The organism is Microcoleus sp. T2B6 (assembly GCF_036700475.1).
Lineage (GTDB): Bacteria > Cyanobacteriota > Cyanobacteriia > Cyanobacteriales > Microcoleaceae > Microcoleus.
In genome coordinates this window covers 1-97,794 of record NZ_JAUBOZ010000023.1, presented here as the reverse complement: position 1 = coordinate 97,794, position 97,794 = coordinate 1, and the positions used below count along the sequence as shown (strand labels likewise).

The following is a 97,794-nucleotide window of genomic DNA, read 5'->3' as shown; positions in this document are numbered from 1 at the left end:
TGACTGTTGACTGTTGACTGTTGACTGTTGACTGTTGACTGTTGACTGTTGACTGTTGACTGTTGACTGTTGACTGTGAACTCGAATTTACTATTCCGATGCTAACGGATTTGATATGAGGGGGAGGGCGGGCTTAACAATAGCCGGAAAACTTTTCGGATCTCTTGTTTATAGCCGAGGCTCGCTCCCCCTGGCCAAGGGCGGGCACGGGGGCACCGCCCCTACGAAGGGGGATTTTCCGAGTTTCCGGTTCTCCCTTTCTTAAGGCTAGGGGGGATTGAGCTTAATTGTTTAACAGCTTCTTCAGTCCCCCTCTGTTCGGATGAAAGTTTGACTCTTGAGCGGTTGAAACCGCCGAGTTTTTTCTGCTGGGATTTAGACGCGCTCGTGGAAAGTCCGTTTAATCACATCTAATTGTTGTTCGCGGGTAAGTTTGATGAAATTAACCGCATAACCGGAGACGCGAATTGTTAGCTGGGGATAGTTTTCTGGATGTTCCATCGCATCTAGTAATGTTTGCCGATCGAGCGCGTTAACATTGATGTGATGGCCGCCATCGTGGAAGTAACCGTCTAACAGACCAACTAGGTTATTAGTCCGATCGCTCTCCATTCTGCCCAAGGCCTGCGGTACAATCGAAAAAGTATTCGATATGCCATCTTGACAATCACTGTAAGGCAGTTTTGCTACAGAAGATAAGGATGCGATCGCCCCACAGGAATCTCGGCCGTGCATCGGGTTAGCACCGGGAGCAAAGGGTTCGCCTGCTTTACGTCCGTCGGGGGTGCTACCAGTTTTTTTGCCGTACACTACGTTAGAGGTAATCGTTAGTACCGATTGAGTCGCTACAGCCCCACGGTAGGTTTTGTGCTGGCGAATTTCGTTCATGAAGCTTTGCACAAGTTCGATGGCTAGACTGTCTACGCGATCGTCATTATTGCCATATTTGGGATATTCTCCTTCGATCGAGTAATCCACTGCCAAACCTTGCTCGTTGCGACTCACCTTAACTTTAGCGTGTTTAATCGCCGATAGCGAGTCCGCCACCACGGACAATCCGGCAATTCCGCAGGCCATTGTCCGGTAAACATCGCGATCGTGCAATGCCATTTCCAGGCGTTCGTAGCAGTATTTATCGTGCATATAGTGAATGACATTCAACGTATTGATATACGTTTTTGCCAACCACGCCATCATGTCGTGGAACCGGGCTCTTACCTCGTCATAATCGAGATATTCGGTAGTAATCGGTGGGAACTGCGGCGCGATTTGGTCGCCGGACTTCTCATCTTTACCGCCGTTAATCGCATAGAGCAAAGTCTTAGCCAAGTTAACTCGCGCGCCGAAAAACTGCATTTGCTTGCCAATTCGCATCGCGGAGACACAACAGGCGATCGCGTAATCATCGCCGTATTGAGGACGCATCAAGTCGTCGTTTTCGTACTGAATCGAACTCGTCTCGCTGGATACCTTGGCACAGAATTCTTTGAAGTTTTCCGGCAAGTTTTCCGACCACAAAACGGTGAGGTTCGGTTCTGGTGCAGTACCGAGGTTTGACAGGGTGTGCAAGAATCGGAAACTGTTACGAGTTACCAATGTTCTACCGTCATTGCTGGTACCGCCGATCGCCTCTGTTACCCAAGTTGGATCGCCAGAAAACAGAGCGTTATAGTCGGGAGTCCGCAAAAACCGCACCATACGGAGTTTCATTACAAAATGGTCGATCAGTTCTTGTAATTCCACTTCGGAACTCGCGCCACTTTGCAAATCGCGCTCGAAATAAATGTCTAAAAACGTCGATACGCGGCCCAGAGACATCGCTGCCCCGTTTTGTTCTTTCACTGCTCCCAAGTAGCCAAAATACACCCACTGGACAGCTTCTCGTGCGTTTGCCGCCGGACGGCTAATATCAAAGCCGTAGCTAGCTGCCATTTCTTTTAACTCAAACAAGGCCCGAATTTGCTCGGATAACTCTTCGCGCAAACGAATTGTTGCCTCGTCCATCGCCTCTAGTTCGAGTGATTCTTGCTGTGTTTTTTTATCATCAATTAGGCGATCGATACCGTACAAAGCAACGCGCCGATAGTCACCGATGATCCGCCCGCGTCCATAGGCATCTGGCAAACCTGTGATGATACCAGAACGTCTCGCCAGACGCATCGAGCGCGTGTAGACATCGAATACACCATCGTTATGAGTTTTGCGATATTTCGTAAATATTTCTTCTGTTTGCTCATCTAGCTGATAGCCGTAAGCTTCTAAACCTGCCTTGACCACCCGAATTCCGCCAAAGGGCATAATCGCGCGTTTCAAAGGTTTATCTGTTTGCAAACCTACTATTTGTTCTAAGTCGCGATCGATGTATCCTGCTGCATGAGCCGTGATAGATGTGGGAACTTTTGTATCAACATCCAATACACTTTTTTCGCGCTCTTGCTTCATTAATTCCAGAACTTTTTGCCAAAGCTGCTGGGTTTTTTCGGTTGGTGCTGTGAGAAATTCTGCATTCCCTTCGTAGGGGGTGTAATTCTTTTGGATGAAGTCTCTGACGTTGACTTCGTTTGTCCAGTTGCCTTCAGTAAAGCCGTGCCATTCTGCAAACATAGCTTGCTTTCCCCTCAATTTTTTGTTAGCGATCGATCTTTTCTTCTTCGACCACTACATCTAGTATATATTTAATTTCACTATTTTAAATCCTCAGTTCGCTATTTGTTACAAAAGTTGACTTGCTAATTCCGTGGGAAGAATTAAGATAGATAGTAGGCAGAGCATCCTGTTGAATTATTGTTGAGGAAGCTCTGACAAACTTGGCTCCCCAACTAACACTTGGACAACGGAAATGTTGTTTAAGGGCGGGTCGGTCGGCAACGGGCAAGGAGATTTTTGGGTCACGAACCGCGAACACGAGAGAAAGATGAAGAAAAAGCCGAAAAAGAGTTCGGATTTGATTCGGTGATTGTTATCGAAAGCAGAGCAATATTAATTGCTGATTAATTGAAGAAGGGTATTATGCAGATAAATTCAATGAATCAAAGCACTGCGAGCGATCGGGCTCACGATATTTGGAAAGAACAGCGTCATCCGCTCGATCGGATTTTTCGGCCTCGCTCCGTGGCTGTAATCGGCGCAACAGAGAGAGAAGGAAGCGTCGGACGAACTCTCCTGTGGAACTTGATTCGGAATCCGTTTGGCGGAACAGTTTTTCCAGTGAATCCGCAGCGCCACAGCGTCTTGGGACTCAAGTCTTATCCTGACATTGCTAGCGTCCCGGAAAGAGTAGATCTGGCGGTGATTGCTACGCCTGCTGCTGGGGTGCCGCAAGTGATCCGCGAATGTATCGCTGCTGGGGTGAAAGGGGCAATTATTGTTTCTGCTGGGTTTAAAGAGATTGGCGCGGCTGGGGAGGCTTTAGAACAGCAAGTTATGGCCGAGGCGCGTCGGGGCGGAATGCGGATTATCGGCCCAAATTGCCTCGGGGTGATGAATCCTGTGCTTGGGCTCAATGCTACTTTTGCAGGTACGATCGCCCGTCCGGGTAATGTCGCCTTCATCAGTCAAAGCGGCGCCCTCTGTACTTCGATTCTCGACTGGAGTTTGGGGGAAAATGTCGGTTTTAGCGCTTTTGTGTCGATCGGCTCTATGCTTGATGTCGGTTGGGGCGATCTGATCGAGTATTTCGGGGACGATCCCCATACCCACAGTATCGTTTTGTACATGGAATCTATGGGTGATGCTCGTTCGTTTCTGTCCGCCGCCCGCCCAGTGGCGATCGACAAACCGATCATCATTCTCAAGGTAGGACGTACCGCCGCCGCCGCGCAAGCCGCCGCTTCCCATACGGGGGCTTTGACCGGTAGCGATGACGTGCTTAACGCTGCTTTCCGCCGCTGTGGCGCGTTGCGCGTACATACGATTTCCGATTTGTTCGACATGGCAGAAATTCTGGCCAAGCAACCGCGACCGCAGGGAAACCGCCTATCGATCGTCACCAATGCAGGAGGCCCAGGGGCGATCGCCACTGATGCCTTAATTAGCGACGGCGGTGCGCTGGCAAATCTGTCACCGGAGACGGTGCAGAAGCTTGATGAGTTTTTGCCCCCTCAGTGGAGTCATCACAACCCGATCGATATTTTGGGCGATGCTAGTAGCGATCTTTACGCCAAAACTCTAGAAGTTGTCGCTCCCGATCCCAATAGTGACGGATTGCTGGTCATCCTGACGCCACAAGCGATGACAAATCCCACCCAAACCGCAGAAAAACTCAAGTCTTACAGCAAACTCGGAAAGCCCTTATTAGCAAGCTGGATGGGCGGTGTGGAAGTGTCAGCGGGAACGCAAATTCTCAATCAGGCAAATATTCCGACTTTCCCTTATCCCGATACCGCCGTCAGGTTATTCAACTATATGTGGCGGTACACATACAACCTGCGCGCTATCTACGAAACGCCATCTCTCCCCGCTGATTGCGAAATCGAGACTTCCGGGTGTGCGACTGCTGCGAAGATTTTGACTGCCGCGGGCCAAAATAATCGCACTCTATTAACCGAGTACGAATCAAAACAGTTGCTGGCAGCTTACGGCATTCCCACCGTAGCGACAGAAATTGCAGCAAGTGCGGCCGAAGCTGTGGAAATTGCCGAGATCCTCGGTTATCCAGTGGTGCTAAAACTCCATTCTGAGACGATTACTCACAAAACCGATGTGGGGGGTGTAAAACTAAATTTAGGCGATGCTAACGCTGTAATTAGTGCCTTTGAGGCGATCGCCCAGCGGGTACGGGCGATCGATCCTGCAGCGTTTCTTGGCGTAACCGTGCAGCCGATGGTGCATTTGGAAGGCTATGAACTAATTTTGGGTAGCAGTATTGACCCACAATTTGGGCCGGTGATGCTGTTTGGTTCCGGCGGACAATTAGTGGAAGTCTTTCAAGATCGATCGCTCGCCCTTCCGCCTTTAAATACCACCCTAGCGCGGCGGATGATGGAGCAAACTCGCATCTATAAAGCTTTGCAAGGAGTGCGCGGTCGATCGGCAATTGACCTGGTACAACTCGAACAGTTATTAGTTCGTTTCAGTCAACTGATTGTAGAGCAACCTCAAATTGCCGAGATTGATATTAATCCGCTGTTGGTTTCTCCTGAAGGTGCGATCGCTCTTGATGCCCGCGTTGTTCTCCAGACAACAGAAAACCGCATTTCACCCGCGATTCGCCCCTATCCTACGCAATACGTTCAAAAATGGTCAACGGAGGGCGATCGTCCCCTCACCATCCGTCCCATTCGCCCAGAAGATGAGCCGCTGATGGTGCTCTTCCACAAAGAACTTTCGGAAGAGAGCGTGTATTTGCGTTACGCTCACATGGTAAAGTTAAAGCACCGCATCGCTCACGAACGTTTGACCCGGATTTGTTTTATTGACTACGATCGGGAAATGGTGTTAGTAGCCGATCGTCAAGACCCGGAAACCTCAGAACACCGGGTTTTGGGAGTAGCGCGTCTGAGCAAACTCCACGGCACAAACCAAGCCGAATTTGCGCTGATCGTTAGCGATAGCTATCAGCAGCGCGGTTTGGGAACAGAATTATTGAGGCGGATGCTGCAAATTGGTCAGGAAGAGAAATTAGAGGCGATCGTTGGCTACATTCTCAATAGCAACTACCAGATGCAGAGCCTCTGTAAAAAACTAGGATTTGAACTCCAACCAGACCGAGGCGAAGGAATGTTGAAAGCTGTTTTTGTCTGCTAAGCTGTGGAGCATTTAAACCACTAACGAGGCTTGTATGGTGCGTCAGAAGTGAACACTTACGCGCTTATGCGGGAAACACTTCTGTACGCTCCGCACCCTACAATCGTCTTTTAAATGCCGAACAGCTTAATAGCAAGTTTGGTTAAACTGATATCTTGCACCATTCTCAATTAGCCGTAGGGGCGGGTTCGCCAACAGCCTTAAAGCTTGCAAATAGGTTCTATAAACCCGCCCGACCCCACGAAAAATCCTCTTATTGATATTGCTGCAAGATGTCAGGTTAAATAATTCTCATTCATCACCACTAAAGTCCTCACTACAAACCGATAAAGTTTGTAGTGAGGACTTTAGTCCTCAAACTAAGATGCTACTAAGCCGCAGCCAAATTTGCTGCTGCGAAATCCCAGTTAGCCAAATTATCCAAGAAATTAGTAATGTAGTCAGGACGGCGGTTTTGGAAATCCAAATAATAAGCGTGTTCCCACACATCCAAAGTCAGCAACGGAGTTTGGCCGTGTGCTACCGGAGTGTCAGCGTTAGCAGTTTTGGTGACTTTCAAAGTGCCGTTGTCCAAAACCAGCCAAGCCCAGCCGCTACCGAACTGAGTTGTCGCAGCAGTCTTAAATTCTTCTTTGAATTTGTCGAAGCTGCCGAAGTCGGCGTTGATTTTCTCAGCTAAAGCTCCTGTCGGAGTGCCACCGCCGCCCGGTGCGAGGGAATTCCAGAAAAAATTGTGGTTCCAAACTTGACCTGCATTGTTGAAAATGCCAGCTTTGGATGGGTCTTTAGCAGATTCCTTGACAATTTCTTCAAGGGATTTGCTCGCCATTTCCGTTCCTTCAATCAGTTTATTCAGATTGGTCACGTAAGCAGCGTGGTGCTTGTCGTGGTGGAACGAAAAAGTGTTGGCCGACATATGACCTGACTCTAGGGCGTCAGCGGCGAAGGGTAATGGTGCAAGTTCAAATGCCATTGTGTTCAATCCTCTCTGGATTACTTTTGGTTTTTGGGCTAACTTTCCGGCTTTTGTATGATTAAAGCCGAGAGTCGCTAGCTTGAGTTTATCAAGCTGTGGTAAATAATTCTTTACAATTTTCATATTTTATAGCTGTTGGGGCATTCCAGCATTCAGACTTGTATTTTTTAGATATCAAAGCTACTTATTGCAGGCTTCACATAGCATAAAGTATCACTAAATGTCAAGCCACCGGGGTGGCAAATAAAAGTGTGTGTGAAATTGTCAACCGAGCGAAATTTTATGAGACTGATAAATAGATTAAACCTGTAAATTGTCAAAGATTAACCTAAGTTCAATTAAGCTGTAAGGAAGTCAAACAAGTTGCAGGAGCTGTCAATGGAAAAGCGTTTAAACAACTCGTCCAGTCACCCCCCTCAATGGTTGAATCTTCAATTAATCGTCACCGCTCTGGAAACAGTCCAAGACTTAATTGTAATTTCCCTATGTATTGGTTTGTTTTGTTTCATGGTGCTCGAACTGCGAGAAATGTTCTTCTCGCTGCTACCTCCTTTGAATTTCCAGGAAGTCACTGCCGACATTCTATTCTTATTGGTTTTGGTGGAATTATTTCGCCTGCTAATTATTTATTTACAAGAGCAGCGGGTTTCGATAGGTGTGGCTGTGGAAGTTTGTATAGTATCTGTTTTGCGAGAAGTTATCGTGCGGGGAGTGCTGGAAACTCCCTGGGTTCAAATATTATCAACAGGCGCATTTTTGCTGGTTTTGGGAGTGTTGTTGGTAGTCCGAGTTTGGTTGCCGCCAACCTTCGAGGGAATTGACCCGGAACGCCGCCTTGCTAGCAGAAATAGAAAATTTTCAGAGCCTGAATCTTCTTCGGAGCCTGTTGCAGTCAATAGCAAGTTTAATTCTCATTGAGTATGGCAGCACAGGCGATTTGAGATTTGAGATTTGAGATTTACCCTAATATTGCTTGTCACGTTGCCAGCCATCATTGCCAGTAAAACTGAGATGTTGCACCATTGTCAAGAACGGGCAAGATGCCCGTTCCACAAAGAGTAGATTTTCTTGTGGGGTGGGCAGGAGAACTCGCCCAAAAAATGATTATTGAGAATGGTGCAAGATGTGAGGTCAAATCAACCTGATAACGTTTGCAGTGAAGACTAAAATCATCTGCATTTTCAGAGGATTTTAGTCCTTACTACAAACACAAGCTTCCTCAGTCATTCCCAATTATTCCAATCTAAAATCTAAAATCTAAAATGGTATTACCCGTTAGCCTGCAATTCCCCCAAACGAGCCAACACTTCTTTAGAATGAATCGCCGGATTAATCTTCACAAAAGTTTCCCGCAAAATGCCTTCAGGGTCAATAATAAAACTGTGCCGCGCCGAGATAAAACTCATCCAAGAACCGTAAGCTTTACTCACTTTACCATCCGTATCAGCTAACAGCGGAAACTTTAAACCTTCCGAATCGCAAAATTCCGCGTGGGAGTTGACATCATCAGCGCTAATACCGATAATTTGAGTATTCTTTGCCAAGTATTTCGGCAAGTCTTCCTGAAATCTCCGTGCTTCGATCGTACATCCCGATGTAAAGTCTTTCGGATAAAAATAGACTACCAGCCACTTACCGCGATAATCGGACAGGGAGACTTGTCCCTCGCCGCTGTTTGTCGGCAAACTAAAATCCGGTGCGGCTTCATTCAGCGTCGGAAGCTTGCCACCGAGGGCCAATGCAGGTGTGGCAAAATTGAAACTTAGAACAACTAGACAAATTGCCAATAAAGTGCTAAAAAACTTGCGACGGGACATCATAAATTTTAGAAGTAGAACTGTACTTAAGACAAGTTTACAGTTTTCTGATTAAATGGGTAAGGGCAATTCGCGGATTGCTTCTAAAACCCAAATATCACTCACTCAAATAGCAATTTACCCATGAGCGCTGCACTCCCGTTAACAGGCAAAGCTATAGTAGTCCAGGTAATTAACGGTCAACCCGTTACGATCGAAGTAGACGGCACTAATGCCCCGATTACTGGGGGAAATTTTGTTGACTTAGTTGAACGTGGCATTTACGACGGGGTGATGTTTCACCGAGTTGTGCGCCAGCCAGAGCCTTTTGTGGTGCAAGGAGGCGATCCGCGCAGCAGAGATACGACAATTCCCGCAAGTCAATTGGGAACGGGTAATTTTATTGACCCGGATACCAATCAGCCGCGTTTTATTCCTTTGGAAATCAAGCCACAAGGGGCCGCGCAACCTGTTTACAACCAAGTTGTAACCCAGACGCCGCAGTTGCAGCACACTCGCGGGGCTGTGGCAATGGCTCGTTCTAATGCTTTGAATTCGGCTTCTTCGCAGTTTTATTTTGCTTTGGATGATTTGCCATTTTTGGATGGTAATTATGCTGTTTTTGGCAACGTTATTCAAGGTTTTGAAACGGTGAATGCGGTGCAGCAGGGCGATCGCATTTCGACTGCAAAAGTCGTTCAAGGAATCGTTCCCAGTCGGGTTTCTAGCATAGTTAGCGATGTTAATGCGCTTAACGCTTTAATCAATAGTACCAATTTCGTAAATCTATCTTTGCGAGCGCTCAGACTGTCAAACACCACCAATAACTATCAAGTCACTTCCCAAGACTCTCAGCAAAATCCCAGCGGTGTAGTGGGAGGTAGCGGCAACAATGCGATCCTCGGTTCACCAACGGATGATGCAATTAATGGCAGCCAAGGCAACGATACCCTCACGGGCGAAGCGGGTGACGACTTTCTCAGAGGCGGCAAAGGTAACGACTCCATTAGCGGAGGTGTTGGCAACGATATTCTGATTGGCAATTTCGCTGACGATATTCTCAATGGTGATGCTGGTAACGACTTTTTGCGAGGCGGTCAAGGGAATGATATCTTAATTGGTGGTGATGGCAATGATATTTTGATTGGAGATACAGGCAACAATACTCTCACAGGAGGTAGTGGTGCAGATACTTTTGTTTTGCTCGGAGTAGATCCTGCTTCTCTTCCTTTTATTACCCTACCCCCGACAAGTCATACAATAGTTGATTTTAGACCAGAGGAAGGCGATCGCATTGCTTTGACAGGAAATTTATCCGATACTACATTCACTCAATCTGGAAGCAATACTGTAATTAACTTGGCAGCGGCTTCTACTGTGGTACAAAATGCTACCGTCGCCTCTGTTCAAAATGCAGCCTTTGCAATTCCTTTATCTAGGATTCCTAGTGCTCCTAACCCTCAACCTACCGATGCAGCCTTGAGAATTGGCTAACTTTAACTAGAGGTGTAAGGTGCGCTGCACCTTACCCAATTCCCAATTCCCAATTCCCAATTCCCAATTCCCAATTCCCAATTCCCCAATTGCCCAATTCAACTAATACCAGAGCTGGCTAATTTTAGAAACCGCATCTTGATAAGAATCCATTCTCCCCTGCAGCTTAAAAAGCCCTGCGGCCTTCTGAAAATCCTCAAATGCTCCATGAACCTCTCTCAATTTATATCTAATCACTCCTCGGTTAAAGTAAGCTTTAGCAAAATCGCTATCGAGGCGAATTGCTGACTCAAAATCAGCTAGTGCTGCCAGGGAATTCTCCATTTGCAGGCGGATAGCACCTCGGTTAAAGTAAGATTGAGCTACATTAGGGTTGAGCAGGAGTGCCGAGTTGTAATCGGCGATCGCCGCAGTATAATCTTTTAAACCAGTCAGCATAAACCCCCGATTGCTGTAATACTTGGCTCGGTAAGGATTGAGTTCGATGGCTGTAGTTAAATCTTCGATCGCCGATTGCTTGTAGCCTAATTTGTAGCGGGCCACACCGCGATCGTTATAAGCTGACGCGAATTGCGGATTAATGTTAATTGTGGCAGTAAAATTTTTAATAGCGCCGTGCAAGTCTTGTTGTTCGAGATTTTTTAAACCCTGAGTGTAAAACTTTTGGGTACTAACTTTTAAATTTGCCTCTTGTCGGGATTCAGCTTGCTCCCCCGGAAATACTTTGCCTGCAATATTAGTGAATCCCAAAGATTCGATCGAATTGAAAATAGTTGTGACAACTAATTGGCTTGGGAGAAGGGGGATAGTAGGCATGGGAGGAGTGGTGTTCAACTGTATGCACTTATTTTCCTCCATACTTCAGCTACTGACAGTGATATCCGTAGTCTCAGGAACGTGATAAGTTTGATGAGATTTGGTGATGCTGGGGCTTGAGTTGTGTGATGAAAGTTGGGCTTAGTTAGTGATGACGATCGCAATTGTGAACAAATGCGTCTACAACCCTTTAAATATAAGGTTTTCAGGCTAGCTTGGCGGTTTCTTTCTTCCCATAGTGAGCAGTTCCTACCGGGATTGTTTGCAGGTAGGCCCCTGGGGGAGCGATCGCAACTGCCCGCAGCAAGTATTACTTTGTAGCGATATTCGATCGGGATTTGTCCATCGAACACGGCCATCTTAAACCCGGTTTTTACTCACGCCCAGAGCACCATTCTCGCTTAACAGGCTTTCCGGCCTGTTCCACAAATTACTAATATTTTTGAGTAATCTTGCTGAGGAAAGTTGCAGATTATTTGCTATGCTTTGATTAGACATCAATAATTAATGGCGCAAATTAGTGTCAATGAAAAGAGTTATGAGGTTGAAAATTTTCTTCGCGGCCGTATTGGCGATCGTCCTGTTCACTCTCTACTTAACTCCTCCTGTGATGGCCGCGAATGGGGAGGATTTGAGTCACCTATTAAAAGATAATTGGTGCGTCAGCTTTCTCTGGAAGCAATGCGATTTGAGCGCTGTCGATTTGCGGGGAGCTAATCTCCAAGAAGCCAATTTGTCCGGCGCTAATTTGTCCGGTGCTAATTTGTCCGGTGCTAACTTAAAAAATGCTGACCTTTCTGGTGCAGACCTCAGTGGCGCTAATTTAGCAAATGCTGAGATTTTAGGCACGGATCTCAGTCGAGCCAATTTGACCGAAGCTAATTTCAACGGCACGAAGTTGTGGGATGCTAATCTGACTTTGGCAAATCTGAGCCGCGCCAATTTACAAGATGCTAATGTCTTAGATTCTCGACTTTGGGGAAGCAATCTCACGGAAGCTAATTTAACGGATGCGACGCTGCACGGTGCTGATTTGCAATATGCTAATTTAGCCGACAGTAATTTGAGAGGTGCTGACTTGCACAGCTTCTTTTTCCGAGGTTCCAAACAAGTCACAAATTTGAGCAATGCTAATTTAGAAGGTGCTACTTTAACGGGAGCAAATCTCAGAGGTGCGGTGCTGGCAGGGGCAATAATGCCGGACGGGTCTATTAATGAAGAAAGTGGCTTGAATTTACAGTAGAGTAAAATTAAAGTCTGCTTGAATAATTTCAACAACAGGCTTTCGGGCTGATTTCGCAGTGCATGAATTATCGGGTGTAGCTGCGCCCGTTGCCAACAGCTTGTTGAGGATGCTGTCAATCGATTTTAGATTTTAGATTTTAGATTTTAGATTGAAGCCTTGACCCCACGGATAAATTCGGGGGCTCCTTTATCGGATACAGGTTTTTATTTCTGGGTCCTGAGTCTGCGAAGGAATGAATCCGGGGGCTTGTATCCTGGATGCTTGCGGTCAAGATATCAATTTAAACCAGGGTGCGATCGACCTTTTAACTCCCAACCAGTAAATATCGCTAAAATCTTAAATCTCAAACCGAACCTGCACGCATCTGTTACAATTTTCAACAAAGCCAGAACACCCCCGAACCTGAAGTCACCTGCCTAGGGCTACAAGCCCCTGACAGGAGTCGTGAAGAGCAAAAATATTAGATATTTAGTTTAAATTCCCAGATTCATCTGTAGAGTCAATCTAAAATCTAAAATCTAAAATCCCTCGGCTGTGGAGTCAATCTAAAATCTAATAATCTAAAATCTAAAATCTAAAATCGATGGGCTGTGAGTCAATCTAAAATCTAAAATCTAAAATCTAAAATCGACTGATGGAAACCCTGCAAACTCAACTTTACGAACTCGCACAATTTGCTAATAATTTAGTAAATACTCAACTGACAAACCTCAGTTTAGTCAGCGTCGGAGTCATCTTTCTGGCAGGGTTGCTAACGAGCTTAACACCCTGTATGCTTTCAATGTTGCCGATCACGATCGGCTACATCGGCGGATACGAAGCAAAAAGCCGCCTGCAAGCTGCCGCCCAGTCTGCGTGGTTTTCCCTGGGATTAGCCACCACCCTTGCGGGTTTAGGTATTGTAGCATCATTGGCCGGACAAGTTTACGGCAAAATTGGCCTTGGTTTGCCGATTCTTGTCAGCATTATTGCTATTCTAATGGGGCTGAATTTACTCGAAGCTTTACCCTTGCAACTGCCGTCTTTCGACGCTGTGGGGTGGGTGCCGAAAAATTTGCCGGCGGGCGTGCGATCGTACTTATTGGGCTTAACTTTTGGTTTAGTAGCGTCTCCCTGCAGCACTCCGGTTTTAGCTACACTCTTAGCTTGGGTTTCCAAAACGGGAGATACAGTTTTAGGTGGTGTGTTGCTGCTGTTTTACGCTGCTGGCTACGTCGCTCCGCTGATTATAGCAGGTACTTTTACTGCCAGCATTAAAAAGTTGTTAGAATTACGTCGGTGGTCGAGTTGGATTACGCCTGTTAGTGGCGTTTTGCTAGTAGGATTTGGCGTTTTCTCTCTGCTTTCCCGCATCCTTCCCGCGTAACTTTCGTTCTCAGGACTTCAGTCCTTATTGAGAGATATAGCAATCACTATGGAATGCGTGAATTAAGTTTTTTTTAACGAACCGCGAAGACGCGAAGAACACGAAGGAAGAAAGAAAGAAAAGAGAAAGAATTCAAAATTGATTGAGACTTTTTCAATAAACATAATAATATTTTGTTCATCTTTTTTTTCCCTCCTTTCTCTTCCTTCTCCCTTCTTCCATCCGTTACATCCGTTACAAAATCCGTTGCCGAACTTCCTTCCATCCGTTACATCCCGTACATTGCTCGTTGCCGAACTTCCTCCATAATTACCAATGACATCAAAAGAAGTATTTCTATCAAAACTCTCAAACTGGGCGACGGCCCCTCAAAGGTTTTTCAAGCGAGAAATCTTGCCGGTGCTAGCAGATTTGCGGCTGGCAATTATCTTGCTGCTGACGATCGCATTTTTCAGCATTTCCGGCACCGTCATCGAACAAGGTCAATCAGTACCCTTTTACCAATCTAACTATCCCGAACACCCTGCTTTGTTCGGCTTCCTAACTTGGAAAGTTGTGCTAATTGCAGGACTTGACCACGTATACCGCACTTGGTGGTTTTTGTCAATCCTAATTTTGTTCGGCAGCAGCTTAACAGCTTGTACATTTACCCGACAATTTCCCGCATTAAAAGCCGCCCGCCGCTGGAAATTTTATGAAGAACCAAAGCAGTTTGAAAAATTAGCTCTCAGTGCGGAATTAGAAACAGTTGCTTTAAGTTCCTTAGAACCACTTTTGCAGCAAAAAAACTACCGCATATTTCGAGAAGGCGAAAAAGTTTATGCCCGCAAGGGAATAATTGGCAAAATCGGCCCGATTATTGTTCACGCCAGTATGCTAATTATTTTAACTGGGTCGATATGGGGCGCAATGACGGGATTTCTCGGTCAAGAAATTGTTCCCAGCGGCGAAACATTTCAGGTGCAGAATATCCTGGATGCGGGGCCTTGGGCCGGGCCGCAAATACCGAAGGATTGGTCGATGCGAGTTAATCGGTTCTGGATTGATTATACTCCCGAAGGCGGAATCGACCAATTTTACTCTGACCTGTCAGTTTTGGACAAAACAGGCCAAGAGGTCGATCGCAAAACCATTCACGTTAACGAGCCCCTCAGATACCGGGGAGTCACTTTTTATCAAGCAGATTGGGCAATAGCCGCCGTGCGAGTTCGCCTCAACAAAAGCCCGGTTTTACAATTGCCAATGGCTCAGCTAGACACCCAAGGTAAAGGCCGAATTTGGGGTGCTTGGATTCCCACAAAACCCGATTTGAGTGCGGGAGTTTCTCTGCTAGCAAAAGACTTGCAAGGCACGATGTTAGTGTACGGTACGGATGGCAAATTGTTAACTACTGTTCGCGCCGGCACAGCGGTAGAAGTTAACGGAGTCATGCTGACAATTGACGAAGTTGTAGGCAGTACGGGATTGCAAATTAAAGCCGATCCGGGTATTCCGATCGTTTATACTGGCTTCGGGTTGTTGATGCTTAGTGTGCTGATGAGCTATCTGTCTCACTCGCAGATTTGGGCTTTGGAAACCAACGGCAAACTATACGTCGGCGGGCGCACTAATCGCGCTCAGGTGAGTTTTGAGAGAGAAGTTGTGGAGATTTTGGACAAGTTGGCAGAATCGAAACAAGAGGAAGAAAAGAGCGAAATAGCGCCGACTTCTCTAGCGAATCAAAACTAACCGTAGGGTGCGCTAGGCGCACCTTACACCAGGTGAAAAACGGATAATTAAACAGGAAATAAATGTGATCAGGAATAAGAATTAAATAACTTACAATGCGTGATGGTTCTTGTGGGATGGGCGTCCCGCCCGTCCAGAAAGGGCGGGCGGGACGCCCAACCCCTACTCCCCACTTTCAAGAGTGTAAATTATTTAATTCGCGATCCTAAAAACGATTGAGTTCAGTTAACACGCATTACTAAAAAGAGAGATTCTAGAAAGTCAAGATATGAAAAAGATTAGATACAGCCAAGATGTAGATGCGATGCTGATCGAAATTTCCGATTGCCCGATCGCCTATGCCGAAGATGAAGGAAACATGATTCTGCACTATTCTAGCAGCGGAGAACTGGTGTTGATTGAAATATTAAATGTCAAACAATTTATGTCATTAGAATCTCTCTCCGATGAGATACCTACCCGCTAAAGCAGTTCAAGCGGGCGGACACTCACAGGGACTGCACCTACTTCTGGTGCGACACCTCAATCACGGTGTGGACGTTCCCCCGTGGCGAAAAATCGCCCTTAATCGTCGCTTCCAGCGGCGCGCAAGCGGCCACAAAATCGTCTAAAATTTGATTGATCGATTCTTCGTGAGAAATGTAGCGATCGCGATAACTGTTAACGTAGAGTTTGAGCGCTTTTAACTCTACCACCCGCTCGTCTGGCACGTAAGTAACGTGAATTGTCGCAAAATCTGGATAGCCAGAAAACGGACACTTGCAAGTAAACTCCGGCAAAGTAATGTTAATCGAGTAGCGCCGCCCGACTCGCGGATTCGGGAAAGTAATTAACTCCCCTTCCAAAATCTGGCGTTCGCCGTATTTCATTTCTTCGGTGCTTGACTTTTGCGACATAGTTTGTTCCGGTGCGTAGTTGTTCATAGCGATTGACCAAAAACTTGTAACATTAAATTAAATTTACGTTCAATATCTGTAACAAATATCTTGACGAATTTTGTTGCGATCGATCTAATTGCAAATAGTCTCAGGCTAAACTAAAACAAGTTCACCCTCGCCATCTACAATTATGCAAAATACTACCTTATCTGACAATACTTCCCCCGAAAACTCAAATAGTTACTCTCCATCGGTACCGATTTCCCTCTATCGAGAAGTCACGGCAGAGCTCCAAGCAGCCCAAGCGATGGTGGACTCCCTCAAAACCCACAATCAGCAATTAGTCCAACAAAATCAACAACTCCGGCGAGAAGTAGAAACAGTAGTTCAAGTATCCCAACAGTTACAGCAAGTAGTCAACTCGGCTCAGAGCGTCACCCAGACAGGAATGCCTCAAATGCCGTCAGTCAAATTCAATTTCAGCATTGAACCTCCGCCCCCACCACCTGTAACCTCGCAGACTAACTCTGCCATACCTCAACCACCTCAGACAGTGGCTTTCCCCTTCCCAATACCGGAACCGGAGCCAACAGCCACCTCAATGCCGCAGCCACTTCCCGAAAAATTATTTACAGAGGTGCCAGAAACTCCTTACCGTGTGCGATCTCAACTCAAAAAAACCTCAGATTTAAGCGGATTGTGGTTGGCGATCGCGATTTTTCTGATTGTGATTGCAGCTTTCGGTGCAGGTTATTTAGTTGTCCGCCCTTTATTAATGAAAAAGTAAATTCCAACAAGAATCCCACGGCTCAAGCCGTGGGATTTTAAACAAAACCTAGCATAAATTGTTCAAAGTTACGCTAATTGGCCATCATCCTCTGGCGGCAATCGTTTCTACTGAACGAGGGGCATACTGCTCTTCACAAGCAGAACCTACGATTCCCACCCCTGGCTCGAAACCGCGCGTGAACTCAGTGAGTTTTACCTGTTTAGCTTCCAAAGCTGTCTGTAGCACCTTCATGGCTCGGTGAGGGTCGCCGGCTCCGCAGAAAAATAAATCTGCAGCAAAATAACCGTGTTCAGGCCAAGTATGGATTGCTATATGGGACTCTGCCAAAGTAGCAGTAGCTGTCACTCCGTGAGGACTAAACTGGTGTACGCACAAATCGATGAGAGTAGCTCCTCCGGCTTCGATCGCATCGAGAATAGCGCGGCGGATACGTTCAGGATCGTTGAGCAGGTCTCCAGGAGACTGCCAAGCATCAGCGACCAGATGGGTTCCCAATTGTTTCATTCTGCGGGGTTTTACCTCTATTGAAGTTAAGTCTCAAACCTTTTAACGTTAGCACGATGTCAAAAATTTTGCAAGTATTTTTCACAAAGAAAGATGCAGGTTAGGAGAAGTACGCATCACCAACCGCTTGCGGTATAGTGGGGTCGAACTGTCTCACAGGCAGAGGCCACTAATCGAATTCGTGTTATTTCAGCGCTGCCAAGTTCTTCTCAAACCACCTTGTTTGATTAAAGCGATCTTTTGTTTCCATTGGCTAAAAACCAAAGCTCGATCGTTCCGGCCGTGACGGAATTGATATGAGATCGAAAGGCAAAAGATGCACGGCTATCCTCTCATGCGTAAAATTCGCCACAGCCGGAACGATCGCCCGCCGGGCCGATTCCAGCGCTCGCTCTGGCAGCCTATGCTGTAAAAGTTGACCAGCAACAGGCGATCTCCGCTGGGTTTCTGGCGTCACCTAGCTAAACCCGCCCGGTCAGCCGAGATAGTATCGTTGCCCGTTGGTGTGGGATCAATGGAAAGACAAGCGCATGATCCAGCAGTATCAACTCGTTGAACAGATTTTTGCAGGCAATAGCGAGATGGCGATGCTGATGCGATCGCACGATTGGTCGCTTTCGGCCCTTGGTGCCGTTGAAACCTGGCCGCAAAGCTTGAAAACCGCGATTCGGATCATCTTAGGCTCTCGCTACCCCATGTTCGTCTGGTGGGGACAGCAGATGACCAACTTTTATAACGATGCTTACATTCCTGTCCTCGGCAAGCGACATCCGCAAGCACTAGGTCAGCCTGCGTCACGGGTATGGGCTGAAGTCTGGGACACGGTAGGGCCGCAAGCAGAAGCGGTTTTGAACCAGGGACAATCGACGTGGAATCAAGAATTGCTTCTGGTAATGGAGCGCAACGGGTATACAGAGGAAACCTACTTTACCTTTTCCTACAGTCCGGTGGCGAATGATGATGGCCCAGTAGGGGGCATTTTCTGCACCTGTAGCGAGGACACTCAGCGCGTTTTGAGCGATCGCCGCTTGGCAACGCTGCGCGAATTAGCAGCAGAAACAGTCACTGCCAAGACGCAAGAAGCAGCTTGCGAGATTTCCGCCACCGTATTGACCAATAACGCCTATGACATCCCGTTTGCGCTGTTTTATCTACTCGATGGCGAAAGGGAGATCGCACGACTCGCGGGTACAACCAGGTTAGCAGCCGGAACCCTTGCCTCTTGTGAGGCGATCGAGCTTACATCCGCCCAAAAGTGCCAGTGGCAATTGAAGCAAGTCATCGAGACCGGCGAAAGCAGAATCATTGAAAATTTGGAGGCGCAATTTGGACTTTTACCGGGCGGCGCGTGGTCCCAATCTCCTCATCAAGCGGTAGTTCTACCACTAGCTCGATCGGGAGAAACCTTCGGGTTCCTGATTGCTGGAGTGAGTCCGCTGAGAACGTTTGATGATGATTACAAAGGTTTTTTTGAGTTGATGGCAGGGCAGGTGACAACAGCGATCGCCAACGCTCAAGCTTACGAAGAAGAGCGTAAACGTGCCGAAGCATTAGCTGAGTTAGACCGTGCTAAAACCACCTTTTTTAGCAATGTTTCCCACGAATTCCGCACGCCGCTGACCTTAATGCTGGCTCCCTTAGAAGACACGATCGCCAACCTGGATGGAACAATTCCACCTCAAGAACGCGAACAATTACAGTTGGTGCAGCGCAATGGAATGCGACTCCTCAAACTCGTCAATAGCTTGCTCGATTTCTCACGCATCGAAGCAGGTCGAGTCCAAGCATCTTATGAACCTGTAGATTTGGCAACCTATACGGCGGAACTTGCCAGCACGTTTCGCTCGCTGATTGAACGGGCAGGAATGTCGCTGATTGTTGACTGTCCACCCTTGCCCGAAGCGATTTATATCGATCGCGAAATGTGGGAAAAAATTGTTATCAATCTATTATCAAATGCTTTTAAGTTTACATTAGCAGGGACAATTACTGTTCGATTGCAGCGCGTCGAAAATTGTGTTGAATTATCAGTTGCAGATACAGGAGTCGGTATTCCCTCCGAAGAATTACCGCATTTATTTGAGCGATTTCATCGAATCAAAAATTCTCAAGGGCGGAGTTTTGAAGGTTCCGGCATTGGGCTATCGCTAGTACAAGAACTCGTCAAACTACATGGGGGAGCGATCGATGTCAGCAGCACTTTTGGGCAGGGCAGTTGCTTTACAGTGACGATTCCCACCGGAACAGCTCATCTGCCGCCGGAGCGCATTGGTGCGAGTCGCAGGTTAGCATCAACGGCGTTAGGCGCGATGCCATATATGGAAGAAGCTCAACGCTGGTTGCCCGAAGGCGATTTTAGATTAGAAGAATGGAGCATGGCTCCATCCACTAATGAACTCGTCAATCAACCCGCTCAATCTAAAATCCAAAATCTAAAATCTAAAATTCTCCTCGCCGATGATAACGCTGATATGCGCGATTATATTCGACGACTCCTGAGCGGTTCTTATATTGTTCAAACCGTCGCCGATGGCGTTGCCGCTTTGACTGCCATTGAGAAGAATCCACCCGATTTGGTATTGACAGATGTGATGATGCCGGGGATGGATGGGTTTGAGTTGTTGCGATCGCTGCGTTCTAATCCCGCAACCCAAGACATTCCTACCATTCTCTTATCAGCCCGCGCCGGCGAAGAAGCGCGCATAGAAGGACTCGCAGCCGGCGCCGACGACTATCTGATTAAACCATTCTCGGCGCGTGAACTGCTGGCAAGGGTAGAAGCAAGTTTGAAGCTGGCACGGCTACGACAGGAAGCAACTGTGCGAGAGCGAACCATTCTGGGGCGCGTAACCGATGGGTTTATGGCAATGGATCTCGACTTTCGCATTACCTACGCCAACCAAGCCGCACAAGAAGTGTCGCGAACTTCTTTAGAAGCAATTCTGGGCAAAACGATGTGGGAAGCCTTCCCAGGCACGATCGGCAATCAGTTTGAAATCCAGTATCGCAGAGCGTCCAGCGAGCAGGTGGCGGTGGAATTTGAGGAATATTATGCGCCCTTTGATTTGTGGGTAGAGGTTCACGCTTATCCTTCACCGACTGGATTGTCTGTGTTCTTTCGGGACATTAACGATCGCAAAAAAATTGAGCAGGAACGGGAACGGTTTCTTGCCGTCGGTTCAGATTTGCAAGTGATTACGGGCATAAACGGGTATTTCCACTGGGTCAGCCCCACCTTTGAACGAATCCTCGGCTGGACACCAGACGAAATGACATCCCGCCCCTGGACTGAGTTTGTGCACCCGGACGACCTGGGCACCTCCATTGCAGAAGCCGACAGTCTGTTCTCCGGTAACGAAACCTTTACGTTTGAAAACCGTTACCGCCACAAAGACGGTTCCTATCGCTGGTTTCTCTGGAATGCCCAGCCTTACCCAGAAGAACAAGTGATTTACGGTGCTGCCGTTGACATCACCGATCGCGTGCGCGTCGAAAACGAGCGCCAACGGGCGGAAGCAGCCTTGCGTGAAAGCGAGGAGCAGAGCCGGAATATTATAGAGAGCATTGGTGAAGCATTCTTTGCCGTGGATGAGAACTGGCGGTTCACCTACGTCAATCAATTTGCCGAAACCTTGCTCGATCGCACTCCGGGTGATTTGATTGGCAAGAATTTATGGGAAGAATACCCAGGACTGATTGGTAGCGAGTTTGAGCCGATCTACTGGAGCGCCATGCGCGATCGCCTGCCTGCGTCACTGACGGCGTTTTATCCCGACCACGATCGTTGGTACGAAGTCCGCAGCTACCCTGCCGCACAGGGAATCACCGTTTATTTCAAGAATGTCACCGATCAAATTCAAGCGGAAGCAGCCCTGCGCCAATCGGAGGAACGGTATCGAACGCTGTTTGAGTCGATCGATGAAGGCTTTTGCATCATTGAAGTGCTATTTGATGCCAATAACACGCCGATCGACTACCGCTTCTTGGAAATCAATCCTGTCTTCGAGCAACAAACAGGACTTCGACAAGCCGTTGGTAAAACGGTGCGTCAGTTAGTTCCAGATATTGAACACCACTGGATTAAGATTTACGGACAAGTCGCCCTGACGGGTGAATCCGTTCGCTTTGAAAATGGCTCCGAAGCGCTGAACCGTTGGTTTGACGTTTATGCTTGCCGCACCGGGCAGCCAGAAGCCCGAAAAGTGGCGCTCGTGTTCAAAGATATTAGCGATCGCAAGCGCATGGAAGGTGAACGCGAAAAACTCCTGCAACGCGAACAGACTGCACGAGAAGCCGCCGAACGTGCCAACCGCATTAAAGACGAGTTTCTGGCAGTGTTGTCCCATGAGTTGCGAACCCCCCTCAACCCTATTCTCGGCTGGTCGAATCTGTTGCAGCACGGGAAACTCGACGCTGCAAAAACGGCTAGCGCCCTTGCCTCGATCGAACGCAACGCCCAACTCCAGCTACAACTGATTGATGACCTGCTCGACATCTCCCGCATTCTGAGCGGCAAACTGAGTTTGAATGCGATGTCTGTTGACTTGAATATGGTGATCTCGGCCGCGTTAGAAACCGTTCGACTAGCCGCCGAAGCCAAGTCACTGCAAATTCAAACCACCTTTTCACCCTCCCAGGGAATGGTAATGGGGGATTCGGGGCGTTTGCAGCAAGTAATCTGGAATCTTTTATCCAATGCGGTGAAATTCACCCCTCAAGGCGGGCAAATTACCGTTAGGTTAACCCAAAGTAGAACTCATGCCCAGATTCAAGTCACCGATACTGGAAAAGGCATCAATCCTGACTTTCTGCCTTATGTGTTTGAGCATTTTCGGCAAGAGGATGGAGCCACAACTCGTAAATTTGGGGGTTTGGGATTGGGGCTGGCGATCGCACGGCAAGTTGTCGAGATGCACGGTGGCAGAATTTGGGGTGAGAGTAGGGGTGAAGGACAGGGGGCCACCTTCACCGTTGAACTTCCCCTCTTACATACCGCGAATCTGGTTGAAGAAGTTGCCGATACAACTGAAGCTCGATGGGACGATCTTCACCTTGCCTCTCTGCGCGTGTTGGTTGTGGATGATGAACAGGATTCACGCGATTTTGTGGCGTTTGTAGCGGAAGAAGCCGGAGCCAAAGTGACTGCTGTTGGGTCTGCGATCGAGGCGTTGCAACTGCTCTCAACCACACCCTTCGATATCCTTCTGTGCGACATCGGAATGCCAGATATGGATGGCTATATGCTAGTGCGGCAAGTGAGAGCTCTACCACCAGAGCAGGGCGGGCAAATTCCCGCGATCGCCCTGACTGCTTATGCTGGAGACTTTAATCAGAACCAAGCTCTTGCTGCTGGGTTTCAACGTCATCTTGCAAAACCTGTCGAACCGAATGAGTTAGTCCAAGCAATTGTGACATTGCTAAGGAAACGGCATCGCTGACTCCGAATTTTAATAGATTGTCGATCGCAGACAATCTATATAAATCCGTCCCGCACAACCAATAACTGAATTCTGACTCCTGACTCCTGAATTCTTTATTGTCAAAAGTTTTGAGTTTTAAATTAAAGATTATTTAACTTAAAACTCCAAACTATTTTCTCTTAATTAACCCATCATATCAATTCCGGTTGCACCGGAATGATATACTGAAAGGCTCTCCTGGGTTTATGGTGTATACGGTATCAAGCACAACTGTTTGCGATTCTGTAATGCCCTCGGAGTAAGGATATGTGGTTTGGTTATCACCTCAAAATCAGGAGAGCCTACTGAAAGAGCATCAAGAATGCAATGAGGAAAATATTATGCCTAAACGCCTAAAGTTGGAACCCCATCAAACCCCCTCGGAGTTGTCTAAACTTTATCCTCAAGCATCGGACCCAATTGAACGGACGCGCTACCAAATAATTTGGCTTTTGGCAACTGGACGAGTTACCGAAGATGTCGCGGATGTCACGGGTTACTGCCGTAACTCTATATATCGCTTAGTTCGTCGCTACAATCAATTAGGTGCTAATGGGTTGAAAGACAAACGTCATCAACATCCGGACACTCAACCTTTACTCTCTGTTGTGGAACAAGCACAACTTTTGCAAACTTTACGAACTCCAACTGCTGATGGAGGATTATGGAACAGTCGTAAAGTTGCTGAGTGGATGAGTAATTTACTTGAGCGTCCAGTCAGCGTACAAAGGGGTTGGGACTATCTACGTTCTTGTCGTCGTCAAAGACGTTCTGTAATTGAGTTTTTTTACCAGGCTATAAAAGCAATGGTTAATTCGGCTGTGCAGACCCCATCTTTAATCCCTCAAGTTGAGACCTGAATCCTTACAGTTAATTATATTGTGTCAGACGTTTCAGCTACTATAGCAATGCTATTGTGTAGCTTCAAGCGCGTGACACATGGTTTTGGGAGACTTTTTTTATTTTTGGCTACGCGATATTTATCTCAATTATTAATTTCCCTACCTAACCCTAATCGTGTGTGTCACGTAGTTGGTGCTTTCAGTCATTTGCTGTACATCTCCCTTCATAGCTGAAAGCATCAGGAAAATCCACTCCGACTCTTCCAAACTGTAGATTGTTAACTTTGTTTCTGCTTCGGTTCTGCTTTCTTCGGGCTCATCCTTATCCCATTCCCAAGCGCGCTCGTAACTTTCGCACAATTTCTTGATCTCAAGCCTCTCGGGTAAAGCCTCATAGGCAACTTTAAGGATGAACCCTCCACCCCCGTCCCGTTCTATCCCTTCCCTAATTTTTTGCAGAGTAGCCTGTTTTTGCGCCACAGTCCTAACTTCATCTTTATCCTTCATGCTCTATACCAATCCTAAATGATATATGAACACCAATATGATAACATATAAAAAGACTAAGACATAAGAAACAGAGAATTATCAAAATGGATAGTCATATCAAATCCGTTAGCATCGGAATAGTAAATTCGAGTTGACGGTTGACAGTGAACAGTCAACCGTCAATCGTCAACCCTCAACATCATTCCGGTGTAACCGGAATCGATATCAATCCCGGCTGTGAGTAGCTCCATTCGGCAAAATCGCCCCGCCCAAAGCTGCTTCGTTCAAATTATCAACATTCAAGCTTGCCCCAATCAAATTAGCCTCGGACAAATTAGTTCCTGTCAAATTCGCCCCTGTCAGAGAACTTAGCAGCAAACCCGCTCCAGACAAATTGGCGTGACTCAAATTCGCCCCCCGCAAATCCGCTTCCAGCAAGCTAGCGCCTGCCAAATTCGCACCGCTCAAATTAGCTCCCCGCAAAGAAGCTTTGTTCAAATTCGCAGCCCTCAAATCAGCATTGTGCAGAATCAAACCATTTAAATTAGCTTTACTCAAATTAGCTCCCTGCAAGTCGGCACCGCTCAAATTAGAGCCATTTAGATTGGCGGATTGCAAGTCAGCACCGCTCAAGTCAGCACCGCTCAAATTAGCAGCGCTAATAGAAGCCTCCCGCAGACTTGCTTCGCTCAAACAAGCCCCAACTAAATTGACGCCGCTGAGATTTCCGCGATTGAGATAAGCCCGAGTTAAAGTTGCTCCGCTCAGGTTCGCCCCGGTCAAATCTACCTCGCTGAGAATCGCTCTAGTCAGATTTGCTCTGCTTAAATCAACCCCGCTCATAATTGCTCGGCTCAGCGTCGCCCCGCTCAAATTAGCCTCCGTTAGTTTCGAGCCGCTTAGCAAACAAGCTCCTACTAAACTCGCTCCCGTCATCACAGCTTTGCTCAAGTCAGCCTGAGACAATATTGCTCCGCTGAGATTTGCCCCGCTAAAATCTGCGGCGATCGCCACAGTTCCAGTTAAACTAGAACTACCGAGGTTAGCTTCAATTAATTTCGCCTTAGACAAATTAGCCCCGCTCAAGTCGGCGGCGTTTAAATTAGCTCCAATCAGTTTGCTTTTAATTAAGTTGGCGCCTTTCAAATTAGCGCTGCTCAAATTTGTTCGACTGAGATTAGCTTCACTCAAATGAGCTGCAATGAGGTTAGCCCCTCGAAAATCTCGTTCCCCGTTTCTATGTCTAGTTAAAAGTTCATCGGCACTTAAAAGTTCAGTGAAATTCATAAAAAAATTGAGTGAGTTTCCTTAATTTCTCGATGTTCTATGTTGTCTGAAAATTTGTACTATCGTGTTTGGCCGTAAGTTTTTTAAACCTATACTGCCACATTAACAATTGTCAAAACTGGTTGATTCCTAGCATCACCCCGCTCACCTAGTTATAACTCACGAAAAACCCGGTTTGTCGTAAATAATCTGGGTGTTTTCAGCGCGGCAGTCATGAAGAAACCGAGTTGCGCGCCGCCTGTAAGCCCTCTAAGTCTTATGGGGCTAGTAATTAGTTGGCGGTTGATGTTAGTTGTTAATTGTTAGTTGTATTTATACTAACTGCTAATCACTAACTATTAACTGCTAACTATTTACCAAAATACCGAGAAGTTGTCGATCGATCTTGTCAAGGTCGCTCGAATATTGGGGGTATTGCTGGCGGCATCCGCGCCGCATTCTGACCCGATAATTTGCCACTACAGGCGATCGAATTTATTAGTGCAATCAAGAAACAAGATATCGGAGCTTCAACCCCAAATGCCTTCTACATAAGTGCCTTCTATCTTCGATCGCCCATGAAAGCAGAGCCCGGTCAGCTCAGCTAGTTTCACCTCCCCCCACTGTGCTGTGCACAGCGTGAAATCCAACAGGAAGGCTGTTTCCCTCGGAGTGCTGAGCGAGTCGCAGGCAAAGCAAACAATACGCTGCCCTGAGCCTGAGATTTCGCGAAAAAATGAGCCGCGAGCCATTGTGCTCCCGCGCTGCTGTGCTTGCTGTTAATCTTTACTCGATCCATGAGCGCTTGCGGTTCTAATTAACAGAACACCGGACACCTGACGCGCTCCCGGACATAAAAGCTGTTCCTGGGCTTCTCAAATGTTTCGCTGAGGCATTCCCAGAAAAACTGTATTCCTGTAGCAGGTCTTGCCAACGGCAATTCGGCTGCTACAGCCAACTAATGACCAGCCTAAGTGTTGCCCGAAGGCTCCGACAATTATTACTATTCTAATATTTGCCGACCACCGCAGGCATTTCTGGGCGCGCGGGACTGGATACTTCACCTGTATAAGTTGGTGAAATTAGCCACCCCATAATTAAAGATAGTCGCTCTTTGACTAACTGGGCAATATCTGCTGTAATTTATGTCATCAAATTTGATAATACTACAGGGTTTGCAATCGAGCTGTAGTGAGTGTTACAGACTCAAAAAACACTGCGGATTTAGGGTATAAAAATTAAGGGAGCCGATCGATCCTCCGGCGCAAAGCCCAGCTCACGGACTGGGCCCCTAATCAAAATTAAACTTTTGACCGGTGGCTTTTTTAAGTTTTCAGAACAAAACAAAAGTCGGCTTTCAGAGAAAAAGCCGACTTTTGAGATAATTTTACTGACGAAGTGCAAAACCGCTAGCTCGCCCGTCCTGGTTCGCTCACTTTCCACAATCCGATCGCGCGAGTGCGACTACTTTGCAGAAAGTAGAAACAATAACCAAACAAACTCTGAAGTATTAAATCAGAGGGCGGCCGGTAGTGCCATAAGTTGGATCGTAAACACCAGCGGTAGTATCAACCCCTGGAGTGCCCGGTGCGCCGTAATCAGCCCGAGCGCTATCGACGCTGGGATTATTATAGTCGTAGGTGTTCCAATGCTGAATGCCTCCGCGGCTCAGAATGGTTTCAGCTTTAGCGACTTCTGCTTCGCTGCCGTCAACCAGTACCAAGTAATCTCCTCTTGCCACGCGATCGTTGTATGCTCTAGCTTCCTCTTCGGGAATTCCCATACCGACTAAAGCTCCGATCAAGCCGCCTGCTGCCGCACCCAAAGCCGTACCGGCGAGTGTAGTGGCGATCGCCGTAGCTGAGGCTCCTGCCAGCATAATCGGCCCGATTCCCGGAATTGCCACTAGGCCCAGACCTACCAACAAGCCTGTCAAACCGCCCAAAGTGCCACCTGTGAGTGCGCCCTTTGTGGCCCCTTCATCGGATTTGTTGTCCGCGCTGTCGTGTACGTCAATGCCTGCGATGTCGCCTTTAGACTCAGCATCCTTAGCGATGACCGAAACCCGATTCATGTCGAAACCGGCAGTTCTCAGTTCTCCCAGTGCGTGTTCCGTCTCGCGGCGGGTTGAAAACACTCCCACGGCGCGCTTCTGGCGACCCGAAGCTCTGCGGCCGGTGTCTGTCGGCACATCGTAAATGCCCCAATCCTGGATGCCCCGCACAGTCATAATTCCTTCGGCTGTGGCAAGTTCGGCATCTGTTCCTTCTACGAATACCAAATATTCTCCACGCGAGACGCGATCGTTATAAGCCTTAGCTTTTTCTTCCGGAACTCCCAAGCCGACCAAACCGCCTACCAAACCGCCTGCTGCTGCCCCAATCGCGCCTCCAATTACAGTATCTGCCAGCAGAGTTGCGATCGCACCCCCCGCCATCACCGGGCCAACTCCTGGAATCGCTAGCGCTCCAATGCTTCCGAGTAACCCAATCAAACCACCCGTCACGACTCCCGCTGTCGCGCCTGCTTTTGCGCCGCCGCCCACCTTGTCGTCGGTACCCTTACCAGTACCAGTACCAGTACCAGTGCTAGCGCCGGCAATTTGGCTGCGATCGAGATTTTCGCCAACTACCGAAACTTTATTCATCGGAAACCCGGTACTTTGCAGTTCCATCAGGGCTAGTTCCGTATCTCGGTAATTAGAAAATGCTCCTACAGCTCGCTTGTGTTGACCTAAAGCCATTTTTTTTCTCCTGAAAAATATACTACTTTTACACAACCACAGAATTTATGCTCTGCCATCAATCACATTTAGTCATTTTTTCCCAACAATTTTCATCGGTCGCTGGGAATAACTTCCCGCTCTATCTTCAGGTTGGTTTCCAACTAATTGTCCGGGATGGGAAATCGGAAATTGGGAAGGGGAAGTTGCAGGTATTGCGCGAGTTTTGAGTGCGGAAATTGTAAATTCAATTTAAACTCTTTCACTTAAAACCCCACTCTCCCTAGAGAGTCACCTAAGCCTTGCGATCCGCTCCGAAAGCCATCTTACAATGCCCAACTTTACCCTCTTCCCTCAGACTTCTCTCCTAGATAACTACATCCTTTTCCCTTCTTTCCCTCGCAATTCTTCCTGCTAATTTATTGATTGCTGCTAGGCGATGCGGGTGCAGCAGGGGCGACAACAGCCGTAACATTCACCTGTTTGACACCCTTAATCTCTTTAGCTAGTGGCTCAATTTTAGCTAAATCAGCTTGATTGGGAACTGTGCCACCTACGGTGACAAGCCCATCTTTTGCGTCAACAGTTAGCTGACCTTTAGTGATGTTTACTTCTAACTTGGAGCGTACTTCACTTTGCAGGTCGCCATCGGCTCTGATGGCATCGCCACCCGTCACATTGTTGCGCTGTTCTCTGGCCCTGATATCAGAATTTGCTTGTGCTTTGCGAATATCGCTAGTTGCGTCACCCTGAGTTTTTTGAACAGTCTCGGCTGGAGGCGGGCTAGTGGTATTTTCTGTGGTAGAATTAGGAGCATCAGCGCTAGTTTTAGCCCCCTCGCTGCAAGCAGCAGCTCCAAATAATAGGATGCCGCTGAGGAGAATGGGTGTTAGTTTGTTCATAATAGGTTAATACCCTCCGGGTAAGCTTTCGATGAGCCTGACTTCCCTGCCTTCGTTAAGCCAGATGGGAGCCAGATGGATCAAGACAGCATCTTTATTTGTGCTTTCTGCGATTTAAAAATCCTTATATCAAATATATAAACTTGAGGAAGTATCTACATCGCTCCACAGGTGTAAAATTTATCTATACCGTTAGATAGAGTACAAAAAACAAAATAAGGTATTAAGTCACATTTAACTTAGGAATGAGAATTAAATAACTTGCATTTTTTGTAGGTTGGGTTGAGGCACGAAACCCAACCCCAAGCTTGATTGTTGGGCGGAGTGAAACGGAGGGTTCGTTCCACGGGCCCAACCTACTACGGAAGTTATTTAATCCACGATCCTTAATGAGTTCTGACCGCATTATTCCTCAGAAACTCGGTAGATAGCTTCATTTTTCGTTACCAAAGCCAATATTTTCCTATAAACCAAGTTTAAATGCGTAAGTTTTATTAATAAATTCGATCGCCACTCCCAACTAATTTTTCCCTCGAACCTCGAACCTGGGACTTCTTCCCTCAACATCCCTCCATTAAATCTGTTAAATCTCGCTACACTACTCATTGTAAAACTTCCTGCTTCAAAACAAACGAAAAGAGTCGAGAAATTTTTGAGCATTTTCGGGTTCTGGGGTAGTGGCAACCAGCCCGTAAACGCGCGTTTCCACAAAAAAAACTTGACCTACACCTACAGGTTCAGTGGGGGAAAGCGGCTGAAACTCAAATTCTTTTCCCGGATAGCCTCCGAGGGAAATATCCCGCACTTGCAACAATTTAGCATTCGCCCCCACTACAAATAAATCAACGGCATTATTTAAAGTAATTCTGATATTATTGATATTATTGTTCCTCATCCGAAAATCTAGGTCAAAGTATTGAAGCAAATAAGTTTCTTTATTTTTTAAGTTCGATCGGTATGTATGAGCAATAATTTGATTTGAAAAAATTTCGGAATTAATTTTGGGATTTCCCGGCATATCGATCGCAAACTGACCCATCGCTGAGCAAAATGGCTGCCACTCTGCCGTCGGAATGGCTGTCCGCAGCGGGGCTGGTTGAGATGCAGCGGGACGGGCAAATTTGAGAGGCAATACAAGTAATGTAGCAGTAGCTAGAAGTAAATACAGAAATTTCATTTGGTTAAGAAATATATTTGACCGATCAATCTGCGCTAGCCTAGAAATATATCCGCAAAGGGGGGATTTATGCTGAATATTATATTTACTCAACGGCGACGCAACTCTCAAGGGCGATCGCCAGCTAAAACCAGTAAAACCAGTAAAACCAATATACTCGCCGCTGTAAATACTTGGCTAGCGGTGTGTCTGCTGGCTGCTGTCACAGCTTGTGCAAACAGCCCCAACAGCAAGGCCCTAGAAGAATCTTTAGCCGCCGATCCGACATTAAAACAAAATCCAGTGGTTTTCTCTTCCCCGCCACCAGCGACAGCAATTGAGACAAACTCTACCGCCAAACTTCCTCCCGATTTCCCTACAGAGATTCCACTCTATCCTAATGCTGAGTTAATCGAAGTTAGTGGGGAAACAGATCCGTCGCAAAAAAATGTGCGGCTGCGCTGGGAAAGCACTGATCCTGTGAATTCGGTACAGAACTTTTACTCCACAGAGTTTGGGCGTCGCAACTGGGAAATAGTCAGCCGCCCCACCGCCGAGGGACAAGGTTCTTTGGTAGCAACGCGAGATAATTTACGGGTAACAGTGTCGCTTTCTCCTACTCAGAAAGTAGGGGGTTCTACAGAATTTGCGATCGACTACAGCAAAGAAAGCCCCGAAATTGCAGCCAGTCCCCAACCTAATAATTCCGAGTCTAGCGCATCTCCAACCGCTTCACCAACTCCATCTAATTCAGAGGGAAATACTCCAACACCATCTGCCTCGCCAAAATCAGCAAAAGTTAGCCAACAAGAAAGCAAAATTCCTCAACAGTTGCGCCAGTATGTGGCAGATTTAAGTCAGTTGGAAGTGCTGAAAGTGCGAGCCACAGAAAGTGCTAATTTAGAAACTGGCAGCACTTTACCCAAACCCAACAAAATTATCACTCGCCGCGAATACGCCCGCTGGTTAGTAGCAGCTAACAATCAGATTTATGCTAGCCGTCAAGCCAAACAAATTAGATTAGCAGTAGACTCTAGCGAACCGGCTTTTTCTGACGTACCCAAAACAGACCCGGATTTTTCAGCAATTCAAGGTTTAGCAGAAGCCGGTGTAATTCCGAGTTCGCTTTCGGGAGAAACTAAAGATGTGAAATTTCGCCCGGATGCACCTTTAACTCGCGAAACAATGATTCTCTGGAAAGTGCCTTTAGATAGTCGTCAAGTTTTACCGACAGCTAACATTGACGGAGTGAAAGAAAAGTGGGGTTTTCAAGATGCTTCTAAGATTGATTCCCAGGCGTCGCGGGCAGTTTTAGCTGATTTTAACAATGGAGATTTGGCGAATATTCGCCGCGTTTTTGGTTTTACTACTCTGTTTCAGCCGAAGAAATCCGTGACTCGCGCCGAAGCTGCTGCTAGTTTGTGGTATTTTGGCGTTCAAGATCAGGGATTGTCTGCTAAAGATGCCCTGGAAGCAAAGTCTAAACCTGCTGAGTAGAGTTTTTTGGGGTGGTTAAAAGTTTTGAACACAGCATCTATAGCCTTTCTCAGAAAGATGAGGTACTCATGGGCATAGGGCATAGGGCATAGGGCATAGGGCATAGGGCATAGGGCATAGGGCATAGGGCATAGGGCATACCTCACTTTTTTTAGAACCGCTATATTTACCAATAGCTGGCAAAAGTATAGTCATTGATAGACATGGGAGGCGTTAAGCCCCTCCCCCTTCACTTTTGCTTTAAGCGGATTAACCCGCCTCGGCTGAACTACGCAGCTCCCTATCCCATCGCTAAACGCATTTGGGATTGCTTTTCTGAGAATATTGTACGAAGCATTCACATCGGAATTAATTAACCGATCGGTCGATATTTTATACAAACCCCGCTTGATACGCTTCCCAGTAAACACAGGCTCTTTTTCTGTTTTCCCGTAAACAGGAATTGAGTCTAAACCCAAAAAACTGGCCCGCGATGTAAAGGATTCTTCCTGTACAATTACTGTGATTCCCACCAACCGAGCTTTGTATTCCAACATCTCAATTAATCGAGAGTGAGGGATAGTGACAAAGTTTTGGTTAGTTTGATTCCCTAAATTAATATCGGTTTTCCACTGTGCATTCTTGCCAATTACTACCGTCCCAATTTGTTTGGCACTTAAAATGCCAACAATTAGGCGACTAGCATGATGTAAGTAATTGTCTACTTTTTGATTGCGACAACGAGTTAAGCGCTGAATCCGGGATGAAGTCTTGCGGCTCCCTTTCAATTGGGATTGCAATCGGGATTTGCGTTTGTTGTAGAACTGGTTGATAGATTTCAATGGTCGCCCGTTAATCAACAAAGGGGTAAAACCCGGTTGATTTGAAGTTAGCGCCACTAAATTATCCAATCCTAAATCAATACTAGCTACAAAACTAGAGTTGCTAATGGTGGACTCCAGCTTATCATAAATTACCTCTATTACATAGGAATCACATTTCGGAACCACTCTAACTTGGCAAATTTGGTCAGGATGGACTTTAGTTTTGATTAAAAGTTCAGTACCCGAAAGTTTAATGATTCCCTTCTTCAACTGTTTGCTGCTAATCGCTTGAATTGTGTAGACTAGAAGGTTTCGCCCTTTAGTCTTGTCTTTGTACAACGGCAGTTTTGGGCGACCCGTAAATTTTGAAGGATCAGCCTTGTAAGCTTTAACTGCTTCAAAAAACGATTTCCAATTGTTGTCTAACACCATTAAGATTTGCTGGCTTACTTTAGCAGGTAAAGCTTTGTATGCCTCGTGAGACTTCATTAATCGGTTCATTTCGTTATATCCGACATAACCCCATCCATATATAAAGCTCTGACGAATGACGTAATTGGCGGCATTGTAGAGATTTTTGGACTTGAAGGCTAGTCCGTCAATTTGGGCGAAACGGTGTTCCGTTGATTTAATGATGTGCCTCTCTGTTAGTTGCATTCAGAGCCTCCATCTTTTAGTTCGGCGATTATTTTTTCCGTCTTTCTACTAGCGTGGCGCGGCCCGTAAAGTCGTGCGGCAAAGCTTGTAACTATCGCTACTAAATCTTGCATTAACTCGTCTTTTCCATTCTCGGCAAGATTGACTATTTCTAGTTTAATTCCCAACCGAATAAGCAATACGCCTAAATAATTTGTACCGAATCGAGCTAAACGATCTTTGTGTTCCACTAGCAAAATATCGTAGTCATCTTGTTGTAACAGTATCTCTAACTGCTTTCTGTGGTCGTTTAATCCGCTGCCGACTTCTTTGACGCTTTTAACGATTTGATAACCGTTGGCAATTGCATACTCGGTCAACCGCTCCGATTGGCGGTTGAGATTTTCTTTGTTTTCGGAGGACGAGACTCGGCTGTAAATAGCAACTCGATTCTTCTTGATTTCGGTGATTGAAGTTTGTGGCACGTAGTCCACTATGATTAGACCGCTTTCTGTCTGTCGTGCCGGATGTGGTAGTTTATTTGCTTTCCACCACCGCCACGCAGTTGTGTAACTTATGCCTATTGCCTTGGCGTAGTCAGGTAGTTTCATTTTTCACCTCCTGACTATATATTACCACTCTTGCTTATAACTGCTTATAAACTTAATGAAGTTTTACAATACCTCAAAAACCGGGTTGTTTCTCTGTAAGCAAACCCGGTTTTTGCGTCCAAGACTGAGGAAATTGTACCAATTTTTGATTAATCGGCGTGCGATCGCCCGCCACAAAAATTGCAGCTTGAGTTTCAAGGATTTCTGTGAAGATGGCTTACCCAGAAACCGACTTTTATCTACGAAAATGCCCAGTAAAACGCGAGGCATATCCGTTGAAAAACCCTGTTTCTTTTCCTCTGGGGGAGTTATCGTAAAAAACCGTTTGCTAAATTATACATCGGCTTTTCTTCCTTGTGGCCTACCCTAGGGGATAGATTTTTTTTGCTTTAATCTTAATTTCTGTATCCTGCCATACAACCGCTGCATTGGGGGGCAAATTTTATAGATATTTCAACCAACACTGTGTTTAAAACTCTCAGTAGGATTCCGGATGGCTTAGCGGACTTAACGATAAATGAAAAACAGTGTTTGAGCTCTTGGAGAGCATTTTTTAATGTACGATATTACCTTATTTACCCCGCAAGACATGGCGAAATGCAGCTTAGTCCTGCGCCATTTAGGTAGAAATACTCCTAGTATGGAAGCCAGCAGCCAGAAGATTGTTAACTATATTTACCGACATTTTTGCGATTCGCAAACTGGAGAAAATACCTGTGCCTTAGTGCGTTTGTTCAAAACTCATCCCTACGGGGAATTAGAAGACTCATTGCAACAATCTGCGCGCCGCTTGATGAAGGGCAATTCCCCCGCCGCCGACATGAAATGTTGGACTCTGCTAGCAGCCGCAGGCACAGAACCGCAGTGGAATTCTCGGCACACAGCAGCAAAAAATACAGCTATTCCATTAGTTAGCCCAAAATTAGTGGCTCAAATGCCGGCGATTTCGGAAATAATCCGGCAGTTTGGTTTAGACATTCCTACATTCCTCGGAATAGAGCGAGAAAGGTTCCTGCAATTAGAGCCCGCAGTATTAAATATTTTTCACGTATCAGAGGCAAAAGGCAGCCCCTTTATTCCTGAGCAAAATTCCTTAATTATCCCCTACCAAGTCAAGTCTGTCTTGGGATTTGGGGGACTTCTGCCGTCAGGAAGTGTGTTTGCGGTAGTGATGTTCCTAAAAGTTAAAATTCCCCAAAGCACGGCTGAAATGTTTAAAGATTTGGCACTTAGTGTCAAAACCGCATTATCCATGCCCGAAAAAAAAAGTGTTTTTGACTATTCAGAAACTTCTAAAATTTTTGTTACTAATAACAATCTTGCCGAAACCCAATTACTTGAATATCAAGTGGCTAATCTGATTCAATTGCTGGACTTTTCAGAACAAGAAATGCTCAGACAAGCCACTCGCTTTCAACAGACTATTGACAATTTACAGGGCGAACTTGCCGAATACAAAAATAAGGAACAAGCTTTGAAAGTAACCCAAAATTCGTTTACAGGTATCCTCAATATTCCCAAAGATACTATTGCTCGCGTAGAGGAAAATCAAGGAATTCAGCGTTTTAATCAAGGGGAAGAACAGATTTAAACCAAGCTCTGTGTTTAGCAACCCGGCTGACGGGGTTGTCACTCCGTCAGAGCAATAGGTAATGTTAAATGAAATTTTAATAAAATTGAAAAAAGTCAAAAGGTAAGAAAGCTTTGAGTAAAAAAAGATTTTTTACTTTTGGCTTTAGACTTTTGACTTTTAGCACATCGAGTATTCAACTCAAAACTCAAAACTTAAAACTCTTAAGGCGCTGCTGCCGCCCTGCGGTTGGCAACAATCAGATTAGCCTGATACTCTGCCGCTTTTTGCTGAGCCTTTTGATAGTTCGGGCTGGTTGACGGTACGGATCTCATGAGCTTAACGGCTTGCTGCCACTCGCTTGCTACTGCGATCCACTCATTTTGAGACTGAGCCGTCTGGGCCGAAATTGCTGCCTTCTGAGCTGTGTTAACGGCTTCTCTCCAAGAGTCAGGCTTAGGCGCGGTGGCTTTTGGTGCAGGAGAGGCTGCCTTGGGCGCCGGAGATGCAGCAGCAGCTTTGGGTGGTGGAGATGTCGGAGTTGGGCTTGCGGGCGCAACAGCAGTGGGAGCGGGTTTTGGTGCAGGGGAGGCTGCCTGTGGGGTACCCGGAGACGCACCCGGAGAGGATGCGGCGGCTTTAGACGCGGGAGATGCGGGTTTGGGGGAAGGGGAAGCAGCTTCGGGGGCTATCGGTTCAGGGTTGGAGTCGCCGAAGGGGAAAGTTTTAGTAAAGAAAAGCCCTGCGATCGCCGCCAGAGGTACTAAGATACCCACAGGTATTACCCATTTGGGAAATTGTTTTTTCGGAGGCGGGGCTTGATCTTCGTCTTCGTCTTCGTCTTCCTCGTCGTCATCTCGATCGAATTCTCCTTCTTGATAATAGTCTTCCTCTTCGGGCTCGACATCATCTAAACCTACAGAGTCGTCAGGCATTCCACTATCCAAGGGGTAAGGCATTGAATCTGCAGGCATCAGATCAATTTCATCTTCCCACGCAGGCTCACCGTCACCTGTTCGACGCCCGTAAACCTTTACAGTGTGAATTGATTCGAGTCCCAGCTTCGTCATGCCGGTGCGGATGAAATCGACCAATACCATTTGATCCGGTACTTTGTCTGCCTCCAGAATTATGTGGAGGCAGCCATTGTCCCGCGTCACATCGGCGTTGATGCCTTTGGGTTTGAGTGTACGGTTGATGCTAGATGCGATCGCTTTTGGATCGCCTTGCTTGAGCAGTTCCCGCGGGTTCTGTTGTGTCATGGGTAGCGCTCTTTTTTTTGGGGGGGTGGAGAGCCGGCAAATAATATTAACCGATCGGCATTCGGCGGACAATATTTATTTACCACATTAACTTCTAATTTGGCATTCTGAGAGTATTTCTAGTATCTATTGACCTTTTGACTCGCGAACGGACCTCAAGCACATAGCCGAAGAAAGAAATTTGTTGTAAAAATTTACAGTAAGGGGCCGATCCTGTTCTCTGTCGCGCATCAGCGAAACAAGCTAGAAAGTTCTATAACTTTGGTTTGCAGGGTTGAGTTTTCTTCCCGGCCCCGCTTTAAAGAAGCTTCTAAGTCTAGCAGCAAGGGCAAACTTTTTTGCAGTTTTTCTAAGCTGGCGTTCTTGACTTCTTGACGAAAATAGTATACTCGTTTCGGATTGCCGAGGTCTAGAGCTTGAGCAATTTTATCATCGCGATCGCCCGCTTGGATCATCGCCTTTACCCACAGCCAAATCCGAAACTTACCAGTCAAGCCAGCCACAATCCTCAAACCAGGCTCGCTGCGGCCAGTTAAGCCTGCCAATAAATCCAAAGCGGCGGAGGTATTGCCCTCGCGAATCGCATCGGCTAGCTGGAAGGTATTCTGGGCGTGACAGTGCACCAGTGCCGCAACTTCTTCCGGGTTCAGAGGTTGGCTGCGGTTGCCCGCAAACAGCAGCAATTTTTCGAGTTCGCTGTATAGCTGGCGGGTATCGCTGCCAATGGATTCGGCCAAAAGTTCGATCGCTGTGGCTGTCAATTTTACGTTCATTTCGCCTGCGACTTGACGCACCCGCTGGGCTAATTCTTTGTCATTCCAAGGCGGAATCGGTGAAAATTCTCGAAATTCGGCGGACTCTTTCAGTAACTTGGTAGATTTGAGCCGGCTGTCGGGTTTTTTGACGGATGTTAGCAGCAGCACGGTGGTAGGGGGAATTACCGGCAGTGTTCGTTCAAATTGTGCTAACAGTTCAGGAGAGCACTGCTGCGTTACAGTCGTGTTTGCCAACCAGACAAAACGGCTGCCGGTACCGAAGGGCGGCGTTAAGGCTCGATCGAGCCCTTCGACCACAGCTCCGGCGGAATCGGCAATAATTTTGTCATAGTTAAAACTAGCCCAGTTGGGGTCGAGGACTGTTTGGCGCAAACTTGTCACAGCCTGCGCCATCGCAAAGTCGTCTTCTCCCCAAAACAGGTAAATTTGCATAATCAACGCTCACTAGCCAAAAAAATCCGAGTTGCAGGCGAGGCTTGTCCAACATATCCTGAATAGGGCTGTTGGAAGCCCGCGCCATAATATAAAATTTGGTGTGGGAGTATGTCACCGCGAGGAAATCAAGATTGGATGATACTTATCAAGCTTACGTAAATCGGGTGGCGCGAATGACGCTGCTGGACTCCTACAAGTCCCAGGTGGAACACATTCAGGAATCTCCAAAATTTAAGCCCGACGAAGCAGGCCGGAGAAATCCTGTACCTTTTCCAGGTTATTCGGTGATTACGCCCCCTGCGGGGGAAGATGCAGAAAATGCTGCATTTTATAGTAATTTGCACTCGAGCCAACAACGGATATTGCAGGAAATAGCGGAGGGTGCGATCGTGGCACTGCCTCCTGATACCTTCCATTTAACCGTAGCCGATTTGATTTGGAGCAGCGCTTTTCGAGATGCCTCTGATAAAAATCCCGAATTTGAGGAGCAACTGCGCTCGCGCATGGCCGATCGTTTTGCCGCCTGTAAACCCTTGGCGGGCGGCGCTCCCATTCGCTGGATAGTGCTGGGGTTGATGGTGATGACTAGAGCTGTGGGTGTTTGTTTGGCACCGACGGACGAAAACTCTTACAAGCAAATTCTGGAGTTTCGCCGATCGATCTATCAAAATCCCGATTTAATGGCTTTGGGAATTGAACAGCAATATCATTTCACGGCACACATTACTCTGGGTTATTTTGGGGACATCGGGCCGAACCTTGACCGCGCTCGCTTGTGCGCTTTGCTGTCAGAGTTAAACGAGCAATGGCTGGACACGCCGCAAGAACTGTCCGTAAACCGAGTGGAACTGCGGAAGTTTGACGACATGACCACCTATCTCCGGCAACCGGAATGGCCTGTTTTTGAGTTTTGAGCGATCGTCAAGATCGAGTATGAGGCATTTGGCAGAAGAAATATCAAATATTCTGCCAAATACCTAATACTGGTCGATAACAAGATATTTTGTATTACCTAAAAACCGTATTTTTTGCCCAATTTGCAGTAACGGTAGCAAACAATAAAGCAACCCGAACGTCAAAGTTGTCAGAATCATCTCCCCAAGCCCATACTGACATCGATCGATTCTCAAGCAAAATTGCTGGAAAACTTTGGTCAAGCTAATCAATTGATTATACCCCAAAAGCAGTCGATCGCCGGGCAGTCGCCTTTAAGCCGTAGATAGGATTGTTTACCAGATCGTCGCCGTAGGGCGTAAGACCTGAGAAATTACCGTCCCGAGTCATTTCCCTCCGAGCGCAACCATCCTTCCACCAACACCAAGCCAGCCAACCAATTTCCTGCTCTTTTAGCACCGTCAAAAGTGCTTGATAGGTAAAATCATTCTGGGGAGGATGATTTTCCTTAATGCCATCGATATCGTAGTAGCAGTATGCGGTTTTCCCCGCGATCGATTCATCTTGCTTGTTGGCGATTTCACCAAAGACGATCGGTAAATTGGCTTCGATTACTGCATTAAGATGCGACATTCCATCATAACCAGCCCAATAAGCGTGTCCGCTAAACAAAAGATTGCTCTCTGGATCGCTATTGATCAATTCCCGACCTATCTTTGCGAACACTTCGATCGAAGTACCGCAATCAGGCGCATCAATCATGATCGGGACTTGCAAGTGTTGTCGGATGCTGGCAATTGCATTCTTATATGACGTTTTATACGCCTCCAATGATTCCACAGAATTGTTCGCCCAACGATAGACACCCAATTCGTTAGCAGGATTAACAATCAGATACCGCTGATGTTTTTTCAATACAGCCAAAACAGGTTCGGAAGTCCACCAAGGAATCAACTGGGTGTTGAGAAGGGTGGCATCGGACTTACAGGTTAAGTCACACAATCCCAGAATCGGCACGATTTTGTTCGCCTTGCATTTGGCGAGAAAATTATCCAAGTTTTGCAGCGAATAGGCAGGGCGAGTCGGTTGACCGTAATCCTTGTACCATTGGATTATGACGGCATTGGCTCCTGTTTTTTCCAATTCTGCCAGTTTATCGCTTTGAGGAAAATCCCAGTCATCCAACAGGGGTAGGTTAATTCCTCGCAGGACGATCTTCTGCCCGCTTGAATCATAAAGATACCGTCCCTTTGTATGAAGTGTATTCTTGGTTTGCGAAGCTTGCCTAGCGGGTTGGGCTAAAACGGCGCGATCGCCAAACAGAATTGCACTTGCTCCTCCAGCAATTAAACCGACACCTGCCTTTAAAAATTGACGGCGGCAAAGCTCATCAGACATGATGTTTTCTCCTTAAATAAAACTTCGAGTAATTTAGGGTTTACCGGGCGATCGCCCGAGCGACAAAAACAATTGGGCTTGTTAGATTAATCAGGAAAACTAACCTAATTAAAATCGGCGATCGCACTAAATGTTTGAAGGTCAGACCTCACCTCATTTCTTGCTCTATAGGGAGCGAAGGAAAGAAGCGAGACTGTACTATTTCCAACATGACAGCGGATATCGCTTACCGTTCCACGTCGTCCAACCCCTGGTTCTATTGCCTGTAGGTTTGGGCAAATACCATTGATTGCCATCAGCATGGCGGAAGTACAATCCGCCTCGATTGACCTGGCGTGGATTTGTCAGTGGCACCCAGCGCGATCCATTATCGGAAAAGCTGCCATTCCAGCGCACGCCAGAACTGGTGCTACAAGTGTCACCGTTACAGGTGGTTTGGCTATCATCAACCACATTCCATCTCATGCGGGCCGGTCGCCCGTCGATATTGCAATTCCAATCGCCACCCCACCAGCCGGCGACTTGGCTAGCGATGGTCGCACCGGAAACGGCAAGGGATAAAGCAATGCCGCAGGATATCGTAATTAGTGAACGTTGCATTATAGTCGTCATGGAATTATTCCTCATCTTGGGAACCTCTCTTTTGGCTCTTTATTTATTACTCAGCAGTCTGCACCAGATTTTTTTTAAACTTGATTATGGGTAAACAGGCAGAGAAGCAAAGTTCTATGCTGCCCTGTTGATTGCTCCATAAAGTGTCGGCTAGATGTTTTATACGGTATGAGAACTTAGGCAGTTATGGAGCAGCAATCTGTGTTCCATGAGATTCTTCAACTCAACGCTTAAGTTAACCGGACAGTTAATGAATTGATTTTTGATATGCACCTTGAATTTGGGAACTATGATTGATTTGCTTCCCCTTACAAGAAAGTGCGGCGCTCTAGAAAATAATTCTCTTTAACCCGTTGAATTCTCTGATTTATATCAGTCTGAAAGGGGCGGGTTTTCTCATCATTTATATAGTCCGCTTTGTTCAATTCAGAATTTTCCTCTTTACTTTTAAGCTCAATAGCGTTTGTGGTGCTGTTAGCATCGAAAAGTGGCTGGTTGTCGTAAAAGGTAATCATTGCAATATCTCCTACTTAATAAAAATTAGCTCCGATCCAAGTCGTACCATCTCGAACAAGAAGCGTCAGGATGCCGATCGCTCAACTAGATCGGGCTTTCATTTCTCGCTTCATCTTTATATATTGACCGATCGCAACTCGGTATGATAACTGGTAAACTTCTGGATTTTACTAGCAAATAATTCAGGAAAAGGTGAGATAGTAAACAGGGAAAGTTCAGAATTGCTAATCTTCTTTCAAGCAAAAAGTCTGGAAAAGTCTGGAAAACTGAAATCTTGCAAGGTCAGAAACCGGGTTTTTGGCTCATACTCTGCATAAAAACGCATATTTTTCGTCAAACACCCGGTTTCTTGCATGGTTTATTGCAAGGCGTGCCAGCTCTCAGGAAAACCCATGCGGGGGCAACGGTTGTCTGCGGCATAAATGTTGTCATTATCATGAGCATCGAGACGTTGCGTTCGCGAAGCGTGCCGGAGGCATATCGCGTTCATACCACTCTCAATGCTCGATGTTCTAAAATTGGGAGATGAACTAGAAAACATTCTGATTCATGCAACCGGGCCCCCATACAATGCAAGATATCCGAGTAGAGATTAGAGATGTAACCATGCAAACTCTCCCACAAACTGATAGGAAGCATCTCAGTCATGATGCCGCGCTAATGTTGTTGGCCGTCTTACCGGATCGCATCCGGGATGCTTATCTGAATCATGCGAAGCTATCACTATGGAGATAAGGTACTACTGGAGAAAAGTTGGCTTCAAATAAACGCTGTTGCAAACCACGCTAAAGCCGTTGGCATTCCAACCATCACCCACTTTTTTTCGCTCTTCCCAGTCAGGGGTTCCGTTTTGATAGCCTTTGTGTTTATACCACCACAAGGTTCCGTCTTGATCGACAGCATAGATAATACCGCCGCCTATGGAAAATACATTGTGAAAGTTGTTCCAACCATTGCCAACTTCCCTGGGTTCTTCCCAATCGGGAGTCCCATCTAAATATCCTTTATGCTTGTACCAATTGAGCGTGCCATCATCTGCAATCAAATAGATGATGCCATTGCATCCGGAAAAGACTCGGTGATAGCCTGCTACCCAACCAGTTCCAACTGTCTTAGGCTGACCACCATTAGCCCAAGATGGTGTTCCATCACCAACACCATCATGGCGATACCACTCTAATGTCCCATCTAACCTAACTGCATAAATTATTGAACGTGCTTGCAAAGCAAAGAAAGAGTTACTCCCATTTCTCGTATCGCAAAAGATACCGAGAAAGTCTCGTGGAGAAGGGTTAAAAGTTGGGATACGCCAACCGTCTCCCACATCTCGCGGACCAGCCCAGTTGAATGTTCCACGTGCCCATCCCAGATGGTCATACCAGAGTAGATCGCCGTCGCCCTCGACTGCGTAAAGCCTGCCACTAGAACCGGGCACAATTTGATTGAATACCCAATCCCTACCAACCTGACGCGCTCCGTTCCACGAATAACTCCCGTCAGCGTAGCCTTTGTGTTCGTACCACAGTAGATCGAACGTATTATGACCATTACCAAAATTGGGTATTTCTTCTGGCGGAAGTGTATTTTCTACCCACCGGGTACGGAGGGCATAGATGATGTTATCTAGTTGATGCGAAATGATTGAACCTACTTGAATAATACCGATACCCATTTTCTTTATCTCCTTCTTAACTAGCGTTTGCTTTTCGCGCTTCATGTTTATATATTGGCCAATTGCAACTCGGTATGACCACTGGGAAAGTTCTGGAGTTTATTATCACTATATTGATAAACAAACAGACAAAAAACAGGAAAAGTTCAGTATTGCAAATTACATTTAAAGCAAAAAGTCTGGAAAAGTCAGGTGCAGCGACCCAATTGATTCTCCCATTAATTCGTGATATAACCAAAGGTATTCATCTTGCTACTTTAAGCCATGAATGCTGAAACAGAACTGTCTTGGGAACAAACCCAAAACCTGGTTAATACACTGGTATTAAAACATACTGGAAGATACCTCAGTGATGTTGAGATCGAGGTGCTTCGAGGCGCGTGGGAAGGTAAAAGTTATGGAAAGATTGCCGAACAGTTATTTCTGACTGATAACTACATTAGTGGAGACGTGGGATATCGCTTGTGGAAAAAACTGTCAGCAGCATTAGGCGAAGAAGTAACAAAGAAGAACTTCCGGCAGGCGCTCAAGCGAGAATGGCAAAAAACTTCATCAACACCAACATCGAATTGTGCGATCGCCCTACAATTTCCCGAAGGACCTTTAGGACTGGATTCTCCTTTTTATGTCGAACGTCCTCCGATCGAGTCCGACTGTTACAAGGAGATTTTGAAGCCCGGTTCTCTGATTCGCATCAGAGGACCTAGAAAAATGGGAAAAACCTCCTTACTCAATCGAGTGTTGGCTTATGCGACTCAACAAAATTATCAAGTTGTTCGCATAAACCTGCGAAAAGCTGAAAAAACAGTCTTTACAAGCTTAAATAAATTTTTACGATGGTTTTGTTTGAATGTGAGCCGACAACTGAACCTAGAACCAAAGCTTGATGACTACTGGGATGAAGAAATTGGTAGTAAGGTAAGCTGTACTGGATACTTTGAAACCCATTTATTAGAACAGTTAGAGACGGATTTAGTCCTCAGCTTAGACGAAATTGATACTCTTTTTAACTATGCCGATATTGCTGAAGATTTTTTAGCCTTGCTGCGAGAATGGCATGAAGAAGCCACACTCCAAGAAAGTTGGCGAAAACTTCGATTAATCATCGCTCACTCAACAGAAGTATATATCTCCTTAAATATCCATCAATCTCCATTTAATGTTGGGCTACCCCTGAGATTGCCGCCATTTAATCAACAGCAAGTCCAGACGCTAGCTCAGTTACATGGCTTAACTTGGACTGTGGAAATGACCCAACCGTTAACGGCGATGATTGGAGGGCATCCCTATCTGATTCGACGGGCCTTGTATCACCTTGCTCGTCAGGATATGACACTTCAGCAATTGCTGCAAGATGCTCCAACCCATGCTGGAGTTTATAGCGACCATTTGCGGTGTTGCTTAGGCAATTTAAAACAGCAACCCGAATTAGCATTCGCCTTGAAACAGGTCGTGACTGCACAAAGCCCTATTCAGTTAGAATCCGTAACTGTCTATCAGTTGGATAGCATGGGAATCGTGCATCTTAATGGCAACCAAGTAACACCGAGTTGCGAGCTATATCGTCAGTATTTCAGTACCAATCTTGCTTGAGGGTTGAATCTTCTAATCCGAATCAAATAATGAATACAACCTACAACGAAAATTACGAATACAAAGTTGGGGGAAGCTTACCGCCAAATGCACTCTGTTATGTAACGCGGCAGGCCGATCGAGAACTTTTGGCAGCATTGGCAGCGGGTGAATTTTGCTATGTGTTTAACTCTCGGCAGATGGGAAAGTCGAGTTTGAAGGCACGAACAATGCAACTGTTGGAAGCGAAAAAAATTACCTGTGCGGCAGTTGATGTCACCAAACTAGGGGCGAAGCAGGTGACGGCTGACCAATGGTATAAGGGTTTAGTAGTGGAATTAGTTAGAGCTTTTAAGCTCGCAGGAAAGTTTGATTTAAAAGCTTGGAGAAATGAACAAGCAGAACTATCTGCAATTCAACAACTCAGTTTGTTTATTGAAGATGTTTTGCTGGTCAAAATTGCGAGAGCCTGTATTTTTCTAGAAGAAATTGATAATGTCAAGAGCTTAAGTTTCTCAACCGACGATTTGTTTGCTTTGATTCGCGCTTGTTACGAGCAACGATCGCACAATCCCATCTATAATCGCTTGACCTTTTGTCTGTTGGGAGTCGCCACACCATCCGACTTGATGGTTGATAAGCAAAGAACTCCCTTTAATATTGGTCGCTCGATCGATTTGACAGGATTTAAGCTGGCAGAAGCTAAGTCACCCTTAACTCAGGGATTAGTCGGAAAAGTAGAGAATCCATTAGCCGTTTTACAAGAAATTTTGGATTGGACGGGCGGACAACCTTTTCTCACTCAAAAGTTGTGTAAGTTGGTAGCAGAAAAAGCCGAAAATTGCCAGCCTAATATCGAGCAGTTGGTGCAACAACACATTGTTGAGAATTGGGAATTCCACGATACTCCTCCCCATCTCAGAACAATCCGCGATCGCATCCGAGGCAGCGAACAGCGCAGAGGTCGGCTACTTGGGCTTTATCAGCAGATTCTGCAATATAACGCGATGTTCGTAGATAACAGTCCCGAACAAATGGAATTACAGCTATCAGGATTGGTTGTCAAACATCAAGGCCAACTTAGCGTTTACAACCGCATTTATCAATCGGTTTTTAACAAGGCTTGGATTGAGCAGGAATTAGCCTCTGTACGCCCTGATTTTTATTCGGTAGCGTTAGCAGGTTGGCTTACATCCAACTGTCAGGAGGAATCTTGGTTGTTACGGGGACAGACGTTACAAAAAGCGCAGCAGTGGGTTGCCGATAAAAGCTTAAGCGACAATGATTACCGCTTCTTAGATGCAAGTAGGGAATTAGAGCAACGAGACATTCAAAAGCGGTTGAACGCAGAAACAGAAGCATCCTGGATTTTGGCAGAAGCTAATCAAGTCTTAACCGAAGCCAACCAAACCCTGAATCAGGCAAACCTAAAAGCCCACCGACGAATTCGGCTCGGTTTAGTGATACTCGTTGCATCTCTGATTGTGGCAATATTTGCCGGAACTTGGGCAAGTCTGATGGTCAGAGATACTCAACTAGAGAGGATCAAATCTCTCAGCATTTCTTCAACGGCGTTATTGAACTCAAACAAAGAACTTGATGCTTTGTTAGCTGCATTAAAATCAGCAACTCAATTAAAATCAGCGAATTTGGCAGATATGAATACTAAAAAATCAGTCAAATTAGCATTGCAGCGGTCTAGTTTCATCAGAGAAAGGAATCGCCTAGAAGGACACAATGATGCTGTGAGAAGCGTCAGCTTTAGTCCAGATAATCAAATAATTGCGACTGCTAGCGAAGATAATACGGTCAGGCTTTGGAGCATTGATGGGCGAGAAATTAAACGACTATCGGGACAGAATCAGTCTTTTAGGCGCGTGAAATTCAGCCCCGATGGCAAGATGATTGTTGCTGTCAGTGCAGATCACACCATCAAAGCTTGGGATATTAATGGGCAAGAATTCTTCACAGTGAAGGGAAAAGACAAGGCAGATAGTTTTATTAGCAGTCTCTGTATTAGTCCTGATAGTAAAGCGATCGCTGCTCCTGAAGGAAATAATGTCAAACTTTGGAGTACAACCGGACGAGAACTCAAAACGCTTAAAGGACATGAAATTTCGGTTTGGAGCATCAGTTGTAGCCCCGATGGTAAAACCATTGTCACAGCCGATCAATCCGGTGTTGTCAAACTCTGGAACATGGATGGACGAGAACTCAAAACCTTTAGAGCAAGCCAGTTATCAATTTTCGATGTCAGCTTTAGCCCGGATGGTCAATCCATTGCTACTGCCGCTGGGGACACTAAGATTAAACTATGGAATTTAGACGGAAAAGAAATCAGAACGATCGGTAAACATGACAACTATGTTATCAGCGTTAGTTTTAGTCCAGATGGTAAAACGATCGCTTCTAGCAGTGCTGATAAAACCGTTAAACTATGGAACACTACTGGACAACTTCTGAAAACCTTTAGAGGACATGATGATGCCGTCTTTAGCAGCAGTTTTAGCCCAGATGGTAAGTTCATTGCCGCTGCTGTACAAGACAACACGGTTAAGTTATGGGCTGTTGACGATCGACAAAAACTGCATACTTTTGTTGGACATAATGATTCTCTTTGGAGCGTTCGGTTTAGCCCGAATGGCAAAATCATTGCTTCGGCTGGAGATGATAAAACGATTAGACTTTGGAGCACTGAGGGTCAAGCACTTCAAACGATTGAGGCAAATAGCGACAAGGCTTGGAATCGGATCTGGGGCTTGAGCTTTAGCCCGGATGGGAACACAATTGCCGCAAGTAATTCCGATACAACGATTAAACTGTGGAAGCTCAAGGGTCAAAGTCTTAGAACCTTTAAAGAACACAGCAGTCAAGTCACTGACGTAAGTTTTAGCCCTGATGGTCAAACTCTTGCTAGTGCTAGTTACGATGGAACAATCAAGCTGTTGCAGATAAATACTCAAGAATCGAAAACTCTCAAGGCTTTGGCAGGCAAGGTTTGGAGTGTTGGGTTCAGTCCAGATGGCAAAACACTTGCCTCTGCTCATCAAGACGGCACAATAAAACTGTGGAATCTTCAAGGTCAGCTACTCAAAACAATCAGAGGACATGGTAGCTACTTGACCGGTGTTCGGTTTAGCCCAGATGGTCAGAGTATTGCTTCTAGTAGTTCTGATAAAACCATTAAGCTTTGGAGTTTAGACGGTGAGGAACTCAAAACGCTGAAGGGTCATACTGCTGGAGTTACCAGACTTAGCTTCAGCCCTGGCGGTAAAATTCTTGCTTCTGCAAGCGCGGATGGTACAATCCGGCTTTGGAACCTAACGGCTGGTGAAGAGATTAGAACGATCGAAGGAGATGGCTATTCTTACTGGGATGTCAGTTTCAGCCCCGATGGCAAACAAATTGCTTCTGTAAGTGATGATGCCTTGGTTGAACTCTGGAATGCTCAAACGTTGAGCTTTGAGGAACTCATCGATCGCGGCTGCAATTGGTTGCATGATTATTTGAAGAACAACGTCAGTGTCAACGAGGCAGATAGACGGATCTGCGATGGAGTTTAATGATAGTAGTTAAAGTATGCGACCAAAAGCATTCGAGCGCTGAGCAGTCGCTTTTAATCCGTAGTTAGGATTGTTGACCAGATCATGGCCCTTTCTGTGGAAGTTCTACATATTCTGCGGAATATTTGAGAAGCCCACACCTACCCGTTTCGGCAGGTATGTGGAGCGTCACAAAAAATTAGTAATTCTGACTTTTGGGTTTTAGCTAAAAAAGTGATAATACACGTAGTTGGTATCGGTTTAGATGGAGCTTCTGGGCTGAGTGAGTCGGCGCGGCAGGTTGTAGAAAGGGCCGCTCTATTAGTAGGGAGCGATCGACACTTGAGCTATTTTCCACAGCTCTCCTGCGAGCGCTGGGTGCTGGCCGATTTGATGACCGCAATTGTCGAAATTCGGCGCTGGTTGGCTCAGGAGGCGGATTTAGAGCCGGATGCGGGGACGTTGGAAACCCCCATGTCCTCCTCTCAACTAATTGTCATTTTAGTGGCCGGTGACCCGCTGTTCTACGGCTGGGGAAAGTTGTTAATTGCCCAATTGCCTGCAGAAAAATTGACTTTTCACCCCCACGTCAGTTCTGTGCAGTTGGCTTTTAACCGCTTGCAAATCCCTTGGCAAGATGCTCATTTTGTTGGCTCTCAAGGACGTTATTTTGAGGAACTGACGGCAAAACTCAAACTCGGTGTCGAGAAAATTGCGGTGCTCGCGGACGAAACTCATACTCCGGCTGTACTGGCAAATTTGGTGAAAGCTCTAGATTTGCCTACACCCTACGAGTTTTGGGTTTGCGAAAATTTGGGGGCGGCCCAGGAACGGGTAAGCCGCAAGTCTCTGTCAGCTTTGCTGGGAGAGTCTTTTGCACCGCTGAGCGTGGTTGTGATGCTGCGGGAGTCTCCGCCGGGGACGGAACCTTTGGATTTGGAAAAGTTGCCTTTGTTGGGAATACCGGATGCAGCTTTTATCGGTTGTGGCGACAAGCCTGGTTTGACGGTGGAACGAGAAGTGCGGGTGTTGGTGCTGGCACAATTGGCTTTGCAACCGGGACAAGTTGTCTGGGATGTTGGTGCAGGTAATGGTTCTGTGTCGATCGAAATTGCTCGTTTATTCCCGCAGTCTGAGGTGTATGCGATCGAACAAACGGTTTTTGGCACTTCTGCGATCGAGTTCAACTATGGCCGTTTTGGGCTGCAAAATGTGTTCTCGATTCACGGAACCGCCCCGGAAATCTTGCACCGCTTGCGTCCTCCGCACCGGATTTTTATTGGCGGTAGTGGCGGAGGGTTGACTAAAATTTTGGGCGTTTGCGCGCTGCGGCTGCTTCCTGGAGGCTCGATCGTGCTTGCTTTGGATGCTTTTGAGGATATTGCTACTGTTTTGAGCTGGATGGGCGATCGGGTGCGCCGGGAACCGCACTGGAGTTACCGAATCGTGCAAGTGCAATTGTCGCGTTCTGTGGCTGGGGGGAATTCAACTCGTTTTGATGCGTTGCGGCCTGTTTCGATTGTGACGATCGATCGACACTTGAATTAATGTCTGATTTTTAACCGCAGATTAATGGCTGTGTTATCTATGTTTTTGTGGTAGTTTTTGTTCCCGCTTTATGGAATCTAATCTTTTTTTTTACCGCAGAGGGCGCAGAGAACGCAGAGGAAGAGAGGAAGAGAAGAGCTAATTTTAAATGGGTTTGGGGTATTAGGTTTTAATTTTTAATTAACAAAAGTACGGCTGCTGTTGCTAGCAATAACAGAATTCCGGCTGCACCGGCTAGGGGTTTTGCTGCTATTCCTGTAATCCATTCTGGTGCGCGGCCTGTCGGATTAATTGCCCCTTCTGTATCTACGGTAGTTATACCCCAAATCCAAGCTGCGTGAATGCCGATCGCCAATCCTAAACTGCCATTGTCGGCGATGCGGGCTAATGTTAAAACCATCCCCATCAGCCATAATCCGGGCAGTTGCGGTAGAGTTTCTTTGGCGGCCCAAATTAGGTGGGCGATCGCGAAAATGAAACTGGCGATCGCTGCTGCGATTAGCATTGAGTAATCTTGCTGGAGGATTGTTTGCAAGCAGCCGCGAAAGATTAACTCTTCTGTGGCGCTAATCCACAGTGCTAATAACAGAGTCAGCAGACTAGCAGGGTTAAGGATTAAAGTCCAAAAATTAATCTTTTTTTCGCCTGTTTCGGTGGAAGTTTCGCTTTTTTTTAGCTCGATCCAGCCTGCGGTGAATTGCAGGCCGAATAAAATTACTAAGCTGATTATTCCTAATCCTAATCCCCGCATTAATGACATCAAAACTGCGGGTTGCCAATCCCAACCCCAGTTAATAAAAGATGTATTTTCGATCCAACTTGTCGCCCATAAAATGAAGGGGACAATCACGTAGAGGGAAGCTAGTAAAGGTAATTTTTTGTTTCCCAGGGGTTGGGGCGGATGCCATTTGAGGGCGATCGCCAGCACAATCGCTGCAGGAAGCCACACAACAATCCAAGTCGAGAAAAACAAGATTATTTTAACAATGGCTGGTATTGACGGCGACAGCAGTCGCAGGTTAGTTATACTATTCCACATTTAATGGGTTGCGATCGGTTCGCCTCTAATCAGTTAAAAACTTGACATTACTGGACAAATGGCAATAAATGTAACCATCAAAATGGTGAATGGGCGTGGCAGGGTTTCCAACGAATACTCTGCAAGCATACCTTTTCCACAGTCAAATCAAAAGCACCCGATGGCCTGACGGTAACTTTCGACACTTGGAGTTTGAGGGGTGTAGATGACCCAACACAGGCAGCATCGAGCCAATGAGTGATCAGAAGCTGAATGCAGACTATAATCGAGCATAATATATAAGTGAGGGTTTGATGGCGCTAGATTTACACAGATTCTTTAAATCATCCAATCCCAGCCGGGCTCTCGATATCAGCCAACCTGAAGCTCGACATATATAAGTGAGGGTTTGATGGCAATAGATTTACACAGATTCTTTAAAGCATCCAATCCCAGCCGGACTCTCGATATCAGCCAACCTGAAGATCGACAGTATTACATCGATTTTTCAGAAGTGCGAGGGAGCAATTTAATTAAAGAACTGGGACGCGCTATAATCTTCTCTGAAGATGAACCAAATTGTCAGTTATTCACCGGACATATCGGTTGCGGTAAATCCACCGAGTTATCGCGACTAAAAGCAGAGTTAGAACAAAAAGGCTTCCACGTAGTCTATTTCGAGTCTTCTCAAGACTTAGATATGGCAGATGTGGATATCAGCGATATTTTACTGGCGATCGCCCGTCAAGTGAGCCAGAGTTTGGAGGCAGCTCAAATCCAACTCCAACCAACCCGTTTCCAGAATTTACTCCAAGGAGCTGCCAACCTTTTAAACTCAGAAATCACCGGAATCAAAGCTAAAGTTCCTGTCGTGGGGGATATCGGCATAAATGCAGAACCCGGAAAGTTTTCCCTAGCAGTAGGAATAGGAGAAATCACCACAAAAACCAAGGATAGTAAAGATATTCGCTCTCTGTTAAGACAACACTTGGAGCCGCGAGTCAATAATATCTTAGAAGCCATTAATCAGGAGCTAATTGAACCCGCCCAAAAGCAGCTAAAGCAGCAAGGTAAAGCCGGGATGGTCGTGATTGTTGACAATCTCGACCGGATTGATAACAGGCAAAGGTCATCAGGAAGAACTCAACCTGAGTACCTTTTTGTAGACCGAGGGGAACTACTGAACAAACTCAAGTGCCACGTGGTCTACACCGTCCCCTTAGTTCTAGCTTTCTCCAATGAAAAAGAAAGTTTGACAAATCGCTTTGGCTCAGATCCTCAACTGTTGCCGATGGTACGAGTGCGTGAACGAGACGGCAGTCTCTGCTCTGAAGGCGTTGCTTTGCTCCGACAAATGATCCTAGCAAGAGCTTTCCCTCATGTTGATTCAGATCAACGCATCAGCTTAATTTCAGAATTGTTTGACGCAGTAGAAACGTTAGATTACCTCTGTCAAGTCAGCGGCGGTCATATGCGGAGCTTGTTAGTGCTGCTTAATACTTGTATGAAAAAAGACGATCCGCCTTTTTCCCGCGATTTGGTAGAGCGAGTCATTAGTCAGCGGCGCAGTGAACTGAGTAAAGCAATCACGCCCCGCGAATGGGAACTGCTACGGCTGGTAGCGCAACAAAAAACTGTCAGAGGTGAGGAAGAATATCAAACTTTACTGCGGAGTTTGTTTGTCTTTGAGTATCGCGATGCAGATGAAAGTTGGTTTGATATCAACCCTATTTTAGCAGAGGCAAAGGAGTTGCAATTATGAATGATTCGTCACCCGAATTAATACAGATTAATCAAGAGTCTTTGAAAACCCTGATCCGGGGAATTACTTGCTTTCAAGAAGAGTTTTCCTTAATTTTAGCCGTTTGCAACTACAGAACATTGCGGGAACAAATTGTGCAGCGGTTGCGGGAACAATGTCCGGTTCAGATGCGGGAATTGGTGCTAGAAAAGTCCGTTCAAACTCTCTACACCAGGATTACAGAAGAACTGGGTACAGAACAACCTAATGCACTAATGATAGTTGGTCTGGAGTCAGTGCGCGAACTCGACCCGGTTTTGACGGCGACCAATCAGATTCGAGAGGAGTTTCGCAACTTTAACTTTCCTGTAGTGCTGTGGGTGACAGACGCGATCCTGTGCAAGCTGATTCGGTTGATTCCAGATTTCCACAGTTGGGCAACGACGGTGGAGTTTCAAATGACCGTGGACGAGTTGATTCAATTCATTCGGCAAACTGTTGATGAGGTGTTTGCTAAGGTTTTAAATTCTCGCGAAAACGTATTTTTAGATAATGCTGCACTAGATATTGAAAATGGTTCTCCGCGTTGTGCTGAACTCAAGTCAGCTCGTGAAGAATTGCAAGGTCGAGAGGTAATGTTAGAGCCCGAGTTGGAAGCTGGTTTGGAATTTATCTTGGGTCGAGTTGCGGATAATTCCGATGTTGTATCTCGCGAGCATTACGAGCAGAGTTTGGTTTTGTGGCAGCAAACAGGCGATCGCGCTCGTTGTGGACTTTTACTATTTTATATTGGACTGTGGTGGCGAAATTACGCAGTGCGACATCGCGTGGAGTATCAGGAAGCTGGCGATCGCGCCAGAGACTATTTTCAGCAGTCAATAGAGGCTTTTGAACAAGCCAATCGTCCCGACTTAGCGGCTAAATTTATCAATTTCTTGGCAGAGGTCCTGCATCGGCTGAAGCATTGGCGCGAACTAGAACTCGTGGCGCAAAAAGCCTTAGTTCTCCATCAAACCCATTACGACCAATTCAGACAAGCGCGAGTTCAGGGCTTTCTCGCTGAAGTGGCATTGTCTAAATCCTTGTGGATTGAGGCAAAACAAGCGGCCGGGCAGGCTCTGGTTCTACTAAATGATGCTACAGAGACTATATCGAATCCATCACCGGAACAAAGTGTTTTATTGGATTTAGAACGTTCTTTTCATCAAGGTTGGTATTTGTTTTCGCTAGCGAAAGCACAACGGCAAATCGGTCAGGTATCAGAGGCGATAGCCACTTTAGAAACTGCCAGAAATCAAACCAAAGCTCAATACGATCCAGAGCTTTACATCCAGATTTTGACAAATTTGCGAGAATACTATTTCCAACAAGGACAATACCTCAATGCCTTTCATATTAAACAAGAGCGACAGGCGATCGAAAGTCAGTTTGGTTTTCGAGCTTTTATCGGTGCAGGGAGGTTGCAGCCAAAACAACAGATTGCCAACCCAGCCTTACCCTCTGCTGAATCGCAAGACGAAGTTGCCCAGGAAATCGCTGCTTCGGGACGGTTGCACAGTGTCGAACGGTTGCTGGAACGGATCGAGCGAGATGACTGCAAACTAACGATCATCCACGGGGAATCAGGGGTTGGCAAAAGCTCGATCGAGCAGGCTGGACTAATCCCTGCTTTAAAACAAAAGCCGATAAATGCCCGCAGTGTTCTGCCAGTTTTACAACAGGTTTATGCAGATTGGGCTGATGAACTGGCTAAGTGTTTGGCAAAGGAACTGGCCACTATTCAAAAAGGATTTTCTTTAACCCTTTTTAGTACCGAAGAAAGAGAAGATGACGAATCTGATGTTGGGCTTGACTCCGCTACCTTAAGTTTAACAGACTCTCTGCTGGCTCAGTTACGGAAAAATGCGGCTCATAATCTGTTAACCATTCTGATTTTTGACCAATTTGAAGAATTTTTCTTTATTTGTAAAGACAGCGTACAAAGAAAAAGATTTTATGATTTTTTGCGCGCTTGTTTAGATATCCCTTATGTAAAAGTAATTCTTTCCCTTCGAGAAGATTACCTGCATTATTTATTAGAATGTACGCGATTCACTAATCTTGATGTGATTCATAATAATATTTTGGATAAAAATATTATTTTTTACTTAGGTAACTTTAAGCCAGATGAGGCAAAGTTAGTTATTCAAAGTTTAACTGAAAGAACTCAGTTTGAGTTAGAACCTGCTTTGATTGACGAACTTGTTAAAGATTTAGCAGGAGACGTTAACGAGGTGCGTCCAGTCGAACTGCAAATTGTGGGCGCACAATTACAATCTGAGAATATTACGACCCTAGCCCAATATCAAAAAAAAGGGCCGAAAGCAGCACTGGTAGCGAGATTTTTAGAAGAAGTTATTAAAGACTGCGGTTCAGAGAATAAGCAGCTTGCTGAACTTGTTTTGTGGCTGCTAACAGATGAAAATAGCACTCGTCCCCTCAGAACTCGTGATGATTTAAAAAAAGGTTTAGAAGACTTACTAACAGAGATCAGTCACCTAGAGTTAGTGCTAGAAATTTTTGTTAAGTCTGGGTTGGTATTGCTGTTACCTAGTTTTCCAGACAATCGCTATCAACTGGTTCACGATTATCTGGCTGATTTCGTGCGTCGCCAAAAAAATAATGAACTGATAGAAGAATTGGAAAAAGAAAGAGCGCAAAGAAAACGCAGTGAAGCTGAGTTAAATCGGGTGCTAAAGCGCCAATTAAAACTGGCAATGGCCGGTGGCTCAATCATGGCAATTCTCGCAGTCATAGCCTGTGTATTTGGAGTTGCAGCAAAAATCGGTGAAACTAATGCTGAGCTCAAGCAAATTAGCGCCAATTCCGAATCTCTCTGGGCTTCAGATAAAGAGTTAGAGGCGTTGGTAGAAGGCTTAAAAGCTGGAAAGAAGCTCAAACACGGATGGAGAATAGAACCTAATACTAAGAATCAAGTGGTGTCAAGATTGCAGGAGGTTGTTTATAACGTAATAGAGCGCAACCGATTAGAGGGTCATACCGATATTATCACAGATATTAGTTTTAGCCCAGATGGCAAATTTATTGCTTCTAGTAGTAAAGATAAAACTGTGAAACTTTGGAACCGCGACGGTAGCGAGAAAAAACCAGCTTTACAAGGAAAATATAGGAATGAATTCACTAGCGTTGCCTTTAGCCCCGACAGTCAAATCATTGCTGCTGGAAACAAGGATAATAAAATCTACGTGTGGCGTCTTAATGGCACATTAATTACAACTTTAGAAGGACATCGCGACTGGGTGACAAATATTCGATTTAGTCCTGACGGTAAGACGATTGTTTCTGCTAGCAGGGACAATACTGTAAGACTTTGGAAAATCGATGGCACTCAGATCAAACAACTGGAAGGGCATAATTCTACTGTTAATATCGTGCGTTTTAGCCCTGACGGTCAAACTATTGCTTCAGCTAGTGAAAATGGTACTATCAAACTGTGGAGTTTAGAGGGCAAGGAACTTCAAAATATCAATAGTCCTGGCGTTATTGACCTGGCATTCAGTCAAGATAGCAAAACTCTGAGTGTAGCTAGTAGGGACAATACCCTCAAAATCTGGAAACTTGATGGTGGTATTTTACTCACAACATCTAATTTTATAGCCCAAAATAGAGGTTTTTTTGCCTGTTTCAGCCCTGATGGTAAGTTGCTGGTCGCTTTTGACAAATGGAATCCGGGGAATCTTTGGAAGATAGAAGGTAGTAAAATTGAACCGTTGAAAGATTTACTTAGTCTCACTCCGATAAGTGGCAGCATCAGCCCTGATGCTAAAACTATTGCCTTAGCTGGTAAGGACAATGTAGTAAAACTTGTGAGTCTTGATTCAGAGACTTTTGATATTCATGAAGATGGAATGAATAAAAGCAATATTGTAGGGTTCAGTCCTGACAATTTCCCCGTCTCTATTGATGATAATCAGTTGAAATTTTGGAACAGCGACGGAACCGTAAAAAATTCCATACAACTTGCCGATCGTATGGAAAACGCAAGTTTCAGTTCCGACGGTAAGGTAATTGCTTTAATGGGTACTCAGGCGAGGACAAAACTCTGGAACAGTACAAACAAATTACTGAATACCTTCGAGCTGAATTCGTCATTTCCCGAAGTCAGTCCTGATGGTAAGCTGATGGTTACTGTAGAGCGAAATAATACAGTCAAGCTGTGGAGAACGGATGGCAAGCTAATTGGAAGTCTGCCAGGTCACAAAGCACGCATTACGAAGGTAATTTTTAGTCATGACAGTCGGTTGGTGGCTACTGTCAGCCAAGACAATATAGCAAAGCTGTGGAACCAAGATGGCAAGTCGATCGGCACTTTGCCAGGTCACACAAAGAAGATTGCAGAAGTTATTTTTAGCCCTGACAGTCAGCTTATTGCTACTGTCAGTTTGGATGACACAGTGAAGCTGTGGAATCGCAACGGTTTATGGATTCAAACAATTGAGAAGTCGAGTGGCAGATTTAATCGAGGGACTTCTTCCGATAACAGTCAAGTAAGATTCAGCGCCGACAGCCAGATGTTATTTGTTCCTAGCAATTACAATGATGTGCAACTCTGGGGTCGAAATGGAAAAGTGATTCAAACCCTCAAGAGGCTTGATGCACCAGTTTATAACGCGATTTTCAGCCCCAACAATCAGATTATTGCTACCACGAGTTCCGATTCCAAGGTGAAACTTTGGAGGCGCGATGGAAATTTAATTGCCACTTTACCAAGAGATTTCTATAGATCAGATATCAGTTTTAGCAGAGACAGCAAACTGATTGTATCAGTGGATTTTAGTAGGGTAAAACTTTGGGGTATTGACGGGAAAGAAATCGCGAATCTCGCAGACTATAGCGATGATTCCCCTAAAATTAGTTTCAGTCCTGACAGCGCAATCATTATATTGAGAGCTGAGGATAACGTCAAACTTTACAACAGAGCAGGTGGGTTAATTAGAACTCTTAAGAATGACGGCGATGACGTTCCTAAAATTCGTGTTAGTCAAGATGGAAGACTAATTGCTTCTGTTGATAGGAATAATGTAGTAAACCTTTGGAGTAGTAGTAATGGCCAACTTATCCAATCTCTTAAGGGACATCATAGTAAAATTACTTTAGTCACTTTTAGCTCGAATAGTAAGATGCTTGCCACTGTGTATAAAGATAATACCGTAAAGCTCTGGCAAAGCGACGGTACGCTCGTTCTAACTCTTCAGGGACACGGGAACCGTGTTGAACGTGTGGAATTTGGAGCTGATGGCAAGACATTTGCTGTTTCCGGTGTTGAAGATGTGGTGCAACTCTGGAATAGGGAACACAAAAAGATAGTTGCTACCTTAAAAGGACACCGCGATCGCATCAATAGTGTCAGTTTTAGTCCTACCAATCAGCTTGTTGCCTCTGCTAGCGACGATAAAACAGTGAGATTGTGGGATTTTGATGGTAATGCACTGCATATTTTAGACAAGCATAAAGATAAAGTAAATCGCGTCCGTTTTAGTCCTGATGGTAAAATACTGGCTTCTGCAAGTGATGACAAAAGCGTGAAAACTTGGAACTCGAAAGGTGAATTTATTAGAAATTTCAAAGAACATAAAAGCCCTGTTCGAGATGTAATTTTCGATCGTAATAGTTCAACGATCGCCTCAGCTAGCGATGACAGCACTGTTATCCTCTGGGATTATCAAAATGGCAAGCTCGATCGTCCCCTATCAGGACACAGCGCGCCTGTTAAAAGTCTCAGTTTCAGCCCAGATGGTGAGATACTTGCGTCGGCTGATGAGAATAATGTAGTAAAAATTTGGAGCCGCGAGGGGATAATGCTAAAAAGCTTTAAATATGGGAGCTTTAATGGTAATAACGTTAGCTTCAACTCTGATGGGAAGCAGATTTTTGCCTGGAATTGGGACAAAGATTATGACTATTACAGTAAACCCTTGCTGTGGAGTATGAACCTCGATGAGCTTTTACGTATCGGTTGCCTGAAGGCAGGGGATTATCTGAAGAATAACCCGAATTTACAGAAGAACGATCGCTCTCTTTGCGACTAGCTCTGAAATGGATAGTCAATAATTTCGGTATACGGAATTAAGTCTATCCTGTCAGGCGCGCGTGAAGAAGACTCTCAAACTCTCGAAAATTCGTTGCGGGCGATTGTTAAATCTTCTTCTTTTAACAGGTGATATCATGTCCCGTTGATTCGTCCTTATATGGGGGGGCGGGTTTATAAAGCTGCGGGCTTTAAAATTAAGAAAACTCGCGAACCCGACCCTACAGAACTTGACATTATACAAGAATGAATCAAGAGGCTTAAGTATATAACTAATGACTACCGATCGAGCTTGCGCTGAAGTTGCCTCAGAGACTGGTACATTTCGGGCAAGCGGTTGTAGACGGCTGCGGCTTTGAGAAATAGTTTATGGGGAATTGCTGGAACGCCCGTCACGATCGCACCTGCGGGCACGTCGCTGTGAATTCCGGCTTTAGCAGTGGCGATCGCCCCATCTCCGATTTTGGCTTGATTAGCAATTCCTACTTGACCTGCCAAAATTACATTGTTGCCAATTTTTACTCCGCCAGCCATGCCAACGTGAGCGGCAAACGCGCAATTTTTTCCTACTTGACAGCCGTGACCTACGTGTACTAAATTGTCGATTTTTGTATTCTGGCCGATGCGGGTTTCTCCGACAGCGGGCCTGTCGATCGTGCTGTTGCAGCCAACCTCAACGCCCTCTTCTAATACCGTGCAGCCAGACTGCTCCATTTTCACCCATCCTGTGGGTGTCGGCACGAACCCAAAACCTTCGGAACCGATCGCCGCACCGCTGTGAATCACGCAATTTGCTCCGATGCGAGTACGTTCGTGAATGACACAATTAGCGTGTAAAACAGTGCCTTCGCCTATTTCCGCATCTGGGTAAATTACGACATTTGGATGAATGCAAACGTTGCTGCCAATTTTGACTTTTGCTTGAATAACGACGTGGGGGCCGATATAGACATTTTCACCAATTTCTGCTGAGGGGTGAACGACGGCTGAGGGATGAATTTCCGATGCTGGGCGAAACGGTTGATAGAAAATGGCGATCGTTTCAGCAAACACCAATCGCGGATCGGGTGCGGCAATCCAAGCAATGTTGCGATCGTCACATTGAGCTTGGAGACTTTCATCTAAGGGTAAAATTAAAGCCGAAGCATTTGTAGTGGCTGTATGAGCGGCAAATTTAGCACCTTCTATGTAACTGATTGTGCCCGATGCAGCTTCATCAACAGGGGCCGCGCCTGTAATTTCTGGATCGGTAGCAACCGACGCTGTGAGGGTGCGACTGGTGGCTAAGTTAAGTTTTTGTACTATTTCGCTAAACTTCATCTCTAAAAAAATTTGTTGTTAACACAGATGGATTATCAGAAAATTTGGGTAGAAACCCCGTCCTTTTAGGACGGCTTTACTGGTATAATTTGAGTGGTCAATGACCCACCCGTGACGATGGAGACATAAACCCTAACACCAAAGCTTGCAACAATTGCAACGGGGAAGAAAAATTGGTAGACCGGGAAAAGAGGATGGGGCAATGGTAAACACCCCCAGAATCAAATAGTATACAAGAATTCCTTTTGGTATTCGACACGTAAAAACCGCAGGGCTTGCGGGGTTAGTCTGTGGAGCGAGCATAAGACCAAATCTCCTTGAGGGTGGAGGCCGCTGCTAAGAAGCAGAAAGGTTCAAGAAGTGATTCTTGGAATCACCGTGCCTTTAGGTCGGTGAGGATGTCAAAGTTAAAATTACCAGCTTTGGAGCACGATCTGAGCAGTTGCCATTTAAAAAACAAAAACCCCGGTTTCTTGAAGAAGTCGGGGTTGTAGCGCTCGATTATTTTTGGCAATTATTTTACAGAAACTGCATCTACGTCAACGGTGCTACCGTTGGCTTCAGAATAATTGGCACCGGTGGCTTCGGATGCTGAAGCTGTCTCTGTTTGGCGAGATTTAAAATAGTCGATCGCCATTTGGGAAACTTCGGAAATCAGCAAGACTGCAATTGCCACATCGTCAATTTGTCCAACGACGGGGAGAAAGTCTGGGGCAATGTCGATCGGGCTTACCAGATATGCCAGGGTTCCCAGAATAATCCACCAGCGGTATTTGGGGTTGCGGAGGGTGTCGCGATACCAGTTGTAAACAGATTGTATAGAAAAGTTCATCAGGTTGTCCTCTACTTATATTTTCCATCTTGACAAATTGTCGCTCGAAATGCTTGTGGAGATATCCCCCCTAGGGTTGGCAAGAGACTTCTACCTGGGAGTATAGGGAATTGGGGAGGGAGAAGGTGTCAATCGATTTTAGATTTTAGATTTTAGATTTTAGAATTGAAGCATTGACCCCACGGATAAATTCGGGGGCTCATTTATTGGATACAGGTTTTTTATTTCTGGACGGATGAATCACGTGGCGGGTATCCTGGATGCTTTCGGTCAAGCTGTGTGGGAATGGCGGGGACTCTTGGTAACGCCCCTACAGAAACCTGACTGATGAAAGCCGATGGAATTTATCTGTGTTTATCTGTGTTTATCTGCGGTTTAAAAAAACATTCATATTGACGGTAGATTCGGCATTTTTTACTTGTATATCGTTTAAAGCAAGTTACGTTGATTGGGATTTTTTAACCGCAGATGTCAGCAGATAAACACAGATGAATGCTGATGGGATTCATTTGTCTTTATCTGCTGTTTAAAAACATCTTCATATCTTTCACTCACGAATTTTGAAAGATCCATTTTTGGTCGCCGATCGCAATTTCGCAACCATTTGGTAGCCAAAAAGGCTCGTTAGCAGCCAGCCTCTGCCCCCCTACAAAAGTGCCGTTGGAACTGCCGCTATCGACAAGCTGATATCGCTGTTTGCCAATTTCGTCAGTGGCGCGGCGGATTTGAGCGTGGTAGCGCGAACTTTGCGGATCTTGTAATACTAAAGTGTTGGTCGGTTCGCGTCCAATTGTAAAGGGATTGGCTGTTAGGGCGATCGCCTCTCCAGAAAGTTTGTAGATTAAATATGCGGTTGTTTGGCGATCGCTGCTTGCGAGTACAGTTGGTGCAAGTTGGGGAGGATTTCTCCCAGCAGGGAGACTGTTTTGAGCAAGTTGTTGTGTTAGTTGTTGTAAATCGCGATCGAACCCTGCTGCTGTGTCTGAAGCTGGAAGACTCGCAGGAGAATTACCTGAAATTAAGTTTAACTGCTGTACGGGAGATTGAGGAACAATCGGACGGCCTGCTTCGGCAATTCTCATTTGCAAGGCGGCGGCATTTTCTGCTTCCTGTCGGGCACTCATTCCCTCAACTTGGCGAATAACTCCGTTGGTTTCGGGAAAGCTGACATCGCCAATTCGCACGTCTTCTAAGTTAAAACCTAGGGTATAAAAATCTTGGACGCGATCGAGCAAATTTTGGCGCAGCAACAGCCGTCCTTGACTGATAAGCTGTTGTAGGGGTATTTGCCCGATCGCTAATCCCATACAATCCTTAACTGCACTTGCTAAAGCACCTATAGGATCGGACAATTCCAAAGCTACCCGTTTCGGATCTATAACTTGATAAATAACGGTCAGAGTGGCATCAATTAAAAATCGATCCTTAGACAAAAAATCTCCGTGCGACTGCACCTCCAAATTGCGGAGTTTGGTGTCTACGAGGACAATTTGAGCCTGTTCCAGCAGGGGAAGGGCAAAGCTGAAATGCCGCCCGGATTTTAGGGTACGCACGGCGCGGCCGTTTTTGACCAACACACCCGTGTAACCCGCCCCTATAAAGTCCATACTAAACCCGGCCCAGCGTTCTGGAGTTATCGTTTGAATCAGGGGAGAAGCGTTGTTCATGGGAGGGAGTTGAGGGAGGGGAGATTCTATTTTTAGGGTAACAAATTGCTGGGGGCGAGCGATCGGGGGGTGTGCCGGTTCCGCAACCTCTATTCTATACTTCTGGACTCCCCCCGATTCAGGCCGGACTGGATCTAGCTTGCATCTAGTTGATGGTGGGGGCGAGCGAAATACTGTTCGTAGGGTGCGTCTGATCCTTCAAACCTGTTGAAATCGAAAGAATTAATGTCTAACGCACCCTACAATTTGGTTTAACGGTGACTAAAGGTCAGTAATTTATTGGCTATACTTAAGGCCTCATGCTAGTTAGTAAGTCCGATGAAAACGATCGCGATCGCCCTTTCAGATGAGCGCCTCCTGAAGTTACAAAAACTCGCTAACGACTTGAATGTATCGATAGAAGAATTAGTTTTAATAGGCCTCGAAAACTTACTCGCACAGCCAGAAAGTCTTTCACCCAATACTGCTCAAAATATTTTCCACAAAAATGCTAAAATTCCCCCTGATATAGTTGACAAATTTTATGCACTAGCCTCGGATTGGGAGAAAGATGTTGCTGGACTTTCTTCAACTGCCCAAATGTCTCACCATCCTGCCTATCAGGAAATTATTAGTATGGGAACACAAATCGTGCCGCTGTTGCTATCGGAACTGAAAAGAAATCCCCTTTACTGGTTATCGGCGTTGAGTGCAATTACGGGTGAAAATCCCATTAAACCCGAACAAAGGGGAAGGCTAAAACAGATGGCATCAGCTTGGATAGATTGGGGGAGAAATCAAGGCTACGCGATTGAATAGAATGTATAGAAGACCCTAATTTGAATTTAAGTGACCCAATGTGTCTTGCAGGGATTATCAAGTTACCCGCCCTAAATCTCAAGAATATAACTGCTTTGCATGGGCTGCTGAGGAAGACGATCGTTGGTGGCAACCGATACCTGAAAAGCAATTTTATTGACCTGACGGTGTACCGCAAGAGGAGACTCTAGAAGCGTATATTCAGGCTTATCAAACGCTGGGATATGAAATTTGTAAGGGCGATCGCGACAAAATAGTAAAATAAGCTTAACACTTGAAAAGTGAAACTTAGTTTATGTTAAAGTGTAATCAACAAGACCGTTTTTGTACCATAACGCAGGGGAATCAGTGCCATGTCCATTTCCAAACCTGAAAAGCCACAGTATTTAAAACCGATTAATCCCCCCGATCTGCAAATGCGAGCGCTCGCCTACAGTTTAGATACTTTAATTCCAGGGCTCTACATTTGGCTGGGTGCGCTCAAAATTCGGATTGGGGGTAGCGAGCCCGAAGAAAACTATCCGGGGACTATTCACAGTCCCATTGGCATTGCTTTAGTATTCCCTGGCTACCGCATCTACAGCACTTATCAAGGTAGCTATGACCCTGTGAATAACTATTTAGGGTAAAGCGGAGTTAGGATGGCGCCAAGAGATGGTCAAATAATTAAACATGATCGATGACGAATTACGACAACAAATTTCAGAAATAGCTAGTAAATTTAAGCTGTTTGAATGTAATGCTTGCGCTTTAAGCGTCCAAGAGTTTTTAATTACCAGGGGTATTTCGGGGAAAAAACTAAAAATTTACACTGGCAGTGCCAAGGGAAAATATGGTAATATTTACCATGATGACCTCGGACAAAATATTGCTACAAATGGACGGCATGAAGCTATTGCAGTTAAAATAAATGGGGAGGAACTAATTTTTGATAATATCCACAATGAAGGAATTCCTAAACAAGAGTGGTTGGGAAAATTTTATTGTTTGGCGATCGAGCTGGGCGGTAATTTTGAGATTGCGGAAATTGAATTTTAGCTGAAAGGAGATGAAACAATGTTAGATTTGTATGATTTGCTAGAAAAAATTAAGCAAAGATCGTCTTTATACTTGGGGAAGCGATCGCTCAGTCATCTCCATGTTTTTATAGACGGCTATACCTTTGCGCGCCGTCAACTTGGCATCCCTGTAACAGAACAAGAAACAAAGTTTGAGGAGTTTCAAGAATGGATAGAAAATCGATTTAACCAAGCAGATACTCAATCTTGGAGTCGGATTATTCTTTTTTATTCTGAGGATGAAGCAGATGCACTGAAGCGCTTTTTTGATTTATTTGAAGAATTCTTGAATAGTGAACAGTTACCAAAAATTGATAAAACCAATAATTCCGAAATGTCTGATGAGTTGAGTGTGGTAGGTGTAAATGGTTGAGTCTCATATTGATAGGGATAGTAAAAGTGCGATCGCACTTTCGGAAAATAAGGGCGATTCCCTACGGGATAGCTCCGCTTCACGCACTTTGAAAAAGCAACAATTGCGCTACACCCAAAACATTAGGAAACTGCTTTGAGGTATTGCGTTACAGGCTTCAAATCGATGTCATCGTTGTCAGTCAGTATTTTAAATAAATGACGCGGGATGCCGGCTGCAATCAAAATTTCCAAATCGCGATCGAGCTTTGAGAATTCCTCATAGATGCCCACAAACTGAGTTACGCAAGCTAAAGATGAATCTTGCGGGTCATTGACTCCCGTGTATTTGTACTGAATATCAAAACCTGCTTTTTCGCCAATTTCTTCGATATCCCAGTCTACAAGATTAATATCGATCGCTTCAACGGCTAGGGCAATATGACCGGCCGGTATGGGGTCAAGAGGCTCGCAGCACCAACCCTCAGAATGATTCCATACACTTTGACCAACTGATTCTCGAATTTTCATGGATTTTCCCTCACTGAAAGTAGCAGCGAAACCAGGCTTTGCCTTCAGGCCGAACATCTGCAAGAGACCGTTCATATTCAGTGGCTAGCTGTTGGCATTTCTTTTTCGCTTCTTTTAGGTTATACGCTTGTACGGGTTCGTTGATGGGATTGCCAAGCTCTTCTTTTCCCGTTCTGGATCTCTCACTCGTTCCCCTTTTTGCTGCTTTTGCTGGATGAGGGGGCTTGCTGAGCCTGGAACCATATTTCTATTGCTTCTTCCAACCCTTCTCCTATATTTAGCTGCTTGAGAGTACACGCAGCTTTAAACTGAAGTCCTAGTTCTTTTCGGACATCTCCCGATAGCTGTATGTAATTTGGGTCGTGTCGCTTCGCTGGCACTTCTGTACTCTTTCCCACTTATAGCGGTTCTCAAAAAAGTGAGGTATGCCCTATGCCCTATGCCCTATGCCCTATGCCCTATGCCCTATGCCCATGAGTACCTCATCTTTCTGAGAAAGGCTATAGGTTTCCTCCAATTTTTATATTCTCACGATCGTACACCTGTTCTGCTGATATGTTATCATGTTAACAAGTTGAATATGTGCGCGAGTAAATAAAAATAAGGGCGATCGCTTTTGGGATATGTGGATGGAAAAGATCGATCGCCCTTTTGGATTCGGAATGAGAAAGGCGATCGAGCTTTGAGCAGTCCTCATAAATGCCGACTTGCCTGACTTACGCAAGCTAAAGTAGCAGCGAAGGATGGATTTGGGACAAGAGACGGCCGATCGCAATGCAGGGAAAATAAGGGCGATCGCATTTAACCAAAACAACTTTGCCCGCCCCTCCTGTGGTAATCTAACCCCTAATCTTGGGGTACTTACGCTTTAAGTAATCCGGCAAGATTGTCGGGATATAGATAGTCTGTTCCCATTCACGATATTTTCCCAGTTCGTCAAAGTGATAAGTTTTAGGTTCGCAGTAGCGCCCATCGGGGAACTTGTATGTACACTTTCCCTCTTTATGGGTAGCCCAAAGCTGGTTTTTGCGATATTTTGACCAATGTCGCCCCACACTCCCGTCTAGCAAGTCGGTTTCACCTACAGGCATTTTGAGTACAGATTGGACATGAATGAGCAGGTGACTTGATTCGGAAAGGACGCACCAATGTCCTTCTGGGATAGCTGACAAACTACCTGATAGCTGTTCAATCCGCTTGATGTAGCCAGTAATTTCGCAAGTTTTCATTTGATTTCTCCTCTGTGGTTTTTTGAACAAAGGAGAAGTTCGTTGGCCAACTGTGCTTCTCACACTTCCATAATCGTGAGTTAGTCAGGGTTTCGCACGATCGGTTTAAGATCGATCCAAAGTCGATCTTGACAATCATCACAATTAGATATAAGCGATGCCTTATCTCAAAGCTTCCGATCGGGGTTTAGAAAAAATTAAACAAGCCAGAAACGAGGGTTGGAAGGTAGACGACCCTCAATGGCTAGTTGAAGCAAGTAAGGTTTTAAAGCCAAATCTAGATTGGCCAATAGTGGGACCTTTCGCTGACGGTATTTCAGAAGGAACTTGGAAGGCTTTTCTATACAACACTCGAAAAGAAGGTATCAGTACCGAAGTTTTCAAGGCTTACTGCAAAGTTTTAGGACTGGAATGGGAAGAAATTAAGAAAGAGCGACTGCCTCAACAGCATTCTGGAAGGTCGGAAGTGAGCGATCGCACCTTGGCACTCGTGGAGGAATACACCAAGCTATTTGTTGGACGTTCCGAGATACTAGAACTCCTAGATAAGTTCTTAATTCAATCCGATAACAGATGGAAAATTATTACCGCCAGGGCGGGTTTTGGTAAAACCGCACTGTTAGCAAACTGGGTAAAATCACGCCAGGGAAACGGTGTGTTTATCGCTTATCACTTTTTCAGTCACCGTGAGGAAATTACCCGTCCAGTCGCTAATGCCTATCGCAATCTGCTGCAACAACTTTATAATTACTGCGAATTGAGTAAACCGTTGTCCCATAATGAAACCAAGTTGCGGGAGGCTCTTCATGACTTTGTTAAAGACTGGAAAGGTAAACCTTTAGTTGTTGTCCTAGATGGTTTAGATGAAGCCGATCGTCCCTTCTCACCACCCTTTCCTACTCCTTTGTCTCAGAATGTATTTGTTATTGCCTCAGCCAGAGCCTCTGAAGGGGAGCAGCTAGAATACTTGTCTGGTTGGACAAAAGATATTGAGCCGATACACCTCGATCGTCTGCCTCGTTGTGCGATCGCAGACTGGTTACAAGAAACTGGTAAGGGTGAGTTAGTAACTCTGGCACAGGACGAAACTTTTGTGACCCAGGTGTGCGATCGTACTGAAGGAATACCACTTTTTCTTAAATACTTAATCGATGAGTTGTTAGAAGTAGCACAACAGGGTGAGGAAAGTGCAATCCGCAAAACACTTGCAGCAACACCCAAGGGTTTTGCTGAGTACATTCGTCAGCAATACCAAGCCTTAAATCGATTAGAAGATTGGCGTTCTCGCCCAGATATGCGAAAGATATTCTATTTTCTGACTATTGCCAAAGGAGAGCTATCTTCTGACGATTTAGTAGAACTCATGGGAGAAAGTCCAGTCGGACTGCCGTGGCAGGTAAGTCGATGGTTCAAAATTCGTCAGTTAGAGGACTGTCTCGTATTCTCTTTCGCTCATTCGACATTAGCCGAACAATTTGCCGTCCTGCCTGAAATCCAAGCGAATACCAAAAAATCTCAGAAGGAACTGATTAAATATTGCGCTCAGTGGGACGAATACCAGAGTCCTTATGCGTTCCGGCATTATGCGGAACACTTGCGGGATGTGAAGCACTGGGAGGAGTTGTATGCGATCGCACGTAACGAAGACTTTTACTCGCACTCTATTAAACAGTTTCCCGATGAGCCTGACTTGCCTTTGAAGACGGTGCAGACTGCCTTGTTAGCCGCCGCCGAGGAAGACAAAGCAGGAGAAATGGCAGAATTTATGCTGTTACACGCACGGCAACTGTTGCAGACAACAGCGCAAGATTCACCCCTCGATGCACTGCGATCGGGCAATTTAAATCGTGCTCATGCACTGGCGGACTTGTACGAGATTGAACGCTGTGCTTTGTGGTATCTGCTACTGGCGTGGGAGTTGAAAGATACTAACCAATTGAATGAAGCACAAGCAACGCTGGAAAAGCTGCGGAAGAAAAACTTAGTTCGCGGGTTGAGCACCAGTGGTGTCGCAACTCACGGTACACGAGCAAGTTATGTTGAGTATGCAGCTTACATACTTGCCTATGTTTCTGATATCAACAAGGATGCTTTTACAGAATTGAGGCAACGCCTGTTGTATGACTATCAGCAAGTACCCTTATGTGAAACCCTGATTGTGCGTGGTTATTTGACAATCGCCCTTGAGACAGCCCTGTCTATGGAGGATGGATGGTGGAAAATACACGCACTAGCAGATATTGCAGTAGCACAAGCTCAGGATGGAGACAAAACAGCATCACAAAAAACCCTTAAATTCATTCTTGAAACTACAGAGCCTATTGATGACAAACTGAGTAAGATTGCAGCTGCACAAGCTAAATTAGGAGATTTTGATGCTGCCTTAACAACGGTACAAACAATAAACAACAGACAAAAGCAAGCATGGGCTTTAGGAGAAATTGCCATTGCACAAGCACAGGTAGGGCATAAAGAGGCAGCACGAGCTAATCTTGCTGTTGCCGTAGACACTGCGCGGACGATTAATGATGAATGGCAAAAAGCAGAGGCTTTGCAGGACGTTGCAATTGCACAAGCTAAAGCAGGGGAATTCATCAATGCCATGAAAACAGCCAAAGAGACTGGCTGGGAATGTACGCAGGTAAATGTATTGCGTTCAATTATTAAAGTCTTGGCATCGAAAGGAGATGTTAACGGTGCATTTCAGGTGGTTAATGGAATGCCAACCCAAAGTCAGACTGAAAAAATAACGCAGTTACAGTTACTACAACCAATTGCAGAAGCCTTTGCAGAAAATCAAAATTTTAATGCTGCTTTATCCTTAGTGGACAAGATGGTTAGCAATAAGGCACATATGATAGGGGTAATTGCAAGCAAGATGGCACAGGTTGGATTGAGAGATGAGGCTAGAGCTATCTTTGCTTGTGTTCTCACAACTGCAACATGGTTCAAGCCTCCCGAACAAAAACAAGTAGAAGCTTTAGCAACAATAGGACAAGTGCAAGCAGAAGTAAGGCTAAAAAATGAATCACGAGCTACTTTTACCATAGCCTTAGAGATGGCACACAAAATTCACAACCAAGGCTCAAAAGATTGGGCATTCCAAACACTTGCAGAGAAACAGGTACAAAGCGGAGAACATACTGCAGCTTTAAATACGGTGGAGACGATCGAAGATGAAGGTAGATTGCTAACCGTACTCCTTTTAATTGCAGTAGCGCATGGTCAGGTTAGAGACAAGGATACAGCACAAACCATTTTTACTCGTGCCTTAGATATAACACGGAAGTTAGATAATGAGCCTAGTAAGGAAGCGATTTTACGCACAATTGCAAAGGGACAAGCTCAGATTAGGGATTTTGATGCTGCCCGAGAAACTGCTAAAGAAAATGGTCAAGATTTTACCCTGCCTCAAGTTTTAGGAATAATAGGACAGATACAAGCGCAAGACGGCGAAACGAAACGAGCACGCTCTACTTTTACTGAGGCTGTCACACAAGCAAAAAAGCTCGAAAAAGTTTGGGAGCGATCGTGGACTTTACGGACAATCGCGGAGGCACAAGCTCAAACTCAATCTCAGGAGTTTCTAAATATTGCTTGGGAAACAGCACTAGAAATAGACGATAAAAGAGAAAAACTGAAAGCAATGCTGGAAATTGTCAAGGTACAAATTCAGTTGAAGCAATTTTCTGCTGGTTTAGGAATAACACGGGAAATTAACGCTGAAGGAGAACAGGCTGTAGAGGTACTAGCAATAGCTGCTGAATGTCAAATCGAAGTAGAAGATAGAGAAGCTGTACAAGAAACCTATGCTAATGCTCTAAGGTTAGTTCGGCAGATTAGAGATGATGGGATAGAGGCGAGAGCGCTTGAAACAGTTGCAAAATCTCAGGCAAAGTCGAGTTTTGGTTTTCAAGCGATTAGAACTACAGAGATGATTCTTATTAATCGTTATCAGCACCTTCCAAATGTTGCAGCAATTCTTGCTGAAATAGGTGATAAACAGAACTTCAAACGCCTGTTAATTCCCTGTGCCTACTACTTAGATGCCACTTATGAAATGTGTGGATATTTAGCGAAGCTTTATCCAGAGCAAGCATCAGCAGTGACCAAAGTTTTAAGTGAGTTGAATTGACGAGTTCCGGTGGCTGGATGCGAGCGCCCTTCCACCCACCAATCTAACTAAAGTGCGATCGCCTAATTCTATCCATGCGTTATCAACTTAATTGGGTGGTTGCTCCCTAACTCTATCTTTCCAGTATCCAGGTTCTCGATTGCAGTGCATTACTGCCAGAATTACAATAACATCCTCCTCTATTGTGTAGAGAATTCCATAAGGAAACTTTCGCGTTAGGCAACGGCGAATATCTTCATCAACTATCGGCGAACGAGTTGGAGATTCGACAAGACGGAAGATAGCATCTTCAACGGCATTAATAAAAGCTTGCGCTAATTCAACTCGACGCTATGTATAAAATTGGACAGCTTGAGCATATTCAGTTAATGCTGCCGGGTGAAAAACGTACCTCCTTGTGCTATAATTTGCCTAATCTGAGCTAACGCTTCTTCTCCTGGAATTGGCTCAACCATACCGCTTCGGATTTCGTCGCGACGCTGCTTAGCTTCCACAGTCCACAACTTTTGAACTGTTCCGTCTATATCAAATTCAAGACTCTCAACTAGCATCTCTGCTAACTGCGCTCTCAACGCATTTGGCAAAGATAAAGCTTCTTTCATCAGTCGCTCAATTGATAGCATAATAGTATCCAAACAAAAATCGCTAAATAGTTAAGTTCAAAAGGAAGCAAATTGTACAATCTTGTTTGATTATAGCCTAAGTCGGGGCGGGTTTATTAGATTACTGGTATTAGGCCGAGATTGTTGGTAAAACCCGCCCCTACGCGCTCGCAAATTATTCGATCGGGAATCAACCTTTTATATCGTGCCTGTTAGCTTCGGTTGAAAAGTGTTTTTGATGCTGTAGGGGCGGGTTCACCAACAATAATTGCCTGTAATCGACAATCTCATAAACCCGCCCCCACCCAATGATAAATCGCAATCTACCTCTTTGTTGATACAAGATGAACATACATAAATGCCATCATGTCCACCTACCTACCGCACCAAAAAAGCCGCACACTCAACATGAGAAGTCTGAGGAAAGAAATCCGCCGGCTGCACTCGCGCTAACTTATAATCCCCATTTTCGCACAAAATCTTCAGGTCGCGAGCCAAAGTAGCAGGCTTGCAGCTAACATAAACAATGCGATTTGGTTTGATTTCCTTGATAGCTTCCAAAACCGCGCGATCGCACCCTTTCCTCGGCGGATCTAGCAGCACAATATCCGGTGTCAATCCCAAGGAAGGCAGCAAACTCTCTACAGTTCCCGCCTGAAACTCGACATTTCTCACGTCATTTAACTCAGCATTTAATGTGGCTTGTTCGATCGCCGCCGGTTGCACTTCTAAACCTATGGCTATTTTTACTTGTTTTGCCAGGGGTAAAGTAAAAGTACCAATTCCGCAGTAAGCGTCAACCAAAATCTCGTTTCCCTGCAAATTCAATTCCCCTACCATCACCTCTAACAACGCTTCAGCCGCCTCTGTATTTACCTGAAAAAAAGTATCTGCTCTTAGCTGAAAGTTCAAACCAGCAAAACTTTCTCGCAGATAAGAACGACCCGCAATGCAGCGAGTTTCCGTCCCAAAAATCACATTAGTTTGAGCGGGATTGATATTCAAACAAACACCTACCAGTTGAGGATATTGTTTCAGCCACTCGGATGCTTGCTCTTCGAGTCCCGGCAACTCTCCAGTGCGAACTATTAAAGTTAGCAGCATCTCGCCAGTGCGCCGTCCGATCCGCAAGGACAAATGACGCAATTCTCCTGTATGTTTCTTTTCGTCGTAGACTTGCCAATCCCGCCAGTGGATGTCTTCTTTCACTTCTTTTAACAAAGGATTGAGGCGCGGATCTTGCACCGGACACTGATTGAGATTGACTAATTTGTGGGTGCTTTTTTGATAGTAACCTGCTTGGACTTGACCTGTTGCAGATATGGCCACGGGATAAGTCGCTTTGTTGCGGTATCCCAAAAATTGGGGAAATCCCTCGATTTTTCCCGTTAAAATTTCATCCACTTGGGGATTGCTAAATCCGCCAATCCGTTCTAAGGCTTGAATGATTTGATTTTGCTTGGCTGCAAGCTGATATTGATAGTCTACGTGCTGCCACTGACAGCCGCCGCACTTGTCGGCGACAATGCAATTAGCTCGAATGCGGTGTTCGGATGCTTCCAGAAGTGTGTCCAGCTTGCCTGTAGCATAGGTGGATTTGACTTGCACGAGGCGCACAAGGACTCGATCGCCCGTCACGGTATCGGGCACAAACACCACTAACTCACCAAAACGACCAACTCCGTCGCCGGTGTCTGTCAAGTCGGTAATCTCTATCTCAATCAGTTGACCTTGCTGGCAAGGGTTTGCCAATTTCGTCGAGTTTGGGGTCGGGAATTTAGATTTGGTCACAAGTAGTCGTGGTAGGATTTAATATGGTAATGCAATATCGCTCTCTCTTTCCTGAGATAAGTCGTAGCGAAGCGGGGCTCCATCCATCGCACTCAAGCTCAATAGCAGGCTGTATTCCTGCTGCTGAACGTCTTGCTGCTAAAGCCAAGCTTCAACCTGCAAGTCAAGCCTGCCGTGAGTTGCCCCTACCCGTGCCTGTGCGATATGCTGTTGGGGCGAGCTAGCAAAAACTCGTTAAACAGTCAAAGTGTCTGCCGACATCTAAACTCTCACTCGCAGTTTTTGAGTTTTTCCCGCAGTACCCTGGAACACAGGGAAACTGGCTTGAACATCAAGCATAACGTTTGCGGAGATTTACCCGCTACTTCTAATGTTGATAAATGTTAGAAGCAAAGTAAATCGCCCCACCAAGAATCTCGTCTTTAAGGGATGAGAATGTCAATTAATCTTACTCTCAAATATCCTCAATTTTTTTGAATAACAATGAGCGTAGTTAGCCAACTAATTCTCCAAGCCGACGACGAACTTCGCTATCCCAGTACCGGCGAACTTCAAAGCATCAAAGATTTTTTTAAAACCGGAGAACAGCGGGTGCGTATTGCTACTGCGCTGTCTGACAGTGAGAAAAAAATTGTTGAAGAAGCTAGCAAAAAACTCTGGAAAAAACGCCCTGATTTTATCTCTCCTGGCGGCAATGCTTACGGCCAACGCGAACGGGCTTTGTGTCTGCGCGACTACGGCTGGTACTTGCGCCTGATTACCTACGGTATCTTGGCGGGTGACAAGGAGCCGATCGAAAGCATCGGTTTGATTGGCGTTCGGGAAATGTATAATTCTCTCGGCGTTCCTGTTCCTGGCATGGTCGAAGCTATCCGCTGTTTGAAGGAAGCTTCTTTGGCTTTGCTCAATCAGGAGGATGCTAAGGAAGCAGCTCCTTATTTTGATTATATCGCTCAGGCAATGTCTTAATTGCTTTGGTGATTGCTTTCATGAATGTGGCGGAGCATTCGCGGGTGATTTTTGGGGTGATTTTATCTCGCAATTGCTCGCAAATGTTTCGCTTCTGTTTTTTGGCAAGGAAGAGTTGACAGTTGACAGTTGACAGTTGACAGTTGACAGAATCAAAGGCAAGGGTTTGAGCAATTAACAGCGTCCTCACGGTTGGGTGCGGTTGCTAGTGTTAGGAAATCTGCTTGATTTCGGCTAGGAAGCAATGCTGTTTAAGCTTTCCCAGATGTTGAGTTCGTCTTGTTTGTCACTGCACATTTGATTTAAAAAGTCAAGGGTGTTGGGGAGAAATTGTTTTTTGAATTTCCGGCTGTCGTAGTGAATGGATGTTTTGAGCTGCGAGAGTTCTCCAAGGGTGGGGCAGGTTTGGATATGATGGGCGATCCTCTTCGAGGGCTTCGCTAACGCATTTTGCCATTCTTCCAGCCTGCGGTAGCTGACAAACAGGCCGCCTCTATCCCGATGGTGGACGAAAACCACGAAAGCCCATGATTCGACTCGCTTAATCAGGTTTTGGCTGATTTTGAGCAGTTGGGCGATGGCTACGCCCCGGCTTACGCCTACGACCTGACGGTGATGCGGAGCTTTTTCGAGGGCTGGATGCGGCGAAACAGTGCTGTCATGGCTGTATACTCAGGGCTTGAGAGGCAAGTTCGGTTTAGAGTCAATTACATATTACTATATCAGACTCTTATTGCACTTGTGAAATAAAGTTAATTTAAACTTCTTCAGCTCAGATGTTGCTCGTGCAACCCTCAATCATTGATGCTGTGCTAGTTTGAGAGTTAACGTAGGTAGGAAAAATGTCAGGACTCTCTAACAAAGCTGTGGTAGACAAAGAGCAGGAATTGCGTCCCGTTCGCTTCACGGAGACGGGGCGGATGCGTTTGGGCAAGATGTTAAAGGCTGCAAGACAGACAATAGGTTGGTCTGTTAGCGAAACACAGTTCAAAACAAAGGGATATGAAGAGGCGCTGTTCACAGCTACCAATCAACCCGTACCCAAAGATGTGGGTATCAGTGCCGCAACAGTCAACCGTTACGAACGTGGGAAGCTGGATAATTTGGATTGGCGATCGCTCAGTCTGTTATGCTTTGTCCTCAAGCCGATCGATCCGGTGACAGGGGAACCCCTGGAACCGACAAATGCTTTATATATCGCTTGCGAACATCCCCCGTACAATGACGCGAAGCTTTACGAATAGTTGATTTTTGATATCTGATTAAAGAAAATTAGTTAGATTGGGAGTTTTTAACCGCAGAGGGCGCAGAGGGCGCAGAGTTAGAGAAGAGAGAGATTAATCATTCTGATACCAACGGATTTGATATTACGCATCGCCCTTTTGTTGAGCAATTAAAGCTTTAGCTTGCTGCCACAGAGATTCTAACTCTTCTGGGGCATAATCTGACAAAGGTCGATCGCACGCAGCCTCCACCATAGCAAACCGCTGCACGAAGCGATCGTTTGTTCCTTGCAAAGCAGCCGACGGATCTAAATCGTACCAGCGAGCTAATTGAATCAACACAAACATAATATCTCCCAATTCCGACTGCTGGGCTGCCTTATCCTCGTGTTTGAGAGCGTGTTCAAATTCTGCCATTTCTTCGTGAAATTTATCCCAAACGCCCTCTACACTGTCCCAATCAAAACTCACTTCCGCAGCTTTTTGAGAGATTTTCATCCCGGCGGCGATCGGCGGCAAAGTGCTGGCATAACGGCTCATTTTCGAGGCTAAAGTTGCCGGCTTTTCCGCAGTTGTGCCTTTTTCTGCTGCTTTGATTTTTTCCCAGTTTTCGTTGACTTCATCGACGCTGTTGATTTCGACATCGCCGAAGACGTGGGGATGTCGCCGAATTAGTTTTTCTGTAATGCCCGCAGCTATTTCGGCGAAGGTAAACTGATTGGATTCGCTGGCAATTTGAGCTTGCAGAATTACCTGTAACAGTAAGTCGCCCAATTCTTCGACGATCGCATCTTTATCTCCTTTGCGAATCGCGTCGGCGGTTTCATAAGCTTCTTCGATTATGTGAGGAATTAGAGTTTGGGGAGTTTGAGCTAAATCCCAAGGACATCCGCCGTCTGGCGATCGCAATTTAGCCACAACTTCTATAAGTTCTTTGAGTGCTGTGAGCGATCGACTTTCAGAATTAGACATAATAATTTACCTTTTATATCAACCGCCAAGACGGTTATAACGTTGTTACTCCAACTATTGATTTTATTACATCTTCTTCCTTCTTCCTTCTGCTGATTTTACTACATCTTACTTCTTCCTTCTTCCTTCTTCCTTCTTCCTTCTTCCTTCTGCTGATTGTATTACTTCTTCCTTCTTCCTTCTTCCTTCTTCCTTCTTCCTTCCGCTATAGATTTGCTAGATGTGCGAGTGGGATCTTTGATTTTGGGTCTCTTAATTGTCTTAGGAGGGCGCAACCCGCTCAATCCTTTCTTTTTGAATCTTTTGTAAGCCGAGCCGCCCCAATCGCTCAGATAGTGGCTCATCGCGCCCAATTCTAGACCGATGTAAACGGCTAAAATTTCGATGTGGTGTTCCCAGATCGATCGCCCGTAACTCAAAACCACATCCTGCCAATTCCAGCCGAAGTTTCCGACTTTTTCGGCAATTGCCAATCCCACGATTCCGAGAACCGCGCTCCAGATAGCGAGGTACAAGATTCGCAAAGCAGTGCCGATCAGAGGGCCGTGGGACAAAAAAGAGCGGTGGCGCAGGCTTTTTTGGTACGGAAGCCAAATCGGTTTGAACCATCCCCAGCGCTGATACTGGCAGGAGTAGATATCCAAGTCAGGGCCAAACATCAGCCCGCCGAATAAGAAACTGCCGGAAACGAGCAAAGTCAGGTTGCTGCTGCTCGTCTGGCCAAAGGTGAGGGCTGCCACCAAGGGCAAACTCCACAGGGTTATTTGATCGTGGGTGCGGCCAGAGGGCATTTAAAGTTTAGGATTTTTTTTACTTGATCTTTCTGAGTTACTGTGATATGATAAATCGGTGTGAGTGCAATTGGGTGATTAGCTCAGTGGTAGAGCGCCTGCTTTACACGCAGGATGCCGTAGGTTCAAATCCTACATTACCCATCCGATAACTCAATATCAACAGTTTCAGCCGTTTTTAGCCGTCAAGCCGAGAACGGCTGTTGCTGTTGGGGGTTGACTGTTGAATTGGGTGACAGAAAACAATGGGATACAAGCCTCCCCCTTTTAGGGGGACTTTGGGTTCTGAATTTCTCGGAGAGGATTTTGAATAAATGCAGTGCTGTTTGTTCAGACTGGCTCTACAATGATTGTATGTTAAATCTAACCTACGAGTACAAGCTCATTCCTACCGATACGCAACGCCAAACTTTCGACCAGTGGCTCAATATTGGCCGCAAGGTTTATAACTTTGGATTGCGAGAACGAAAAGATTGGGTCAATTCTCGTAAGTGTGATATCAACTCGTGCAGCATGAAGCAGGAATACATTATCCCTGCTGAGGCACCGCGTCCAACCTTTGCGGGCCAATGCAAATCATTGGCAAAAGCAAAGAAGTTAATTCCTGAGTTGAAATTGCCTCACACCCATGTCTTGCAGCAGGCGTTGCGCCAACTAGAAGCAGCCTTTGTGGCAATGTGGGAGCGAGGACACGGTTTCCCTAGATTCAAAAAGCGGATGCGCTCATTTGTGTTTCCTCAATTGAATCTAGAATCCGTTAAACGGTTTGATGGTGCCGATTGGGTCAACCTACCCAAGATTGGCCCCGTAAAAATGCACCTGTCGCGTCCAATTCCTCAAGGGTTTGATGTCAAGCAAATTCGCGTTATTAAGAGGGCTTCTGGCTACTATGCCATGCTCACTTTGCAATGTGATATCAAAGTACCTCAAGCCTCACCTTCAGGACATGGATTAGGGATTGATTTAGGGTTAAAACATTTTTTGGCAACTTCTGATGGTGAATTGATTGATAGACCTCGATTCTTTGTGGATGGACAACGCAAGCTGAAATTGCTGCAACGTCAACTGAAGCGCAAGAAAAAAGGCTCTAGAAAGTTTCGTCAAATTCATCACCAAATAGCGAAGCACCACGAATACATCTCGAACAGTCGCAAAGACTTTCATTTCAAGACCGCTCATCATTTATGCAACGCAGCCCACACAGTATTTGCTGAGGATTTGAACCTCAAAGCAATGTCAGCCGGAAGGCTGAGCAAGCACACGCTTGATGCAGGGTTTGGTCAGTTCCTGAATATATTGAGCCATGTTTGCTTTAAGCGAGGTGCATACTTCGCAAAAGTAGACCCCAACGGAACAAGTCAAACCTGCCCATTATGTCAAACCCATACAGGTAAAAAAGAGTTATCCCAACGAGTGCATAAATGTCAAACCTGTGGCTATGAAACAAATCGAGATGTTGCAGCCGCGCAAGTAGTATTGCAGCGTGGATATACAGCGGTTGGGCAAATCGCAGTGAATTTTGGGGAGGGCAAGCTACATGAGTAGTCCCAATGAACCAAGAATCCCTGCTCCTTTAGGACAGGGAGTTGTCAAGACTAAATTTAACATTCTGGGGCGGATGTCTCAAAAGTTGGCACCCAATGCTAGAAAATTAATTTATTGATTTTCTTTTTTAGAACCCTGTATATGAAGCCTAAAATAACTAGCCCGATCGCGTGGCAGCAAGCTGAACTGCTCATGCAGCCAGCGATGATCCGAGTGATCGACAACATCCGCAAACAATTAGAGGAGTCAGTTTGGACGGGTACTTATCAAGAAGTGCAGATTCCCATTCCTGGCTATCAACTACTTTTAGAGCTTCAAGGCGAGCAAAGATGTATCGATATTTGGGAACTTTGCTATCGAGTCTGCTTTGTCAACTACCAGCCCGCCCACAGTCAAATCCAAAGCCAAGAAGTTGTAATTGATACTAGCTTGATTGAGGATGACACTGGCGATGTGGATTGGAATCGTCTTGATGCCAAAGCCAGTCAATTAATACAAGAAATATTCGCCAATTTGGGCAAATAGTCAGTTGTCAGTTGACAGGAAAGCAGTAGTTAACACTCAACAGTCATCAGTCATCAGTCAATAGTCAACACTCAACAGTCAACAAAATTTTATGCTGATTCAAGAATTGCACGACATTCAAGCAGCGACAGGTGCTACTTTTGCAGAGTTAACAACCAAAGAAATTGTGCCAGTCAGTTTTGGTAACGACGCAGAAGCGATCGCAGCAACTAAAAAAGGTGTGGCTTTGTACGATCGCACTCACTGGGGACGCATTCAAATCTCAGACAGCGATCGCCTGCGGTTCTTGCACAATCAAAGTACCAATAACTTTAATATACTCAAACCCGGTCAAGGTTGCGACACCGTTTTCGTCACATCCACCGCCCGGACGATCGACCTCGCCACCGCTTACGCTACAGAAGATGCCGTACTGCTGCTAGTTTCAGCCAACCGCCGCCGCCAACTGCTGGAATTGCTCGATCGCTATATTTTCCCAATGGATCGCGTCGAGTTAACAGATTTAACCGATACAACTGTTGCTTTCAGTGTCCTCGGCCCGGAAAGCACTCAACTATTAGAAAAAATCGGAGTTACCGAACTCGAAAATCAACCTTACGCTACTCACAAATTGATAAAAACCCCCCCTCTTTCCCCAGGGCTGTTTCATTCTCCCCAAAAACATGAATTTTGTAGGGGTAGTGCCCCCGTGCCTACCCCCGATTTAGAGGATTCGATCGGCAGGTCAGACCAAGAGGGCCGGCACGGGGGCACGGCCCCTACAGAGAATGAAACAGCCCTGCCTCTTTCCCCCCCTTACCAAGGGGGGGAAAGAGGGGGCGTTCGAGTTGCGGTTGGTAGTGGTTTAGCAACTCCCGGATACACGTTAATTGCACAAGCTGGCGATGCAGCCAACTTGTGGAAGGAATTAGTCCAAGCTGGGGCCGTACCGATGGGCGATCGAGTTTGGGAACAACTGCGAATCGAACAAGGACGCCCCGCACCCGATTTTGAACTCACAGACGATTACAACCCCTTAGAAGCCCGTCTTTTACACACGATTACCTATGACAAAGGCTGCTACATCGGTCAAGAAACAATTGCCCGGTTGAACACCTACAAAGGAGTCAAACAGCAACTTTGGGGCGTGCAGTTAAGCGGTGCGGTTGAACCCGGAACAGCAGTCACAATCGGAGAGGATAAAGTCGGCAAACTCACCAGTTTTACGGAAACTGAATCCGGCTTTTTTGGTCTTGCTTACATCCGCACAAAAGCGGGCGGCGAAGGACTGAAAGTGCAAGTCGGATCGGTGTCAGGGGAAGTAGTAAATGTACCTTTCTTAAGTTCGTAGTTGCGCTCGGTCGCCTGTTGGCGGCGCAGCGCCAAAAACTTTTTTGTTGAGGTTGATTTGCGAAGAATGCTAACACCATAAATTGGTTCAAAGTCCTATCTTTAGATAGATTTGCAAACCAACAACAGCAATTAATCTATATTAGAGTCGTCACAAAAAAACAGAGTTTTTCAATGAAAAATTTTACATCGCGCTTAGTTACAACTTGCCTGCGAGTAGGAATAATCTTTGCTGTAGGAATAGCGCTAATTTTTAGCTCCGAATTGGAATTTTCGGGCAACAAAATGCAAGCGATCGCTACACCTTTAACTCCTGAAGCTAAGTCTTACGAAGTTGCCCGTCCCGCTCAGCAGCCAACAAGCGATACAGAGAAGGATGCCACGGGTGTACTTGACAATATCCGAGAAAAGCTGAATCTCGACCAACCCATTGCCCCCAGTACCAAAAAATTTATAGAATCGGTAAAAGATAACGTGGGCGAAGCAGTTACGCCGGGACAGGAAGCAGTAGAAAAAGCGGCAGAGCGAGGTAGCAGCGATCGAGCCAACTAATTCAATCGCATTCAGTTTTCAAATATCATATTCTTAGTCCGCCTGCGCGGACTTTGTTTGTTTAGTAGCGATTTCCAGCAGATCCGAATCAAGGAAGGGATAATGAACCCGGATGCGATTGTTCACATCGGCACTTCAGGCTGGAGTTACGACCATTGGGAAGGTGTGCTTTATCCCCACCAGCTACCGCTTCGCTCTAGGCTCGATTGCTATATCCAGCACTATCAAACCGTCGAAGTTAATAGCACCTACTACCGCTGGCCACCAAACACTACCTTTGCTAACTGGCGAGAGCGCCTCCCCCAAGGATTTTTGATGACGGTAAAAGCGCCCCGCGGTCTAACCCACTCCAAGCGTCTTTACTCGCCAGAAAAGTGGTTGGAACGGATGAGTGAGGGACTTCAATGCCTGGGCGATCGACTGGGTATTCTGCTCGTCCAGCTTCCTCCCCAGTTCGCCTGCGATTTGGCCCGCCTAGCCTACTTTCTAGAACAGGTGCCCTCCTGGATCAAAGTAGCTGTCGAATTCCGACATCCAAGCTGGCACACAGAAGAGGTATTTTCGCTGCTAGAACGCGAAGGAGCGGCTTACTGCGTGATGAGCGGCGCCCACCTTCCGTGTATCCTGCGTGTAACAGGTTCATTTGTCTATGTGCGCCTCCACGGCCCCGACTCCAACAATCTCTACGGCGGCTCCTACTCGGATGATGATTTGCATTGGTGGGCCGATCGCATCCACGAGTGGGAAAGCCAGGGGCGAAGCGTGTTCGTCTACTTCAACAACGACGGAGAGGGAAATGCAGTTCGCAACGCTTCAAAGCTAAAAACTTTTGTGGAGAATGGTACTTCGTGACAGACTCTAATTGAGACCGTTCCCATTCTTTTGGGCGCATTCAAAAGCGCTCCGCAGTTCCCTGAAGCTGAAATAGAAATCATATCAATTCCGGCTGCACCGGAATCATTGTTGACTGTTGACTGTTGACTGTTGACTGGGGGTCAAAAAAAGGAAAATGGCGTTGATATTTGTTGACAGGTGGATTCGCCTTTACGCCCGACGATGAAGCGCGGATTTGATATCATTCCGGCGCAGCCGGAATTGATATCAGAGGTGGCGTTCGTCTAGGTTGTTGTTTGACGATCGCACTCACCCCGAACCCGCACATCCAACTCAACATCACCCAGCACAAGCTGATTAAATTCAACTCAACATCACGCTCGCACTTTTGGCGCCATGTCAAACAAATCCCGTAGGGTGCGCTTGACATTGGGAAACACGAAATACTCCGTCAGTTTCTCGATGGGATAATTAAACGCTTTGTAGTGGCGTTTGAATTACAGTTCCACCTTCCCTCGGTTCCAACAATCCTAGCAAGTTGACGGCAACATCTGAGTAATGCGCTCTCATCCCGCTGCACTTCGGCTATCCCTTCCGCAATTAGTCGAGTCGTAATTCCAATTTTATAGACGCTGTTGTCCTCAGCTTTTGCCTCAAGAAATTAGAGCGCGTTCACTCTTGATGCGCCTCAATTGTGCGCGGTAAATATTCAAATCAGCCCGCCGTTCGTCCAAACAAGATAACTCTTCCGCGCGGGCAACATCTACCGAGCGATCTAACTAACAGGGAATTGAAAGCCCCTGCTTATGCTCAGTCAGGAATCAGGGAGTATTGAATTTTAGATATCAATGCCCGTCGATTGTATGTGTTTCGGGAGCCAGGGACAGAGAGTTATGCTAGCCCGGTTGTGTTGGCAAAGTCGGATTTAATCGCAGCTTTGACATTTCCAGATTGTCAACTGTCTGTGGAGGATTTGCTCAGGAGGAGTGCACCGCCCAGTTGTGAGTGAGGAAACTTTAAAAATTTATGGACAGACTGAAACGGACTTGCAATGCTGTATCAGCCATCTGCTACAGACAGGAATTTTCAAGGCAAGCCATGTTTTTTGGACGTTTGCTACACAAACGCCAAACTCTAACTTAACTGCTTGTAGCGAAGTATACGCTTGATTGTGTTTATAAGTCCCTCTAAAGAATTATTTGTAGATTCTCCTGAAGACAGATGATAGCAGCGACCAAGGTAAATAACATACAAAGTGTAAAGAGTTATTAGGTAATCTAAAGGCATAATTTAAAAGCAGTCTATTTGCGCCTTGTAGGAAAGACATTCGACTTACGCACTTGCCCAAGCTAAACAAAGTGGCAGTTTGTGGCGTATTATTGTGCCTTACTTAAGGTTAATGACTACTTGATATTTGATACTTAATTAATTAATTAAGTTTACCTGATTTCTTCTCTCTCTGTTTGACCTGTCAGACCCTAATTACCCTGTGGCTAAACGTTTCCTTGTAGATGCCACAGAGTATGCCTAAAATTTTCGCACTTTAAGATATTTGTCCTGCTTGTAGGTCATGGGCTATACCCAGACAGACCTACTCTTTTTTACCTGATTATCCACTTATTTAAGAAATCTCATGGTTAACTTACTCCGACCGCCCAGTGTTTCTTCAAGTTCTCGCTTCGGTACTGTAACTGGTTTGTGGAGGCAACAGTCTCTTTACGACAGGAGGGCGCTTAAGACTGGTATCGTCCATTTCGGGCCTGGTCGTTTTTTTAGGGGCCACCTCGCCTACATAATACATAACTATCTTGCACAGAAGGATTCCCAAGAGCACAGATGGGGGATTTGTGGGGTTAGCCTCAAGAGTCAAGAGACCATTACTAGGTTGAAACCGCAGAGATTCCTTTACACTTTGACCAAACACTCTAGTCGCGCTCAAAATCGTGAGGAAGCGGATGTTATCGGTTCTATCAGGGAAATAGTTAATGGTAGAGACAAGTGCGAGTATGTGCTTGAAAAGATGGCGTCTCCTTCTGTGCATCTGGTGACTCTTACTATTACTCAAGGAGGCTACCATCTAGACAATAATTTTAATCTCGACACAGCGAATGAAGACATCGCGCACGATTTGCAAAATCCTTCCACTCCAACTACTGCAATTGGCTTTATCGTAGAGGCGCTGCGGCGACGACGCGATCGCAAAATGACCCCGTTCACCACACTTTCTTGCGACAACCTCCCAAGAAACGGGGAGATCCTGCAAAAAGCAGTGCTAGCTTACGCTGAAGAGATCGATCCTCAACTTGCAGAATACATCAGGGATAACGCCACGTTCCCTAATTCGGTTGTAGACAGGATTGTGCCTCAAGAACAGGAATCAGACTATAACTACCCCAGCCGACTGTTGCAAGTTCGCGATCGCGCACCCATTGTAACCGAACCATTTTGGCAGTTTGTCGTGGAGGACAACTTCACAGGCGATCGACCCAAGTGGGAAGATACGGGGGTGATTATGACTAGCGACATCACTCCCTTTCTGTATATGAAGTCGAGATTCTTGAATGCAGTACACTCCTTTATAGCCTGTTTAGCTGTAAGAGCAGGTATAGAGTATATGCACGAGGCGATCGCCCTACCGGAATTCCAGTTGTTTACTCGGCATCTCATGGACGATATCGCAGCAGCAACACCAGTGCCTCGCCAGATGTGCGAACAATATATGGAACAGGTGTTACTAAGGCTCAGTAACGAGGATCTTCCCGATACTACTGAGAGAATCTCTTCAGAAACAGCCAGGAAAGTAGGCAAGTATATATTTCCGATACTTCAGGATGCTTATAGCCGAAAAGTCAGCATGAAGCGGATTATACTTCCTGTTGCGGCGTGGCTTCTTGCAGTCAGAGAAGAGGCGAGCGAGTCTGGTCAACCCTATTATGCCAAGGATACCCAAAGCGCAATTACAGCCATTCAAAAAGGCGCCGTAATTAGTGGGATTCTGGGATTGGACAATTGCGAACACACAGAGGTCGTAGATAATGAATGCCACAGGGCTTTGCAAGATATCCAGACCCACGGACTATTGACTACGCTTAAGAATTACAGTGAGGGAGGTCTTTTAAATGAAACAGCTTCAGCATGATAAGGTGGTGCTTTTCGATCATGACGGAACTGTTGTTGACAGTGAAACCATAGCACTTAAGAGCGCATGGAGGCTGACAAATGAAGTTGCTCGTGAGTTCCCTGGCGCTCAATACTATGAGCTTGAGGACTTTGTTAAATGCTTCGCCGGAAAACCCTACAGGGAAATACTCAAAAAGCTCTACCCTGATCCATTAACCAGTCTTAATGAGCGCGATATTGACAAGCTAGTGGCTGAAGAAGAAAAGAGAGCGATCGAACGGCTTACTATAGAGGCAAAAGCGACGGTCGGAACGCCCCAAGTGCTGTCTTCCCTGCGCGACGACGGATTTAAATATGCACTTGTAAGTAACAGCAGCTTACAGCGGCTGAGTGCTTGCCTTAGTTCTGCAGCCCTGACTGACTATTTCCCAAGCCAGCAGGTATTTAGCGCTCACGACTCTCTCCCGGTTCCGCGTCCCAAGCCGCTTCCTGACATCTACCTATATGCAGTGAAGTGTCTGGACGCTGAAGTTTCCGATTGCGTGGCAATTGAAGATTCTATCAGTGGGGTAAGGGCTGCCGTTGCCGCTGGAATTGGGCAGATTATCGGTTATGTAGGGGGAACTCATATCAGCGAGGATGAACGAAGCAGCCGTGCAGATGCTCTTGTGTCGGCTGGTGCCCACCAAGTTATCGATCGGATGCACGATCTTATCGGTCTATTATCACCAACCCCAGTGTAAGTACACGGGGCATCAGGCGATCGCTTGATGCCCTTAGCCTGGTGTGTGAAAAATTAGATTTTGTCAAGAATAGCTCGGCAGACAAATTCATCGGCAATCGGTTTTGCGATCGACTTGCCATGCAGAGCCGCCAAAATTGAACAAGAATTTCAAAGGTGGTACCCGCCACGTGATTTATCCGTGGAATCAATCCAAAATCGAAAATCGAAAATCCTCAAGCCCCCGCATTTATCCGTGAGGTCGCCTCTAAAATCTAAAATCTAAAATCTAAAATCGATTGACTCCACCTTTTTCACCCATACTGCAATACTGATAATAAGCCGTCATCACAAACCCAAAAATTTCGATGAACAGCAATACCAGCACAGACTCAACAATCAAGCTGAATCAAGCATCCCTGTCTCTTTTACCTGGAAACGTTCGCGTACCCAAGTACGATCGCCATCAAATTACTAATGGCATTGTGCATATTGGGGTTGGTGGATTTCATAAATCGCACCAAGCGCTTTATCTCGATGATTATTTCCATCAGAATCCTGGTAGTGACTGGGGAATCTGTGGTGTTGGATTGCTGGACTATGACTATGATCGGCGAATGCGGGATGCGCTGCTGTCCCAAGATTGTCTGTATACCTTAGTTGAGCGATCGCTAGAAGGAGATCGCCCTAGAGTCATCGGTTCAATCACTCGATACCTGTTTGCACCAGACAATCGTCAAGCAGTTATTGAAGCATTAGCAGATCCCAAATGCCGAATTGTTACTTTAACGATCACTGAAAGCGGCTACTACTACATTGAAGGAAGTGGCGAATTCGATGTGAACCACCCGACGATTCAGCACGATTTGCAACATCCTGACCAACCAGTCGGGACATACGGTTTTTTGACAGCCGCACTCGAAAAACGGCGTAAACAGGGGTTGCCACCCTTTACGGTACTGTCCTGCGACAATATCCAGGGCAACGGCAATGTGGTGCGGAAAATGCTAACGACATTTGCCCAAATGCGCGATCGGGAGTTAGGAAGTTGGATTGCCCAACAGGTTGCGTTTCCTAACTGCATGGTCGATCGCATTACTCCGATGACAACCCCAGCAGATATCAAAATGGTGGCCCAACAGTTTGGTATTGATGATGCGTTTCCAGGCGTCGCGGAGCCTTTTATTCAGTGGGTAATCGAAGATACCTTTTGTGCCGGCCGGCCCAATTGGGAATCTGTGGGTGTACAGATGACTAACAATGTTCATCCCTACGAAATGATGAAAATCCGGCTGCTGAACGCCAGTCATATGCTGATTGGCTATCTCGGCTCTCTGGCAGGTTATAACTACGTTTATGAAGTCATGGCCGATCCCTTATTTGTGCAAGCAGTCGCTCACCTGATGGACGAGGTGACACCAACGCTTCAACCCGTTCCTGGGATTGATTTAGACGATTATAAAAAAACTTTAATTGAAAGGTTTTCCAATCCCAAAATTCGCGATCAGCTTCCGCGCCTGTGCCTGAGTGGATCGGCAAAAATTCCTAAGTTTGTTTTGGGCTCGCTCCGCGATAAATTACAACTTGGAGGTGCGATCGATTACCTAAGTTTGACGATCGCTGCTTGGTGTCGATACATCAATAGTCATGATCAACAAGGGCAACCTATTCCCATTGATGACCCATTAGCAGACATCCTCACTCAACGCGCCAGTATGAGTGAATTAGATCCCAGACCATTACTGAGCCTATCTGAAATTTTTGGAGATTTAGGAGAGTCGCCGCGTTTCGTCGAGGCTGTTGCTGACAAGTTGCGTAGTTTGCATGAGTTTGGTGCTCAAGGAACGCTAGCGAGATTGTCGTAGGAACTATCCGCATCCGTGAGGAAACTTATTAGAGAATGCCACGGCTGCACTACGTTAAAGCCGTGGGATTCTCCCGTCTAGCCCACCTCTATGTCTACGAGTGCAAAGGGAAATTCAGGAGGCAGTACAGCGCAATATTGATTGAGGTCATTCTTTCCTATGTTCCCTCTCACCAAATCATCTATCTTAAGGCAGATTCTCCTGAGTGATTAACTCAGATTCAACTAAACCAAAAGGAGTCCCGCGCTCTACCTGTACTCAGGTGAGCGTCGGGAGGAATTTGCGTGAGCCAGGAGAGCCGCCCCGAACCAAACCGATAGCTTTAGGTGCCGAAGGTGAGGGGCGGTCGATGAGCGAACAAATTATTTTTGCTACACCACTTGCTTTTGCCATCTTCACGAGATAGAATTTTCTTATAGTTTGTGAAAGTAATGCCTCAAATAATCACCGCCAAGTTAAAACTAAACCTGAATACCGAGCAAAAAGCTTTGGTGTCTCAGACTACATTAGCCTATCGGGATGCCTTGAATCATACTTCGCGAGTTGCTTTTGATGCGAACAAAACCAGCAATGGTGCTAAGTTGCAAAAAGCTGTCTACAACGAATTGCGAGTTAGATTTGGGCTTGGCGCTCAGATGGCTTGCAACGTACCCAGACAAGTATCGGCAACCTACAAAACTCTCTGGACTAAGGTAAAACAATCTAACGACGCTATTTCCAAAGGGTACACAAAGAAACGATACAAAGGGCTAGATCAACCCCCTAAATACATCTCTCGAACCTGTACCTTAAATTATCAGCGCGACTACTCGTTTAAATCCGAGCAGATGGTGAGTCTTATCACCCTGGCTGGTAGAATAGTAGTTTCCTATGACGGCTACAACAAGCATTTGGATTTAATTGCCAATGGTTCCAAGGCCCTGGCAGCTAAGATTGTCTATCAGCGTTCCTCTAAAGTTTACTATTTGATGGTAGCTGTTGAGGTAGAAACCCCTGAACTTGACCCGCTGAAAATAACCAGAGTTTCTGGTGTTGATGTGGGAATGCGCTACTTAGCCGTAGAAACAGACTTACAAAACAAGTCTAATTTCTACTCAGGCTCAGAAGCTAGACATAAAGCCAACCGCTATCACAAGGCTAGACAAACTCTTCAGCGTAAAGGCACTCGTTCGGCAAAGCGCAGACTAATTGCTTTGTCGGGAAGAGAAAGACGGTTTATCGCTGATGTGAACCACCAAATCAGCAAGGATATTGCAAAGCCTCACAGCATAATTGGGCTAGAAAATCTAACCGGAGTTAGGGATAGAACGAAGTCAAAGTCTGGCAAAAAGGCTAGCAAGAAGCAGCGAAAAGCTAATCGAAATAAAGCTAAATGGTCGTTTGCCGAACTGCACGGCTATATTGACTACAAAGCTAATCTGAACGGCTCTTTGGCTACTAAAGTCCCAGCTCATTATACTTCGCAAAGTTGTCCAAAATGCGGACACACATCAGTAGAGAATAGACCGAGAAAAGGACTATTATTTCGCTGTGAATGTTGCGGACATGAGCTTCATGCTGATTTGGTGGGTGCGAGAAATATTGCCATGAGAACGTTACTCGTCCGGCAGGACTGGACGAGTACGGGGATCTTGTCAGCATCCCCTAATGTGTCGGGCCGTGAAACTAAAGCTGAGATTCTGCAAAGGTTCTCAGAATTGCGGTGGAGCTCAGATACAAGCCCACATCTCCGGCGGTACTCCGCTTGATGCTGGGTAGTTGACTGGAGAAGACCGTGTATGCCTACGGATGAATCTTCATGAAGCGCGACGCCACAGGCAAGTTTGTTAGCAATTGGAACTCGGAGATGAAACAACGAGTGAGCATATCTCTGACTAATACAGCATGGCGATCGCTCGATAAAGAGGCTCACAGGCGAGGAATTTCTCGCTCTGAAGTCATTGAACGCTTTGCCCGCACTCTTGAAGGCGAACAGTTGATCGCTGTCCAAGAAACCGAGGGCAAGGTAGCAACAATTCTGGAAAGCATTACCGATGCGTTTGTCGCCTTCGATCGCGACTGGCGCTACACCTACGTGAATGGGGCGGCGGCTCAAATCCTGCACAAAACACCAGAAGATATACTAGGAAAGCACGTTTGGAATGAGGTTTTTCCTGAGCTGGTTGGTGCAATTCCCTATCGAGAACTCCATCGGGCAATGACGGAACAGGTTCCTGTTTCCTGGGAAGAATTTGGGGAATCAGTCCAGCGTTGGATAGAGGCGAAGGCCTATCCCTGGAGTGCAGGAGTAGCAGTTTATTTTCGCGATATTACAGAACGCAAGCAAGCAGAGGCAGAACGAGAACGGTTATTGCACGAGCTTGAAATTGAACGCGCCCGATTTGAAGCCGTTTTACGACAAATGCCTGCGGGTGTAATGATTGCCGATGCAGCATCTGGTAAGTTGGTTCTGGCGAACGAACAAGCTAAGCAGATTGTTGGATATGGCTACGAACCATCGCTTGAGCTTAACGAATATGATGCCCTCGTTTCATACATTCCACTTCGTTCTAATGGTCAACCCTATGCCCATGAAGATATGCCCTTAGCGCGATCGCTAAAAACAGGTGAAGTCGTTACAAACGAAGAGATGGAAATTGATCGAAATGATGCTAGCCGCATTTTCATTAACGCCAACTCAGCACCGATTTTAGATAAGCAGGGGCAGATTGTTGCAGCCGTTGTTATCTTCCAAGACTTGACGGATTACAAACAAGTTGAACAGTCATTACGAGAGAGCCAAGAACGCCTGCAATTGGCACTGACGGCGGCTAAGATGGTGGTCTGGGATATGGATTTGCCGACCAATAAGGTAGTGTGTTCTGCTAATGCTCTAGACGTTTGGGGTTTTCATGAAGGCACAGGAGAAGATTTTTTTGCACTCATTCATCCAGACGATCGACAACGGGTGATCCAAGCAGCCCAACGGGCAACTGCGGTCGAACAGTCCTACGCACAGGAGTATCGGGTAATTAGTCCAGACGGCGTTATGCGCTGGCTCAACAGTCAGGGACAAGTTTATCTGGATGAAACGGGGCGAGGAGTTCGCATGGTTGGCGTTTCGGTTGACATCACCGAACGCAAACAGATCGAAGCAGAGCGCGATCGCCTTTTAAAACGAGAACAATCTGCCCGACGGTCAGCAGAAAGCGAACGCAAGCGGTTGCATGACATCCTGATGCAATTGCCGGCCATGATTGGAATTGTTAAAGGTCCCGATCTTGTGTATGAATTTGCCAATCCAACCTATCTGCAAGGGACTGGGCGCACTCGAGACATGATCGGGAAATCTATGCGGGATGTTTTCCCGGAACTAGAGGGGCAAATTTACTTTGATGTCATTGAGCGCGTTTACCGGACGGGAGAAACATTTATTCGGAATGAATCGCCTGCTTACTGGGATAAAAACGGTGATGGTGTGTTGGAAGAGGGATTTTTCAACTGCATCTGTCCGCCTTGGCGGGATGCAGAGGGAACCATTCAAGGCGTGTTGATTTATAACGTTGAAGTGACAGCCCAGGTGCGGGCAAGGCAACAAATTGAACAACTGCTTAAGAACCTCCAGCAGAAAGAAGAAATTCAACAATTCCTAATCGAATTGAATGAGGGGATTCGTGCCATTCAAGACCCCAAAGAAATTATGTGGCAGGTGGTTTGTGCTACAGGGCAACACTTTAGTGTCACTCGCTGTACCTACGGCGAAATTGATCCAACGCAGGAATATGTCATTGTCGATCGCGATTATTGCAATGGTGTAATCAGCGTGGTGGGTAGACATCACCTAGATTCGTTTGGCCCTGAACTCATTGCTGAATTAAAGCAGGGCAGAACAATTGTCGTGGATGATGTCGATCGCGATCCTCGGACTGCCGGAGTTGGGGCGGCTGCCTTCGATGCAATCCAAACCAAGTCTCTGCTATGTGTTCCCTTGGTGAAAGAGGGGAAATTTGTCGCATTGTTGGTGTTGCACCATGTCTCTGTTCGCCACTGGACGGAGGAAGATGTGGTGCTGATGGAGCGAATTGCTGAAAAAACCTGGCTAGCCGTGGAGCGGGAGCGGGCAGAAGAGGAATTGCGAGAAAGTGAAGCTCATCTGCAACTGGCGCTGAAGGTCGGACGCATGGGAACGTGGGACTGGGATATGCAGACCGATGCCTTGCTTTGGTCAGAAGGACATTTTATGGTACTCGGTCTGCAACCCAATGAGTCCGAACCCTGCTATGAGGTTTGGGCAAGTCGGGTTCATCCTGATGACCTAGCACAAACCAATGCAAAACTTCAGCAAGCCATAGCAGACAAGAAGGAGTATCACCATGAACATCGCCTGCGTTGGCCTGATGGCTCCATTCACTGGGTGGAAGCGAGAGGACAGTTTACTTATGATTCTCAGGGAAATCCCAAGCACTCGATCGGAGTTGTCATTGATATCACAGAACGCAAGCAAGCAGAAGAGGCGTTGCGTCAAGCCCTACAAAAGCTCAACTTCCATGTTGAAAACTCTCCAATGGCAGTCGTTGAATGGAATCGAGACTTTCAAATCATTCGGTGGTCTGCTGGTGCAGAGCGCATTTTGGGCTGGAGGGCCGAAGAAATTCTGGGCAAATCTTTAACAGAGATACCTTTTGTCTTTGAGGAAGACCTGGAACCAGTTACTGAAGTCTGCCAACGGCTGGTCTATGGTGAAGAACCCCATATTTTTTCATACAACCGCAACTACACGAAAGCTCGCAACATTGTGCATTGCGACTGGTATAACTCCAGTCTCAGGGACGAATCGGGACGGATGATTTCGGTGTTATCGCTGGTGCTGGATGTGACGCAGCGCAAGTATGCAGAACAAGAACGAGAACAACTGTTAGAACGCGAGCGCCAAGCACGATCCGAAGCCGAAGCCGCACAGCGCCAACTGGAAACCATCTTTGAAACATCACCCATTGGACTTGCTCTGTTAGATTCCGAGCAGCGATTTATTGCCATCAACGAAGCATTAGCAGAAATTAATGGATTAACCCGCGAGCAACACTTAGGCTATTCAATTCCAGAAATTTTTGGTCAGCCAGATCCCCAATTAGTTGAAGTCTTCGATCAGATTTACGCCACAGGGAATCCCTTCATTTCACCGAACTTTGCGGTGAATGTTCCCGGACGCGGAGATCGCCGTCCCGGTTACTACAACGTTTACTATCTTCCCACTGTTAACTCAAATGGTCAGGTTGAAGGCATTCTCGTGTATGTGGTAGATGTGACGGAACGGGTGCTGTTAGAACGTGCACAACGTTTTCTCTCTGAGGCAAGTGCGGTGCTTGCATCCTCACTCGATTATCAAACTACTCTAGAGCAAGTCGCGCAGCTTACAGTGCCGGAATTAGCGGACTGGTGTACGGTTCACATGATAGAAGAGGATGGTGCGATCGAGCAGATTGCGGTTGCTCACATCAACCCTGCCAAGCTGGAATGGGCATATCAGATTAGAGAAAAGTATCCGCTGAACCCGGATGACCCTCGCGGTGCTGCATACACATTACGAACTGGGCAACCGGATTTAGTGCCGGAGATTCCCGATGAACTGTTGGTACAGGCAGCGCGTGATTCAGAGCATTTAGAGATGCTGCGGCAGGTTGGATTCAGCTCTGTAATGACGGTGCCACTAAGGACTCAGGCACGAATTCTAGGGGTCATTTCCTTTATCTGTGCCGAATCGGGACGACGGTACACCTCGGCAGATTTGCAACTGGCAGAGGAATTGGCGCGTCGTGCTTCCTTGGCGATCGACAATGCTCAATTATACCGATTGGCTCAACGCGATCGCGCAAAAGCAGAAGCCGCTAACCGAATTAAAGACGAATTTTTAGCCGTATTGTCCCACGAATTGCGATCGCCCCTGAATCCGATTCTGGGCTGGGCAAAATTGCTACGAGGTGGGCGACTCGATGCCACAAAAACCCAGCAAGCCCTAGAAACGATCGAACGCAACGCCAAGCTGCAAGCGCAATTAATTGAGGATTTGTTGGATGTCTCGCGCATTCTGCAAGGAAAAATGACGTTAAACGTCGCGAGTGTGAATCTAGCAGCAACGATTGAAGCAGGCCTGGAAACGGTACGACTAGCAGCCGAAGCCAAACACATTCAAATCCAGACCACATTTAATCCTATTTCAGGAACGGTTTCAGGTGATACGAATCGCCTCCAACAGGTAGTCTGGAACCTCCTTTCCAATGCCGTGAAGTTCACCCCAGCCGGAGGACGAATCGAGGTGCAACTAGAACAAGTTGGCACGTATGCTCAGATTCAAGTCAAAGATACTGGAAAAGGCATCAGTCGAGACTTCTTACCCCATGTGTTTGACTACTTCCGTCAAGAAGATGGGACAACGACTCGACAATTTGGCGGATTGGGATTGGGGCTGGCGATCGTCCGCCATTTTACCGAACTGCATGGAGGAACCGTTCAAGCAGACAGCTTAGGACAGAACTTAGGGGCTACATTTACCATCCGGCTACCGTTAAACATCGTAGAACCGGAACCCTCTTCTGATCACCGGCACCCAGAAAGTGCGGCAGACTTAGCAGGTGTTCATGTCTTGGTTGTGGACGACGATGCAGATATGCGGGAGTTGGCAGCATTTACCCTGATGCAATCTGGCGCACAAGTTGCCACAGCCGCTTCGGCTGCACAGGCGTTGACTCTCCTGAATCAATCTGTCCCCGATCTGCTGTTATGTGACATTGGGATGCCAGAGATGGATGGTTATGCCCTGATTCGGCACATTAGAAAGTGGTCTCCTGAACAGGGAGGCACGATTCCTGCGATCGCACTTACTGCCTATGCTGGAGAAATCAATCAGCAGCAAGCCTTAGCTGCCGGATTTCAGATGCATATCTCCAAGCCTGTCGAACCTGATGAATTGGTAAAAGCGATCGCCCGTTTGCTAAGGAATGAGAATTAAATAAGTTGCATTTTTTGTAGGTTGGGTTGAGGAACGAAACCCAACCTACGAAGTTATTTAATCCACGATCCTAAGACACTGAATAATTGAGGATTAGCCCAATGCTGCTTGGAATAGATTTAGGAACAGGCTCTGCTAAGGCATTGCTCCTAGGGACAGACGGAACCACTATAGGTGAAGCATCAACATCCTATCCTGTTCATGCACCCCAACCTGGATGGGCTGAGTCGGAACCAGAAGATTGGTGGTTAGCGGTTGCCTCGGCTGTTAGGAAGGCAGTGGGAAATCACGCTCAAGAGGTACAGGCGATCGGACTTTCAGGGCAAATGCACGGTGTTGTCCTAGCTTCGGAGTCTGGTGAGCCCCTGCGCCCTGCTATCCTCTGGGCAGATACTCGCTCTAGTGCCACGCTGAACACTTATCATTCGATCGATGCGGCTATTCTAGAGCGCTTGGGCAACCCGATTACGGCTGGAATGGCGGGCCCCACTTTGTTGTGGCTACGAGAACACGAGGCTAATGTTTACACCGAAGCGCGTTGGGCACTCCAGCCAAAAGATTGGCTGCGGTTACGGATGACTGGAGAAGTTGCAACGGAACCATCTGATGCTAGCGGTACTTTGCTTTACGATGTTGTGTCGGATAACTGGGCAGAGGATGCAGTCTCAGCGCTGAATCTACGTGGTGATTGGTTACCAAAAATTATCCCCTCTAGTGCGATCGCAGGCTACCTAACAACTATTGCTTCAGAGCATCTTGGCTTAAGAGTTGGCTTACCCGTTATTGCTGGTGCTGCGGATACGGCAGCGGCGGCGCTTGGTAACGGACTACTAGAGCCTGGATTGGTTCAACTAACCATTGGCACAGGCGCTCAAATCATTACACCTCGATCGCAACCAATTATCGATCGTCATGGTCGTACACATCTCTATCGAACCGCCCTACCTAACCAGTGGTACACCCTTGCAGCAATGCAAAATGCCGGGTTAGCGCTTGAGTGGGTGCGAGGTATCCTCGGCTTGAGCTGGCAGGAAGTCTATACTAAAGCGTTTTCTGTTCCCCCAGGATGTGAAGGGTTGACATTTTTGCCCTACCTCACGGGTGAGCGAACTCCACACCTTGATCCATATATACGTGGGGCATGGGTGGGGCTGGGACTTCATCACACACAGGCGCACTTGATGCGGGCGGCTTTAGAGGGAGTTGCTTTTGCCTTGCGACAAGGTTTTGAGGCACTTGAGGCAACAGGTTTTAAAGCGACAGAACTGCGTTTAGCAGGCGGTGGAACTGCAGAAATGCCTTGGAAACAATTACTGACTGATGTATTGAGAATACCCCTCTATGCAACTACAGTTGCTGCGGCTTCCGCGCGTGGTGCTGCTCTACTGGCGGGTATCGGAATTGGCGTATACGCAGATGCTAATGACACCATCAAACTGGCAGCCACACCAATGCTTGCTGCCACTCCCCAATCAGTTGATCCAATCCTAGAAGAGGCTTGGTTTCGATATCAATCTCTTTATCCACGACTTAAAAAAATGTGATAGCAGTTATGCCTAAAGGAGGACGTGCTAGAAGCTAGCTACAAATTATTCTTAAGCTAAGACTGCTTAAGAGCAGTCAAATTAAATTACTAAGTTTACTACAAGAAGAGGTACATATTACATGAACATATTAGCTGGAATTAAGCTCCCAAAATCCGCCGAAAGCGCCGATGTATATATACGGTGTAATGAATCTGCATCTATAAACTACCAGGAAAATGACAAAAAAGTTGTTTTATCTCAGGGGGGTGTTGTCTCCTCAAATTCTTACTTTAATTCGTTTTACGAGAGATTTTATACTCAATATACAACTCTTAGCTCTATCTACTATGTGCTGAAACTTGAAGGCGATTTTAAGGTTTCTGTTTACCGAGAATTTGATGGACAAAAAAACAAAGAAATAATTTCTGAAGAAAGCTTTGATAAATGTCAATTCTCAGATCCTGTAAAACTCTCACCAATAAATCTCCTTCAAGGCAAAAAAGCGGGCAGAATATATTTTGAAATAACTTGTTCTAGTGAACAGGGTGAATTTAAAGGGGCCTCGATAGCAACCGATCAAAGTAAAACTAGAGAAGCATCCTTGGGGATTGTCATTTGCACCTTTAAAAAAGAGGACTTCATACAAAATACATTAAGTGCAATTTTTCAAGATGAATTGCTAGAAACCAAGGACTTTAAAGTATTCGTTGTTGATAATGGTAGAACTTTAGATGAAGCTGATTTCGGAAAGCCAAAACTGAGGCTAGTTCCTAATATAAATGCTGGTGGAAGCGGGGGCTTTACCAGAGGGTTGGTGGAAGCTTTAGAGGAAAAAAAATATTCTCACTTTTTGCTTATGGATGATGATATAGAGTTAGAAAGTGAATGTATTTATAAATTATTTCCTTTGTATGAATACGCCAATTCTGATTTTGCTGTAGCGGGTGGACTGCTAAATTTACAGAAAAAGCATATCTTGTATGAAGCAGGAGCATCGTACAACGCCTATTCTAAAACTAGAGGATTTGGGCCTGGGGCATTAATTGCTTTAAATTATAATATCGATTTACGAGATTCTAATTCTCTCAACAGGTTGCTCAAGGAAGAAGATGTAGACTATGGCGGATTTTGGTTTTTCTCTTTTTCTAAGGAACTTGTTGAACAAACTCAATTACCGCTGCCTTTATTTATCAAAATAGATGATGTAGAGTTTGGTTTAAGAATAAAAGAGTTGGGCAATAACATTGTAGCTTTTCCATCAATGGCGGTGTGGCACCAACCAGCGGCGGCCAAAAATGTAAATTGGGAAAATTATTATTATATCCGCAATGATTTAATAGCTTATTCCATCCATTACTCTCCAGAATATATGGCTGCAGTTGAGCATTTGACAAAAGTAATCCTTCAGGCTTTAGCAAACTTTGATTACAATCATGTAGAGATGGTTGTAAAAGCTTTTGAAGACTATCTAAAAGGCCCAGATTTTATCAAAAACACTGACCCAGAAAGCTTTCACATGAGCATTGTAAAGCTTAGTAAAAGCTATAACAACCAAAATGAGGTAGATAAAGTAGCTGGTACTAACCTTTTGACTAGGTGGTTTAAAGTTGCTGCTGAAGGTATTAATGAATGGTCATCCGTAAGTGAAAAATGGAAAAGTGCTTCAAAGGAAATGACATCTACTATATTTTGGCAGCAATACCTTGGGCTAAAGAAATAGAATTGACCGCCTCCACTGGTTAATGGTTGACAGCTTAGGCTGCTAGCAACTCAACAATCCACCACAAAAGCGCCTTGGGATTAATTGTGGTAGTTGACACTCTCCCGTCACAGCGTAGGGCTGTTTCGGGGCAACCACGGGGAGTAGGGGTCGGATTGCCCCTACGGAAAATCAGGCTTTTGTAGTTTCGGGGCAACCACGGGAGGATTGCCCCTACGGAAAATCAGGCTTTTGTAGTTTCGGGGCAACCACGGGAGGATTGCCCCTACGGAAAATCAGGCTTTTGTAGTTTCGGGGCAACCACGGGAGGATTGCCCCTACGGAAAATCAGGCTTTTGTAGTTTCGGGGCAACCACGGGAGGATTGCCCCTACGGAAAATCAGGCTTTTGTAGTTTCGGGGCAACCACGGGAGGATTGCCCCTACGGAAAATCAGGC

At 46.0% G+C, this 97,794-nt stretch carries 76 protein-coding genes and 1 tRNA gene; 40 read left to right on the top strand and 37 right to left on the bottom strand.

The window, feature by feature from the left end; genetic code table 11:
- Positions 1-375: 375 nt before the first annotated feature.
- Positions 376-2,604 carry a formate C-acetyltransferase gene (gene pflB, locus QUA00_RS13180; protein WP_333409891.1) on the bottom strand — a complete coding sequence of 743 codons (2,229 nt, stop codon included), beginning with the start codon at positions 2,602-2,604 and terminating at the stop codon, positions 376-378.
- Positions 2,605-3,024: 420 nt separating this feature from the next.
- Between pflB and QUA00_RS13175 the strand changes: the two genes are divergently transcribed.
- The gene (locus QUA00_RS13175) at positions 3,025-5,745 is read left to right on the top strand and encodes a bifunctional acetate--CoA ligase family protein/GNAT family N-acetyltransferase (protein ID WP_333409890.1); all 2,721 of its coding nucleotides are present in this window, start codon (positions 3,025-3,027) and stop codon (positions 5,743-5,745) included.
- Between the two features lie 370 nt (positions 5,746-6,115).
- Here QUA00_RS13175 and QUA00_RS13170 read toward each other — a convergent pair whose 3' ends face one another.
- Entirely contained in the window at positions 6,116-6,718 is a 603-nt protein-coding gene (locus tag QUA00_RS13170) for a superoxide dismutase (protein ID WP_333409896.1), read from the bottom strand.
- A 381-nt stretch (positions 6,719-7,099) separates the two neighbouring features.
- Between QUA00_RS13170 and QUA00_RS13165 the strand changes: the two genes are divergently transcribed.
- Entirely contained in the window at positions 7,100-7,639 is a 540-nt protein-coding gene (locus tag QUA00_RS13165; RefSeq protein WP_333409889.1) for a phosphate-starvation-inducible PsiE family protein, read from the top strand.
- A 350-nt stretch (positions 7,640-7,989) separates the two neighbouring features.
- On the opposite strand, the gene QUA00_RS13160 is transcribed toward QUA00_RS13165, so the two are convergent.
- The gene (locus QUA00_RS13160; RefSeq protein ID WP_333409888.1) at positions 7,990-8,541 is read right to left on the bottom strand and encodes a peroxiredoxin; all 552 of its coding nucleotides are present in this window, start codon (positions 8,539-8,541) and stop codon (positions 7,990-7,992) included.
- A gap of 120 nt (positions 8,542-8,661) precedes the next feature.
- Here QUA00_RS13160 and QUA00_RS13155 point away from each other — a divergent pair, with 120 nt between their 5' ends.
- Positions 8,662-10,011 carry a peptidylprolyl isomerase gene (locus QUA00_RS13155; protein ID WP_333409887.1) on the top strand — a complete coding sequence of 450 codons (1,350 nt, stop codon included), beginning with the start codon at positions 8,662-8,664 and terminating at the stop codon, positions 10,009-10,011.
- A 102-nt stretch (positions 10,012-10,113) separates the two neighbouring features.
- Here the strand turns inward: QUA00_RS13155 and QUA00_RS13150 are convergent, their stop codons facing one another.
- Complete coding sequence (locus QUA00_RS13150) at positions 10,114-10,827, bottom strand: tetratricopeptide repeat protein (RefSeq protein ID WP_333409886.1); 714 nt, start codon at positions 10,825-10,827, stop codon at positions 10,114-10,116.
- Positions 10,828-11,365: 538 nt separating this feature from the next.
- Between QUA00_RS13150 and QUA00_RS13145 the strand changes: the two genes are divergently transcribed.
- The 4 genes from QUA00_RS13145 (at position 11,366) to QUA00_RS13130 (ending at position 15,633) form a co-directional block, all read left to right on the top strand.
- Positions 11,366-12,070, top strand: a complete 705-nt coding sequence (locus QUA00_RS13145) for a pentapeptide repeat-containing protein (protein WP_445300656.1) — start codon at positions 11,366-11,368, stop codon at positions 12,068-12,070.
- Positions 12,071-12,707: 637 nt separating this feature from the next.
- A complete protein-coding gene (locus QUA00_RS13140) occupies positions 12,708-13,439 on the top strand; it encodes a cytochrome c biogenesis protein CcdA (protein ID WP_445305742.1) in 732 nt (243 codons plus the stop codon).
- A 315-nt stretch (positions 13,440-13,754) separates the two neighbouring features.
- Positions 13,755-15,167 (top strand): cytochrome c biogenesis protein, encoded by a 1,413-nt coding sequence (locus QUA00_RS13135; protein ID WP_333337686.1) that lies wholly within the window; start codon positions 13,755-13,757, stop codon positions 15,165-15,167.
- Positions 15,168-15,435: 268 nt separating this feature from the next.
- On the top strand, positions 15,436-15,633 hold the full coding sequence (locus tag QUA00_RS13130) for a DUF2283 domain-containing protein (protein ID WP_333140612.1): 198 nt from the start codon (positions 15,436-15,438) through the stop codon (positions 15,631-15,633).
- A gap of 37 nt (positions 15,634-15,670) precedes the next feature.
- Here the strand turns inward: QUA00_RS13130 and queF are convergent, their stop codons facing one another.
- On the bottom strand, positions 15,671-16,090 hold the full coding sequence (gene queF, locus QUA00_RS13125) for a preQ(1) synthase (RefSeq protein ID WP_006633986.1): 420 nt from the start codon (positions 16,088-16,090) through the stop codon (positions 15,671-15,673).
- A gap of 145 nt (positions 16,091-16,235) precedes the next feature.
- Between queF and QUA00_RS13120 the strand changes: the two genes are divergently transcribed.
- Complete coding sequence (locus tag QUA00_RS13120; protein WP_333140615.1) at positions 16,236-16,832, top strand: hypothetical protein; 597 nt, start codon at positions 16,236-16,238, stop codon at positions 16,830-16,832.
- A gap of 84 nt (positions 16,833-16,916) precedes the next feature.
- Here QUA00_RS13120 and speD read toward each other — a convergent pair whose 3' ends face one another.
- Together speD and QUA00_RS13110 are read right to left on the bottom strand one after the other, a co-directional pair.
- Positions 16,917-17,339, bottom strand: a complete 423-nt coding sequence (speD, locus tag QUA00_RS13115) for an adenosylmethionine decarboxylase (RefSeq protein WP_190743421.1) — start codon at positions 17,337-17,339, stop codon at positions 16,917-16,919.
- Positions 17,340-17,592: 253 nt separating this feature from the next.
- On the bottom strand, positions 17,593-17,796 hold the full coding sequence (locus QUA00_RS13110; RefSeq protein WP_333140617.1) for a hypothetical protein: 204 nt from the start codon (positions 17,794-17,796) through the stop codon (positions 17,593-17,595).
- Between the two features lie 73 nt (positions 17,797-17,869).
- Here QUA00_RS13110 and QUA00_RS13105 point away from each other — a divergent pair, with 73 nt between their 5' ends.
- Together QUA00_RS13105 and QUA00_RS13100 are read left to right on the top strand one after the other, a co-directional pair.
- Entirely contained in the window at positions 17,870-22,777 is a 4,908-nt protein-coding gene (locus QUA00_RS13105; protein ID WP_333409885.1) for an ATP-binding protein, read from the top strand.
- 362 nt (positions 22,778-23,139) lie between these two features.
- Positions 23,140-23,658, top strand: a complete 519-nt coding sequence (locus tag QUA00_RS13100; RefSeq protein WP_333409884.1) for a helix-turn-helix domain-containing protein — start codon at positions 23,140-23,142, stop codon at positions 23,656-23,658.
- A 141-nt stretch (positions 23,659-23,799) separates the two neighbouring features.
- Here the strand turns inward: QUA00_RS13100 and QUA00_RS13095 are convergent, their stop codons facing one another.
- The 6 genes from QUA00_RS13095 to QUA00_RS13070 all read right to left on the bottom strand — a co-directional run bounded on the left by QUA00_RS13095 (position 23,800) and on the right by QUA00_RS13070 (position 30,196).
- Positions 23,800-24,147, bottom strand: coding sequence for a hypothetical protein (locus tag QUA00_RS13095; RefSeq protein ID WP_333409883.1), 348 nt, complete (start codon positions 24,145-24,147; stop codon positions 23,800-23,802).
- A 207-nt stretch (positions 24,148-24,354) separates the two neighbouring features.
- Positions 24,355-25,416, bottom strand: a complete 1,062-nt coding sequence (locus QUA00_RS13090) for a pentapeptide repeat-containing protein (protein WP_333286205.1) — start codon at positions 25,414-25,416, stop codon at positions 24,355-24,357.
- 1,489 nt (positions 25,417-26,905) lie between these two features.
- Positions 26,906-28,138: a histidine kinase gene (locus tag QUA00_RS13085; protein ID WP_333140623.1), complete on the bottom strand. Its 1,233-nt coding sequence runs from the start codon at positions 28,136-28,138 to the stop codon at positions 26,906-26,908.
- Positions 28,139-28,536: 398 nt separating this feature from the next.
- Entirely contained in the window at positions 28,537-29,019 is a 483-nt protein-coding gene (locus tag QUA00_RS13080; RefSeq protein WP_333140625.1) for a BON domain-containing protein, read from the bottom strand.
- Positions 29,020-29,424: 405 nt separating this feature from the next.
- On the bottom strand, positions 29,425-29,625 hold the full coding sequence (locus QUA00_RS13075) for a hypothetical protein (protein ID WP_333140627.1): 201 nt from the start codon (positions 29,623-29,625) through the stop codon (positions 29,425-29,427).
- 16 nt (positions 29,626-29,641) lie between these two features.
- Positions 29,642-30,196 (bottom strand): hypothetical protein, encoded by a 555-nt coding sequence (locus tag QUA00_RS13070; protein WP_333140629.1) that lies wholly within the window; start codon positions 30,194-30,196, stop codon positions 29,642-29,644.
- 69 nt (positions 30,197-30,265) lie between these two features.
- Here QUA00_RS13070 and QUA00_RS13065 point away from each other — a divergent pair, with 69 nt between their 5' ends.
- The gene (locus tag QUA00_RS13065; protein ID WP_333409882.1) at positions 30,266-31,672 is read left to right on the top strand and encodes an S-layer homology domain-containing protein; all 1,407 of its coding nucleotides are present in this window, start codon (positions 30,266-30,268) and stop codon (positions 31,670-31,672) included.
- Between the two features lie 191 nt (positions 31,673-31,863).
- Here the strand turns inward: QUA00_RS13065 and QUA00_RS13060 are convergent, their stop codons facing one another.
- The 3 genes from QUA00_RS13060 to QUA00_RS13050 form a co-directional block, all read right to left on the bottom strand.
- Positions 31,864-33,132 (bottom strand): transposase, encoded by a 1,269-nt coding sequence (locus QUA00_RS13060; protein ID WP_333409881.1) that lies wholly within the window; start codon positions 33,130-33,132, stop codon positions 31,864-31,866.
- A complete protein-coding gene (locus QUA00_RS13055) occupies positions 33,123-33,722 on the bottom strand; it encodes an IS607 family transposase (protein ID WP_333409880.1) in 600 nt (199 codons plus the stop codon). Before QUA00_RS13055 ends, QUA00_RS13060 begins: the two co-directional genes overlap by 10 nt.
- 63 nt (positions 33,723-33,785) lie before the next feature.
- A complete protein-coding gene (locus QUA00_RS13050) occupies positions 33,786-33,992 on the bottom strand; it encodes a hypothetical protein (protein ID WP_333409879.1) in 207 nt (68 codons plus the stop codon).
- Between the two features lie 286 nt (positions 33,993-34,278).
- Between QUA00_RS13050 and QUA00_RS13045 the strand changes: the two genes are divergently transcribed.
- A complete protein-coding gene (locus QUA00_RS13045) occupies positions 34,279-35,313 on the top strand; it encodes a histidine kinase (protein ID WP_333409878.1) in 1,035 nt (344 codons plus the stop codon).
- A 203-nt stretch (positions 35,314-35,516) separates the two neighbouring features.
- On the opposite strand, the gene QUA00_RS13040 is transcribed toward QUA00_RS13045, so the two are convergent.
- Together QUA00_RS13040 and holA are read right to left on the bottom strand one after the other, a co-directional pair.
- A complete protein-coding gene (locus tag QUA00_RS13040) occupies positions 35,517-36,554 on the bottom strand; it encodes a hypothetical protein (protein ID WP_333409877.1) in 1,038 nt (345 codons plus the stop codon).
- Between the two features lie 230 nt (positions 36,555-36,784).
- Entirely contained in the window at positions 36,785-37,762 is a 978-nt protein-coding gene (gene holA, locus QUA00_RS13035) for a DNA polymerase III subunit delta (protein ID WP_333409876.1), read from the bottom strand.
- A gap of 176 nt (positions 37,763-37,938) precedes the next feature.
- Here holA and QUA00_RS13030 point away from each other — a divergent pair, with 176 nt between their 5' ends.
- The gene (locus QUA00_RS13030; protein WP_333409894.1) at positions 37,939-38,679 is read left to right on the top strand and encodes a DUF1868 domain-containing protein; all 741 of its coding nucleotides are present in this window, start codon (positions 37,939-37,941) and stop codon (positions 38,677-38,679) included.
- A 256-nt stretch (positions 38,680-38,935) separates the two neighbouring features.
- On the opposite strand, the gene QUA00_RS13025 is transcribed toward QUA00_RS13030, so the two are convergent.
- The 4 genes from QUA00_RS13025 to QUA00_RS13010 all read right to left on the bottom strand — a co-directional run bounded on the left by QUA00_RS13025 (position 38,936) and on the right by QUA00_RS13010 (position 42,857).
- On the bottom strand, positions 38,936-40,057 hold the full coding sequence (locus QUA00_RS13025) for a cellulase family glycosylhydrolase (protein WP_333409875.1): 1,122 nt from the start codon (positions 40,055-40,057) through the stop codon (positions 38,936-38,938).
- Between the two features lie 198 nt (positions 40,058-40,255).
- Positions 40,256-40,669 carry a DUF6006 family protein gene (locus tag QUA00_RS13020; protein ID WP_333409874.1) on the bottom strand — a complete coding sequence of 138 codons (414 nt, stop codon included), beginning with the start codon at positions 40,667-40,669 and terminating at the stop codon, positions 40,256-40,258.
- 308 nt (positions 40,670-40,977) lie between these two features.
- Positions 40,978-41,184, bottom strand: a complete 207-nt coding sequence (locus tag QUA00_RS13015) for a hypothetical protein (protein ID WP_333105076.1) — start codon at positions 41,182-41,184, stop codon at positions 40,978-40,980.
- Positions 41,185-41,924: 740 nt separating this feature from the next.
- Complete coding sequence (locus tag QUA00_RS13010; RefSeq protein ID WP_333409873.1) at positions 41,925-42,857, bottom strand: tachylectin-related carbohydrate-binding protein; 933 nt, start codon at positions 42,855-42,857, stop codon at positions 41,925-41,927.
- A gap of 264 nt (positions 42,858-43,121) precedes the next feature.
- Between QUA00_RS13010 and QUA00_RS13005 the strand changes: the two genes are divergently transcribed.
- From QUA00_RS13005 to cbiE, 3 genes are all read left to right on the top strand, one after another.
- On the top strand, positions 43,122-44,450 hold the full coding sequence (locus tag QUA00_RS13005) for an AAA-like domain-containing protein (protein WP_333409872.1): 1,329 nt from the start codon (positions 43,122-43,124) through the stop codon (positions 44,448-44,450).
- A 29-nt stretch (positions 44,451-44,479) separates the two neighbouring features.
- Complete coding sequence (locus QUA00_RS13000; protein ID WP_333409871.1) at positions 44,480-47,992, top strand: WD40 domain-containing protein; 3,513 nt, start codon at positions 44,480-44,482, stop codon at positions 47,990-47,992.
- A 213-nt stretch (positions 47,993-48,205) separates the two neighbouring features.
- Positions 48,206-49,519 (top strand): precorrin-6y C5,15-methyltransferase (decarboxylating) subunit CbiE, encoded by a 1,314-nt coding sequence (gene cbiE / locus QUA00_RS12995; protein ID WP_333409870.1) that lies wholly within the window; start codon positions 48,206-48,208, stop codon positions 49,517-49,519.
- A gap of 169 nt (positions 49,520-49,688) precedes the next feature.
- Here the strand turns inward: cbiE and QUA00_RS12990 are convergent, their stop codons facing one another.
- Entirely contained in the window at positions 49,689-50,558 is an 870-nt protein-coding gene (locus QUA00_RS12990; RefSeq protein ID WP_333409869.1) for a CPBP family glutamic-type intramembrane protease, read from the bottom strand.
- 391 nt (positions 50,559-50,949) lie between these two features.
- On the opposite strand from QUA00_RS12990, the gene QUA00_RS12985 reads away from it, so the two are divergent.
- Positions 50,950-52,299, top strand: a complete 1,350-nt coding sequence (locus QUA00_RS12985; protein WP_333409868.1) for a P-loop NTPase fold protein — start codon at positions 50,950-50,952, stop codon at positions 52,297-52,299.
- Positions 52,296-58,367: a WD40 domain-containing protein gene (locus QUA00_RS12980; protein ID WP_333409867.1), complete on the top strand. Its 6,072-nt coding sequence runs from the start codon at positions 52,296-52,298 to the stop codon at positions 58,365-58,367. The genes QUA00_RS12985 and QUA00_RS12980 overlap by 4 nt, the downstream gene beginning before the upstream one ends.
- Positions 58,368-58,645: 278 nt before the next feature.
- On the opposite strand, the gene lpxD is transcribed toward QUA00_RS12980, so the two are convergent.
- The 3 genes from lpxD to QUA00_RS12965 all read right to left on the bottom strand — a co-directional run bounded on the left by lpxD (position 58,646) and on the right by QUA00_RS12965 (position 62,185).
- Complete coding sequence (gene lpxD, locus QUA00_RS12975) at positions 58,646-59,686, bottom strand: UDP-3-O-(3-hydroxymyristoyl)glucosamine N-acyltransferase (protein ID WP_333409866.1); 1,041 nt, start codon at positions 59,684-59,686, stop codon at positions 58,646-58,648.
- 514 nt (positions 59,687-60,200) lie between these two features.
- The gene (locus QUA00_RS12970) at positions 60,201-60,518 is read right to left on the bottom strand and encodes a YkvA family protein (RefSeq protein WP_333140663.1); all 318 of its coding nucleotides are present in this window, start codon (positions 60,516-60,518) and stop codon (positions 60,201-60,203) included.
- Positions 60,519-61,069: 551 nt separating this feature from the next.
- On the bottom strand, positions 61,070-62,185 hold the full coding sequence (locus QUA00_RS12965) for an SPFH domain-containing protein (RefSeq protein WP_333409865.1): 1,116 nt from the start codon (positions 62,183-62,185) through the stop codon (positions 61,070-61,072).
- 318 nt (positions 62,186-62,503) lie between these two features.
- Here QUA00_RS12965 and QUA00_RS12960 point away from each other — a divergent pair, with 318 nt between their 5' ends.
- From QUA00_RS12960 to QUA00_RS12945, 5 genes are all read left to right on the top strand, one after another.
- Positions 62,504-62,983, top strand: coding sequence for a hypothetical protein (locus tag QUA00_RS12960; protein ID WP_333286158.1), 480 nt, complete (start codon positions 62,504-62,506; stop codon positions 62,981-62,983).
- A 40-nt stretch (positions 62,984-63,023) separates the two neighbouring features.
- On the top strand, positions 63,024-63,143 hold the full coding sequence (locus QUA00_RS36820; RefSeq protein ID WP_445301065.1) for a DUF7689 domain-containing protein: 120 nt from the start codon (positions 63,024-63,026) through the stop codon (positions 63,141-63,143).
- Between the two features lie 193 nt (positions 63,144-63,336).
- On the top strand, positions 63,337-63,612 hold the full coding sequence (locus tag QUA00_RS12955; RefSeq protein WP_333286156.1) for a hypothetical protein: 276 nt from the start codon (positions 63,337-63,339) through the stop codon (positions 63,610-63,612).
- 43 nt (positions 63,613-63,655) lie between these two features.
- Entirely contained in the window at positions 63,656-64,021 is a 366-nt protein-coding gene (locus tag QUA00_RS12950; RefSeq protein WP_333263911.1) for a papain fold toxin domain-containing protein, read from the top strand.
- Between the two features lie 18 nt (positions 64,022-64,039).
- Entirely contained in the window at positions 64,040-64,414 is a 375-nt protein-coding gene (locus QUA00_RS12945) for a hypothetical protein (protein ID WP_333105119.1), read from the top strand.
- Between the two features lie 122 nt (positions 64,415-64,536).
- Here the strand turns inward: QUA00_RS12945 and QUA00_RS12940 are convergent, their stop codons facing one another.
- The 4 genes from QUA00_RS12940 to QUA00_RS12925 form a co-directional block, all read right to left on the bottom strand.
- Entirely contained in the window at positions 64,537-64,923 is a 387-nt protein-coding gene (locus tag QUA00_RS12940; RefSeq protein ID WP_333409864.1) for a hypothetical protein, read from the bottom strand.
- 182 nt (positions 64,924-65,105) lie between these two features.
- A complete protein-coding gene (locus QUA00_RS12935; protein ID WP_333409863.1) occupies positions 65,106-65,321 on the bottom strand; it encodes a hypothetical protein in 216 nt (71 codons plus the stop codon).
- A 122-nt stretch (positions 65,322-65,443) separates the two neighbouring features.
- On the bottom strand, positions 65,444-65,737 hold the full coding sequence (locus tag QUA00_RS12930) for a hypothetical protein (protein WP_333409862.1): 294 nt from the start codon (positions 65,735-65,737) through the stop codon (positions 65,444-65,446).
- Positions 65,738-65,762: 25 nt separating this feature from the next.
- Positions 65,763-66,152 (bottom strand): hypothetical protein, encoded by a 390-nt coding sequence (locus QUA00_RS12925; protein ID WP_333409861.1) that lies wholly within the window; start codon positions 66,150-66,152, stop codon positions 65,763-65,765.
- Positions 66,153-66,309: 157 nt separating this feature from the next.
- Between QUA00_RS12925 and QUA00_RS12920 the strand changes: the two genes are divergently transcribed.
- Complete coding sequence (locus tag QUA00_RS12920; protein WP_333409860.1) at positions 66,310-70,287, top strand: ATP-binding protein; 3,978 nt, start codon at positions 66,310-66,312, stop codon at positions 70,285-70,287.
- A gap of 87 nt (positions 70,288-70,374) precedes the next feature.
- On the opposite strand, the gene QUA00_RS12915 is transcribed toward QUA00_RS12920, so the two are convergent.
- The 3 genes from QUA00_RS12915 to rlmD form a co-directional block, all read right to left on the bottom strand.
- Positions 70,375-70,590, bottom strand: coding sequence for a type II toxin-antitoxin system RelE/ParE family toxin (locus QUA00_RS12915; RefSeq protein ID WP_333409893.1), 216 nt, complete (start codon positions 70,588-70,590; stop codon positions 70,375-70,377).
- 62 nt (positions 70,591-70,652) lie between these two features.
- Positions 70,653-70,910 carry an addiction module protein gene (locus QUA00_RS12910; protein WP_333409859.1) on the bottom strand — a complete coding sequence of 86 codons (258 nt, stop codon included), beginning with the start codon at positions 70,908-70,910 and terminating at the stop codon, positions 70,653-70,655.
- A gap of 357 nt (positions 70,911-71,267) precedes the next feature.
- A complete protein-coding gene (gene rlmD / locus QUA00_RS12905; RefSeq protein WP_333409858.1) occupies positions 71,268-72,680 on the bottom strand; it encodes a 23S rRNA (uracil(1939)-C(5))-methyltransferase RlmD in 1,413 nt (470 codons plus the stop codon).
- A 23-nt stretch (positions 72,681-72,703) separates the two neighbouring features.
- Here rlmD and QUA00_RS12900 point away from each other — a divergent pair, with 23 nt between their 5' ends.
- Both QUA00_RS12900 and QUA00_RS12895 read left to right on the top strand, forming a co-directional pair.
- Positions 72,704-72,904, top strand: coding sequence for a hypothetical protein (locus QUA00_RS12900; RefSeq protein ID WP_333140694.1), 201 nt, complete (start codon positions 72,704-72,706; stop codon positions 72,902-72,904).
- A 259-nt stretch (positions 72,905-73,163) separates the two neighbouring features.
- Positions 73,164-73,649 carry an allophycocyanin subunit alpha-B gene (locus QUA00_RS12895; protein ID WP_333063958.1) on the top strand — a complete coding sequence of 162 codons (486 nt, stop codon included), beginning with the start codon at positions 73,164-73,166 and terminating at the stop codon, positions 73,647-73,649.
- A gap of 234 nt (positions 73,650-73,883) precedes the next feature.
- Here QUA00_RS12895 and QUA00_RS12890 read toward each other — a convergent pair whose 3' ends face one another.
- On the bottom strand, positions 73,884-74,168 hold the full coding sequence (locus QUA00_RS12890) for a hypothetical protein (protein WP_333409857.1): 285 nt from the start codon (positions 74,166-74,168) through the stop codon (positions 73,884-73,886).
- A 323-nt stretch (positions 74,169-74,491) separates the two neighbouring features.
- Between QUA00_RS12890 and QUA00_RS12885 the strand changes: the two genes are divergently transcribed.
- On the top strand, positions 74,492-74,893 hold the full coding sequence (locus QUA00_RS12885) for a helix-turn-helix transcriptional regulator (protein WP_333409856.1): 402 nt from the start codon (positions 74,492-74,494) through the stop codon (positions 74,891-74,893).
- A 123-nt stretch (positions 74,894-75,016) separates the two neighbouring features.
- Here the strand turns inward: QUA00_RS12885 and mazG are convergent, their stop codons facing one another.
- Positions 75,017-75,844 (bottom strand): nucleoside triphosphate pyrophosphohydrolase, encoded by an 828-nt coding sequence (gene mazG / locus QUA00_RS12880; protein ID WP_333409855.1) that lies wholly within the window; start codon positions 75,842-75,844, stop codon positions 75,017-75,019.
- Positions 75,845-76,005: 161 nt separating this feature from the next.
- A complete protein-coding gene (locus QUA00_RS12875) occupies positions 76,006-76,635 on the bottom strand; it encodes a metal-binding protein (RefSeq protein ID WP_333409854.1) in 630 nt (209 codons plus the stop codon).
- A gap of 72 nt (positions 76,636-76,707) precedes the next feature.
- Between QUA00_RS12875 and QUA00_RS12870 the strand changes: the two genes are divergently transcribed.
- The 6 genes from QUA00_RS12870 to QUA00_RS12845 all read left to right on the top strand — a co-directional run bounded on the left by QUA00_RS12870 (position 76,708) and on the right by QUA00_RS12845 (position 81,438).
- Positions 76,708-76,779 (top strand) — tRNA-Val (locus QUA00_RS12870).
- Between the two features lie 210 nt (positions 76,780-76,989).
- A complete protein-coding gene (locus QUA00_RS12865) occupies positions 76,990-78,180 on the top strand; it encodes a transposase (RefSeq protein WP_333409853.1) in 1,191 nt (396 codons plus the stop codon).
- Between the two features lie 141 nt (positions 78,181-78,321).
- Positions 78,322-78,705, top strand: a complete 384-nt coding sequence (locus tag QUA00_RS12860; RefSeq protein WP_333318837.1) for a hypothetical protein — start codon at positions 78,322-78,324, stop codon at positions 78,703-78,705.
- A gap of 94 nt (positions 78,706-78,799) precedes the next feature.
- Positions 78,800-80,035, top strand: a complete 1,236-nt coding sequence (gene ygfZ / locus QUA00_RS12855) for a CAF17-like 4Fe-4S cluster assembly/insertion protein YgfZ (protein WP_333409892.1) — start codon at positions 78,800-78,802, stop codon at positions 80,033-80,035.
- Between the two features lie 173 nt (positions 80,036-80,208).
- Positions 80,209-80,586 carry a hypothetical protein gene (locus QUA00_RS12850; protein WP_333409852.1) on the top strand — a complete coding sequence of 126 codons (378 nt, stop codon included), beginning with the start codon at positions 80,209-80,211 and terminating at the stop codon, positions 80,584-80,586.
- A 102-nt stretch (positions 80,587-80,688) separates the two neighbouring features.
- Positions 80,689-81,438: a DUF72 domain-containing protein gene (locus QUA00_RS12845; RefSeq protein WP_333409851.1), complete on the top strand. Its 750-nt coding sequence runs from the start codon at positions 80,689-80,691 to the stop codon at positions 81,436-81,438.
- A 223-nt stretch (positions 81,439-81,661) separates the two neighbouring features.
- On the opposite strand, the gene QUA00_RS12840 is transcribed toward QUA00_RS12845, so the two are convergent.
- Positions 81,662-81,850, bottom strand: coding sequence for a hypothetical protein (locus tag QUA00_RS12840; protein ID WP_333409850.1), 189 nt, complete (start codon positions 81,848-81,850; stop codon positions 81,662-81,664).
- A 1,203-nt stretch (positions 81,851-83,053) separates the two neighbouring features.
- Here QUA00_RS12840 and QUA00_RS12835 point away from each other — a divergent pair.
- The 7 genes from QUA00_RS12835 (at position 83,054) to QUA00_RS12805 (ending at position 97,357) form a co-directional block, all read left to right on the top strand.
- Positions 83,054-84,559, top strand: coding sequence for a mannitol dehydrogenase family protein (locus tag QUA00_RS12835; RefSeq protein WP_333409849.1), 1,506 nt, complete (start codon positions 83,054-83,056; stop codon positions 84,557-84,559).
- A complete protein-coding gene (locus QUA00_RS12830; protein ID WP_333409848.1) occupies positions 84,540-85,283 on the top strand; it encodes an HAD family phosphatase in 744 nt (247 codons plus the stop codon). The genes QUA00_RS12835 and QUA00_RS12830 overlap by 20 nt, the downstream gene beginning before the upstream one ends.
- A gap of 346 nt (positions 85,284-85,629) precedes the next feature.
- A complete protein-coding gene (locus QUA00_RS12825) occupies positions 85,630-87,126 on the top strand; it encodes a mannitol dehydrogenase family protein (protein ID WP_333409847.1) in 1,497 nt (498 codons plus the stop codon).
- Between the two features lie 431 nt (positions 87,127-87,557).
- Positions 87,558-88,874, top strand: coding sequence for a transposase (locus tag QUA00_RS12820; RefSeq protein ID WP_333140724.1), 1,317 nt, complete (start codon positions 87,558-87,560; stop codon positions 88,872-88,874).
- A gap of 50 nt (positions 88,875-88,924) precedes the next feature.
- Positions 88,925-94,111, top strand: a complete 5,187-nt coding sequence (locus QUA00_RS12815) for a PAS domain S-box protein (RefSeq protein WP_333409846.1) — start codon at positions 88,925-88,927, stop codon at positions 94,109-94,111.
- 101 nt (positions 94,112-94,212) lie between these two features.
- Complete coding sequence (gene xylB / locus QUA00_RS12810; RefSeq protein ID WP_333409845.1) at positions 94,213-95,655, top strand: xylulokinase; 1,443 nt, start codon at positions 94,213-94,215, stop codon at positions 95,653-95,655.
- 121 nt (positions 95,656-95,776) lie between these two features.
- A complete protein-coding gene (locus QUA00_RS12805) occupies positions 95,777-97,357 on the top strand; it encodes a glycosyltransferase (protein ID WP_333409844.1) in 1,581 nt (526 codons plus the stop codon).
- The last annotated feature ends 437 nt before the right edge of the window (positions 97,358-97,794 follow it).

Bases quoted from the DNA above. Each gene is read 5' to 3' on its own strand.
- pflB (WP_333409891.1), bottom strand. From the start codon at position 2,604: ATGTTTGCAGAATGGCACGGCTTTACTGAAGGCAACTGGACAAACGAA.
- QUA00_RS13175 (WP_333409890.1), top strand. From the start codon at position 3,025: ATGAATCAAAGCACTGCGAGCGATCGGGCTCACGATATTTGGAAAGAA.
- QUA00_RS13170 (WP_333409896.1), bottom strand. From the start codon at position 6,718: ATGGCATTTGAACTTGCACCATTACCCTTCGCCGCTGACGCCCTAGAG.
- QUA00_RS13165 (WP_333409889.1), top strand. From the start codon at position 7,100: ATGGAAAAGCGTTTAAACAACTCGTCCAGTCACCCCCCTCAATGGTTG.
- QUA00_RS13160 (WP_333409888.1), bottom strand. From the start codon at position 8,541: ATGATGTCCCGTCGCAAGTTTTTTAGCACTTTATTGGCAATTTGTCTA.
- QUA00_RS13155 (WP_333409887.1), top strand. From the start codon at position 8,662: ATGAGCGCTGCACTCCCGTTAACAGGCAAAGCTATAGTAGTCCAGGTA.
- QUA00_RS13150 (WP_333409886.1), bottom strand. From the start codon at position 10,827: ATGCCTACTATCCCCCTTCTCCCAAGCCAATTAGTTGTCACAACTATT.
- QUA00_RS13145 (WP_445300656.1), top strand. From the start codon at position 11,366: ATGAGGTTGAAAATTTTCTTCGCGGCCGTATTGGCGATCGTCCTGTTC.
- QUA00_RS13140 (WP_445305742.1), top strand. From the start codon at position 12,708: ATGGAAACCCTGCAAACTCAACTTTACGAACTCGCACAATTTGCTAAT.
- QUA00_RS13135 (WP_333337686.1), top strand. From the start codon at position 13,755: ATGACATCAAAAGAAGTATTTCTATCAAAACTCTCAAACTGGGCGACG.
- QUA00_RS13130 (WP_333140612.1), top strand. From the start codon at position 15,436: ATGAAAAAGATTAGATACAGCCAAGATGTAGATGCGATGCTGATCGAA.
- queF (WP_006633986.1), bottom strand. From the start codon at position 16,090: ATGAACAACTACGCACCGGAACAAACTATGTCGCAAAAGTCAAGCACC.
- QUA00_RS13120 (WP_333140615.1), top strand. From the start codon at position 16,236: ATGCAAAATACTACCTTATCTGACAATACTTCCCCCGAAAACTCAAAT.
- speD (WP_190743421.1), bottom strand. From the start codon at position 17,339: ATGAAACAATTGGGAACCCATCTGGTCGCTGATGCTTGGCAGTCTCCT.
- QUA00_RS13105 (WP_333409885.1), top strand. From the start codon at position 17,870: ATGATCCAGCAGTATCAACTCGTTGAACAGATTTTTGCAGGCAATAGC.
- QUA00_RS13100 (WP_333409884.1), top strand. From the start codon at position 23,140: ATGCCTAAACGCCTAAAGTTGGAACCCCATCAAACCCCCTCGGAGTTG.
- QUA00_RS13095 (WP_333409883.1), bottom strand. From the start codon at position 24,147: ATGAAGGATAAAGATGAAGTTAGGACTGTGGCGCAAAAACAGGCTACT.
- QUA00_RS13090 (WP_333286205.1), bottom strand. From the start codon at position 25,416: ATGAATTTCACTGAACTTTTAAGTGCCGATGAACTTTTAACTAGACAT.
- QUA00_RS13085 (WP_333140623.1), bottom strand. From the start codon at position 28,138: ATGGCTTTAGGTCAACACAAGCGAGCTGTAGGAGCATTTTCTAATTAC.
- QUA00_RS13080 (WP_333140625.1), bottom strand. From the start codon at position 29,019: ATGAACAAACTAACACCCATTCTCCTCAGCGGCATCCTATTATTTGGA.
- QUA00_RS13075 (WP_333140627.1), bottom strand. From the start codon at position 29,625: ATGAGTAGTGTAGCGAGATTTAACAGATTTAATGGAGGGATGTTGAGG.
- QUA00_RS13070 (WP_333140629.1), bottom strand. From the start codon at position 30,196: ATGAAATTTCTGTATTTACTTCTAGCTACTGCTACATTACTTGTATTG.
- QUA00_RS13065 (WP_333409882.1), top strand. From the start codon at position 30,266: ATGCTGAATATTATATTTACTCAACGGCGACGCAACTCTCAAGGGCGA.
- QUA00_RS13060 (WP_333409881.1), bottom strand. From the start codon at position 33,132: ATGCAACTAACAGAGAGGCACATCATTAAATCAACGGAACACCGTTTC.
- QUA00_RS13055 (WP_333409880.1), bottom strand. From the start codon at position 33,722: ATGAAACTACCTGACTACGCCAAGGCAATAGGCATAAGTTACACAACT.
- QUA00_RS13050 (WP_333409879.1), bottom strand. From the start codon at position 33,992: ATGCCTCGCGTTTTACTGGGCATTTTCGTAGATAAAAGTCGGTTTCTG.
- QUA00_RS13045 (WP_333409878.1), top strand. From the start codon at position 34,279: ATGTACGATATTACCTTATTTACCCCGCAAGACATGGCGAAATGCAGC.
- QUA00_RS13040 (WP_333409877.1), bottom strand. From the start codon at position 36,554: ATGACACAACAGAACCCGCGGGAACTGCTCAAGCAAGGCGATCCAAAA.
- holA (WP_333409876.1), bottom strand. From the start codon at position 37,762: ATGCAAATTTACCTGTTTTGGGGAGAAGACGACTTTGCGATGGCGCAG.
- QUA00_RS13030 (WP_333409894.1), top strand. From the start codon at position 37,939: ATGACGCTGCTGGACTCCTACAAGTCCCAGGTGGAACACATTCAGGAA.
- QUA00_RS13025 (WP_333409875.1), bottom strand. From the start codon at position 40,057: ATGTCTGATGAGCTTTGCCGCCGTCAATTTTTAAAGGCAGGTGTCGGT.
- QUA00_RS13020 (WP_333409874.1), bottom strand. From the start codon at position 40,669: ATGACGACTATAATGCAACGTTCACTAATTACGATATCCTGCGGCATT.
- QUA00_RS13015 (WP_333105076.1), bottom strand. From the start codon at position 41,184: ATGATTACCTTTTACGACAACCAGCCACTTTTCGATGCTAACAGCACC.
- QUA00_RS13010 (WP_333409873.1), bottom strand. From the start codon at position 42,857: ATGGGTATCGGTATTATTCAAGTAGGTTCAATCATTTCGCATCAACTA.
- QUA00_RS13005 (WP_333409872.1), top strand. From the start codon at position 43,122: ATGAATGCTGAAACAGAACTGTCTTGGGAACAAACCCAAAACCTGGTT.
- QUA00_RS13000 (WP_333409871.1), top strand. From the start codon at position 44,480: ATGAATACAACCTACAACGAAAATTACGAATACAAAGTTGGGGGAAGC.
- QUA00_RS12990 (WP_333409869.1), bottom strand. From the start codon at position 50,558: ATGTGGAATAGTATAACTAACCTGCGACTGCTGTCGCCGTCAATACCA.
- QUA00_RS12985 (WP_333409868.1), top strand. From the start codon at position 50,950: ATGGCAATAGATTTACACAGATTCTTTAAAGCATCCAATCCCAGCCGG.
- QUA00_RS12980 (WP_333409867.1), top strand. From the start codon at position 52,296: ATGAATGATTCGTCACCCGAATTAATACAGATTAATCAAGAGTCTTTG.
- lpxD (WP_333409866.1), bottom strand. From the start codon at position 59,686: ATGAAGTTTAGCGAAATAGTACAAAAACTTAACTTAGCCACCAGTCGC.
- QUA00_RS12970 (WP_333140663.1), bottom strand. From the start codon at position 60,518: ATGAACTTTTCTATACAATCTGTTTACAACTGGTATCGCGACACCCTC.
- QUA00_RS12965 (WP_333409865.1), bottom strand. From the start codon at position 62,185: ATGAACAACGCTTCTCCCCTGATTCAAACGATAACTCCAGAACGCTGG.
- QUA00_RS12960 (WP_333286158.1), top strand. From the start codon at position 62,504: ATGAAAACGATCGCGATCGCCCTTTCAGATGAGCGCCTCCTGAAGTTA.
- QUA00_RS12955 (WP_333286156.1), top strand. From the start codon at position 63,337: ATGTCCATTTCCAAACCTGAAAAGCCACAGTATTTAAAACCGATTAAT.
- QUA00_RS12950 (WP_333263911.1), top strand. From the start codon at position 63,656: ATGATCGATGACGAATTACGACAACAAATTTCAGAAATAGCTAGTAAA.
- QUA00_RS12945 (WP_333105119.1), top strand. From the start codon at position 64,040: ATGTTAGATTTGTATGATTTGCTAGAAAAAATTAAGCAAAGATCGTCT.
- QUA00_RS12940 (WP_333409864.1), bottom strand. From the start codon at position 64,923: ATGAAAATTCGAGAATCAGTTGGTCAAAGTGTATGGAATCATTCTGAG.
- QUA00_RS12925 (WP_333409861.1), bottom strand. From the start codon at position 66,152: ATGAAAACTTGCGAAATTACTGGCTACATCAAGCGGATTGAACAGCTA.
- QUA00_RS12920 (WP_333409860.1), top strand. From the start codon at position 66,310: ATGCCTTATCTCAAAGCTTCCGATCGGGGTTTAGAAAAAATTAAACAA.
- QUA00_RS12910 (WP_333409859.1), bottom strand. From the start codon at position 70,910: ATGCTATCAATTGAGCGACTGATGAAAGAAGCTTTATCTTTGCCAAAT.
- QUA00_RS12900 (WP_333140694.1), top strand. From the start codon at position 72,704: ATGGTAATGCAATATCGCTCTCTCTTTCCTGAGATAAGTCGTAGCGAA.
- QUA00_RS12895 (WP_333063958.1), top strand. From the start codon at position 73,164: ATGAGCGTAGTTAGCCAACTAATTCTCCAAGCCGACGACGAACTTCGC.
- QUA00_RS12885 (WP_333409856.1), top strand. From the start codon at position 74,492: ATGTCAGGACTCTCTAACAAAGCTGTGGTAGACAAAGAGCAGGAATTG.
- mazG (WP_333409855.1), bottom strand. From the start codon at position 75,844: ATGTCTAATTCTGAAAGTCGATCGCTCACAGCACTCAAAGAACTTATA.
- QUA00_RS12875 (WP_333409854.1), bottom strand. From the start codon at position 76,635: ATGCCCTCTGGCCGCACCCACGATCAAATAACCCTGTGGAGTTTGCCC.
- QUA00_RS12865 (WP_333409853.1), top strand. From the start codon at position 76,990: ATGTTAAATCTAACCTACGAGTACAAGCTCATTCCTACCGATACGCAA.
- QUA00_RS12860 (WP_333318837.1), top strand. From the start codon at position 78,322: ATGAAGCCTAAAATAACTAGCCCGATCGCGTGGCAGCAAGCTGAACTG.
- QUA00_RS12850 (WP_333409852.1), top strand. From the start codon at position 80,209: ATGAAAAATTTTACATCGCGCTTAGTTACAACTTGCCTGCGAGTAGGA.
- QUA00_RS12845 (WP_333409851.1), top strand. From the start codon at position 80,689: ATGAACCCGGATGCGATTGTTCACATCGGCACTTCAGGCTGGAGTTAC.
- QUA00_RS12840 (WP_333409850.1), bottom strand. From the start codon at position 81,850: ATGTCAAGCGCACCCTACGGGATTTGTTTGACATGGCGCCAAAAGTGC.
- QUA00_RS12835 (WP_333409849.1), top strand. From the start codon at position 83,054: ATGGTTAACTTACTCCGACCGCCCAGTGTTTCTTCAAGTTCTCGCTTC.
- QUA00_RS12830 (WP_333409848.1), top strand. From the start codon at position 84,540: ATGAAACAGCTTCAGCATGATAAGGTGGTGCTTTTCGATCATGACGGA.
- QUA00_RS12825 (WP_333409847.1), top strand. From the start codon at position 85,630: ATGAACAGCAATACCAGCACAGACTCAACAATCAAGCTGAATCAAGCA.
- QUA00_RS12820 (WP_333140724.1), top strand. From the start codon at position 87,558: ATGCCTCAAATAATCACCGCCAAGTTAAAACTAAACCTGAATACCGAG.
- QUA00_RS12815 (WP_333409846.1), top strand. From the start codon at position 88,925: ATGAAGCGCGACGCCACAGGCAAGTTTGTTAGCAATTGGAACTCGGAG.
- xylB (WP_333409845.1), top strand. From the start codon at position 94,213: ATGCTGCTTGGAATAGATTTAGGAACAGGCTCTGCTAAGGCATTGCTC.
- QUA00_RS12805 (WP_333409844.1), top strand. From the start codon at position 95,777: ATGAACATATTAGCTGGAATTAAGCTCCCAAAATCCGCCGAAAGCGCC.